Consider the following 114,113-nt stretch of genomic DNA (forward strand, 5'->3'; position numbering starts at 1 on the left):
GATGAGGCTTCGCCAGGCTCTTATGAGGTCATGTCCGCCCGGCCGGCGAGCGGGACCCCGAGGGTCGGACGGTCCAATTGATAGTCAGGCCAGCAGGCCGACAGTCGGTGCCGGAGTCACGACCCTCGGGGCCTGAACATCATCAGTGTCGGTGGTGGGTGGAAGAGTCTGGTCATGGCAGGGCTCGGGCAGCACCAGGTGGACCGCGGGATCGCGGCCCTCGACGAGGTGCTGACCGGGCTGGGCGAGGTCTCGTTGCTGGGCATGGACCAGGACGCCACGGGTGTCTCGCTGGTCGCGTTGGCGCGGCTGGAGGCGCGGGTGGCGGAGCTGAAGCACCGGGTCCTGGCCCACGGCACCGAGGTGGCGGTGGAGCAGACCTGCGGCGCGACCACCACCGCGACGTGGTTCGCCCACGCCACCCGCACCACGGTCCGCGCATCACGCCGCGCGGCGTTCTTCGCCGAGGCCCTGAGGCGGTACGAGGTATTGCGGGCGGGGATGGCCGCGGGTGGGGTGAACCTGGAGCAGGGCGAGGTCATCGCCCGCGCCCTGGACGCCCTGCCCGCCGACGTCGCGACGTGGGTGCGGGTCGAGGCCGAGCAGACCCTGGTCGACCTCGCTGCCCGTCACGACGCGCAGCACCTGCGGGTGCTGGGTGAGCGGATCCTGCACGTGGTCGCCCCCGAGGTCGGGGAGGCGCACGAGGCCAAGCAGCTCGCTGACGCCGAAGCCGCGGCAGAGAAGGCCACCACCCTCTCGCTGACCCCCGACGGCACCGGGAAGGTCCACGGCCGATTCACCATCCCCGAGCTGCATGCCGGGATGCTGCGCAAGTTCTTGATGAGCCTGGTCGTGGATGCTGGTCGAGGTGCGAGGAGCGCCAGCGACGAGCCATCAGACCCCGGCGCCACCGGCGCCCTCGACGACTCGACGGAGCCGTCCTCGCACCAGCCACAGCCCGAGCCGCAACGGCGGGCGACCAGCCACGAGCTCGGCCAGGCGTTCTGCGACCTGCTGGAGCGCCTGGACGGCAGCGGTCTGCCCGAGACCGCCGGCACCGGCGCCACCGTGGTGGTGACCATGACCCTGGAGACCCTCACCGGTGGACTGGCTGCGGCCACGTTGGACACCGGTGACCGGATCGCCGCCCACACCGCCCGCAGGCTGGCGTGCGAGGCCGGGATCATCCCCGTCGTCCTGGGCGGCAGACGGCAGGTGCTGGACCAGGGCCGCCGCCGACGCCGCTTCACCCGCGCCCAACGGATCGCACTCGTCGTGCGGGACCAGGGGTGCACCGCGGTGGGGTGCCGCACCGCTGCCTGGTTCTGCCACGCCCACCACGACGACCCCTGGGCACGGGGTGGACCCACCGACCTGACCAACGGCCGCCTCCTGTGCCCGGCCCACCACCGCCGGATCCACGACCCCGCCTACGACCACCACACCACCCCCGACAACCAAGTCGAGTTCACCCGACGGACGTGAGCGCTACCCGCCTCGAGGACATCCGCTTCTGCCGAGGAGCGGTCGGTCCTTAGCCTGAACGCGTGGACTCCGAAGACGTACGCATCACTGTCTATGCCCGCTTCAGACGCGGCGAGGTTCCGTCTGTGGCAGACCTTGCCGCGGACCTTTCGGTGAGCCGAGATGAGGTCGCCGCCGAGTTGCAGGCCCTGGCCGAACAGCGACATCTCGCGCTCGACGCGGACGGTGAGGTCGCGATGGCGCACCCCTTCACCGCCGTGCCGCTCGGGTTCTCAGTGATGGGTGACGACGCCCTGTGGTGGGGCGGATGTGCATGGGACTCCTTCGCGCTCCCTCACCTACTTCCGGAGCAGAGCCCAGCACTGGTGGCAACGACCTGTCCCGCCTGCGACAGGCCCCACGCCTGGCGCGTGGACAACCGGGAACCGCCACCCGGCGACCAGGTCGCGCACTTCTTGGTCCCGACAAGTCGCATGTGGGACGACGTGGTCCACACCTGCGGGAACCAGCGGATCTTCTGCTCCGAGCAGTGCGTGACCGGCTGGCTGGCGCGGACGGGGAACCAGCGTGGCTACGTGATGGACTTGCCAACGCTGTGGCGACTCGCCTCCGGCTGGTACGCCGGGCGACTCGACAGGGGCTACGTGCGACGCGAGCCGAGCGCCGCCGCCGAGTACCTGCTCGGAGTCGGCCTCTCCGGCTCGTTCTGGGGTCTCCCGGACTGATCATCGCGCGCTCATCTGCCGCGCAGTGCGCTCGCCTCGACGCCGTGAGCCGTGCGCGGGGGTGGCGGGCGGATGAAGGCGAGTCGTAGCCTCCGGAGATGGAGGTCGTGCCCGTCCAGGTGACGCGTCGAGTGTCCGATGCCGAGCGTGACGCCGCCGTGCGGCTGCTCGGTGACGCGCTCGCGGATGGACGGATCTCGACCGATACCTTCATCACGAGGATGGACCGGACCTTCGCCTCCCGTGACGAGTCGTCCCTCGACGGCGTCGTGGCGGACCTCGTCGACGTCCAGTCCGCGTCGCGGCCTCTCGTCGGCGCCCGGGCGATCCGGCGAAGCCCGCGGGCCCTGCGGGCCCCGCGGGCACGGCGAGCCTCCGTCCAGCCGGCGGGGCTGCTCTCGGTCCAGCTCCCCAGCGCCGCACAGCCCGTCCTGGACATCGGCCGCAGCTCCTGGTCCGACGTGTGCCTCGGTGACCCGACGGTCTCCTCGTCCCACGCCACCCTGGTCCTGCTGCGCGGCGGGTGGGTCGTCGTGGACCGCAACGCGACCAACGGGACGTTCGTCAACGGCCGTCGCGTGAGGGGGAGCGCGCGGGTCCGTCCCGGGGACGTGCTGCTGGTCGGGACGACCGCCCTCACGTTGCTCGCGTCGTCACAGGACGGCCCGAGTCTGCGCCGGCGTCCCAGCAGGTGGGTCGGACTGCGGTCCGGCTGACCGGCACCCGACAGTGGGCGACAGCCTCCGCGCAGCCCGCAAATCAGATGTGTTCGGCACCGCCGGCCCGTAGCGTCCGGCCATGGCCTACCGCGTCGAGCGCACCACCGATCCCGCCGCCTTCCTCACGCTCGCAGAGGATTACCTGGCCGGCGAGCCGGTGCTCAGCACGGTGGTGTCGACGACGCTGGCCCGAGCGGTGGCCGACCCGTCCCCGGTCGACCACCCGCGCTGGTGGGCGGCCCTGATCGACAAGGCGACCGCAGAGGTCGTGGGGGTTGCTATGCGTACGGCGCCGTTCCGGCCCTACCCGCTCTACCTGCTGCCGATGCCGACCGCGGCGGCCGAGGCGTTCGGGTCGTGGCTGCTCGAGCACGAGCCGGACGTCGCCCACGCCAACGGCGTACGCGCGTCGGTGGAGACGGTGCTCGGCGTGCTCGCGGACGACCGCGGCGGCAGCACCCGGGTCCTCGAGCACGACCGCCTCTGGGAGGCCACGTCCGTCCTGCCACCGACCGGCGTCCGGGGAGGTGCCCGCGCCGCCACGCTGGACGACCTCGACCTGGTCACCGCGTGGTGCCTGGACTTCATGCCCGCCGCCGACCGGCAGGCCGGCCGCCCACCGCGCGAGGGGGAGGGCGAGCACCTCGACCGTGAGTACGCCCGCGGCAAGATCGAGCGGGGGCTCATGTGGCTGTGGGAGGACAAGGGAGAAGTCGTGCACCTCACCGGCTGGAACCCCCCTGCCCTCGGGGTCGCCCGGGTCGGCCCGGTCTACACCCCGGTCGAGCACCGGGGCCACGGGTACGCCGCCGCGCTGGTCGCGCAGGTGACCGAGCGGATCCTGTCCGACGGCGCCCGCGCCTGCCTCTTCACCGATGTCGACAACCCCGTGAGCAACGGCGTCTACGAACGGATCGGCTACCGCCCGGTGGCGGAGATGGTGCGGATGGAGGTCGCGCCGCAGCCGACCGGCGTCACCACACCAGGACCGGCTTGACGACCGACGCTGCCAGCACGTCCGCGACCGCGGTGTTGATGTCGGCGAAGTCGTAGGTCGTCACCAGCGGGTCCAGGTCGAGCGCGCCCTCGGCGCGCATCCCGATCATCCGCGGCACCATCACCTGCGGGTCGGAGTCGCCCTCGAGACTGCTCATCAGCCGCTTGCCGCCCTGCAGCAGGTCGGTGGCGTCGATCGGGTACTCCTCCGCCCCCAGCCCCAGCGCCACGAGGGTCCCGCGGCTGCCGAGGGCCTGCATGCCCTGCTTGACCACCGCCGGCACCGCCGTCGTGTCGATCGCGTACGACGCCCCGCCGCCGGTCAGGTCCCGGACCGCCTGCACGACGGACTCCGGATCCAGGCCGGTGGCGTCCAGGGGCGTGGCCCCCAGCCGCTCCGCCTCGGCCAGGCGAGCGGCCTGGAGGTCGACCGCGACGACCGTGCCTACGCCGGTCGCAGCGGCCGCGGCCACCGCGGCCAGGCCGACCGCGCCGGCGCCGTACACCACCAGGGAGTCGGCCTCGCCGGGCTGGAGGACGTTGAGGACGGTGCCGACGCCGGTCTGGTAGCCGCAGCCGAAAGGTGCGAGCCGGGTGAGGTCGAGCGCCGGGTCGACGACCACGCAGCACTCGGCGCCGACGAGCGCGTGCCGGCCGAAGCTGGACTGGCCGAAGAACGACCCGAAGACCGGCGACCCGTCCCGGCTCATGGTCGTCGAGCCGTCGATGCGCATGCCCATGTAGTTGAGCAGCAACGTCTGCTCGCAGTAGGCCGGGTTGCCTGCGTGGCAGGCCGCGCAGGCCTGGCAGGAGCGGAAGGAGAGCACGACGTGGTCGCCGGGGGAGACGGAGGTGACGCCGGGCCCGACCTGCTCGACCACGCCGGTGCCCTCGTGGCCGAAGACGTTGGGGAACATCTCGGCCGGCAGGAACGAGCGCATCGTGATGTCGGTGTGGCACAGGCCGGTCGCGACGATCCGCACCAGCACCTCGCCCTCGCGTGGCTCGTCGAGCTCCACGTCCACGAGCTCGAAGTCCTGCCCGGGACCGTTCACCACCGCGACCGTCGTCTGCATGGACGCACCCTAGGGCCGAACTAGAACGTGTTCCAGCGAATCTGCCCATGCGCGGCCGCTCCCTAGACTCGACCGTGCCATGACCGAGACCCCCGCCGCCGCCCCCCGCCTCGCCGAGACGATCGCCGAGGTCGAGGACGCGCTGCTCTCCCGCTGGCCCGAGACCCGCCTGGAGCCGTCGCTCGACCGGATCCGCGCCTTCACCGAGCTGCTGGGGGAGCCCCAGCGTGCCTACCGCGTGGTCCACCTGACCGGCACCAACGGCAAGACCTCCACCTCGCGGATGGTCGACGCCCTGCTGCGGGCGCTGGACCTGCGCACGGGCCGCTTCACCAGCCCGCACCTGGAGACCATCAACGAGCGGATCAGCGTCGACGGCGAGCCGCTCGACGACGAGGCGTTCGTCCGCGCCTTCAACGACGTCGCGCCCTACACCCACCTCGTCGACGAGGACCAGCCGCACCCGCTGTCCTTCTTCGAGACCGTCGTCGGCATGGCGTACGCCGCGTTCGCCGACGCCCCGGTCGACGTGGCCGTCGTCGAGGTCGGCATGGGTGGCGGCTGGGACGCCACCAACGTCGTCGAGGCCGACGTCGCGGTCGTGCTGCCGGTCTCCGTCGACCACGCCAAGTACCTCGGCGCCACGCCGGAGGCCATCGCCCAGGAGAAGGCCGGGATCATCAAGGCCGGCTCGGTCGCGGTCTCCGCGGCGCAGGAGCCCGAGGTCGAGGCCGTCCTCGCAGCCCGCGTGGCCGAGGTCGGCGCGAACCTCGTGCGCGAGGGCGTCGACTTCGGCGTCGTCTCCCGCACCCCCGCGGTCGGTGGTCAGATCGTGAGCATCGAGGGACTGCGCGGGCGCTACGACGACCTGTTCCTCCCGTTGTACGGCGCCCACCAGGCCCAGAACGCCGCCGTCGCGCTGGCCAGCGTCGAGGCGCTCGTCGGCGGTGCCGAGCCGCTGGACGCCGAACTGGTCGCTGCCGCCTTCGTCGAGGTGACCTCGCCGGCCCGGCTCGAGATCGTTCGCCGCAGCCCCACGGTCGTGCTCGACGCCGCGCACAACCCGCACGGCGCCCGAGCCAGCGCCGAGGCGCTCGAGGACTCCTTCACCTTCGACCCACTCATCGGCGTGCTCGGCGTCATGGCCGACAAGGATGTCGAGGGGCTGCTCGTCGCCCTGGAGCCGGTGCTGGCCCACGTCGTGGCCACCCAGAACTCCAGCGACCGGTCGATGTCGGCCGCCGAGCTCGGGGCCGCCGCGGTCGAGGTGTTCGGGGAGGAGCGGGTCACCGTCGTGCCCCGCCTGCTCGACGCCATCGAGGCAGCCGCCACCCTCGCCGAGGCGGGGGAGTCGGTCTCGGCGAGCATCGGCGCCGGTGCGGTCCTCGTGACCGGCTCCGTGGTCACCGCGGGCGAGGCCCGCACCCTCCTCACCGCCGGCCGCAGGAAGGACCTCCCGTGAGACGTTCCCCGCGCCGCGGCATGTGTGCCGCGGTCCTCTCGCTCGAGGCGATCACGCTCGGGCTCACCACCCCGGTCATCCTCACGCTCACCGACGTCTCGACCCCGGTCGGCCTGGCGGTCGGGCTCGGCCCCGCGATCTTCGCCCTGCTGCTCGCCGGCGCGCTGCGCAGCGAGGGCGCCTACGGGCTGGGCTGGGCGCTGCAGGTCGTCGCCGTCGGGCTCGGCTTCCTCGTGCCCTCGATGTTCTTCCTCGGCGCGGTCTTCGGGCTGCTCTGGGGCACGGCGGACCTGCTGGGCCGCAAGATCGAGCGGGAGCGGGCCGAGGCGTACGCCGCACAGGAGGCTGAGCAGCCCGACCCCGAGGCCGGCTGAGCCGGGTCCGGCCGGGCCCCGCGCTCGGCGGTCGCCCCCTCGGTTAGCCCCGTCAGTCGCCCCGCAGTCCCCGCTGGAGCGCGGCGAGGGCGGTGTCCAGCTCGGCGTCGCTGCACCCGCCGAAGCCGACCACCAGCCCGGTGAGCGGCGAGGTGCGGCAGTAGTCCGACAGCAGCGGCACGTCGAACCCTGCGGCCGCGGCGGCGCGCCGCGCGGCCACCGCCCGGTCGCCGGGGAGCAGCACCGTCGCGTACATGCCGGCCACCGGCCCACCCAGGTGCGGGCCGAGCGCCTCGGTCACGCGCGCCGACCGCTCGGCGTACACCTTGCGCGCGGAGCGGACCACGCGGTCGACGTAGCCGTCGCGCAGCATGGCCAGGAACGCGCGCTGCACCGGCCAGGCGGCGGCGTCGTGGGTGATCGCGCGGTGCCGGTCGACCTCGTCGGCGAGCGCCGGTGGCGGGACCAGCCACCCCAGGCGCAGGCTCGGCGCCACGGACTTCGACGCGGTGCCGAGGTAGGCGGTGTGCTCCCGGTCCAGGCTGGCCAGGGCGGGGATCGGTGCCACGTCGTAGCGGAACTCGGAGTCGTAGTCGTCCTCGACGACGACCGCGCCCGTCTCCCGGGCGGCCGCCAGGAGGGCGATCCGCTCACCGCCGGGCATGGGCGGGCCGAGGGGGTGCTGGTGCGCCGGGGTGACGTACGCCGCCGCCACCCCGTCCAGATCGTGCCTGCCGACGGGGGCGGTCGCCGGGTGGTCGAGCACGGCGCGACCCGTCGCGCGCACGGTCTCCACCGCGGCGCGGTACCCGGGGTCCTCCACCAGCACCGGTCCGGGGCGGAGGGCGGTCAGCAGGTGGCGCAGGCCGTCGGTGGTGCCGGCCGTGACGCGCAGGTCGGCCGGCTCGACCTGGAGGCCCCGCGTGCGGTTCAGGCGCTCGGCGAGTGCCTCGCGCAGCGCGGGAAGGCCGCGGGGGTCGTCGTAGCCACGAGGGGCGGTGGCCTGGCCGACCTCGCGCCAGGCGCGTCGCCAGGCCGCGGCGTGCCGCGGGTCGATCCACGGCGTCCCGGCGTCGAGCCGCACCAGGCGGCGTCCTTCCGGTCCCGGCCGGGGCCGGGGCGGAGGGGAGGCCCGCGGTGCGCGGCCGGCGGCGACGTAGGTGCCGGAGCCGTGGCGACCCTCCAGCCACCCCTCGGCGACCAGCTGGGCGTAGGCCTGCTCGGCGACCGACCGCGCGACCCCGAGGTCGGCCGCCAGTGCCCGGCTCGAGGGGAGCCGGTCGCCCGGGGCCAGCCGGCCCTCGGTGACCATGCCCCGGACCGCGACGCTCAGCTGGACCCCCAGGGGCACCCGGGACGCCCGGTCCAGGCGGAGGGGGAGGGTGGAGGTCATCGAGTGGCCCGTCCAAGATCGTCTCGATTGGCCCTGGAGCGCAGGCCACTGGGGCTCGACGATAGTGGCATGCCGACCCAGACGACCTCGCCGGGCCCGCTCTCGCCGACGCCCCGCACCACGCTGACCCGCAGCCGCCACCGCGCCGCGACGGACCGGGCCGAGCTCGACGCGCTCCTCTCCGAGGTGCTCGTGGCCCACCTCGGCATCACGGTCGGAGAGGGCGAGGACGCGCACCCGGTCGTCCTCCCGGTGGCGATCGCTGTGGACCACGACGGTCCGGACGAGGGCGGCTCGCTCTACCTCCACGCCTCCGTCGCCGCCGGGTGGATCTCCTCGGTGCGCGACCGCACCGTCTGCCTCACCGCGACGCTCCTCGACGGGCTGGTCGCCGCTCGCTCGGGCTTCCACCACTCGATGAACTACCGCTCCGCCGTGGTCATCGGCCGCTGCCGGGTCGTCGAGGACGCCGACGAGCGGGCGCGGGCGCTGGACCTCGTGGTCGACCACATGGTCCCCGGCCGCGCCGCCACGCTGCGCCCGCCGACCCGCAAGGAGCTGGCCGCGACCGTCGTGCTGGCGCTGCCGCTCGCCGAGGCCTCGGTCAAGCGGCGCTCCGGAGGTCCCGTCGACGAGCCGGAGGACGTCGAGGCCGGTGGCTGGGCCGGGGTGGTGCCGCTGCGCACCGTCGCCGGCGCACCCGAGCCCGACGCGTGGTCCCCGGCCGAGGTGCCTCCCGACGTCGCGGCCCGCGCCGCCGCCTTGGGTCACGGCCAGGGGTGATCGGTAGGTTGGCCCCATGAGCGAGCGTTCCCTGGTCCTGGTCAAGCCCGACGGCGTACGACGGGGGCTGACCGGCGAGATCCTGCGCCGCATCGAGGCCAAGGGCTACACGCTGGTCCGGCTCGAGCTGCGTACCGCCACCCGTGAGCTGCTGGCCGCGCACTACGCCGAGCACGAGGGCAAGCCGTTCTACGAGCCGCTGGTGGAGTTCATGCTCTCCGGCCCCGTCGCCGCCATCGTGATCGAGGGCGAGCGCTGCATCGAGGGCTTCCGCTCGCTGGCCGGTGCCACCGACCCGACCGTCGCCGCTCCCGGCACCATCCGCGGCGACCTCGGTCGCGACTGGGGCCTGGCGGTCCAGCAGAACCTCGTGCACGGTTCGGACTCCCCGGAGTCGGCCGAGCGCGAGATCTCCATCTGGTTCCCGTCGGCCTAGACGCCCCCGGCGGCGCCGGGTTCGTCGGGTAGCCGACGGACCCGGAAGTGGGACGACCAGATTTCCGGCCACGACTTCCGGGTTCGTCGGCGCGCCGACAAACCCGGGACGCGGCAACCAGTCCCACCAGTCACACGAGCCCCGGCGTGGCGCCGGGTTTCGGCGTACGCCGCTGCCTACCCTCGTGACCGGGTCGGACGGGAGCGTGCGCGCGTCCTGACCCGCCTTCCCCGGCTGAGATCTGCGCACGAGGCGGCGACGAGCACCGATGGCGAACAGCTTCTTCGGCCGGGACATGGCCGTGGACCTCGGCACCGCCAACACGCTCGTCTACGCCCGCGGCAAGGGCGTGCTGCTCGACGAGCCGAGCGTCGTGGCGCTGCACTCCGGCACCGGCGAGGTGCTGGCGGTCGGGCACGAGGCGAAGCGGATGATCGGCCGCACGCCGGACTCCATCACCGCGATCCGCCCGCTCAAGGACGGCGTGATCGCCGACTTCGAGGCGACCGAGCAGATGCTGCGCTGGTTCATCCAGCAGGTGCACCGTCGCCGCGCCTTCGCCAAGCCCCGCATGGTCATCTGCGTGCCCTCCGGCATCACCGCCGTCGAGCAGCGCGCGGTCAAGGAGGCCGGCTACCAGGCCGGGGCCCGCCGGGTCTACATCGTCGAGGAGCCGATGGCCGCCGCGATCGGCGCCGGGCTCCCCGTGCACCAGGCCACCGGCAACATGGTGGTCGACGTGGGCGGCGGCACCACCGAGGTCGCGGTCATCAGCCTCGGCGGCATCGTCACCAGCCTCTCGATCCGCACCGCCGGCGACGACCTCGACAACGCGATCGTGGCGTGGATGAAGAAGGAGTACTCCCTGCTCCTGGGCGAGCGCACCGCCGAGGAGGTCAAGATGACCCTCGGCTCGGCCTTCCCCCTGCCCGACGAGCCGGAGGCCGAGATCCGGGGCCGCGACCTGGTCTCCGGGCTGCCGCGCACCGTGCTGGTCTCCAGCGCCGAGGTGCGCCAGGCGCTGGAGGAGCCGCTGCACGCCATCGTCGACGCGGTCCGCACGACCCTCGACCAGACCCCGCCCGAGCTGGCCGGCGACATCATGGACCGCGGCATCGTGCTCACCGGCGGGGGAGCGCTGCTGCGCGGCCTCGACGAGCGGCTGCGCCACGAGACCGGCATGCCCGTCCACGTCGCCGAGGACCCGCTGACCTCGGTCGCCCTGGGTGCCGGCAAGTGCGTGGAGGAGTTCGAGGCGCTCCAGCAGGTCCTGGTCAACGAGCGACGGCGGTACTGATGGCCCTGCTCGAGCGCACCTCCGGCTCCCGCGGCACCGGCACCGGCCCGGGCGCCTCCCCGACCGGCCGCAGCCGCCGCTCCCTGGCCGCCCGCCGCGAGCGGCGCGAGCGTCGGTGGAGCCCCGGCCCCGACCTGGACCGCCAGCGCCCCAGCCGCTCGCTGCTGGTCGCCCTCGGCCTGGCCAGCGCGACGCTGATGACCCTCGACCTCACCGCGGGCGGTGCGGCCCTCGACCCCGTGCGCGGCGTGGTCGCCGACGTCGTCGGCCCCGCCGAGGCGGGCGCGACGGCGCTGGTCAGCCCGGTCCTGGCCGTCCCCGACTTCTTCCGCACCCACTCCTCGCTGCGCGAGGAGGTCGCCGCGCTGGAGGAGGAGAACACCGCACTGCGCGCCGAGCTCGGCAGCGCCGCCTTCCAGCGCAACCGGCTGGCGGCGTACGACGAGCTGACCGCGACCGCCGAGGACCTCGGCTACTCGCTCGTGCCGAGCCGCGTCGTCGGCTGGGGCCCGGCCCAGTCCTTCTCCAGCACCGTCACCATCGACGCGGGCACCGACGCCGGGGTGCGCCCCGACATGACCGTGGTCAGCGGCGCCGGCCTGGTCGGCCGCGTCGTCTCCGCCGGCCGCACCACCGCCACGGTCCTGCTCATCATCGACCCGTCCTCCACCGTGGGCGCCCGGGTCGGCGACACCCTCGACATGGGCTTCCTGACCGGTCGTGGCGTGGTCGGCGACGAGGGCCGCCTCGACCTCGAGCTCGTCGACCGCACCGCCGTACCCGCCCGCGCCGACTCGGTCGTCACCTGGGGCAGCGACGGGGGAGCGCCCTACGTCTCCGGCGTGCCGATCGGACGTGTCACCCGGGTCTACTCCTCGCTGCGCGAGACCTCCCAGCGCGTCGTCGTCGACCCGTACGTCGACTTCGGCTCCCTCGACGTCGTCGGCGTCGTCGTGCCCACCGGCACCACCTCCGACCGCGCGCTCGTCGGCCCCGACGGTGAGCTGAGCGGCGAGCCGGACGGGGCGGAGCAGTGAGCGCCGCCCGGGCCGCCGCCGCGGCCGCCGCCGTCGTCCTCGCGCTGCTCCTGCAGGTCTCCCTCGCGCCGCACCTGGCCTGGCAGGGCGTCGTGCCCAACCTTGTCCTGCTCGTGGTGGTCGCCGCGGCGCTGACCCGCGGACCGCAGTTCGCGATGGTCCTCGGCTTCGCCGCCGGGGCCCTGCTCGACCTGGCTCCGCCGGCCGACCACACCGCCGGGCGGTGGGCGCTCGCCCTCGTCGTCGTGGGGTACGTCGCCGGGCGGGTGCGCAGCGAGGCGAGCCCGACCGCGACGACCGTCGTGTCGACCGTCGCCGCGAGCTCCTTCGTGGCCACCTCCCTCTTCGCGATGACCGGCCTGCTCCTGGGCGAGCTCAGCGTCGGCGTGGGCGAGCTGCTCCTGGTCGTCGGGCTGGCCGTGGTCTGGGACGTCGTCCTGACCCCGTTCGTGCTGCCCCCGCTGATGGCGATGTTCCGGCGCCTCGAGCCGGCACGGCTGGCATGAGCCGCCCGTCCGAGGAGGCCGTCGGGACCCGCCGCTCCCGGCTGCGCATCGTCGTCATCCAGGCGCTGGTCTTCAGCCTCTTCGCGACGCTGCTCGTGCGGCTCTACTACCTGCAGGTCGTCTCGGGCGAGCAGTACACCGCCCAGGCCGCCTCCCAGTCCGTGCGCGACATCGTCGAGCAGCCGCAGCGCGGGCTGATCGTCGACGACATGGGTCGTCCGTTGGTCACCAACCGCCTGGCCTGGGTGGTGTCGGTGGACCGCACGCTGCTCGGCAAGCTGCCGGGTCGCGACCGCAAGGAGCTGCTCGACCGGGTCGCGTCCGTCACCGGCGTACCCGTCAAGGCGCTGGAGCGCCGCCTGGTCACCTGCGGCGACGAGGGCAGCGTGACCGGCACCTGCTGGAACGGCTCGCCCTACCAGCCGGTGCCCGTGGCCACCGACGTCGAGCGCGAGGTCGCGCTGCGCATCCTCGAGCAGCCCGAGGACTACCCCGGCGTCCTCGCCGAGCAGCAGAGCGTGCGCGCCTACCCCCGCCCCTACGGCATCAACCTGGCCCACGTCCTGGGCTACCTCAGCCCGGTCACCGCCGAGGAGCTCGAGCAGGCCGAGGCCGATGGCGAGGACTCCGTCAACGGCGCCTCGGTGGTCGGCCGCGCCGGCGTCGAGAAGGAGTACGACGCGTGGCTGCGCGGGGTCCCGGGGACCCAGTCGGTCGCGGTCGACTCGATGGGCCGCGTGCTGGGCGAGGACTCCCAGGTGCAGGCGCGCCCGGGCGACACCCTGGTCACCTCCATCGACGCCAAGGTGCAGGCGGTGGTGGAGCAGCAGCTCGCCGAGACCATCCGGACGGCCAGGCAGACCCGCGACACCGTGACCGGGCGCAACTACGTCGCCGACTCCGGTGCGGTCGTGGTGCTCGAGGCCGACACGGGCCGGGTCGTGGCGATGGCCAGCCAACCGACGTACGACCCCGAGGTCTGGGTGGGCGGGATCTCCGACGACGAGCTGGCCCGGCTCTACTCCGAGGCCGCCGGCACGCCGCTGCTGGGCCGCGCCACGCAGGGCCAGTTCGCGCCCGGCTCGACGTGGAAGCCGTTCATGACCGCCGGCGCCCTGACCAACGGCTACTCCACCGACACCCGGCTGGACTGCTCCAGCTCGTTCACCGTCGGCAACCGGCCCTTCCGCAACTACGAGTCCGGCGCCTACGGCTTCATCGGCTTCGACAAGGCGCTCGAGGTCTCCTGCAACACCTTCTTCTACCGCGTCGGCTACGCCTACTGGCAGCGCTTCGGCTCCGACGAGGCCGACGTCGACGCCTTCGACCCGCTGGTCGAGGAGGCCAAGGACTTCGGGTTCGGCAAGCGCACCGGCATCGACCTGCCCGGCGAGGCCGCCGGGCGGATCGCGGACCGCCGGTGGAAGCGCGAGTACTACCAGTCCATGAAGGACTTCTACTGCGGCATCTCCGAGAAGCCGCAGGACTCGAAGACCTCCGACTTCGTCTACAAGTTCGCCTACGAGTTCTGCCTCGAGGGCTACGCCTACCGCGCCGGTGACGCCGCCAACTTCGCCATCGGCCAGGGCGACACGATCGTCACCCCGCTGCAGCTGGCGCGGGCCTACGGCGCCCTGGCCAACGGCGGCACGCTCTACGCCCCCCGCGTCGGCAAGGCGATCGTCGGCCCCGACGGTTCGGTCGTGCAGCGGATCCCGCCCAAGAAGGTCGGCACCGTCGACGTCCCGCAGAGCACGCTCGGCTACATCGACGACGCGCTCAAGGGCGTGACCCGCCAGGGCACGATGGCCTGGCGGATGGGCGGCTTCCCGCTGGACGAGGTCGAGATCCGCTCCAAGACCGGCTCCGCGGAGGTCTACGGCAAGCAGTCGACCTCGTGGGTCGCGTCCTACTCCGACGACTACGTCGTGGTGATGATGGTCAGCCAGGGCGGCACCGGCTCCGGCACGTCCGGCCCCGCGATCCGCGCCATCTGGGAGGCGCTGTACGGCATCGAGGGCGAGCGCGTGGTGCCGGCGCGGGCGGCGATCCCCGGCACCGTCCCGCCGACCCAGCTGCCCGAGTTCCTGGCCGACGGCTCGATCCTGCCGCCGGCGCGCACCCCCGGGAAGCGGGACGAGCGATGACCACCCTGACCCGCTCGCCCGCGAGGGCAGGCGCCGGCGTACGTCCCCGCTCCTCGCTGGGCACCCGGCCGCTCCTGCGGTGGGGTGGCATCGACTGGTGGCTGATGGTCGCCGTGGCGGGCCTGCTGGTGCTGGGCACCCTGCTGGTGTGGTCCGCCACGACCACCCGTGACGACCTCACCGGCGGCGACCCCCGCGCGTACCTCTACAAGCAGGTCACCAACATCACCATCGGCCTGGTGCTCATGGCCGTCGTGCTGGTCTCCGACCACCGGTGGGTGCGGATCGCCGCGCCGCTGGCCTACCTGGCCTCCGTGGCGGGGCTGGTGCTCGTGCTGGTCGCCGGCTCCACGATCAACGGCTCGCGGTCGTGGATCGTGGTCGGGGGCATGTCGATCCAGCCCGCCGAGCTGGCCAAGCTGGCCGTGGTGATCGGGATGGCGCTCGTGCTCGCGCACCGCGCCACCGGCCGCTGGCGCCCGCGGGTGGGCCTGGTCGAGGTCGTCCTCATGCTGGCGATCGCCGCCGTGCCCGCCGTCCTGATACTGCTGCAGCCCGACCTCGGCACGATGCTGGTGCTGACCGCCACCGTGACCGGCGTCCTGGCCGTCTCCGGGGCTCCGCGCCGGTGGCTGGCGCTGCTGGCCGGCGGGGGAGTGACCGCGGCCGTCGCGGCCGTCGCCGGCGGGGTGCTGAAGCCCTACCAGGTCGACCGGTTCCTCGCCTTCACCAACCCCGACCTCGATCCGCGCGGCGCCGGCTACAACGTCGAGCAGGCCCGGATCGCGGTCGGCAACGGCGGCCTCTTCGGCCAGGGCCTCTTCGAGGGCTCCCAGACCCGCTCGGGCTTCGTCCCCGAGCAGCACACCGACTTCGTCTTCACCGTGGCCGGCGAGGAGCTCGGCCTGCTCGGGGCGGGCCTGCTCATCGCCCTGCTCGGCGTCGTGGTGTGGCGCGCGCTGGCCATCGCGATGTCCACCGACGACGTCTTCGGCCGGGTCGCGGCCGCCGGCATCGCCTGCTGGTTCGGCTTCCAGGGCTTCCAGAACATCGGCATGTGCCTGGGCATCATGCCGGTGACCGGCGTCCCCCTGCCGTTCGTGTCGTACGGCGGTTCCTCGATGTTCGCCGGGCTGCTCGCGATCGGGCTGCTGCAGAACATCCGGCTGCGCGCCACCGACCGCACCGTCGGGTAGTCGCCCTCAGCCCAGGATCCGGTCCACCACGCCCTGGCTGACCGGGTGGTACGTCGGGCGGGCGACCGCGTAGACCTCCCGCGCGCGACTCCGGCCCTGCTCGGTCGTGGCGAGGGCGGCGTACACCTTGCGCAGGTAGAGCGCCCGGCCGTGCCGGGTCAGCAGGTCGGCCAGGGCGGCGTCGGCCGCGGGCCGCTCGAAGACCCAGCCGGAGGCGACGGCCAGCTCGAACCAGGCGGTCGCGACCTCGATGTTGCCGCTGGTGGAGAGGGAGTGGGCAGCGTCGACGTCGTCGAGCACCGCGTGGTCGGTCGGGAGCGACCGGACGAAGTGGACCCACTGGTGGCTGTTCCAGCCATCGGTGTCGAGGTCGGCTGCCGGGGTGCCGGCGGCGAGGGCCGTGACCTGGGCGTCGACGAGGTCGAAGGCACCGGAGGTGAAGACCGGGGCGTCGGAGGGGACCCCTGGGCCGTGGACCCACTCCTCGACGCCGACGTCCTCGGGCCCGAGGCCGGCGGGCGCCAACAGCTCGGCCCCGAGGTGGGCGAGGAAGGTCGGGGTGTCCATGGAGCCGAAGGCGTGGCGGTCGAAGTAGTCGCGCAGGAAGGCGTCGAAACGCTCGCGGCCGACCCGGGCCTCCAGCATCCGCAGGAAGAGCGAGCCTTTCTCGTAGGGCAGCTTGGGCAGGTAGCCGTCGGGGTCCTCGAGCTCGGCGTGCAGCACGGTCTGGTGCGGCTCGGCGCCGGCGAGGGTCTTGTCGAGCTCCTGGCGACCCAGCCGCAGCAGCATGGAGGTGTAGTCCGCGCCGAAGACGGCCTCGTCGATGCGCGTCTCGAAGTACGTCGTGAAGCCCTCGTTGAGCCACAGGTCGTTCCAGGTCGCGTTGGTGACCAGGTTGCCCGACCAGGAGTGCGCGAGCTCGTGGGCCACCAGTGAGACGAGCGAGCGGTCACCGGTGATGACGGTGGGGGTGGCGAAGGTCAGGCGGGGGTTCTCCATGCCGCCGTACGGGAAGCTCGGCGGGAGCACGAGCAGGTCGTAGCGGCCCCAGCGGTAGGGCCCGTAGAGCCCCTCGGCGGCCTCGACCATGCGCTCGGTGTCGGCGAACTCCCAGGCCGCCGCCTCGACCAGCTGCGGCTCGGCGTAGACGCCGGTGCGCGGGCCGAGCTCGCGGAACTCCAGGTCGCCGACGGCCAGCGCCACGAGGTAGCTCGGCACCGGCTCGGGCATGGTGAAGCGGTACGTCCCGTCGGCCGCCGGCGCGGTCGGGTTCTCCGCGCTCATCACGGCCATGAGCCCGAGGTCGGCGGGCACCCGGACGACGGCGTCGTACGGCGCGCGGATGCCGGGGCTGTCCTGGCAGGGGATCCAGCTGCGCGCCAGGATCGGTTGGGACTGGGTGAAGAGGAACTCCTTGCCGGAGCTGGTCTGCGCGGGGTCCAGCCACTGCAGGGCCTGGGCCTCCGCGGTGGTGGCGTAGTGGACGACCACCCGGTCAACCTCGCCCAGCGTGACTGTGAGGGGAGCGCCGAGGACCGGGTCGTGCTCGCCGAGCTCGTGCGTGAGCGGGCGACCCGCACCGTCGGTGACCGCACCGAGGTCGAGGTGCCAGGTGTCCAGCACCAGCTGCGTGGCGTCCGGGTCGACGCGCTCGACGTCCAGGGTCACGCTGCCGGAGAGCCGACGCTCCTCGAAGGAGACGTCGAGGTCGAGCGCCATCCGGCGCACGACGACCTCCTCGGGACGGGCGTGGGAGTGGGGGTCGCGGGCGAGTCCGAGGGTCACCGGCGCAACGTACCCGTCGTGCCGAGGGCCTCGACGCCTGACCGTCCGGGTGCACCCGGCCGGTCACGCCTCGTCAGGGGCTGAGCGAGAAGAAGAGGAACGTCGCCAGCAGCGTCAGGTGCACCACGCCCTGAAGCGCCTTGGCCCGGCCCTGCACGACGGTGAGGGTGGCGACGGCGACCGAGGTCACGAGCAGCACAATCTGGGTCGACTCCAGCCCCAGCACCAGCGGACCGTCCAGCCAGATCATCGCGACGGCGATGGTGGGGATGGTCAGGCCGATCGATGCCATGGCCGAGCCGTAGGCGAGGTTGAGGGAGATCTGGACCCGGTCGCGGGAGGCGTTGAGCACCGCAGCGATCGACTCCGGGGCCAGCACCAGCAGCGCGATGACCACACCGACGACGGCGTACGGCAGGCCGAGGGCGGAGACGGCGTCCTCGATCGTGGGGGAGAGCAGCTTGGCCAGGCCGACGACCGAGACCAGCGAGACCAGCAGCAGCGCCAGGGAGATCAGCGTCTCGGTGCCGTCCGGCGGATCGGCGTGACCGTCGCCGTCGGAGTCGGCGAGGTCGAAGACGCCGGTCATCCGCCCCTGGGAGTCGGAGGTGACGGGGAGGAAGAAGTCGCGGTGCTGCACGGTCTGGGTGAACACGAAGGCGCCGTAGAGGACGAGCGAGGCGACGGCGGCAAAGGCCAGCTGGCTCGCGGTGTACTCCAGCCCCTGCGCGCTCGTGGTGAAGCCCGGCAGCACCAGGCACACCGAGGCCAGGGCGACCACCGTGGACAGTGCCGAACCGGTGCCGGTGGCGTTGAAGCTGACCAGTCCGTGGCGCAGCGCGCCGACGAGCAGCGAGAGGCCGACGATCCCGTTGAGCGTGATCATGAGGGCGGCGAAGACGGTGTCGCGGGCGTACGTCGAGGAGCCCTCCCCGCCGCCGACCATGAGCATGACGATGAGCCCGACCTCGATCACCGTCACCGCGACGGCCAACACAAGCGAGCCGTAGGGCTCGCCGACGCGGTGCGCGACCACCTCCGCGTGGTGTACCGCCGCCAGGATCGAGCCCACCAGCGCCACCGCGATGGCGACCAGGACGACCGGGTTCTCGTGGCTGGACCAGGTCGCCAGCAGCAGGCCTAGGGAAAGGACCGGCACCGCGACCGTCCACTGGAAAGGGCCTCGCCGCGCGGGGTCGCTCATGCCCCAACCCTAGGGAGGTGGCCAACCGGTCGAGCGGGGTGGGCCCGGACCCACCTCTGCGTATGATGGTTGCTGATGGCAACGAATACCCCCGACGTGCCGGCGACCGACGGCGCTCCCCAGACCGACTCGGGCGAGTACACCCACGCCCAGGTCCTGACGATCCTCACCGGCCTGATGCTGGGCATGTTCCTGGCCTCGCTGGACCAGACGATCGTCAGCACCTCGATCAGGACCATCGCCGACGACCTCAGCGGCCTGTCGGTGCAGGCCTGGGTGACGACGGCCTACCTCATCACCGCCACGATCACGACCCCGATCTACGGCAAGCTCGGTGACACCTACGGCCGCAAGAAGCTGTTCATGTTCGCCATCTCGGTCTTCATCGTGGGCTCGGCGCTGTGCTCGTTCGCCGACTCGATGTACATGCTCGCGGTCTTCCGGGCGCTGCAGGGGCTCGGCGCGGGCGGTCTCATGACGCTGGTGCTCGCGATCATCGGCGACATCGTCAGCCCGCGGGAGCGCGCCCGCTACACCGGCTACTTCATGGCGACCTTCGCGACCTCCTCGGTGCTGGGCCCCGTGCTCGGCGGGCTGCTGGCCGGCCAGGACTCGATCCTGGGCGTCACGGGTTGGCGCTGGGTCTTCCTCGTCAACGTCCCCGTCGGGCTGCTGGCGCTCGTCGTCGTCGCCCGCACGCTGAACGTCCGCTCCGAGCGCCGCGACGTGCGGATCGACTGGTGGGGCGCGGCCGCCCTCGTGGTCGGCCTGGTCCCGCTGCTCACCGTGGCCGAGCAGGGTCGCGAGTGGGGCTGGGGCTCCGGCCTGGCGCTGGCCTGCTACGCCGTCGGCGTACTCGGGCTGGTGGCGTTCGTCCTGGCCGAGCACGCGATGGGCGACGCGGCGCTCATCCCGCTGCGGCTCCTCCGCATGCGCGTCACGGCCGTGACGATCGCGGCCAGCGTCATCATCGGCATGGCGATGTTCGGCGGGATCATGATCCTGCCGCTCTACATGCAGATCGTGCACGGAGCCAGCCCCACCGAGTCCGGCATCCTCATGCTGCCGATGGTCGCCGGCATGATGCTCGCCTCGATCGGCTCGGGCCGCGTCATCTCCCGCACCGGGCAGGTGCGGATGTTCCCCGTCGTCGGCTCCGCGGTGATCGTGCTGGGCCTCTTCCTGCTCTCCTTCACCTCCGCCGACACCCCGCTCCCGTGGGTCAACGCCGCCATGTTCGTGCTGGGCCTCGGCCTCGGCTCCTGCATGCAGCCGCTGCTGCTCACCGTGCAGAGCGCGGTGCCGCCGACCGAGATCGGGGTGGCCACCGCCTCCTCGACGTTCTTCCGGCAGATGGGCGGCACCCTGGGCGTCGCGGTCTTCCTCTCGGTGCTCTTCAGCACCGTCGGGCCCAACATCTCCGAGGCGCTCGACGAGGCAGCCCGTACACCGGAGTTCCAGGCGGCCGCCCAGGAGGTCGGCGGGCTCGACCCCGACCTGGTCACCACCATCCAGGACGACTCCTCGGTCCTGGAGACCCTGCCCGACGCCCTGGCCCACCCGTTCCGGGTCGGCTTCGCGGAGTCGATGGACACGGTGTTCCTCGCTGCGGCCGGCGTGGGGGTGCTGGCCTTCCTCATCCTGCTGCTGCTCCCGCCCGTGCAGCTGCGCGACACCTCGGCGTCGGCGGCGCGTGCCGCCGGCGCCACCTCGACCGGCCCGACCCCGACCGCCCCGCGCGAGTAGCCCGCCCGCGCTGGGGTTTCGGGGTGCGACCGGCGGCGCCGTACCCTGGGTGACTGCCCTGCCCGACCGAGGCCAGCACCACCAGCTCCGCCCCCAGACACCGAGGTGAGTCGATGTCCGCCCCCGCCGCCCTGCGCCGTGGCCAGTCCGTCTTCGAGCTCCTGGAGCCGCACCTGCCCGGCGTCTCCAAGCCGATCCAGTACGTCGGCGGCGAGCTGAACTCCACGGTCAAGGACTGGGACTGCGGCGCCGACTCCGAGGAGTCCGGCGGCCAGACGGTCCGATGGGCGCTGATGTACCCCGACGCCTATGAGGTCGGCCTGCCCAACCAGGGCGTCCAGATCCTCTACGAGGTGCTCAACGAGCGCGACTGGATCGTCGCCGAGCGCACCTACGCGGTGTGGCCGGACATGGAGAGGCTGCTCAAGGAGCAGGGCATCCCGCAGTTCACCGTCGACGCCCACCGCCCGGTCGGCGACTTCGACCTCTTCGGTCTGAGCTTCTCCACCGAGCTGGGCTACACCAACATGCTCAACGCCCTCGACCTCGCCGGCATCCCGCTGCACGCCGTGGAGCGCACCGAGGACCACCCGGTCGTCATCGCCGGCGGCCACGCAGCCTTCAACCCCGAGCCGATCGCGGACTTCATCGACGCCGCGGTGCTCGGTGACGGCGAGGAGGTCGTGCTCGCGATCTCCGACATCGTGCGCGAGTGGAAGTCCGAGGACCGCCCCGGCGGTCGCGAGGAGCTGCTGCGCCGGCTCGCGGTCACCGGCAACATCTACGTCCCCCGCTTCTACGACGTCACGTACGCCGCGGACGGCTCGATCGAGGCGGTCGTGCCGAACCGCCCTGGCATCCCGTTCCGCGTGCGCAAGCACACGCTCATGGACCTCGACGCCTGGCCCTACCCGCGCAAGCCGCTGGTGCCGCTGGCCGAGACCGTCCACGAGCGGTTCAGCGTCGAGATCTTCCGCGGCTGCACCCGCGGCTGCCGGTTCTGCCAGGCCGGGATGGTCACCCGCCCCGTGCGTGAGCGCTCGATCGAGACGATCGGCGCGATGGTCGAGAACGGCATCCGCAAGACCGGCTTCGAGGAGGTCGGCCTGCTCTCGCTGTCCAGCGCCGACCACACCGAGATCGGCGACGTCGCCACCGGGCTGGCCGACCGCTACGAGGGCACGAACGTCTCGCTGTCGCTGCCCTCGACCCGGGTCGACGCCTTCAACATCACGCTGGCCAACGAGTTCTCCCGCAACGGCCGCCGCTCGGGCCTCACGTTCGCCCCCGAGGGCGGCTCGGAGCGGATGCGCAAGGTCATCAACAAGATGGTGACCGAGGAGGACCTCATCCGCACCGTCGCGGCGGCGTACTCCCACGGCTGGCGCCAGGTGAAGCTCTACTTCATGGTCGGTCTGCCCACCGAGACCGACGAGGACGTCCTGCAGGTCGCCGAGCTGGCCAAGGCGGTCATCGCCAAGGGCCGCGAGGTCGCCGGCCACAACGACATCCGCTGCACCGTCTCCATCGGCGGGTTCGTGCCGAAGCCGCACACGCCCTTCCAGTGGGCCGCCCAGCTCGACGTCGAGACCACCGACGAGCGGCTGCGCAAGCTGCGCGAGACCGTGCGTGCCGACAAGAAGTTCGGCCGCGCCATCGGCTTCCGCTACCACGACGGCAAGCCCGGGATCGTCGAGGGACTGCTCTCCCGCGGCGACCGGCGCGTGGGTCGGGTCATCGAGCAGGTCTGGCGCGACGGCGGCCGCTTCGACGGCTGGTCCGAGCACTTCTCCTACGACCGCTGGATGGCCGCCGCCGAGCAGGGCCTGGCGGGCACGGGGGTCGACCTGGACTGGTTCACCCTGCGCGAGCGCGACTACGACGAGGTCCTGCCCTGGGACCACCTCGACTCCGGCCTGGACAAGGACTGGCTCTGGGGTGACTGGGAGGACGCCCTCGCGGTCGCCGACGGCTCGGCCGACGTCGAGGTCGAGGACTGCCGCTGGACGCCGTGCTACGACTGCGGCGTGTGCCCCGAGATGGGCACGGAGATCCAGGTCGGTCCGACCGGGCAGAAGCTGCTGCCGCTCGCGGTCGTCTGACCGGTCCGACTGCTGCTCGGCCCGCGCCTCGCAGGGCGCGGGCCGTCGTGCTCAGTCGACCAGCGGCTCGTCGAGCTGGCCGCCGTCGGGCGCCAGGGCGAGGCAGGCGATCTTCTCGCCCGCCTCGAGCTCGTCGTAGATCACCAGCAGCGAGACGTCGCCGCTGGTGCTGACCGCCTCCCGCTCGGGGTCGTCGGAGACGGCCTCGTCGCACAGCTGGCTGTAGTCGCCGTCGGGGCCGCCGGCGGCCGCCTCCTCGGTGAGCGTCGCCATCGCGAGCACCTCGGCGTCGTGCGGTTCGGAGCAGTCCCCCACGGTGATCGTCTCGAAGCTCTCCGCATCGCCCCGCAGGCCCTCGGCGCTGATGCAGTCACCGGGCTCGAGGTCGTTGACCGCGCGCACCGAGCTGCCGACGACGACCGCCACGACGACCAGGACCAGCGCGCCGATCATCACCAGGGTGTTGAGCACGATCGCGGCGATGGCCAGGCCCTTGCCGTGGTCGCGCCCGTCCTTGCTGCGCCGCAGCACGACGATGCCCAGCACGAGGCCGACCGGCAGGCAGCACAGCACCGAGGACACCAGCGCGCCGATGGCCATGCCCTTGCTGGGCTCGCCCTGCTCGCCGCCGCCGGGGAACGCGCCGCCCGGGAACGAGCCGGGAGCGCCGTACGGCTGCCCCGCCGGCTGCTGGGGTGCGCCGTACGGCGAGGGGGCCTGGCCGTAGGGCGTGGAGCCGTACGACGGGGGCGGGGTGCCCGGGGCGGGATAGGGGTCGTCCGAGGGCTGCTGGGGCGGCGGCGGGGGCGCGTCGTACGACGGCGGGAACGGCGGCGTGCCCTGCGGGTCCTGGCCGGGCTGCTCGGGCTGCTGGGGCTGGTCAGGACCTGTCGGCGGCTGCGTCACGGTGCTCACCCTAGGGACGGACGGGCCGTGCGGCGAGCACATCCGCTCGGCCGGGACGGCGGCGCAGCCCAGCGGGCACTTCTGCGAGTTGTTGCAGGGCGAGAAGGTGAGCCATCGCGCGGCCCCCGGACGGCCCGCGACGCCACTACGTTCCTGCGCACCGTGCCGACCGGCCGGGAGCCGCGCTCGCGGCGTCCTCACCACTTCTCGGGAGTCCACCCATGACGTCCACCCCTGTCCGCAGGCGCGCCCTGCGCCGACTCGGCGCCACCTCGGCCGCCGCCCTGGCCAGCTCCGTGGCCCTCGCCGGCCTGACCGGCCTCGCTGCCACGCCCGCCCAGGCCGTCCCCGGCGACGCCCGCTCCGACCGGGCCCCAGTCGTCGGCGAGAACCGCGCCGCCGCCGTCCCGGGCCGCTACATCGTGGTCATGGAGGAGCGGGCCGCGGCCGGTGCCGACGCCGACGCCCGCGAGACCGCCCGCGCGCACGGCGGCCGGGTCCTGGAGACCTACGGCACCGCGCTGCGCGGCTTCTCGGCGCAGCTGCCCGAGCGCGCCGTCGAGGCCCTCGCGAAGCGCCCCGGGGTCGCGTTCATCGAGGCCGACCAAGCCCTGTCCGTCGACGCCACCCAGACCGGCGCCACCTGGGGCCTGGACCGCGTCGACCAGCGCAACCTGCCGCTCGACGGCTCCTACACCTACGACCGCACCGGCCAGGGCGTCACCGCCTACATCATCGACACCGGCATCCTGGCCGGGCACACGCAGTTCGGCTCGCGCCTGCAGTCGGGCTACACCGCCATCAGCGACGGCCGCGGCACCAGCGACTGCAACGGCCACGGCACGCACGTCGCGGGCACCGTCGGCGGCTCGACGTACGGCGTCGCGAAGGCCGTGACCCTGCGCCCCGTGCGCGTGCTGGACTGCACGGGCAACGGCTCGACGTCCGGCGTCATCGCCGGCGTCGACTGGGTGACCTCCCACCACGCCGCCGGTGCCCCGGCCGTCGCCAACATGAGCCTGGGCGGCGGGGTCTCCTCCGCGCTGGACCAGGCCGTCTCGACCTCCATCGCCGACGGCGTCACCTACGCCGTGGCCGCGGGCAACGAGGACACCAACGCCTGCAACGGCTCGCCCTCGCGCGTGGCCGCGGCGCTGACCGTCGGGTCGACCACCCGCACCGACGCGCGCTCCTCGTTCTCCAACTACGGCAGCTGCCTGGACCTCTTCGCGCCCGGCTCGGACATCACCTCGGCCTGGCACACCGGCACCAGCGCCACCAACACGATCTCCGGCACCTCGATGGCGACCCCGCACGTCGCCGGTGTCGCGGCGCTCTACCTCCAGGGGGCGCCGAGCGCCTCGCCGAGCACCGTCTCCTCGGCGGTCCTCGGTGCGACGACGAGCGGCAAGGTGACCAGCGCCGGCACCGGCTCGCCCAACCGCCTGCTCACCTCGCTCGTGACCGGCGGGACGACCGAGCCGCCCGCCCCGTCGGGCAACCTGCTGGCCAACCCCGGCTTCGAGTCCGGCGCCGTGTCCTGGACCTCCACCTCGGGCGTCATCACCAACGACACGGGTGCCCCGGCGGCCAGCGGGAGCTGGAAGGCCTGGCTCAACGGCTACGGCACCACGCGCACCGACGAGGTCGCCCAGCAGGTCGCCGTCCCCACCGCCGGCCGCGCGACGCTGTCGTTCCGGCTCTACGTCAGCAGCGCCGAGACCACGACCAGCCAGGCCTACGACACCCTGCGCGTGCAGGTGGTCTCGGGCGGCAGCGCGACCACGCTGGCGACCTACTCCAACCTCGACGAGGGCACCGGCTACACCACGCGGACCCTCGACCTGTCGGCCTTCACCGGTCGCACCGTCACGGTCCGGTTCCTCGGCGCCGAGGACTCCTCGCTCGGCACCAGCTTCGTCGTCGACGACACGTCGCTGACCACGGGCTGAGCACCTCCTGGCCGGAGGCTGCTCCGCAGGGGCCGCGCCCCGTCACCCGTGCTGGGGTGACGGGGCGCGGTCGCGCAGCTGGTCCTCCACGTGGGCCGGACGCGCGAGCACGACCGAGAGCCACGCGAGCGGTGCGACGAGCACCAGCAGGAAGAGAAGCGGCAGCGTCCACGCGTCGGTGGCGGCGTACAGCAGGCCGACCACGAAGGGGCCCACCACCGCCAGGAGGTAGCCCGCGGACTGGGTGAAGGCCGAGAGGGTGGCGGTGCCCTCGGCGGTGCGGGCGCGCAGCCCGATGAGGGTCAGGATGAGCGGGAAGGTCGTGGTGCCGGCGCCGGTCAGGAGCGCCCACAGCACGGCCAGCGAGGCGGGGGCGACCAGCAGCCCGACGTACGCGACGGGGTAGCACGCCACGACCGCGAGCAGCACGACCGCGGGCCGCGGGCTGGCCACGAGCACCCGCGGCAGCACGTAGGACAGCGGGATCGTCACGCCGGTGAGCAGCCCGACGAGCAGCCCGGCGGTCCCCGCGGAGTAGCCGTTGTCGCGCCACAGCTGCGCGAACCAGCCGAAGATCGCGTAGGCCTGCAGCGACTGCAGGCCGAAGTACGCCGCCAGCGCGATGCCCAGCGGCGTGCGCGCCACCGCCCAGAACGCCACCCGCGGGCCCTCCTCCTGCACGACCCGGTCGTGCCGGCTCATCAGCAGCCAGGGCAGGAGCGCCGCGGCCGCCAGGACCGTCCAGATGCCCAGGCCCCAGCGCCAGCCCTCGTCGACCGAGCCGCCCAGCAGCCGGCTCAGCGGCACGGTCAGCACCAGGGCAGCCGTCAGGCCGACGGCCAGGACCGTGGAGTAGACCGAGGTGGCCTCGCCGATCCGGTCCGGCTGGTGCCGCTTGACCAGCGAGGGCAGCAGCACGTTGGCCACCGCCGCGCCCGAGACCGCCAGGAACGACAACGCCAGGAACGCGACCGGGTCGCCGGTCAGCGCCCGCAGCAGCAGTCCGACCGTCACAGCGACGAGCGCCAGCAGCGTCACGCGGTGCAGCCCGGCCCGGGCCGCCGCGGCCGAGGCCAGCGCGCCGACCAGGGCGAAGGCGAGCACCGGGAGCGAGGTGAGGAGCGCCGCCTGGGCGTCGGAGAGGCCCAGCCCGTCCCGCACCTCCTCGAGCACCGGCCCGACGCTGACGGCTGCGGGGCGCAGGTTGACCGAGACGAGGACCAGCCCGGTCCAGAAGAGCAGCTGCGACCGGTTCACCCCGCGATGCTCGCACCCGCTCGCCGACCGCAGGGTGGTGGGTGGTGCGCGCTCGGAGGCGACCGTGCGGGTGTCGAGCCGGCGCGTCCTTCCGGAGAGGTGTGCCCGCTCGGCCACGGACGGTCGGGACGGGACGGTTGTCGGCGGGCTGGGGCAGGATCGCGTCCGTGGCGACGGCGGGTGGGGCAGCGGGCGGGCCAGGGGCAGGGGCAGCGAGCGGGACGTCGGTACGCCGGGTGGGGGACGACGAGCGGCGGGCGCGGCTCGCGCGGCGGCACGCCGTCGCGCCCGGGCACCGGGTCGCCGACCCGGTCGAGGCGACCCGGTCCGTGGTGGTGCTGCACGCGACCGAGCCGGCGACGGTGCACCTGGCCGTGCACGCCCGCGCCGAGGTGCCCCGCTCCGCGGTGGACCACGCGCTCGAGGGGGAGCGGTCGCTGGTGCGGCAGCTGGCGATGCGGCGCACGATGTTCGTCTTCCCGCGCGACCTGCTGCCCGCGGCCTGGGGGAGCGCGGCCGCGCGGGTGGCCGCGACCGAGCGGACCAGGCTGGCCAGGGACCTCGTCGCCGCCGGCCTGGCCGACGACGGGCACGCGCTGCTCGCGCAGGTGGGCGAGGAGGTCCTCGCCGCCCTGGACGCCGCGCCCGCGGGGCTCACCACCACCGAGCTGCGTGCGGTCGTGCCCGCGATGGACGTGCGTGCCGACCTGCCCTCATCCCAGGTCGGCCCCGGTCGGTTCCTCACCGTCCTCGGCGCCGAGGGGCACCTGGTCCGGGGCACCAACACCTCGCACTGGCGGGTCTTCCGGCCGCGCTGGGCCACGATGGCGGCCTGGCTCGAGCAGGTGGAGGAGCCGCTGACCGCGGAGGCCGGCTACGCCGCGCTCGTCCGCTGCTGGCTGGAGCGCTTCGGCCCCGGGACCGAGACCGACCTGGTCTGGTGGCTGGGCGCGACCAAGGGGGCCGTGCGCCGCGCCCTGGCCGACGTCGGGGCCGTCGAGGTGGTGCTCGGGACCGGCGCGACGGCGTACGTGCTGGCCGACGACGTGGAGCCCGAGCCGGCCGTCGCGCCGTGGGCGGCGCTGCTGCCGGTGCTCGACCCCACGGTGATGGGGTGGAAGGAGCGGGGCTTCTACCTCGGCGAGCACGGGCCGGCCCTCTTCGACCGCAACGGCAACGCCGGCACGACGGCCTGGTGGGACGGGCGGGTCGTGGGGTGCTGGGTGCAGGACCCCGACGGCGTGGTCGAGGTCCGGCTGCTCGAGGACGTCCCTGCCGAGGGTCGTGCCGCGCTGCGGGCCGAGGCCGGGCGGTTGCAGACCTGGCTCACGGGGGAGCGGGTGGGCACGGTCTACCCCTCGCCGGCGATGCGGGCCGACCCCGGTGACCTCACCTACCCTGTGCTCCGTGCGTGAGCAGCCCGAGCAGCAGGCCCCCCCGGTCCAGCGCCTGAGGATCCGGTACGCCAAGCGTGGCCGGCTCCGCTTCACCAGCCACCGCGACTTCTCCCGGGCCTTCGAGCGGGCGGTCTTCCGTGCCCGGATCCCGATGGCCTACTCCAGCGGCTTCAACCCCCACCCGCGCATCTCGTACGCCGGTGCCGCGCCGACCGGGTCGGCCAGCGAGGCGGAGTACCTCGAGATCGCCCTCGCCCAGGTCGTCGACCCCGCCGGTGTGCACGCCGAGCTCGAGGAGGCGCTGCCCCCGGGGCTGGACGTGCTCCAGGTGGTGGAGTCGCCCGGCGGCTCCCTCGCCGACCGGCTCGAGGCCAGCCACTGGACCCTCGACGTGCCCACCGCGCCCGACACCACCGCCGCGGCCGTCGAGGGCTTCCTCGCCCGGGAGGCGGTCCTCGTCGAGCGGATGACCAAGAAGGGGCTGCGCGAGTTCGACTGCCGCGCCGCGGTGGTCTCCCTCGCCGTCACCCCGCACGAGCAGGGCTCGCGGCTCGACCTGGTCCTGCGTCACTCCACCACCCCCGCCGTCCGCCCCGACGACGTCCTCCGCGGCCTGCGCGAGACCGCCGGCCTGGAGACGGGCAGCGCGCCGCTGCTGACCCGCCGGGCCCAGGGCCCGCTGGACCCCGAGACCGGCGAGGTCGGCGACCCGCTCGCCTGAGCCCAGGTCCACCGATCCTCGCCTGCTACGCGACACCATGCGGGCGCCCTGGCTGCGTTGCCGACGCTCGACGGGCACCCAGCAGGCCTTCGCGCCGGCGCCTTGCCAGCGCACCCGCCTGGTGCCGCTCGCGACGGCGATGATCGGTTGATCTGGGCTGAGCCGGCCGCACCGCCGCGGGCCGCGGCGTACCAGGACGCCTCACGAGCGGAGTCGGCATGACGTGCCTGGCGCGTCGGGTGGACTCCGGTCGACGCCGCGCCGGGGTCGTCGCGGCCGGACCCGGCGACGCGCCCGGTCCCGGGCAGGGACGTCGACGAACCGGCCCCTCCGGTCCGCGTGTGCGATACTCGCCACGGTCCCAGACCTCCTGACCAGTCCGCCGCGGCACCGTGCCGCGACGAGCCCGACCGGGGGGTCCAGGACACGACGACGTTCTCGCCGGTCCCGCGCAAGGGCCGGCACACCGAGGACAGGTCGTCGCCAGACCGCGACGCGGCCCGGCTGATCGGTGACAGCGATCCTCCCGGAGCAGGCGACCGCGGCAGGCGAGGGCCGGCCGAGGTGACGCACCCGCGGAGGGGGTCGCCGCCACACGACAGACTTGCGTCCGGCCCCGCGGGGTCGCGGCGAACGACCAGCCCGGACGCTGCGCACCTCGCGACCGGGCCGAGGAGCAGCACGTGCCCGAGGACAACACGCAGGACAGCACGCACGACCAGGCAGTCGTCGAGCGGGCCGGGGACACCCCCGCCGCCGAGAGCACCCCCGCCGCCGCCGGCGGCACCGCGACCGAGGGTCGCCAGGCCGAGGAGCCCGCCGCCCCGGCGCGCAAGACCGCCGCCCGCAAGACGGCGAAGAAGGCCCCCGCCAAGAAGACTGCGGCCACGAAGACGGCCACGAAGAAGGCTGCCGCCGAGAAGGCCGCTGCCGACGAGGCACTGCCGCTCGAGGCCGGCGCCGAGGCTGCCGTGGCCGGCGCCGACGACACGGCCGCGACCGAGCCCGTGGCGAAGAAGGCGGCCAAGAAGGCGCCGGCGAAGAAGGCTGCCGCCAAGCGCACGACCAAGAAGGCCGCCCCGGCGGCCGAGGACACCCCCGCCGCGGACCAGCCGCTCGAGGGCGTCTCCGCCGTCGACGCACCGGCCGAGCCGGTCGAGCCGGTCGAGGACGGGCAGACCGCTCCCGCCAAGAAGACGGCCGCGAAGAAGGCGACCGCGAAGAAGGCAGGCGCCCGCAAGAGCGCGGCGAAGAAGACCGAGGCCCCGGCGGACGCCCCGGTCGAGGGCACCTCGACCGACGACGCCGAGCAGGACGAGGCGGGCGCCCCCACCGGCGCCCCCGTGCCGCTGTTCCAGGCCCCGGTCGCGAAGAAGACCACGAGCCGCCGCAGCACCGCCAAGAAGGCAGCGCCCGCGCCCGTCGAGGAGCCCACTGACGAGGACGAGGACGCCGAGGCCACGGCCGAGCCGGAGGACCAGTCCGACGCCCCGGCCGACGCGCCCGCGGCCGAGGCCGAGGCCGACGGCGACGACGCGGCCGACGAGTCCGACGACTCCGACGAGTCCGACGACGAGGGCGCGGACGAGGGCGGCGAGGACTCCGGCGACGGCTCGCCCGCGCGCCGCCGCCGACGCCGCGGTGGCCGTCGCCGTCGCCGCGGGGGCTCCGGCGGTTCCGGTGGCGGCTCCGCCGACTCCGATGAGGACTCCGAGGACGGTGCCGAGGGTGCCGGCTCCTCCGCTGACGCCGAGTCCGGCGCCGCCTCGTCCGAGGACGGCGACGCCGACAAGGACGCGAAGGACGACGGCGACCAGGACTCCCAGGCGGGGCAGGGCGAGGGCTCCGGCTCCTCGCGCCGCCGGCGCCGCCGTCGCCGCTCCGGCGAGGGCGGGGACGACTCCGCCGACGAGCCCGGCACCACCACGCGCGTGCGCAGCTCGCGCACCGGTGAGGACCAGATCACCGCGCTGAGCGGGTCCACGCGCCTGGAGGCCAAGAAGCAGCGTCGTCGCGAGGGTCGCGAGGCCGGACGCCGGCGCGCGCCGATCGTCTCCGAGGCCGAGTTCCTGGCCCGCCGCGAGTCGGTCGACCGGGTCATGGTCATCCGCGAGCGCGAGGACCTCACCCAGATCGCCGTCCTCGAGGACAAGGTCCTCGTGGAGCACTACGTCGCGCGCGAGTCCCAGACCTCGCTCATCGGCAACGTCTACCTCGGTCGGGTGCAAAACGTCCTGCCCTCGATGGAGGCCGCCTTCATCGACATCGGCAAGGGCCGCAACGCCGTGCTGTACGCCGGCGAGGTCAACTGGTCCGCGCTGGGCCACAAGGAGGGCCAGCCGCGCAAGATCGAGTCGGTGCTCTCCTCGGGCCAGCCGGTCCTGGTGCAGGTCACCAAGGACCCGATCGGCGCCAAGGGCGCGCGCCTGACCAGCCAGATCAGCCTGGCCGGCCGCTTCCTGGTCTACGTCCCGGACGGGACCACCTCGGGCATCTCCCGCAAGCTGCCCGACACCGAGCGCAGCCGGCTCAAGGCCCTGCTCAAGGAGATCGTCCCCGACACGGCCGGCGTCATCGTGCGCACCGCGGCCGAGGGCGCCAGCGAGGAGGAGCTGACGGCCGACGTCGAGCGGCTCAAGGCGCGCTGGGAGGACATCGAGAAGAAGTCCAAGGGCAGCGCCCCGCAGCTGCTCTACGGCGAGCCGGACCTGACCCTCAAGGTCGTCCGCGACCTGTTCACCGAGGACTTCGCCAGGCTCGTGATCCAGGGCCAGGACGCCTGGGAGACCGTCGAGTCCTACGTCAGCCACGTGGCTCCGGACCTCGCCGAGCGGCTCGAGCGCTTCGAGCCCGCCGCTGAGGGCCGCGACGCCGGCAAGGACGTCTTCGCGGCGTACCGCGTCGACGAGCAGATCGCCAAGGGCCTGGACCGCAAGGTCTGGCTGCCCTCGGGCGGCTCGCTGGTCATCGACCGCACCGAGGCGATGACCGTCGTCGACGTCAACACCGGCAAGTTCACCGGCTCCGGGGGCAACCTGGAGGAGACGGTCACCAAGAACAACCTCGAGGCGGCCGAGGAGATCGTGCGCCAGCTCCGGCTGCGCGACATCGGCGGCATCATCGTCGTCGACTTCATCGACATGGTCCTGGAGTCCAACCGCGACCTCGTGCTGCGGCGCCTGGTCGAGTGCCTGGGCCGCGACCGCACCCGCCACCAGGTCGCCGAGGTCACCTCGCTCGGCCTGGTGCAGATGACCCGCAAGCGGATCGGCACCGGGCTGCTGGAGGCGTTCAGCGAGAACTGCCAGGCCTGCCAGGGCCGCGGGATCGTAATCCACGAGCACCCGGTCGAGCCGCGGGGCGGGGGCTCCGACGACGACCGCGGCGGACGCGGCGGCGGCGGCAAGCGCTCCCGCGGTGGTCGGGGCGGCAAGGGCTCGGAGGGCTCGGCCGGCTCGAACCAGGGCGGTCAGGGCGGTTCCGGCGGCTCCAGCACCCCCGCAGCCCCCTCGCCCAAGGACGTGGCGGCCATGGCCCGCCAGGAGCGCCAGGACGCCGAGAAGGCGGCCGAGGCCGCCGACCAGCAGCCGGCCGACGAGGCGACGTCGCAGACCGGCCAGCCCCAGGCGGAGCAGCCCCAGTCCGAGCAGCACCTGTCCGAGCCCGCTGCGCCCCGCGTGAGCACCCGCTCGCGCTCCCAGCGCAGCCGCTCCGGCCAGTCAGCCCAGTCCGGTCAGTCCGACCGCACGGACGCCGCGGCAGCCGCCGTCCCGCAGGAGGCCCCGGCAGTCGAGCAGCCGGCAGTCGAGCAGCCGGTGCAGCAGGGCCCCACGGAGACCGAGCCCGCACCGGAGCCGACCCCGGCGCCAGAGCGAGCGGAGGCCCCCACCGCTGCCCCCGCGGGCAGCAGTGGCGTCGTCACCCGGACCCGTCGCAGCGCCCGTCGTACGACGCCGCTGACGACCGGCGAGGCGGCGGCCGTGGTCGTGGACCCGACAAAGGTGGAGCCCGCCGCGCCCGCGGAGAGCTCCTCGGCCCAGACGGCTCCGCCGGCCGCCCCGAAGGTCGTGACCCGCACCCGCTCCAGCCGGCCTGCCCGGCAGGGGAGCGTGCCGAGCATGGGCGAGGCGTCCGCGGTCGGCGGTGTGGGCGAGCCGGCCGGCGACGGGCGGGTCGAGCCTGGGACCGCCGGTGCTGCGCCCGACGCCGGGACCGACGCCGGGACCGAGACCGGGGGCGGCGCGAGCACCGTGGAGCACGTGCCCGTGAAGCGCAAGGGTGCGCGCAAGCGCTGACGTTTTGCGGGGGCGCCCCGCGGGCGCGTAGCATCATCGTTCGGTGCGCCCGCGAGCGTGCCGTTCTCCGTGTGGCGCCACCGTCGCCGCCGACCTCCCGGGTGGGAGGGTCAGGCGTGGGCAGGTGCCGCAGCCCCGGAGGCAGCACCACCAGCACAAGCACCAGACCCAGCAGCATCAGACGTAGGACGACGAAGGAGACCGCGGTGTACGCGATCGTGCGCGCTGGCGCCACCCAGCAGAAGGTTGCCGTGGGCGACGTCATCGAGATCGACAAGGTCGGCACGCCCGTCGGCGAGACCCTGACGCTCCCCGTGGTCATGGCCGTCGACGGCGAGAAGGTCACCTCGACCGGCCTGGACAAGGCTGCCGTGACCGTGGAGGTCCTCGGCGCCACCAAGGGCCCGAAGATCGTCATCCAGAAGTACAAGAACAAGACCGGCTACAAGAAGCGCCAGGGTCACCGCCAGAAGTACACCCAGGTCAAGGTCACCGACATCTCCCTCTGACCCGTCCGGCCGGCGAGTCAGCAGCAACGACACGAAGGAACTCCTCATGGCACACAAGAAGGGTGCGGCGTCCACCAAGAACGGCCGCGACTCCAACGCCCAGCGCCTGGGCGTCAAGCGCTTCGGCGGTCAGCTGGTCAACGCCGGCGAGATCATCGTCCGGCAGCGTGGCACCCACTTCCACCCGGGTTCCGGTGTGGGTCGTGGCGGCGACGACACCCTGTTCGCGCTGCAGGCCGGTGCCGTGGAGTTCGGCACCCGTCGCGGTCGCAAGGTCGTCAACATCGTGCCCGGCGAGTGACCAGGCGCTAGCACTTCCGACCGGCTCGTCCGGTCCCGTCGAGGGCGTCCCGATCCGGGGCGCCCTTCGTCGTTCCCCACCCGAGAACAGAACAGATCCGAGGAGCACCTGATGGCCCTGCCGACCTTCGTCGACCGCGTGACGCTGCACGTCAGCGCCGGGCGCGGCGGCAACGGCGTGGCGTCCGTGCACCGCGAGAAGTTCAAGCCGCTGGGCGGCCCCGACGGGGGCAACGGCGGTCCGGGCGGCTCGGTGATCCTGCGGGTCGACCCCGGCGTGACGACCCTGCTGGACTACCACCACAGCCCCAAGCGCCGTGCCGAGCACGGTGGCCACGGCGCCGGTGCCCACAAGAACGGCGCCCACGGCAGCGACCTGGTCCTGCCGGTCCCCGACGGCACGGTCGTCGCCGACCGCCAGGGCAACGTCCTGGCCGACCTGGTCGGCCCGGGCACCGAGCTCGTGGTCGCCGAGGGCGGCCGCGGTGGTCTCGGCAACGCCGCCCTGGCCTCGGCCAAGCGCAAGGCCCCCGGCTTCGCGCTGCTCGGCGAGCCGGGCGACGAGCTCGAGATCGTCCTCGAGCTCAAGGTCGTCGCCGACATCGGCCTGGTCGGCTTCCCGAGCGCCGGGAAGTCCAGCCTGATCGCCGCGATCTCCCGGGCCCGGCCCAAGATCGCCGACTACCCCTTCACCACCCTCGTCCCGAACCTCGGCGTGGTCACCGCGGGCGAGACCGTGTTCACGGTCGCCGACGTCCCCGGTCTGATCGAGGGCGCCAGCGAGGGCCGCGGCCTGGGCCACGACTTCCTGCGCCACGTCGAGCGCTGCGCGGCCATCGTGCACGTCATCGACACCGCGACGATCGAGCCGGGGCGCAACCCGATCGACGACCTCGACGTCATCGAGGCCGAGCTCAGCAGGTACGGCGGTCTCGAGGACCGGCCCCGCCTCGTCGCCCTCAACAAGGTCGACGTCCCCGACGGCAGCGACATCGCCGACATCACCGGCGACGACATCCGGGCCCGCGGCCTGCGCGTCATCCCGGTCTCCGCGGCGTCCGGGGTGGGGCTCAAGGAGCTCACCTTCGCGATGGCCGAGATCGTGGCCGCCTCCCGCACCGCCAAGGAGGTCGTGGTGCCCCAGCGGATCGTCCTGCGTCCGCCGGGCGTCGACGGCAGCGCCGACTTCACGGTCACCGAGGCCGACGACGTCCCGGTCGAGCCGGGTCACCGCGGTTGGCGGGTGCGCGGCACCAAGCCCGAGCGCTGGGTGCGCCAGACCGACTTCAGCAACGACGAGGCCGTGGGCTTCCTCGCCGACCGGCTCAACCGCCTCGGGGTGGAGGACCGGCTGGTCAAGCTGGGCGCGATCGAGGGCGACACCGTCCTCATCGGCCGCGACGACAACGCCGTGGTCTTCGACTTCAAGCCCGGCATCGAGGCCGGCGCGGAGATGCTCGGCCGACGTGGCGAGGACCAGCGCTTCGACGAGCGTCGCGACGCCTCGCGCCGCCGTCGCGAGATCGATGCCGCCATGCCCGAGCGCGGGGAGAACGAGACCCGGGCCGACGTCGCGCGACGCCTGGACGCCGAGCGCCGCGGTGGCGCCGCCGGTCCGATGTCCTACGAGATCGGCAGCGCCGACGACCCCGACTGGGCCGAGGACGACCCCGGCGCCGGAGCAGAGCGGGGGTGAGCGCCCCCGTGGCGGGCACCCGGCCCGAGGTCACCGGCGCACGCCGCGTCGTGGTCAAGGTCGGCTCCTCCTCCCTCACGACCCCGGCCGGCGGCATCGACCCCGACCGGGTCCGCGCGCTCGTCGACGTCCTCGCCGCCGCGCGCGAGCGTGGCACCGAGGTCGTGCTGGTCTCGTCGGGGGCGATCGCCGCAGGCCTGGCCCCGCTGGGCCTGGCCAAGCGGCCCCGCGGCCTGGCCGCCCAGCAGGCGGCGGCGTCCGTGGGCCAGGGCCTGCTGGTGCACCGCTACACCGAGGAGCTGGCCCGCCACGGCGTCATCGCCGGCCAGGTGCTGCTGACCCTGGACGACGTCACCCGTCGCGCGCACTACCGCAACGCCCACCAGACCCTCGCCACGCTCCTCGAGCTGGGCGTCCTGCCGATCGTCAACGAGAACGACACCGTCGCCACCTCCGAGATCCGCTTCGGCGACAACGACCGCCTCGCCGCCCTGGTCGCCCACCTCGTGCACGCCGACCTCCTGGTGCTGCTCTCCGACGTCGACGGGCTCTACGACGGCCCGCCGAGCCGCGCGGGCACCCGGTTGCTCCCCGACGTCCGCGGCGAGGACGACCTGGCCGCGGTCACCATCGGGTCGGTGGGCTCGGCCGTCGGCACCGGTGGCATGGTCACCAAGGTCGAGGCGGCCCGGATCGCGACCGGTGCCGGCATCCCCGTCGTGCTCACCTCCGCCGACCGCGCCGCCGGCGCGCTGGCGGGCGAGCCGGTCGGGACGCTCTTCCACGTCACCGGCCGCCGGCGGCCCACCCGGCTGCTGTGGCTCGCGCACGCCACCGAGTCCCGCGGCACGCTGCACCTCGACGCCGGCGCCGTCCGCGCGGTCGTCGAGCGCCGTGCCTCGCTGCTGGCCGCAGGCGTCACCGGCGCCACGGGCAGCTTCGTCGCCGGCGACCCCGTCGACCTCGCCGGGCCCGACGGCGCAGTGGTGGGCCGCGGCCTGGTCAACTTCGACGTCGAGGAGATCCCCGCGCTGGTCGGGCGCTCGACGGCCGAGCTCAAGGAGGAGCTGGGTGCGGCGTACGAGCGAGAGGTCGTGCACCGCGACGACCTCGTGCTGCTCTAGGAACCGGCTGGACGACGCTCGCGACGGCCCCATCGTCCAGCGGGCTCCTGGCGCGCGCCCAGCGGCTGGCTAGCCTGGCGCCGTGCGTGCTGGGGGGATGCTCGTCTGGGGCGCGTCGGCCCTCCTGGTGCTCCCCGCCGTCGCGCTGACGCTGGTCCGCCTGCTCGGCCTGGACTCCGCCACCGCGGTGCGGCTGGTCAGCTTCGCACCCCTCGCCCTGCCGTCGTACGCCGCTGCGCTGGTGCTCCTGGCCGTGGCCCTCCTGCGCCGACCCGCGCGCGGTGGGGGAGGCGGTCGGCTGCTCGTGGCGGCGACCGTCGCGGTGCTGGCCGGGCTCGGCCTGCACGCCTGGTGGCTCGCCCCGCTGGTCACCGGGGAGCGGCCGGCCACCGAGGGCCGCACCTGGTCGGTGCTGACCAGCAACCTGCTGGCCGGGCAGGGCGACGGGCTCACCGTCCTGCGCACGGCCGTGGCCGAGGACGTCGACGTCCTGGTGCTGCAGGAGGTGACCCTGGACGCGCTGGCGACCCTGGACCGCGCCGGGCTCGCGGAGGCCTACCCCCACCGGATCGGCGAGGCGGTCCCCGAGGGCCGCACCGACGGCACGATGGTGCTCTCCCGCACGCCGCTGGGGGAGCCGGTGCGCGTGGCCACCGACATGCAGACGTGGGCGGTCGAGGTCACCGACCCGGACGGCGGCGACCCCGTGCGCCTGCTTGCGGTGCACCCCGCGGCGCCGACCGACGTCGGGGCCTGGCGGCGCGACCACGCGGTGGTGCTGGCCGCGGTCCGGGAGCTCGACGTCGACCTGGTCGCCGGCGACCTCAACGCCACCCTCGACCATGCCCCCGTGCAGGCCCTGGTCGACGGCGGCTGGCGCGACGCCACGGAGGAGGCCAACGGGGGCTGGCAGCCGACCTGGCCCAGCAACGGCCTCTTCGAGAGCCTGCCGCTGCCGCCGCTGGTGCAGATCGACCACGTGCTCACCGGGCCGGCCTGGGTGGGCACGTCCTCGCAGCCGCTGCGGGTCGAGGGCACCGACCACCTCGCGCTCCTGGTCGAGGTGGCCCGGGTGGCAGGCACCCCGTGACCCGGCCAGTGAGCGGGCGGCAGGGTCCGGACCCGGGGCGGGGACCCGGCGCCGTACGCTGGGCGACGCCATGACCCCGCCCGTCTACCTCGATCACGCCGCCACCACCCCGATGGTGGCGGAGGCCGTCGAGGCGATGGTCGAGCAGCTCGGCCGGGCCGCCAACCCCTCTTCGCTGCACGCCTCGGGCCGGGCCGCCCGGCGCGCCGTGGAGGAGTCGCGCGAGCGGGTCGCGGCGGCCCTGGGCTGCCGGCCCGGGGAGGTCGTCTTCACCTCCGGCGGCACCGAGGCCGACAACCTCGCGCTCAAGGGTCTGGCGTGGGCGCGCCGCGGCCAGGACCCCCGCCGGCGCCGGCTGCTCACCACCGCCGTCGAGCACCACGCCGTGCTCGACCCGCTGGAGTGGCTGGCCACGGCGCAGGACTTCGCCGTCGAGCACCTGCCCGTCGACGCCGAGGGGGCGCTCGACCTCGACGCCGTGGCCCGGGCGCTCGCCGAGCCCGACGAGGTGGGCCTGCTCTCGGTGATGTGGGCCAACAACGAGGTCGGCACCGTGCAGCCGCTGCCCGAGGTCGTCGCCGCGGCGCGCGAGCACGGCATCCCGGTGCACACCGACGCCGTCCAGGCCGTCGGCGCCCTCCCCGTCGACTTCGCGGCCTCCGGCGTCGACGCGATGAGCGTCTCCGGGCACAAGGTCGGCGGACCCCACGGGGTCGGCGCGCTCGTGGTCCGTCGCGACCTCGAGCTCGCGCCGCTGCTGCACGGGGGTGGCCAGGAGCGGGACGTGCGCTCGGGGACCCTCGACACCCCGGCGGTGGTCGGGTTCGCGGTGGCGCTCGAGCTCGCCGTCGTACGCCGCGAGCAGCACGCCGCCCACCTCGCCGCCCTCCGGGCGCGGCTGGTCGAGGGCGTGCGGCGGGTCGTGCCCGACGTGGTGCTCAACGGTCCCGACGCCCCTGACTGGGAGACCCGTCGGCTGCCCGGCAACGTGCACGTCTCCTTCCCCGGCTGCGAGGGCGACTCGCTGCTGATGCTGCTCGACGCCCGAGGCATCGAGTGCTCCACCGGCTCGGCCTGCTCCGCCGGCGTGCCCCAGGCCTCGCACGTCCTGCTGGCGATGGGCCGCGACGACGACGCGGCCCGCAGCTCGCTCCGCTTCACCCTCGGCCGGCCCACCACCGAGGCCGACGTCGACGCGGTCCTCGACGCGATCGGCCCGGCCGTCGAGCGGGCCCGGGCGGCCCGGCTGTGAGCGAGCGGTGAAGGTGCTGGCGGCGATGTCCGGCGGGGTCGACTCCGCCGTGGCCGCCGCGCGCGCCCACGACGCCGGCCACGACGTGACCGGCGTGCACCTCGCGCTGTCGCGCAACCCCGCCTCCTACCGCTCCGGGGCCCGCGGCTGCTGCACCATCGAGGACAGCAACGACGCGCGTCGCGCCGCCGACGTCATCGGCATCCCGTTCTACGTCTGGGACCTCTCCGAGCGCTTCCACGCCGACGTGGTCGAGGACTTCATGGACGAGTACGCCGCCGGACGCACCCCCAACCCCTGCCTGCGGTGCAACGAGAAGATCAAGTTCGCCGCGGTGCTGGACCGGGCCCTGGCCCTGGGCTTCGACGCGGTGGTCACCGGGCACTACGCGGTGCTGCGCGAGGGTGCCGACGGTCTGGTGGAGCTGCACCGCTCCGTCGACGCCGGCAAGGACCAGTCCTACGTGCTGGGGGTGCTCGACCAGCACCAGCTGCGGCACTCGCTCTTCCCCCTCGGCGACACCCCCAAGACCCGCGTGCGCGAGGAGGCGGCCGCCCGCGGTCTGCTGGTCGCCGACAAGCCCGACAGCCACGACATCTGCTTCGTCGCCGACGGCGACAACGCCGGCTGGCTGCGCGAGAAGCTCGGCGAGCGTGCCCCCAACCACGGCGGCGCGATCGTCGACGACGAGACCGGCGAGGAGCTGGGCCGCCACCAGGGCACCTACGGCTACACGATCGGCCAGCGCAAGGGCCTGCGGATCGGCACGCCGGCGCCCGACGGGAGGCCGCGCTTCGTGCTCGACATCGAGCCGGTCGCCGGCACGGTGCGGGTCGGCCCGCGCGAGCGGCTGGCTGTGCACGGGCTCGAGGGGGTCCGCCCGCGCTGGTGCGGCACCGAGCCCACCCGGCTCGTCGGCACCGTGCAGCTGCGCGCCCACGGCGCCGAGCACCGCGCCGAGGTCGAGGTCAGCGGGCACGGCGCCGACCAGCGGGTCTCGGTGCGCCTGCTCGACCCCGCCGAAGGCATCGCCCCCGGCCAGGCCGTGGTCGTGTACGACGGCAGCCGGGTCGTCGGGTCGGCCACCATCTCCGCCACGCACCGCTCCCCGGCCGGAGCGTCCGCATGACCCGCTCGACCGGCGTCGGCTCCTGGCCGGGTGAGGACGCGGCCGCCTACGCCGAGGCCGTGCGCGTGGTGCTCGGCGAGCTCGACGTGCCCTACGTCCCCGAGCTGCCGGGGCGCGGAGCGACCGCGTCGATGACCGGGCGCGCGCTGGCGCTGCTCGAGGGGCTGACCGTCGACCTGCAGCCCGCGGGCTGGCGGCTCGTGGGTGACGGGGCTCCGGGGGTCGACCACCGGCGCACGCGCAGCCTGCTGGCCCAGGACCTCGACGCCGTCGAGGAGCAGGCCCAGGGCTGGGAGGGGCCGTTCAAGACCCAGGTCGCCGGGCCGTGGACGCTCGCCGCGACCGTCGAGAAGCCGCGCGGGGACCGGGTGCTGTCCGACCACGGAGCGCGCCGCGACCTGGCCGGGTCGCTGGCCGAGGGGGTGCGCGCGCACGTCCGCGACCTGCGTCGGCGGGTCCCCGGGGCCACGTCGCTGGTCGTGCAGGTCGACGAGCCGGCCCTCGGCGCGGTGCTCGCGGCCCAGGTGCCGACCGCGTCCGGGTTCGGCCGACACCGGGCGGTGCACCCGCCCGAGGCCTCCGAGCTGCTCGGGGCGGTGCTCTCGGCGATCGCCGCGGAGGGGGCCGAGCCGTGGGTGCACTCCTGCGCCCCGGGCGTCCCCTGGGACCTCGTCCGCGGCGCCGGCGCGACCGGGCTGGTCCTCGACCTCTCGATGCTCTCCGCGGGCGACCACGACACGGTCGCCGAGGCGCTCGAGGCCGGCACGACCGTCGCGCTCGGCGTCGTACCTGCTGTGGAGGGGGAGGGGCTCACCGACACCCGGGTCGTCGAGCGGGTCCAGCGCTGGCTGGACATGCTCGGCCTCGACCCCACCGTCGGCTCGCTCGCCGTCGCACCCACCTGCGGCCTGGCCGGCGCCACCGAGGCCTGGGCGCGGCGCGCCACCACGCTGTCCCGCCAGGTCGCGGCCGCCCTGACCTGAGGGCCGCAGCCTCGGCCGACCGGCCCGCGCGGCCCGCCGGGTTCGTCGTGGCGCTTCCGGGTTTGTCGGGGCGCCGACGAACCCGGACCGCGCTGGCACGAGGGTTGTGGTCGATACCCGGAAGCTCGACGACGAAGTTCTGTCGTGGAGCTCCCGGGTCTGTCGGGTAGCCGACAAACCCGGCCCGGCCGGCCCCCGCCCACGTCGAACGGGCACGTCCTCCGGGGAGGACGTGCCCGCTCGACGGTGAGGTGCGGCTCAGACGTGGACCGCGGCACCCTCGGGGCCGTCGGTGGCCAGCTCGGTGTGCTTGACCCGCAGCTGGGTCCAGATGACCAGCGATGCGGCGAGCATCATGAACGCACCGATCCGGAAGGCGTCGGTGGCGCCCTCGGAGAAGGTGGCCTGAAAGACCGCCGCCTGCAGGAAGCCCTGTCCCTGCTCAATGGCGACGTCGATGCCGGCGGCACCGGCGGCCTCGGCCAGCTGCGGGGTGACGGTCGCAGCCCGGTCGTTGACCACGCTCAGGGCGACCGTCGACAGGGTCGCCAGGCCCAGCGCGCCGCCGACCTGCTGCATGGTGTTGAGGACGCCCGAGCCGATGCCGGAGTCCTCGTTGCGCAGGTGGTGCACGGCGGTGAGGGTCAGCGGCACGAAGGTCAGGCCCATGCCGATCGACATGGTGAAGATCCACGGCAGGATGTGGGCGAAGTAGTTGTAGCCCTCGCCGGCCGTGGAGTCCTGGGCCAGCTGGGAGACGACGTTGCCCGCCGAGGTGTCGATGTCGATGAGGCTGAACATGAACAGCGAGAACGCCGCGACCAGCGTGCCGGTGCCGGCCAGGAAGCGTGGGTCCACCCGGGCGACGAGGTTCGAGGAGAGCCCGGCGCCGATGACGATGCCGACCGAGAACGGCAGGAACGCGAAGCCCGCCTGGAGCGGGGAGTAGCCGATGACCTGCTGGATGGTGAGCGACAGGAAGTAGAACATCGCGAACATCGCGGCCGGCGCGATCATCATCGCCACGAAGCTGGACGCCCGGGTGCGGTTGCGGAAGATCCGCATCGGCAGGAGCGGGTGCTCCACGCGCGACTCGATCACGAGGAAGACGACGAGGAGCGCGACGCCGGCGACCAGGCTGGCGATGGTCCAGGTGTCGCCCCAGCCGTGCGCCTCCTCACCGGCGCGCGTCAGGCCGTAGACCACGCCCAGGAGGCCGAGTGTGCCGGTGATGGCGCCGGGGACGTCCAGCCAGCCGCTGTGCGTCTCGGACTCGGGCAGGAAGAACGGGGCGGCCACGGCCGCGGCCACGCCGATCGGGACGTTGATGAGGAAGGTGTAGCGCCAGCCGTCGATGCCCAGGCCGAAGAGGTCGGCGTGGCCGGTCAGCCAGCCGCCCAGGATGAGGCCGACCGCGGCTCCGGCGCCGGACATGGCGGCGTAGACCGCGAAGGCGCGGTTGCGCTGCGGGCCGGCCGGGAAGGTCGTGGTGATGAGCGCGAGCGCCGCGGGGGAGGCGAGTGCGGCACCGAGGCCCTGGAGCCCGCGGGAGGCCAGCAGCATCGCCTCGTTCTGGGCCACGCCGCCCAGCAGCGAGGCCAGGGCGAAGACGAGCAGGCCGACCATGAAGACGCGGCGGCGTCCGTAGAGGTCGCCCAGCCGTCCGCCGAGCAGCAGCAGGCCGCCGAACGCGAGGGCGTAGCCCGTGACCAGCCACGACAGGTTGGCGGGCTCGATGGCCAGGTCGGCACCGATGTAGGGCAGCGCGATGTTGGTGATCGTGCCGTCCAGCACGACCATCAGCTGCGCCACGGAGATGACCACGAGGGCCCATCCGAGACGGCTGTGCCCGGCGCGTGCAGGCTGCGCCGGGGCGTCGGTGGTGTCAGTCATGAGGATCCTTCTGGTGCTGACGTGGACTGCCCGGGCGGGTCGCGGCGGGCAGCAGGACCGCGTCGATGACGCGCGTGACGAGCTCCGGGGTGGGGAGCTCGCCGAGGAGGTGGACGCGGTGCATGAGGATGCCCGCGAGGGCCGGCTCGAGGACCTGGAGGTCGGCGTCGGGGGAGACCTCGCCGCGCGCGACGGCGCGGTCCCAGATGCTCCGGCTCACGGCCAACCGGGGTCCGACCACGTCGCGCCGGAAGACCTCGGCGAACTCGGGGTCGGTCGTGGTCGCGGTGAGGATGCTGCCGAACAGCGCCGCCTGCCGCGGGGTGGCCATGCCGCCGAGCCCGCAGTAGGCCTCGCGCAGGTCCTCGCGCAGGCTGCCGGTGTCCGGCGCCTCGGGCGCCGGTCCCTTGTCGTGGACCAGGGCGTCGACCACCAGGGCCGCCTTGCCGTTCCAGCGGCGGTAGAGGGTTGCCTTCGAGGCCTTGGCCCGCGAGGCCACGGCGTCGAGGGTCAGTCGGTCGTAGCCGACCTCGACCAGCACGTCGAGGGTCGCCTCGAGGATCTCGGCCTCCCGGTCGCCCTCGACGCGGGGACGCGCGACGGACTCGGTCATGCGCCCTCCCTCGACTGTGCCCGATGAAACGAAACGGTTCCGTTCCATCGGAGCCCAACAGCCGGACGCCGCCCGACCATTCCCGCTCCGGGTGAAATGTCTAGCCGGGTCCGCCGACAGTCCTGAGGTCAGGCGGGGTGGTCGGGCTCAGACGTGCGTGGCCAGCTTCAGCACGCCCTCGGCGGCGACGTCGTTCCACCGGTCGATCCGACGCAGCATGTAGTGCCCGACCCGGCCCATGTCGACGTACTCCGTGCTGGCCGCGAGCGGGGTCGCCCGGGCGAGGAAGGCGCGGGTCATCCTGGCGGAGGTGATCTTGTCGGAGCGGCCGTGCGCGGCCACGACGTGGCGGTCGCGCAGCGCCCCCACCGGGTCGTCGGGCTGCCACCACGGCGCGAGGGCCATCACACCGACCACGGCCGGGTCGTCGGCGACGTACGCCGAGGTGCGCCCGCCCATGGAGTGCCCGAGCAGCACGACCGGCACGTCGCCGTACGTCGCTCTCACCTGGTCCAGCGCCCAGCGCGCGTCCTGCTGCGGGCCGGCGCCGGTGCCGTTCCAGCCGCGGGCGCGGTAGCGCAGGAGCCACGTGGCGATCCTCGCCTCGTGCAGCCGCGGGGTGATCCGGCGCTGCATGGCCGCCATCCGCTTCCACGAGGCGCTGCGCCCGCCGACCGGCTCGTGGGAGTGCTGGGTCCCGCCGTGCAGGACCAGGCACACGACCCGGGGGGTCCCGGCGAGGTCCAGGCGGGTCAGGGACGCGGTGCTCACGCTGACGTCTTCGTCGCCGGGCACCCGACGGATGGGTGGCCGGACGGGTGGGCCGGGGATGTCGGCGCGCCCTGGCAGGATGCGCGCATGGCCACAGGGACCCCCGCGACCGAGGACGCGCGCGAGGAGCACCGCCGCCTGTCGGAGGAGGTCGAGGACGCGCGCTGGCGCTACTACGTGCTGGACTCCCCGACGATCGACGACGCCGACTTCGACGCCCGGATGCGGCGGCTGGAGGAGCTCGAGGAGGCCCACCCCGAGCTGCGCACGCCCGACTCCCCGACCCAGAAGGTCGGGGGCGCGGTGTCCACGGAGTTCACCCCCGTCGACCACCTGCAGCGGATGGAGAGCCTCGACAACGCCTTCTCGCTCGAGGAGCTCGAGGCCTGGCACGCCCGCCTGGCGCGCGACGGCGTGGAGTCGCCGGCGCTGCTGTGCGAGCTCAAGGTGGACGGCCTGGCCATCAACCTGCTCTACGAGGACGGTCGCCTCGTGCGCGCGCTGACCCGCGGCGACGGCAGCACGGGGGAGGACGTCACCCCCAACGTCAAGACGATCGACGTCGTGCCGCACCGGCTCACGGCGACCGAGGAGTTCCCGGTCCCGGCGCTGGTCGAGGTCCGCGGCGAGGTGTTCCTGCCGACCGAGGCCTTCGAGCGGCTCAACGAGCAGATGACCGAGGCCGGCAAGCCGGTGTTCGCCAACCCCCGCAACGCCGCGGCCGGCTCGCTGCGGCAGAAGGATCCCCGCGTCACCGCCTCGCGCGCGCTCGGGATGGTCTGCCACGGCATCGGTGCCCGCGAGGGCTTCGAGCCGGCGTCGCAGTCGCAGGCCTACGCCGCCCTCGCCGCCTGGGGCCTGCCGACCTCGGCGCGTGCCCGCGTGGTGGCGACCCTGGCCGAGGTCGAGGAGGTCATCACCCACTTCGGCGAGCACCGCCACGACGTCGAGCACGAGATCGACGGCGTCGTGGTCAAGGTCGACGACGTCGCGTCGCAGCGACGCCTGGGCTCCACGAGCCGCGCTCCGCGTTGGGCGATCGCCTTCAAGTACCCGCCCGAGGAGGTCAACACCCGGCTCCTCGACATCCGGGTCAACGTCGGTCGCACCGGCCGCGTGACGCCGTACGGCGTCATGGAGCCGACCAGGGTGGCCGGCTCGACCGTGGAGAACGCCACCCTCCACAACGCCCACGAGGTCAAGCGCAAGGACGTGCGACCCGGCGACACTGTCATCCTGCGCAAGGCCGGCGACGTCATCCCCGAGATCCTCGGCCCGGTGCTGGCGCTGCGGCCCGAGGGGCTGCCGGAGTGGGAGATGCCGACCCACTGCCCCGAGTGCGGCACCGCGCTCGCGGAGCAGAAGGAGGGCGACAAGGACCTGCGCTGCCCCAACTCCGAGCAGTGCCCCGGCCAGGTGCGCGAGCGCCTGTTCTTCGTGGCCAGCCGCTCGGCCTTCGACATCGAGGGCCTGGGCTACGAGGCGGCCGTGGCGCTGATCGAGGCGGGCGTGGTCGCCAACGAGGGCGACGTCTTCGACCTCGACGAGGCCGCGCTCCTGCGCACCGACCTCTTCACCCGTGCCCCCAAGAAGGGGGAGGAGGGCCCGCAGCTCACGGCCAACGGCCGTCGCCTGCTCGACAACCTCGCCACCCGCAAGCAGGTCCCGCTCTGGCGGGTCCTGGTCTCGCTCTCCATCCGGCACGTCGGACCCACGGCCGCCCGGGCACTGGCCACCGAGTTCGGCTCGATGGAGGCGATCCGCGCCGCCACCGAGGAGCAGCTGGCTGCCGCCGAGGGCGTCGGCCCGACGATCGCGGACGCGGTGACCCGGTGGTTCGAGGTCGACTGGCACCGCGAGATCGTCGAGAAGTGGGCCGCGGCCGGGGTCTCGATGGCCGACGAGCGCGACGAGTCGGTGCCGCGCACGCTGGAGGGGCTCACCGTCGTGGTGACCGGCTCCCTGATCGACTTCTCCCGCGACTCCGCGAAGGAGGCGATCCTGAGCCGCGGCGGCAAGGCGGCGGGCTCGGTCTCGAAGAAGACCGACTTCGTCGTCGTCGGCGACAACGCCGGCTCCAAGGCCGAGAAGGCCGAGCAGCTCGGGGTGCCGATCCTCGACGAGGACGGGTTCAAGCAGCTGCTCGAGCAGGGCCCGCCGACCGTCGAGCCCACGGCGCCCGACGAGGAGTCGTAGTACCGACGTACGACCCCTCGCCCGGTTTCGCCGGGCCCTGACCGGGCAGGGGACCTGGCGTGCTCGAGCCCCTCACCTCCGCGCTCCTGGTCTCCGCCGCCCTGCTGGTGGTCGCCACGGTGCTGCTCTTCACCGTCCGCGACCGGGACGCGCGCACCCCGCACCTGCCGCTGACCACGGCCGTCGCCGGCGCGGTGGTCGTGGCGCTGGCCGCGCTCGGCGTCGCTCGCCTCCTCGACCTCCCGCCCGGTACGGCGACGGGCGCGGCGGTCGGCCTGGGCGCGACCGTGCTGGCGTGGTACCCCCTGGGTCGCGCCTGGGACGTCCGCGGGCTCGCCGCGTGGGCGCTGACTCTCGACACCGGTGTGCTCTACCTCGCCTTCATCGCCACCTGGACCCTCACCGCCGACGCCGGCGTCCTGACCATGGCCGTCAGCGGGGCGCTGTGGCTGCTGGAGCTCTTCGTGCTGCTCCTCGGCGCCGGCTACGTCTGGGAGCTGGTCGACGTGCTGGCGCGGCGGCACTGGACCGGTCCCGCGGCGGCGACGCCCGTTCCCGGGGCCCGCCGGCCGTTCGTGAGCCTGCACGTGCCGTGCCACAACGAGCCGCCGGACATGGTCATCGAGACTGTCGAGCGGCTCCTGCTGCTGGACTACGAGGACTACGAGGTCCTGGTGGTCGACAACAACACCACCGACCCCGCGCTGTGGCGCCCGCTCGAGGAGTTCTGCGCCCGGCACGACCGGGTCACCTTCCGGCACCTCGAGGACTGGCCGGGCTTCAAGTCCGGGGCGCTCAACCACGCCCTCACCGTCACCGACCCGCGCGCCGAGGTGATCGGCATCGTCGACGCCGACTACCACGTCGACCCCGACTTCCTCACCGACTGCGCCCCGCTCTTCGCCGACCCCGACGTCTCCTTCGTCCAGACCCCGCAGGACTACCGCGACTGGCGCGTCTCGGCCTACTTCCGCCGGCTCTACCACTCCTACGGCTACTTCTTCGACGTCAGCCAGCGTTCGCGCAACGAGCGCAACGGGGCGATCTTCGGCGGCACCATGGGCCTGATCCGCCGCTCCTCGCTGGAGCAGGTCGGCGGCTGGGACGAGTGGTGCATCACCGAGGACGCCGAGCTCTCGCTGCGGCTGCTGCGCGCCGGCACCCGCGGCGTGCACATCGACCGCGCCTACGGCCGGGGCGTGATGCCGCTGAGCTTCGAGTCGCTCAAGGGCCAGCGGTTCCGCTGGTGCTTCGGCGGCATCCAGATCCTGCGCATGCACTGGCGCTCGCTGCTGCCCGGGCGGCGCACCGAGGAGAACCGGCTGACCCTCGGCCAGCGCTGGGCCTACCTCGTGGGCGGCCTGCAGTGGTTCGGCGACCTGGCCGCGGTGGTCTTCACGTTCTTCCTGCTCGCCGGGGCCGTCGACGCGATCACGGGGGAGGGCCTGGTCATCCGACGACTCTCCGGGCTGATCCTCGTGGCCGTCGTCGCGCTCGTCGTGCTGGGCGCGGTCCGCTCGGTCGCGCTCGTGCGGCGTGCCAGCCGCGCCTCGTGGGGCGAGGCGGCGGGCGCCTTCGGGCTGTGGCTCGGCCTGGGGCTGACCGTGGCCAAGGCGTCGTGGCTGGGCCTGGTGTCGAAGCAGGGCGCGTTCCTGCGCACGCCCAAGGTCAAGGGGGAGCCGACCGCGCTCGACGCGCTGCGCGGCAACCGCACCGAGACCGTCCTGGCGCTGGTCTGCCTCGGGCTCGGCGCCGCGGCCCTGGTGGCCGGCACCCCCGGCGCGCTCGCGGTCGGGGGACTGCTGCTCGTGCAGGGGGTCGGCTTCGCGCTGGCCCCGCTCAACAGCCTGGCCGCCATCCGGTCCGACCTGCCCGAGGACCTGCGTCGCCGCCGGGCGGGCCTGGCCCTGGCCGCCGTCGCCACGCCCGTACGCCGCAGCGGCACCGTCCTGGCCGGTGCTGCCGGCGTGCTGACCGGCTTCGTGGTGCTGGCCGCGCCGGTCTCCGCCCCGCCGGGGAGCCTCGACGACCTGCCGGGGTTCCCCGGCCTGGAGTCGTGGGAGGAGGCCACCGAGCCGGACGAGCCTGCCGTCGGCCCGGCTTCGCGCGCCCCGCGCCCGGAGACGACCCGGCCGTCGGTCGTGGGGGTCGTGGCCACGACGGCGGTCGGCACGACCGCCCCGGCCGCCACCGCACCCGCGGCCACCGCGCGGCCCACGCGGACCCCGTCAGGCGCCCCCACGTCGGCCGGCCAGCCCACCGGCACACCGGGCTCGGCGGCCACCACGCCCACGACCGCGGCGACCACGCCGCCGGCCTCCACCCAGTCACCCGGGAAGCCGACGGCCAAGCCGACCCAGGCGAGCTCGCCGACTCCCGGCGGCGGCAAGCCCACGGCCAAGCCGACCCAGGCCGCCTCGCCCACCAAGGGCCCGGGCAAGCCGACCGGCTGAGGCAGGGCGGCCGCGGCCCGGCGTACGACGCAGGGGCCGGCCCCGGGCGGGACCGGCCCCTGCGGGGGTCGTGCGCGGCTCGCTCGTGGCTCGTGCGGCTCAGGCCGCGGCGGAGCCGTTCAGCCGCTCGGCGATGCGGATCGCGCGGGTGACCAGGTGGTCGAGCACCGCGTGGTCGTCGTCGTCCAGGTCGCCGCCGGCGCCGGTGACCTTGCCGACGCCGTACGGGTTGCCGTCGGTGAACTTCACCGGGTCGGTGTAGCCGGGCGGGACGATGATGCCGCCGAGGTGGGCGAAGGTGGTGTGGAAGGCCTGCAGCGTCGTCTCCTGCCCGCCGTGCTTGGTCTGGGAGGAGGTGAAGGCGGTGTAGACCTTGTCGGCCAGCTTGCCCTCGGACCACAGCGGGCCGAGGGTGTCGATGAAGCCCTGCATCTGGCTGGTCACGTGGCCGTAGCGGGTGGGGGAGCCCATCACCACGACGTCGGCCCACTCCAGGTCCTCGGGCGCCGCGACGGGCTCGCCGGCCATCGCGTCGACGTGGGCCTTCCAGGCCTCCTGCGAGCCGTAGGCCTCGGCCGGGGCGGTCTCCTTCACGTGCCGCAGGCGCACCTCGGCGCCCTGCTTCTCCGCGGTCTCCGCGAGGCGCTGGGCCATGGCGTGGGTGCTGCCGTAGCTGGAGTAGTAGACGATCGCGACCTTGGTCATGCGGGTGTCCTCCCGAGTTCGTTGCACGAATGTTGATGGTTCAACTTCGAGCGTACGGAGCGGTGGAGGCCCGGCAGTCACCCCCGCGGGTGGCCGCTCCTAGGATGGCCCGCATGCCCGAGATCTCCCGAGACGAGGTCGCCCACCTGGCGACCCTGGCCCGGATCGACCTGTCCGACGCCGAGCTGGACCACCTGGCTCCCCAGCTGTCGGTGATCCTCGAGTCGGTCGCCTCCATCAGCGAGGTGGCCGGTCCCGACGTGCCTCCGACCTCCCACCCGATGCCGCTGACCAACGTGTTCCGGGAGGACGTCGTGCAGCCCAGCCTGACCGCCGAGCAGGCGCTCGCCATGGCCCCGCAGGCCGAGGAGCAGCGCTTCGCCGTGCCGCGCATCCTGGGGGACGAGCAGTGAGCGACGTGACGCGGCGCACCGCTGCCGACCTCGCCGAGGCGCTCGCCGCGGGCGAGACCACCTCGGTCGCCCTGACCCAGGCTCACCTCGACCGGATCGCCGCGGTCGACGGCTCGGCCGAGTCCGGGGTCCACGCCTTCCTCCACGTCGACCTCGAGGGGGCGCTGGCCGCGGCCGCCGCCTCCGACGAGCGCCGCGCGGCCGGGGCGCCGCTGCACGCGCTCGACGGCGTCCCGATCGCGGTGAAGGACGTCCTGACCACCACCGGGCTGCCCACCACGTGCGGGTCGAGGATCCTCGAGGGCTGGGTCCCGCCGTACGACGCCACCGTCGTCGCGCGGCTCAAGGCCGCCGGCCTGCCGATCCTGGGCAAGACCAACATGGACGAGTTCGCGATGGGCTCCTCCACCGAGCACTCCGCCTACGGCCCCACCCGCAACCCGTGGGATCTCGAGCGGATCCCCGGCGGCTCCGGGGGCGGCTCGGCCGCCGCGGTCGCCGCCTTCGAGGCACCGCTGGCCCTCGGCACCGACACCGGCGGCTCGATCCGCCAGCCCGGTGCGGTCACCGGCACGGTCGGGGTCAAGCCGACGTACGGCGGGGTGTCCCGCTACGGGCTGGTCGCCATGGCCAACAGCCTCGACCAGGTCGGCCCGGTCACCCGGACCGTCCTGGACGCCGCGCTGCTGCACGAGCTGATCGGCGGGCACGACCCGCGCGACTCCACCTCCATCGACCAGCCGCTGCCCGGCCTGGTCGCCGCCGCCCGGCAGGGCGCTGCCGGTGACCTGACGGGCCTGCGGGTCGGCGTCATCCGCGAGCTGCAGGGCGAGGGCTACCAGGCCGGCGTCCTGGCCCGGTTCCAGGAGTCGCTGGAGCTGCTGACGAAGGCCGGCGCCGAGGTCGTCGAGGTGTCGTGCCCGAGCTTCGTGCACGCGCTGGCGACCTACTACCTCGTGATGCCGTGCGAGGCGTCCTCGAACCTCGCGAAGTTCGACGCCATGCGCTACGGCCTGCGGGTGCTGCCGGAGGGTGTCGACTCGCCCTCGGCCGAGGAGGTCATGCGCGCCACCCGCGACGCCGGCTTCGGCGACGAGGTCAAGCGCCGCATCATCCTGGGCACCTACGCGCTGTCCAGCGGCTACTACGACGCCTACTACGGCACCGCCCAGCGGGTGCGCACCCTCATCTCGCGCGACTTCGAGGCCGCCTTCGGCCAGGTCGACGTGCTGGTCAGCCCGACCGCGCCGACCACGGCGTTCAAGCTGGGCGAGAAGCTCGACGACCCGCTGGCGATGTACCTCAACGACCTGGCGACCATCCCGGCCAACCTCGCCGGCGTCCCGGGCATCTCGCTGCCCAGCGGCCTGGCCGACGAGGACGGCCTGCCCGCCGGCTTCCAGGTGCTCGCGCCCGCGATGGCCGACGACCGGCTCTACCGTGTCGGTGCCGCCCTCGAGGCGGCGCTGGAGGAGCGGTGGGGCGGCCCGCTGCTCGACAAGGCTCCTGCGCTGGAAGGTGTGGCCCGATGACCGCCGCGAACGAGACCCTGATGCCCTTCGACGACGTGCTGGCGGCGTACGACCCGGCGCTCGGCCTGGAGGTCCACGTCGAGCTCAACACCGCGACTAAGATGTTCTGCGGGTGCCCGGCGGTCTTCGGCGGAGAGCCGAACACCCAGGTCTGCCCCACCTGCCTGGGGCTGCCCGGCGCGATGCCGGTGGTCAACGGCAAGGCCGTGGAGTCGGCGATCCGCATCGGCCTGGCGCTGAACTGCGACATCGCCGAATGGTGCCGCTTCGCCCGGAAGAACTACTTCTACCCGGACATGCCGAAGAACTTCCAGACCAGCCAGTACGACGAGCCGATCGCCTTCGACGGCTGGATGGACGTGGAGGTCGACGGCGAGACCTTCCGTGTCGAGATCGAGCGCGCGCACATGGAGGAGGACACCGGGAAGTCGACCCACGTGGGCGGCAGCACCGGTCGCATCCACGGCGCCGACTACTCCCTGGTCGACTACAACCGCGCCGGCATCCCCCTCATCGAGATCGTCACGCGCCCGATCCTGGGTGCGGGGGAGAAGGCCCCGGCCGTCGCCCGTGCCTACGTCAGCCAGCTGCGCGACCTGATCGTCGCGCTCGGCGTCTCCGAGGCCCGGATGGACCAGGGCAACCTGCGTGCCGACGTGAACCTCTCGCTGTCGCCGAAGGGGTCGGGCACGCTCGGCACCCGCACCGAGACCAAGAACGTCAACTCCTTCCGCTCCGTCGAGCGGGCGGTGCGCTTCGAGATGCAGCGGCACGCCGCGATCCTCGACTCCGGTCAGGCGATCTTCCAGGAGACCCGGCACTGGCACGAGGACACCGGCATCACCACCGCCGGGCGGCCCAAGTCCGACGCCGACGACTACCGCTACTTCCCCGAGCCCGACCTGGTGCCCGTCGCCCCGTCGCGGGAGTGGGTCGAGGAGCTGCGCGGCACCCTGCCGGAGAACCCCGTCCTGCGGCGCGCGCGGCTGCAGGAGTCCTGGGGCTACACCGACCTGGAGATGCGCGACGTCGTCGCCGCCGGGGTCATGGGCGAGATCGAGCGGACCGTCGCCGCCGGCGCCTCGCCGCAGGCGGCCCGGAAGTGGTGGCTCTCCGAGCTCTCGCGCCGCGCCAACGACGCCGGCGTGGAGATCACCGACCTGGGCGTGACGCCCGAGCAGGTGGCCGCCGTCCAGGCGCTGGTCGACGCCGGCACCGTCAACGACAAGCTCGCCCGGCAGGTCTTCGACGGCCTGCTGGCCGGTGAGGGCACCCCGGCGGAGATCGTGGAGAAGCGCGGTCTGGCCGTCGTCTCCGACGAGGGCGCGCTCTCGGCCGCAGTCGACAAGGCGATCGCCGAGAACCCCGACGTCGCCGACAAGATCCGCGACGGCAAGGTCGCGGCCGCCGGTGCGCTCATCGGTGCGGTGATGAAGGAGATGCGCGGCCAGGCCGACGCCGGCCGCGTCCGTGAGCTGGTGCTGGAGAAGCTGACCTGATCCCGCTGACCCGGGTGCGCTGACATGGGTGCGCTGACCTGGGTGCGCCGCACCCGGGGCCTGCCCTACCACAGGTCCCGGGTGGCGCAGGTCTCCTGGTCCCGGGCTGGTGCCGGCCTCGGATCGCGGTACGCTCCAGCGGCACCGCCTGGTGCACCCAACTCCACACACGCTCGCAGCGGGGAAAGCCGGTCGAAGTCCGGCGCTGACCCGCAACCGTAGGCCGCTCCTCCCGCGTGGAGGGGCGGCGAGCCGGAGCACCTGCTGCGACGCGTCCCGATCACACGCTGTCGTGGAAAGCAGCGGGTGGCCACCTCGGTCTGCCGAGTCGTGCCCTCCCGCTGGTGCAGCGGAGAGGAACCCATGACCCGCACCACCCTGCGCGCGACCTTCGTCGCGCTGACCGCCTCGGCCCTGGCCGTCGGCACGGTCTCGTCGATCCCGGCCTCGGCCGCCCCCGCCGGTGCCGCCGAGGAGAAGCGCGCCGTCCAGTGGCTGACCGGTGAGCTCGGCCCCGACGGCCTCATGGTCAACGAGGAGTTCGCCTTCACCGACGTCGGCCTGAGCATCGACGCCGGCCTCGCGCTCCTCGGAGCCGGCCGCAAGGGCGCCGTGGCCCGCGACATCGCGACCGCCGCGGCGGGGGAGGTCGAGTCCTACACGCAGGGCGGCGAGTTCGACCCCGGTGCGGTGTACGCCGGTGCGACGGCCAAGCTGGCGGCGTACACCGTCCTGACCGGCGGTGACCCGACCGACGTCGGCGGCACCGACCTGGTCGCCCAGCTCGAGGGCGTGACCGCCGACGCGGGTCCCTCGGCCGGCCGGATCGCGGACCAGAGCGACTTCGGCGACTTCGCCAACACCATCGGCCAGGCGTTCGCGGCCACTGCGCTGTCGCGCGCCGGGTCCTCGGAGGCCGGTGCCGCCGTGGAGTTCCTGCTGGCCCAGCAGTGCGCCGACGGCTACTTCCGCCTGCCCTTCACCGCGGACGCCGCCGCCGAGGACCAGTCCTGCGACGCCGACGGCGGCCGGCCGAGCGTCGACACCACGGGTCTCGTGGTCACCCAGCTGCTGCAGGTCGAGGGGTTCGAGGACGAGGTCGTCCCAGCCGTCACCCGGGCGGCACGCTGGCTGGCCAGCAACCAGCAGGACAACGGCTCCTTCTCGACCGGGGTCGAGGGTGAGTCGAGCAACAGCAACTCCACGGGTCTGGCCGGCTGGGCGCTGGCCGAGGTCGGCTCCTGCGGCAAGGCTCGCCAGGCCGCGCGCTGGGTGAAGAAGCTGCAGGTCGCCCCGAAGCACTCCGAGACCCAGCTGGACGGGGAGATCGGCGCGATCGCCTTCGACCGAGCAGCCTTCCGGGCCGGCAAGGACGACGGCATCACCACGGGGTCCCGCGACCAGTGGCGCCGGGCGACGGCCCAGGCCACGGCCGTGCTGCAGAACCTCTCCAAGGCGACGTGCCGGCGGTGACCCGGCTCGCACGCGTGGCGGCGCTCGCGCTCGGGGCGGCCGTCCTCACGGTGCCGGTGGGTGCCCAGCCCGCCTCCGCGGCCACCTGCCCCGCGGGGAGCGGGGTGAGCGTGGTCGTCGACCCCAACAGCCTCGGCGGTCCCGTGTCCACCTCGTGCGTCGCCGACGGCGGGGGTGACGTGGCCTCCGCGCTCTTCGCGGCGGCCGGGCACTCGCTGACCTACGCCCAGCGCCAGCCGGGCTTCGTGTGCCGCGTCGACGACGCGCCGGCCGACGACCCCTGCGTCAACGCTTCGCCCGCCGACCGGTTCTGGAGCCTGTGGTGGTCCGACGGCACCTCCGGGACGTGGACCTACTCCTCGCAGGGGGTCACCTCGCTGAAGGTCCCCGAGGGTGGCTCGGTCGCCTTCTCCTTCGACGACGTCGAGGGGGAGGCGCGCCCGAGCGCGACCCCGCCGCAGGGCAGCGCGCCCAGCGCGACGCCCACGACCGGCAGCGGGGGGTCCGGTGCGGGCTCGGGCGGGTCCTCGGGCTCCTCGGGTGCCGGGACCGGCTCGTCCCCCGCGACCGGGAGCACCACGGGCGCGGACCCGTCGGCCACGGCGGGCGCACCCTCGGACGAGGGTCGCGCGCGTGCCGGGGACCGGGACCGGGGCGCGGGCGAGCGCGATGGGCGGAAGGGTCGCGACCGTCGTACCGACGAGTCCGGGACGGCCTCCGAGCCCTCGGACCAGCCGTCGGAGGACGCTGCGGACGAGGCGGTCGCCGACGACGTCGTCTCCGACCCCGACGCCGCGCCGGCCTCCGCGGAGACCGACGGCCTGCCCGTGTGGGTGGCCCCGGTCGCCCTGCTCGTCCTGGCGCTCGGCGCCGGCGGCGCCGTGCTCGCCCGGCGGCGGTCGCTGCGATGACCACCCGGGCCCCACGCCTGCCACGCGACCTGCACCCGGTCGCGTGGTGGGTGTGGGCGCTCGGCCTCGCCGCGGCGGCGTCCGCGACGACCAACCCCTTCTCCCTGCTGCTGCTCGTCGGCGCCGCCTGCGTCGTCGTGCTGGCCCGCCGCTCCGACCAGCCGTGGGCGCGCGCCTTCCGGCTCTACCTCTGGCTCGGCCTGGCCGTCGTCGTCTTCCGGGTGGCCTTCCGCCTCGTCCTCGGTGGCGGCTACGGCACGACCGTCCTGCTCGACCTGCCGGCGGTGCCGCTGCCGGACATCGCCGCGGGGATCACCCTGCTCGGCCCGGTGACGCTGGAGTCCCTGCTGGCCGGGTTGTACGACGGCATGCGGCTCGCCGCCATCGTCATCTGCATCGGCGCGGCCAACGCGCTGGCCAACCCCAAGCGCCTGTTGCGCTCCGTGCCCCCGGCGCTCTACGAGATCGGAGCGGCCCTGGTGGTCGCCGTCACCGTCCTGCCCCAGCTCGCCGACTCCGCCCGGCGCGTGCGCGCCGCCCAGGGCCTGCGTGCCGGGGCGAGCGGCCGGGTCGGGCGGCTGCGCCGGTTCCTCGTGCCGGTCCTGGAGGACGCCATCGACCGCTCGATGGCGATGGCCGCCGGCATGGACGCCCGCGGCTACGGCCGCGCCCCCGGCCTGGACCGCCGCGCCCGCATCCGCACCGGCGCCCTGATGATCACCGGCCTGTGCGGCGTGTGCCTGGGCACGTACGCCGTCCTCGACCGCACCGCGCCGCGCTGGCTCGCGCTGCCGGTGCTGCTGCTCGGCGTCGGCATCGCCGTCCTCGGCCTGGTCAGCGCCGGGCGTCGCGTGCAGCGCACCCGCTACCGGCCCGACCCGTGGCGGCTCGAGGAGTGGCTGGTCGCCGGCTCCGGTGTCGCCACCGCCGCCCTGGGCGTGTGGACCGGCCGCTCCCAGCTGCTCGTCGCCTACCCGTCCCTCGACGCGGTGCCCGTCGTGAGCGCGGTCGTGCTCCTCGGCGTGGCCGTCGCGCTGGCCGGCGGGATGGCCGCCCCACGACCCGTCCTGGTGCTCGCGGGCGCCCCCGCCCCCGTCGTACCCCAGCCCGTCGGAGCCGCCGCATGACCGCCCCCGTCCTCGAGCTGCGCGGGATCCGCCTGGGCTACCAGGCCGGCCAGCCGCCGGTGTTGGCCGACGTCGACCTGGTCGTGGAGGAGGGCGAGCTCGTGCTGCTCTCCGGGCCCACCGGCGTCGGCAAGTCGACGCTGCTCGGCGTCGTCAGCGGACTGGTGCCGCGCTTCTCCGGCGGCGTGCTGACCGGGGACGTGCTGCTCGACGGTGAGAGCGTGCTGCACCGCCCGCCGCGCGAGCGCGCCCACGTGGTGGGCTACGTCGGGCAGGACCCGGCCCTCGGCTTCGTCACCGACACCGTCGAGGAGGAGCTCGCCTACGGCATGGAGCAGCTCGGCCTGCCCGCGCCGACGATGCGCCGCCGGGTCGAGGAGACCCTCGACCTGCTGGGCATCGCCGACCTGCGTGCCCGCGACCTGCGGACGCTCTCCGGGGGGCAGCAGCAGCGGGTCGCCATCGGCTCGGTGCTCACGATGCACCCGCGGCTGCTCGTGCTCGACGAGCCCACCTCCGCCCTCGACCCGACGGCGGCCGAGGAGGTGCTGGCCACCCTGACCCGGCTGGTCCACGACCTCGGCGTCTCGGTGCTGCTGGCCGAGCACCGGCTGGAGCGGGTCGTCCCGTTCGCCGACACGATGTGCCTGATGACCGGCGACGGCCGGGTGCGGGTGGGGGAGCCGGTCGACCTGCTGGCCGAGTCCCCGGTCGTCCCGCCCATCGTCGAGCTCGGCCGCGCCGCCGGCTGGAGCCCGCTGCCGCTGAGCGTCCGCGACGCGCGCCGCCGCGCGCGGGGGCTGCAGGAGCGGCTGGCGGGGGTCTCCTGGCTCGTCGCCGACGCTCCTCGCACCTCGACCAGCGAGCAGTCGGGGGTCGCCTCGGGACCCGGCGCCGACGGGGACGGCCTGGTCGCCACCGGCGTCACCGTCGTCCACGGCCGCGAGGTGGCCGTGCGCTCGGTGGACCTGACCCTGCCGGCCGGCCGCGTCACGGCGCTCATGGGCCGCAACGGCGCCGGGAAGTCCTCGCTGCTGTGGGCGCTGCAGGGCACCGGCGCCCGGTTCGCCGGCACCGTCGACGTCCGGCGCGGCGGAGCCGTCGCCGACCCGGCGACCAGGCCCGTTACCGAGCGCCGCGGCCTGGTCGGGCTGCTCCCGCAGAACGCGGCCGACCTGCTCTACCTCGAGACCGTCGGCGAGGAACTGGCCGCCGGCGACGGCGAGCGCCCCGCGGACCGCGGCGGGTGCCGGCGGATCCTGGACCAGCTGGTCCCCGGCGTACCCGACGACGCGCACCCGCGCGACCTCTCCGAGGGCCAGCGCCTGGCGCTGGCGCTCTCCCTGGTGCTCGCCGCCCGGCCGGGCGTGCTGCTGCTGGACGAGCCGACGCGCGGGCTGGATTACGCCGCCAAGCGGGCGCTCGCCGCGTCGGTGCGGGCGCTGGCCGCCGAGGGGCACGCGGTGCTGGTGGCCAGCCACGACGTCGAGTTCATCGCGCAGGCCGCCGACGACGCGGTCGTGCTGGCCGACGGCGAGGTCGTCTCGCGCGGCCCGGCCCGCCGCGTGGTCGCGGAGTCACCGGCGTTCGCCCCGCAGGTCACCAAGGTCCTCGGCCCGCCGTGGTTGCGGGTCGACGAGGTGGTCGCCGCGCTGGAGACGGCGTGAGCGCGCCCGCCCCGGCCAGGCCGACGGCGCCGCACGAGCGGCTGGTCGACGCCGTGCCCCTCTCGCGGCGCTCGGTCGCCGTGCTCTCCCTCGCCAGCCTCGCGGGGCTGATGATGCTCGTCTGGCCGCTGCTGCTGCGGGTGCCCGACGGCGCGCGCGTGGACCCGCCGTTCCTCTTCCTGGCGCTGCTGCCGGTGGTCGTGGCCGTCGTGCTCGCGGAGGTCACCGAGGGCGGGCTCGATGCGCGGGTGCTGGCCCTGCTGGGGGTGCTGAGCGCGGTCAACGCGGTGACCCGGGCGATCTCCCCGGGGATCTCCGGCGTCGAGCTGGTCTTCTTCCTGCTGATCATCGGCGGGCGGGTGATGGGGCCGGGGTTCGGGTTCGCGCTCGGGTGCACGTCGCTGTTCGCCTCCGCGCTGGTCACCGCCGGTGTCGGGCCCTGGCTGCCGTACCAGATGTTGGTCGCGGCCTGGGTCGGCATGGGTGCCGGCCTGTTGCCGCGCCGGGCCCGGGGTCGGGCGGAGATCGCGCTGCTGGTGGCGTACGCCGTCGTGGCGGCGTACCTCTTCGGCGCGCTGATGAACCTCTCCGGCTGGCCGTTCCTCCTCGGCGTCGCGGTCCCGGGCTACGAGAGCGACCTGTCCTACGTGCCGGGCGCGCCGATCCTGGAGAACCTCCAGCGGTTCGGGATCTACACGCTGCTCACCTCCACCGGTGGCTGGGACACCATGCGCGCGATCACCAATGCCGTCGCCATCGTCGTCCTGGGCCCCGCCGTCCTCGCCGTGCTGCGGCGTGCCAACCGCCGCGCCACCGTCACCGGCACGGTCGCCACCGACTGATCGACTGATCGTTCCCGCGCCCGCATGTGGGTGGCCGACCCGGCGCATCTTTCCGGAAGAACGCGCCGGTTCGGCGAGGCACGGTCGGCTCGAACCGGCGCATCTTTCCGGAAGAACGCGCCGGCTCGGCGGGAGACAGTCGGCCCGAGGTTCATCCGGAGGACGGGGCGTGAGCCAGGTTCACGCACGGTCCTCCAGCGGATCGGTCCGACCGGGGAGGCCGCGTGAGTCCTACGGCTGGACCTGGAGGATCTTGTCGTCCCCGGGGGCGGGCGTGCCGCGGCCGTCGCGGTTGCTGGTGGTGACCCACAGCGTGCCGTTGGGGGCGAGCGCGACACCGCGCAGGCGGCCGTGGTCGCCGAGGAAGAACGCCCGGGGCTTCCTGGCCGTCTTGGAGCCCTTCACCTCGACCCGCCACAGCCGCTGGCCCTTGAGTGCACCGAGCCAGAGGTGGCCCTTCGCGTAGGCCAGGCCCGAGGGGGAGGCGTCGTCGGTGTCCCAGGTGATCGCGGGGTCGACGTACCCCTGCTCCCGGGCCACCTTGCCACCCTCGCCCTCGAAGGCCGGCCAGCCGTAGTCCTTGCCCGGCCGCACGAGGTTAAGCTCGTCGAAGGTGTCCTGCCCGAACTCCGAGGCCCACAGCTGGTTGCGCACGAACGCCAGGCCCTGCACGTTGCGGTGGCCGAGGGAGAAGACCGGCGATTCCGGGTCCGGGTTGCCGGGTGCTGGGTCGCCGTCGGGGGTGATCCGCAGGATCTTGCCGCCGAGGTCGTCGGGGTCGGCGGCGCGGTCGGGCTCGCCGATCTCGCCGGTGGAGACGTAGAGCAGCCCGTCATCCCCGAAGAGCAGCTGCCCGCCGTCGTGGATGAAGCCGTTGGGGATGCCGGTGAGGATCGGCTCCGGCTCGCCGAGGGCGTCGCCGTCGAGCACGGCCCGCACGACCCGGTTGTCGGTGGCGGTGGTGACGTAGAGGTAGACCAGCCCGTCCTCGTCGTACGTCGGGGAGACGGCCACCCCGAGCAGCCCGCCCTCGCCCTCGGGGGCCGCGGTCTCGATCGTGGCGACCTCGACGACCTCATGGTCGGGGCCGGTCAGCCGCAGCAGCCGGGCGGTGTCGCGCTCGGTGACCAGCGCGTCGCCGTCGGGCAGGAAGGCCAGGCCCCACGGGGCCTCGAGGTCGGTGGCGATGGTGCCCACCAGCTCGGGCGGACCGCCCTTGCCCTTCCCGCTGCCCCTCCCGTCCGCGTCGTCCTCCCCGTCAGAGGAGGCGTCGGTCGGTGCCTCGGTCGGCACCGGGAGTGGTGTGCCGGTGGCGGTGGTCTCGATGAGCGTGACGGTGGAGGTGCTGCCCTCCTCCAGGCACGCGGTCGTTCCCGTGACCAGCACCAGGACCGCGGCCAGAGCCAGCCCGCGGACCGGTCGCGGCGAGCGGCGCCGTGGCCGGGGTCGGTTCACGGCACCCGCCGCAGGAACTCCAGCAGCAGCTCGTGCACCTGCTCGGGACGCTCGAGGTTGAGGAAGTGGGTGCCGGGCAGCTCGACGTACGTCGCTCCCTCGATCCGCTCCGCGGCGGTGCGCATGTCCCGGGAGCCGGCGAGCAGGTCCCAGCGGCCGGCGACGAAGGCGGCGGGCACGCGGATGTTGCGCAGCGAGACGCGGCCGTGCTCGGAGGTGCGCAGCGCGAGGTGGAAGTACCACCGCAGGTCGGTCGAGAGCAGCTCGGCCACCGCCTTGGCGGTGATGTCGGGGTCGCGCACCGGCAGCATGAAGCCGGTGTGGCTGAGCAGGTCGATCGCGCGACGGCCGATCGGCAGCCGGTGGACCAGCGGGTTCAGTGCCCAGCCGGCGTGCTTGCCGACGCGGGTGATGTTGACCGTGAGCGTGCGGGCCACCAGGTGCGGCAGCCGCAGCGGGCCGAGCATCGTGGCGAAGGTGTCGCCCGGGACGCCGGCCACGGCGAAGAGCCCACTGACCCGCTCGGGGTGGCGGAAGGCCAGCTCGAACATCGTGTTGACGCCCATCGACCAGCCCATGAGCACCGCGCGCGCGACGCCGAAGTGGTCCATGACCGAGAGGCCGTCCTCGACGAACTCCTCGATGCCGCAGCGGTCGGGGTCGTCCGGGCGGGCCGAGCCGCCGGTGCCGCGGTGGTTCCACGACACGACCCGCACCTCGCACGCGGGGTCGAGCAGCGCCGGCCAGGCCCAGGGGTTGGTCCCGAGGCCGTTGCACAGCACGACGGTGGGCCCGGTGCGGGTGCCGTCGGGGTCGTTGGTCCAGGCGCGGAGCCGGGTGCCGTCGTCGGAGAGCACCTCGTGGAAGGCGATGACGGGGGCGGTGGTCGGGCGGGCCGCGGACTTCGGCATGGGGCCGATTGTGCCCGAGGAGCGGGCCAGGGGCCCGCAGGAGTCCAGCGCGGTCAGCCGCGGGCGGTGCGCTCGGCGGCCGGGCCGTCCTCGGACCCGGGTACGCCGGAGCGACCCTCGCGCGCGGCGAGGAACTCCTCGACGTCCTCGCGCTCGGCGCGTCGGGCGGCCAGCGCGGTGCCGGCGACCATCGCGTTGCGGCAGGCCGCGCGCTGGGAGTCCACCGCCCACTGCTGGACCGAGGTGCGCAGTGCCTGCCACGCGGCCACCGGGACGCTGCGCGGGGTGCCGATCGGGGGCAGGACGCGCAGCCGGCGGGACCGGGGGTCGGGGTGCTGCGGGAGGGACATGCGGGTGGACTCCTCGGGGAGGGGCGGGAGCCAGAGGGTCGGGGCCAACGGCGACGGCACCGCCCAATCTAGGCCCCGGACGCGCCGGCGCAAGACCTCGTGCGTGACGCTCATGTGAATCTCAGGTCACGCCTCAGTCGCGTACGACGACGGCCGACTCGGCCGCACCGGCCCGCCCTGCCCCGCCCGCAGCCCGGGTCGCGCCGACGCTCGCGGCGACGACGCAGGCGACCGCGGCCCACTGCGCCGCTCCGAGCAGCTCGCCGAGCACCAGGATCCCCGCGAGGGCCGCGGCGGCCGGCTCCAGGCTCATCAGGATGCCGAAGACGCCGGGGGAGAGGCTGCGCAGCGCGACCAGCTCGCAGCTGTAGGGGATGACCGAGGACAGCAGCCCGACCGCGGCGCCGATCAGCAGGATGCGCGGGTCGAGCAGGTCCTCGCCGCCGGTGCCGACCGCGAAGGGGGTCAGCAGCAGCGCGGCCACGACGCTCGCCACCGCGAGACCGTCCAGGCCCTCCCAGTGCCGCCCGGTGCGCGCGCTCAGCAGGATGTACGCCGCCCACGCCGCCCCGGCGACCAGCGCGAACACCACGCCCGCGGCGTCCAGGTCGTCGCCGTCGAAGCCCAGCAGCAGCACCCCGACCGCCGCGAGCACGACCCACGCCAGGTCGCGCGGACGTCGCGACCCCAGCACCGCCAGGGTCAGCGGCCCGATGAACTCGATCGTCACCGCGACCCCGAGCGGGATCCGGGCGAACGACTGGTAGATCGCCCAGTTCATCAGCGCCAGGCTCGCCCCGAAGGCGAGCACCACGAGCCAGTCCTCCCGGCTGCGCCCGCGCAGCCGCGGCCGCAGCACGGCGACGAGCACGAGCATGCTCGTGGCCAGCCGCAGCCAGACGATCGTGGTGGGGTCGACCTCGTCGAAGAGCGACTTCGCGAAGCCCGCACCGAGCTGCACCGAGGCGATCCCGACGAGCACCAGCCACACCGGTGACAGGACCGGTCGGCGGGTGGACGATGAGTTCCGGCCGGTCACCGGGTCACCGTAGGTGACACCTCGCCCACGCCCCCTCTCGGGGAGATCTGGAGAAGCAGATGAGCAGCACGGTCCTCATGGTCGGCACCCGCAAGGGACTGTGGGTCGGGCGCTCGGACGCCGCGCGCCGCGACTGGGAGTGGAGCGGCCCGCACAGCGACATGGAGGAGGTCTACTCCTGCCTCGTCGACGTGCGTGGCGAGCGGCCGCGCCTCCTGGTCGGCGCGTCCTCGCCCTGGCTGGGCCCGCAGGTGCGGATCAGCGAGGACCTCGGCGCGACCTGGAAGGACGCCGAGGAGCCGCCGCGGTTCCCGGCCGACGTCGACGCCTCGGTCGAGCGGGTCTGGCAGCTCGTCGCCGGCGCCGGGCCCGGGGTGGTGTACGCCGGCACGGAGCCGGGCGCGGTCTTCCGATCCTCCGACGGCGGGCACACCTTCACCCTCGAACGCGGCCTGTGGGACCACCCGCACCGCTCCGAGTGGGGTGCGGGCTACGGCGGCCAGGCCTTCCACACGATCCTGCCGCACCCCAGCGACCCGTCCTCGGTCCTGGCGGCGCTGTCCACCGGCGGGGTCTACGCCACGACCGACGGCGGGGAGACGTGGGAGCCCCGCAACCAGGGGGTCTCGGCGGTCTTCCTGCCCGAGGGGCAGCAGTACCCGGCGTACGGCCAGTGCGTGCACAAGGTCGCGCGGCACCCCTCGCGTCCCGAGCGGCTCTACCTCCAGAACCACGGCGGGGTCTTCCGCTCCGACGACGAGGGCGCCAGCTGGACCTCGATCGCCGACGGCCTGCCCTCGGACTTCGGCTTCCCGGTGGTCGCGCACCCGCACGAGCCGGACACGATCTACACCTTCCCGCTCGGCGGTGGCGAGGGCCGCTACCCGGTCGACGCCCAGGCCCGGGTCTGGCGCTCGCGCGACGCCGGCGACACCTGGGAGCGGCTCGGCGACGGCCAGCTGCCCGACAGCTTCTTCGTCGGGGTCATGCGCGACGCGATGTGCGTCGACGACCACCCCGAGGCGGGGGTGTACGTCGGTGCGCGCAACGGCTCGGTGTGGGTCTCGCCGGACTCCGGCGAGACCTGGCACTGCGCGGTCCGCGACCTGCCCGACGTGATGTGCGTGCGCGCGGCGGCGATCGGCTGAGCTCCCGAGGCCCCCGACCGCCCGCCCGCGAGACGCCTCCACCGGCTCCTGGCCGCTCGCTACCGTGACGGCGTGAGCGCGACCACACCCGACCTGGAGGGCACCCGCACCGGCTCCGACGTCGAGCACCACGAGGTGCTCGTCGTCGGCGCCGGCTTCTCCGGCATCGGGGCGGCCATCAAGCTCGACGAGGCCGGCATCCGCGACTGGCTGGTCCTCGAGGCCGCCGACGGCGTCGGAGGCACCTGGCACTGGAACACCTACCCCGGCGTCGCGGTCGACATCCCGTCGTTCAGCTACCAGTTCTCCTTCGCCCAGCGCACGGACTGGTCACGCACCTACGCCCCCGGCTCGGAGCTGAAGAGGTACGCCGAGGACCTGGTCGACGCCGCCGGCATCCGCGACCGGATGCGGTTCGGCTGCCTCGTCGAGGGGGCGGCCTGGGACGAGGCGACGACGCGCTGGCGGGTCCGGCTGGCCGACGGGACCGAGCTGACGGCGACGTACCTCCTCAACGCCTCGGGCGTGCTCACCACCCCGAAGGCCCCTGACATCCCCGGCATCGACGACTTCGCCGGCACCACCGTGCACACCGCCCGCTGGGACCACGACCTGGACCTCACCGGCAAGCGGGTCGGCGTGATCGGCACCGGTGCCTCCGCGGTGCAGCTGATCCCCGAGATCGCCCCGGTCGTGGACGCGCTCACCGTCTTCCAGCGCACCCCGATCTGGTGCTTCCCCAAGCCCGACGCCGCGCTGCCCGGTCCGTTGCGCCTGGCGATGCGGCTCCCGGGCGTCAAGCAGGGGCTGCGGCTGGCCAGCCAGGCCTTCGTCGAGGTCACCTTCCCGGTCGCGGCGCACTTCCACTCCTACGTCCGGATCGCCTCCACGATGGAGCACGCCGGGCGGCTGTGGCTGCGCTCGCAGGTGCGTGACCCGGAGGTGCGCGAGAAGCTCACCCCGGCGTACGGCGTCGGGTGCAAGCGCCCGAGCTTCCACAACGACTACCTCGCGACCTACAACCTGCCCCAGGTCCACCTCGAGACCGACGCCATCACCGATATCGTCCCCGAGGGCATCCGCACCCGGGGCGGCGCCGGCGAGACCCTCCACGAGCTCGACGTGCTCGTGCTCGCCACGGGCTTCCGGGTCATGGAGCCCGACAGCCTCCCGACCTTCCCGCTGGTCGGCGCCGACGGCGGCACGGTCCAGCAGTTCTGGGCCGAGAACCGGGTGCAGGCCTACCAGGGCGTCTCCGTGCCGGGCTTCCCCAACTTCTTCACCGTCTTCGGCCCCTACGGCTACATCGGCGGCTCCTACTTCCACCTCATCGAGACCCAGGTGCACCACATCGTGCGCTGCCTCGAGCACGCGCGCAGCACCGGCGCCTCACGGGTGGAGGTGACGCAGGCGGCCAACGACGCCTACCTCGCCTCGATGCTCGAGCGGCGCCCGACCCAGGTCTTCTGGCAGGAGTCGTGCACCGGCGCCAACAGCTACTACTTCGACCAGCACGGCGACGTCGGGCTGCGCCCGGGCACCACGCTCGGCACGATGTGGGCCAGCCGGACCTTCCCGCTCGACGCCTACCGGTTCGAGCCGGCTCGCGACCGGGAGCCGGCCGCGGTGGGCTGACCCGCCGCGGCCGCACCGGTCACGACTGCGGCACGTGCGGCCCGATGGGGGGCGGCTCGGGCATCGCGTCGTGGTAGGCCTCCTCCTCGGGCGCGGGGATCGGGTCCGGCACGCCGGCGGTGATCTTGGACCCGTCGGCGCGCGTGCCGCCCAGCTGCGGCTCCTCGGCGAGCTCGACCGAGAGCCGGCGGCCGTGACCGCCCCCTCGCCCGTCGTTCTCCCCGAGCCGTACGACGAGGGGCTCGTCGGCGTGCACGACGTGCTCGGTCCCGCGGACGGTCACCGGGACGCCCCCGACGCCGTCGACCACCGTGAAGGTGAGCGACCCGGCGTCCAGCCGCACCCGCACCCGGGAGCCGCGCCACACCAGCGCGAAGGTGATCGAGCCGAACGCGTCGGGCAGGCGCGGGTCGAAGGAGAGCCGGCCGCCGTGGTCGCGCATGCCGCCGAAGCCGCAGACCAGCGCCGACCAGACACCGCCGGTGGAGGCGATGTGCATGCCGTCGTCGGTGTTGCCGTGGAGGTTCGCCAGGTCGACGTACAACGCGGAGCGGAAGTAGTCCCAGGCCGCCTCGTGGTAGCCGACCTCGGCGGCCATCACCGACTGCACCACCGCCGAGAGCGTGGAGTCGCCGGTGGTGATCGGGTCGTAGTACTCGAAGTCGGCCCGCTTCTCCTCGGCCGTGAACCGGTCGCCCTGCAGGAAGAGCGCCAGGACCACGTCGGCCTGCTTGAGCACCTGGAACCGGTAGATCACCAGCGGGTGGTAGTGCAGCAGCAGCGGCCGCAGCTCGTCGGGGGTCTGGGAGAGGTCCCACACCTCGCGGTCGAGGAAGAAGTCGTCCTGGGGGTGGATGCCGAGGCCCTCGTCGAAGGGCACGTGCATCCCCTCGGCGCAGCGGGCCCACTCCTCGACCTCCTCGTCGGTGAGGTCGAGGCGCTTGCGGACCTGCTCGAAGTCCTGCGGGTGCTCGCGACGGATCAGCTCGACCGCGGCCACGGCTTGCTCGAGGTTGTGCCGCGCCATGACGTTGGTGAACAGGTTGTTGTTGACGACCGTCGTGTACTCGTCCGGCCCGGTGACGCCGTGGATGTGGAACGAGGGACGGCCGTTCTCGCGCCAGAACCCGAGGTCGGCGTACATGCGGGAGGTCTCGACCAGGATGTCGATGCCGTGGCGCAGCAGGAAGCCCACGTCATCGGTGGCGGCGAGGTACTGCGAGAGCGCGTAGACCACGTCGGCGTCGATGTGCACCTGCGCGGTGCCGGCGGCGTAGTAGGCCGAGGCCTCCTCGCCGTTGATGGTGCGCCAGGGGAAGAGCGCACCGTGCTGGGCCATCTCGCGGGCACGGTGCCGCGCGGCGTCGAGCATCCGGGAGCGGAAGTGCAGGAGGTTCTTGGCCAGCGCCGGCTGCGTGTAGGTGAGGAACGGCGCGACGTAGATCTCGGAGTCCCAGAAGTAGTGGCCCTCGTAACCCGAACCGGTGACGCCCTTGGCGGGCACGCCCCACTGGTCGGCGCGGGCGCTGGCCTGGGCGAGGGAGAAGAGGTTGAAGCGGATCGCCTGCTGCAGGGCCCGGGTCTCCTGCTCGCCGCCCGGCCCGTCGCCACGCCGGGAGGGGGTGACCTCGACGTCGGCGGCGTCCCAGAAGGTGTCGAACCAGGCACGCTGCTCGGCGACCGCCTCCCCGGTGCCGGTGCGGGCGGCGCGGTCCAGGGTCCGCTCGCAGCGGTCGGCCAGCTCGCGCACCGGCACGCCGCGGGAGGTGTGGTAGGCCACGACCTTCTCCAGCCGCACGGTGCGGCCCTGCTCGGCCTGGACCCGGAACACCATCTTGGCCAGGTCGTCGTCGTGGCGCACGACGGTGTCGACGTCGGCGCCACTGCCGGCTACCCGCAGTCGGTGGTCGGCGGCCACGGCGATCGTCATCCGGGAGGAGGCGCACTGGTATCCCAGCATCATCCGGCCGTCCTGGACGGTCGAGAGGCGGGGGAGCAGCACCCGGCCCTCGAAGGCGGCGGCCTTGCGCGGGTCGATGCCCTCGCCCATGGACGCTGCTGCGTCGTGGTACTCGTCGCTGCCGTCCTGGCGGTTCATCAGCTGGCTGGAGATGACGATGGGGGCGCTGCCCTCGAGCATCGTGACCTCGAGGGCCAGCAGGGCCAGGTGCCGCTGGGTCATCGAGACCATGCGGGTGGAGTCGACCTTGACCCGCTTGCCCGAGGGGGTGCGCCAGACCAGCGAGCGGCGCAGCACGCCGTCGCGGAAGTCGAGGATCCGCTCGTAGTGCTCCAGGTCGGCGGTGCCGAGGATGAGCGGCTCGTCGTCGACGTAGAGCTTCATCAGCTTCGCGTCGGGGACGTTGACGATCGTCTGGCCGGTGCGCGCGAAGCCGAAGGCGGCCTCCGCGTGCCGGATCTCCCAGGTCTCGTGGAAGCCGTTGACGAAGGTGCCGTGCGCGTGGGCGTCGCGGCCCTCCTCGGGGTTGCCGCGCATGCCGAGGTAGCCGTTGGCGACGGTGAACAGCGTCTCGCTGACCCCGAGGTCGGCGTGGCTGTGCGACCGCTCCACCAGCCGCCAGGGGTCGACGGGGAACCGGCTGCGGTCCAGCGGGTCGCCTGCCGGGGCGCGGCTGCTCACGGGACGAGCTCGGCGAGGTCGGCCACGACGACGTGGGCGCCGGCGGCGGTCAGCTCGTCGTGCCCGGCGCCCCGGTCGACGCCGACCACGAGGCCGAAGCCGCCGGCGGCACCGGCGCGCACGCCGGACACGGCGTCCTCGACCACGACCGACGTCGCGGCGGTCGCGCCGCACACCTCGGCGGCGTGCAGGAAGGTGTCGGGCGCGGGCTTGCCCGGCAGCGAGCGGGCAGCGGCGACCCGGCCGTCGACGACGGTCACGAACCGGCCGGCCAGCCCCGCGGCCTCGAGCACGGCGGGGGCGTTGGCGGAGGAGGAGACCACCGCCATCGGGACGTCGAGGTCGCGCAGGTGGTCGAGCAGGGCCACGGAACCGGCGTACGGCGCCACCCCGTCGCGCTGGAGCACCTCGTTGAAGGCGTCGTTCTTGCGGTCGCCGAGACCCATGACGGTGCGGTCGAACGGTCGGCCCGGCTCGCCCTCGGGGAGCTCGATGCCGCGGGAGGCGAGGAAGTCGCGCACGCCGTCGTACCGCGGCTTGCCGTCGACGTGGGCGAAGTAGTCGACGTCGGTGTAGGGGGAGGTGTCGCCGGGGCCGTCGTGCTCGGCGAGGAACTCGTTGAACATCGCCGACCAGGCCCGCATGTGCACCTCGGCGGTGGGGGTCAGCACCCCGTCGAGGTCGAGCAGGACGGCCGCGTAGCCGTCCCAGGTCACCGGAGTCGAAGCAGTCACCCGACGAGGCTAGGGCGTGGGGGGTCACCGGCCCAGCCGGTGGGGCTGAGATGCGCCGTCGGAGTGACGACGCTCGCACGTAGGCTGGCCGCCATGACCGGCCAGCAGCAGCCCGACGAGAAGATCGACCTGAAGCCCAGGTCCCGCGACGTCACCGACGGCCTCGAGCGCGCCGCCTCGCGCGGCATGCTGCGTGCGGTCGGCATGGGTGACGACGACTGGGAGAAGCCGCAGATCGGCGTGGCCTCCAGCTGGAACGAGATCACCCCCTGCAACCTCTCGCTCGACCGGCTCGCCAAGGCCGTCAAGAACGGCGTGCACGCCGGCGGCGGCTACCCCCTCGAGTTCGGCACCATCTCGGTCTCCGACGGCATCTCCATGGGCCACGAGGGCATGCACTTCTCGCTGGTCTCCCGCGAGGTCATCGCCGACTCCGTCGAGGTCGTGATGAACGCCGAGCGGCTCGACGGCTCGGTCCTGCTCGCCGGCTGCGACAAGTCCCTGCCCGGCATGCTCATGGCCGCCGCGCGTCTCGACCTGGCCTCGGTCTTCCTCTACGCCGGCTCGATCATGCCCGGACAGGTCGACGGCAAGGACGTCACGATCATCGACGCCTTCGAGGCCGTCGGTGCGTGCCTCGCGGGCAAGATCACCCGTGAGCAGGTCGACAAGATCGAGCGCGCGATCTGCCCCGGCGAGGGCGCCTGCGGCGGCATGTACACCGCCAACACGATGGCTGCCGTCGGCGAGGCCCTCGGCATGTCGCTGCCGGGCTCGGCCGCGCCGCCGGCCGTCGACCGCCGCCGCGACGGCTTCGCCCACCGCTCCGGCGAGGCCGTGGTCAACCTGCTGCGCCAGGGCATCACCGCCCGCCAGATCATGACGATGGAGGCCTTCGAGAACGCCATCACCGTGGTGATGGCGCTCGGCGGCTCCACCAACGCCGTCCTGCACCTGCTGGCCATCGCCCGCGAGGCCGAGGTGCCGCTGACCATCGACGACTTCAACCGGATCGGCGACAAGGTCCCGCACCTCGGCGACCTCAAGCCCTTCGGCAGGTACGTCATGAACGACGTCGACAAGATCGGCGGCATCCCCGTCGTGATGAAGGCGCTGCTCGACGCCGGCCTCATGCACGGCGACGCGCTGACCGTGACCGGCAAGACGCTGGCCGAGAACCTGGCGGAGCTGGACCCGCCGGCCCTCGACGACGACGTCATCCGCTCCCTCGAGCGCCCGATCCACAAGACCGGCGGCCTGACGATCCTCAAGGGCTCGCTGGCCCCCGACGGTGCCGTGGTGAAGTCGGCCGGCTTCGACGAGACCGTCTTCCGCGGCACCGCCCGGGTCTTCGACGGCGAGCGCGACGCCATGGACGCCCTCGCCGAGGGCCGGATCGTCGCCGGCGACGTCGTCGTCATCCGCTACGAGGGCCCCAAGGGTGGGCCCGGCATGCGCGAGATGCTCGCCATCACCGGTGCGATCAAGGGCGCCGGCCTCGGCAAGGACGTCCTGCTCCTCACCGACGGTCGGTTCTCCGGCGGCACGACCGGGCTGTGCGTGGGCCACGTGGCCCCCGAGGCCGTCGACGGCGGCCCGATCGCCTTCGTCCGCGACGGCGACCCGATCACGCTCGACGTCCTCAACCGCACCCTCGAGGTCGAGATCGACGACCTCGAGGCGCGCAAGGAGGGCTGGGCGCCCAAGCCGCCGAAGTACACCCGCGGCGTGCTCGGCAAGTACGCCAAGATCGTGTCCTCCGCCGCGCACGGGGCGGTCACGGGCTGACCCTCGGCCACCGCCGAGCAGTCACTTCCGAGCCCTCGGGGTCGTCAGTTCTGACCCGCCCGGGTGTTGAGCCTGCCGGTAGACCTGGGACGTGCAGCTCCCGACCCCGCCGCCGCCCCACGAGGCCGCAGGTGACGCGACCCTCGCCTGGGTCGCCGAGCACCTCGGCGACCTGACCCTCGAGGGCCCCGACGCGGTACGCCGCGGGGGACACGTCCGGGGACAGACCGCGGCCGATGCGGCACTGGCGTCGCTCGACATCAGCGGGTACGCGCGGCGCCGCAGCGTGGTGCTGCCGGTGTCGGGGCGCGGGGCGACCCGGATGTCGCCGTACCTGCGGCACGGCTTGGTGCCGCTGCCCGAGATGTGGAAGGCGGTCGCCGGCGCGCCCGCCCACGACCGCGACAAGTACCGCGACGAGCTGCTCTGGCAGGAGTACTCCCGGCACCTGTACGCCCGCACCGGCGCCGCCCTGGGCCGGTCGATCAAGCACGAGCAGCCCCGCGTCGGTCCGGCCTGGCCCGAGCCGTGGCCCGCGGAGATGGCCTGCATGGAGGCCGTCGTCGGTGAGCTCGAGGGCGAGGGTTGGCTGGTGAACCAGACCCGCATGTGGCTGGCCTCGCAGTGGGCGGTGCGGGCGGGTGCGGACTGGCGCGACGGCGAGGACCTGTTCTTCCAGCACCTGCTCGACGGCTCGCGCGCGGCCAACCGGCTGGGCTGGCAGTGGACGGTCGGCACCGGCAGCGGCCGGCCCTACGGGTTCAGCCGGTGGCAGGTCGAGAAGCGCGCCAAGGCGCTGTGCCGCTCCTGCCCGCTGAGCAGCGCCTGCCCCATCGAGGACTGGCCCGAGACCGGTGACCTGCCCCGCGTCGACGGACCGGACCTGGGCAAGGACGGCTTCGACGGCGGGCCGGCCGAGGTGCAGGGCGGGGGAGCCGAGCAGGTGTGGCTGACCGCCGAGTCCCTCGGCGACGCCGACCCCGCACTGGCGGCCGACGACGACCGCCCCGCGGTCTTCGTCTTCGACGAGCCGCTGCTGCGCACCCTGCGGCTCTCCGGCAAGCGGCTGGTCTTCCTGGCCGACACGCTCGGTGACCTCGCCACCCGGCGCGAGGTCGAGGTGCGCCGCGGCGTGGTGGCCCAGGAGCTGGCGGGTCGCAGCCTGGCCGTCACGCACGCGCCGGTCCCGGGCTTCCGCGCCCGGGCCGCGCAGGTGCAGCCGCAGGAGGTCCACCCGTGGCTGTGGCTGGTGCGACCGCGACCGTCCGCGGTCGGCAGCTTCACCGCCTGGCGCCGCTCCTCCGGGGCCCCCGCCCAGGCCAGCCCGCCCCGGGGCGGCGGAGAGATCAGCGGACGACGTCGAGGACCTGCAGGGTGACGCCGTTGCCGTAGGTCGCGGACTCGACGAGCCGGAGGTTCACCTTCGAGCCGGTGTCGGAGAAGAGCCGCTTGCCCGAGCCCAGCAGCAGCGGGAAGACCAGCAGGTGCAGCCGGTCCACGAGCCCGGCGGCGAGCAGTCCATGGGCCAGCGTCGCGCTCGCGTGCACGTAGATCGGGCCCTCGCCCTCGTCGGTGCGCTCCTTGAGCGCGGCCACGTCGTCGAGCGAGCGCAGGACGTGGGTGTTGGTCCAGTCCGAGCCCTCGAGGGTGGAGGAGACGACGTACTTCGGCATGGCGTTGTAGGTCTCGAACTCCTCCATCGACGGCCACACGGGGGCGAACTCGTCGTGGGAGACCCGGCCGAGCAGCAGCGCGCTGGCCTCCTCCTGCTCGCGGCCCTTGATGTCGTAGACGGCGTCGTCGTGCTCGACCTCCGAGAAGGTCCAGCTCGGGTCCTCGATGACGCCGTCCAGGGTGATGAACTCGGTGACGATCAGCTTCCTCACGACCCCATCCGACCAGCCCCGACCGACGGACTCATCGGTCGGGCCACCGCCGGGAGGATCACCAGGTGTCGACGGGGCGCCCGCTCCCGACCAGCCGGCCGTCGCGGTCGGCGGCGTCGAGCAGGCGGGCCAGGATGCCGCGGGTCTCGGCCGGGTCGACGACGTCGTCGATCTCGAAGTGCCGGGCGACCTCCAGGGCCGTCGAGTGCGCCTGGGCGTACGCCGTCAGGTCCCTGACCCGCGCCTCCCGCTCGTCCGGGTCGGCGATCTCCTCCAGCTCGCGCCGCATGGACAGCCGCACGGCGCCCTCGAGCCCCATCGCCCCGAGGTGCGCGCCGGGCCAGGCGATCGTCATGAGCGGCTCGTGGGTGCTGCCGCCGAGCATCGCCTGCGCGCCCAGCCCGTAGCCGCGGCGCAGCACCACCCCCAGCAGCGGCACCTCCATCCGGGCCGCGGCGACGAGCAGCCGCGACGTGTGCCGCACCAGCCCGGTGCGCTCGGCGTCGGGGCCGACCATCATCCCGGGGGTGTCGACCAGGGACACGACCGGGAAGCCGTGGGCGTCGCACAGCTGCAGGAAGCGCGCTGCCTTGTCGCCGGCGTCCGCGGTGACCGCGCCTGCCCAGTGCCGGGTGTCGTTGCCCACGACCCCGACGGTGCGGCCCTCGATCCGACCCAGGGCCGTGAGCAGCTCGGGCGCGAACCCGGGCCGCAGCACGGTCACCGAGTCCTCGTCGCACAGCGTCTCCACGATGGGCAGCAGGTCGTAGGCCGTGCGCTCGCCCTCGGGGACCGCCTCCCGCAGCGACGCCTGGTCGGGGGCGGTCCACGCCGTCGTACGACCCAAGAAGTAGGAGAGCAGCTCGCGAGCCGTGCCCACCGCGTCGTCATCCCGAGCGACCACGTCGACGACGCCGTTGGCCTCCATCACCTCGATCGGACCCACGTCGGCCGCGGCCACGTCACCCAGCCCGCCGCCGGCGATCATCGCCGGCCCGCCCATGCCCAGGGAGGCGCGCTCGGTCGCGACGATCAGGTCCGAGCACCCCGCGATGACCGCGTTGCCGGCGAAGCAGTTGTCCTCCACGACCGCGATCCGCGGCACCCGGCCCGACAGCCGGGCCCAGGCGGCGAAGGTCGTGACGTCGAGGGCGGAGACCAGCGGGATGTCGGTGTCGCCGGGCCGGCCGCCGCCCCCGGCGGCGAAGAAGACCGTCGGCACCCGCAGCCGGTCGATCACGTCGAGCAGCCGGTCGGTCTTGCGGTGCCCGCGCATCCCCTGGGTGCCGGCCATCACGAGGTAGTCGTAGGACAGCGCCGCCACGGGGTGCCCGTCGACCGTCGCCAGCCCGCCGACGATCCCGTCCGCGGCGGTGCGGTCGAGCAGCTCGTCCAGGGGGCGTCGCTGGGACTGCGCCGCGGTCACGAACCGCCCGTACTCCACGAAGCTGCCCTCGTCGACCAGCTCGGCGAGGTTCTCCCGGGCGGTCCGCCCGCCCCGCTCGTGCAGCCGCGCGACGGCCTCGGGCCGGGCGGAGTCCTCGGTGAGTGCCCGCCGCGCGAGCACCTCCAGCAGCTCGGGGCGGATGGCCATGCCGGGGAGCATGCCACCGGGTCTCCCCGGGCTGGGGTAGACATGCGCCGTGAGGGATGCCGAGCAGCTGGACCGCGACGACCCGCTGGCGCACCTACGCGCGAGGTACGTCGGCAGCGAGACCCCGCTGGTCTACCTCGACGGCAACTCCCTGGGCCGTCCGCTGCGCTCGACCGCCGAGCGGATGGCGGCCTTCGTGGCCGACGAGTGGGGCGGTCGGCTGATCCGCGGCTGGGACGAGTCCTGGATGGAGCTGCCGCTGGTCGTCGGCGACGAGATCGCCGCCGCCTGCCTCGGCGCCGCACCGGGCCAGACGACCGTCGGCGACTCCACGACCGTGCTGCTCTACAAGGCGCTGCGCGCGGCCTGTGCGCTCCGGCCCGACCGCACCGAGGTCGTGCTGTGCCGCGACGACTTCCCGACCGACCGGTACGTCGCAGCCTCGGTCGCCCGCGAGCTCGGCCTGTCGCTGCGCTGGGTCGAGGTCGACCCCGCCGCCGGCGTCACCCCGAAGTCGGTCGCCGCCCAGCTGTCCGGGCGGACCGCCTGCGTACTGCTCTCCCACGTCGCCTACCGCTCCGCGTGGCTGGCCGACGCCGCCGCCATCACCGCCGCCGCGCACGACGCCGGCGCCGTGGTGCTGTGGGACCTCTCGCACTCGGTCGGCTCGGTGCCGCTGGCCCTCGACGACTGGGGCGTCGACCTGGCCGTCGGCTGCACCTACAAGTACCTCGGTGGCGGGCCCGGCTCGCCCGCCTTCGTCTACGTCGCCGCCCGCCACCTCGACCGGGTCGACCAGCCGGTGACGGGCTGGATGGGGCACGCCGACCCGTTCGCCATGGGACCGGAGTGGACGCCTGCGCCCGGGATCCGACGGATGATCTCGGGCACCCCGCCCGTCGTGGGCATGCTCGCGCTGCGCGACACGGTCGCCACGATCGCCGAGGTCGGCATGGAGGCGGTCCGCGCCAAGTCCGTCGCCCTGACGTCGTACGCCGTGGAGCTGGCCGACCAGCTGCTGGCACCGCTCGGCGCCGAGCTGGCCTCCCCGCGCGACCCGGACCGCCGGGGCGGGCACGTGACGGTGGACCACCCGCGGATGCGCGAGGTCGTCGCCCGGCTCTGGGAGCGCGACGTCATCCCCGACTACCGCGACCCGGGTGGCCTGCGGGTCGGGCTCGCCCCCCTGTCCACCTCCTTCGCGGAGGTCGGGGCGGGAATGCGCGCGGCCGCCGAGGTGCTGGCACACGCGTGAGCACCAGCGAGGACACCGCCGCACCCGGCCGGCGGTCGAGGAGGCGCGCCGGCGCCGCCTCGGGACCCCGACGCGCGGACCAGCAGCCCATCCCCGGTGAGATCAAGGTCCTGATCGCCTCGGCCTTCGTCATCGCGGTCGGCTTCGGCATCATCAGCCCGGTCCTGCCGGCCTACGCCCGCAGCTTCGACGTGGGCGTGGCCGCTGCCTCGTTCGTGGTCTCGATCTTCGCCTTCTTCCGCCTCCTCGGCGCCCCGGGCAGCGGCGTGCTCGTGGCCCGGCTCGGGGAGCGGTGGGTCTACCTCACCGGCCTCGGGATCGTCGCGGCGTCCTCGCTGCTGACCGCCGTCGCGCAGACCTACTGGCAGCTGCTGGTCTTCCGCGGGCTCGGCGGCCTCGGCTCGACGATGTTCACCGTCTCGGCGATGGCGCTGCTGGTGCGCCTGGCGCCGCCGACGATGCGCGGGCGGGTCTCCTCGGCCTACGCGAGCTCCTTCCTCATCGGCGGCATGCTCGGCCCGGTGCTGGGCGGCCTGATGGCCGGGCTCGGCCTCCGCGTGCCGTTCGTGGTGTACGCCGCCGCCCTGGTCGTCGCCGCCCTCGTCGTGGGAGTCCGGCTCTCCCACGCCAGCCTCCGGCCGGACCCGACCGCCACCCCGCAGGAGCCGATGCGGCTGGGGGAGGGCCTGCGCGACTCCGCCTACCGCGCCGCGCTCGCCTCGGCCTTTGCCAACGGCTGGGCCAACTTCGGCGTCCGGGTCGCGATCGTCCCGCAGTTCGCCGTCGCGATGCACGACGAGACCTGGGTCGCCGGCGTCGCGCTCGCCGTCGCCGCGGCCGGCACCGCGGCCAGCCTGCAGTTCTCCGGCAAGGTCACCGACACCGTGGGCCGCAAGCCGATGGTCGTGCTCGGCCTCGGCATCACGGCGGTCTCGCTCGGCTCGCTCGGCCTCAGCGAGAGCCTCGTCGTGCTGCTGGTGCTCTCCCTGGTCTCCGGCTTCGGTGCCGGCATGGTCAACCCCGGCCAGCAGGCCACGGTCGCCGACGTCATCGGCAACCAGCGCTCCGGCGGCACCGTGCTCTCCACCTTCCAGATGGCCCAGGACGGCGGCGCGATCATCGGCCCGGTCCTCATCGGTGTCGTGGCCGACCAGGCGGGCTGGGGCTGGGCCTTCGCGGTGACCGGCCTGGTCAGCCTGCTGGCGCTGCCGCTGTGGCTGGCCGCCCGCGAGACGCTGCAGAAGGAGCCGGTCGCCGTCACGGCCGACCAGGGCTGATCGGCCTCGGCCGCCCGGCTGGTCAGCGGACCGCCGGAGCGGCAGGCTGTCCTCCCGTGAGCCCCTCGATCCCCGACGCCGACAAGCACGTCCTCTCCGACCACGACATCAGCACCGAGGTCGACGGCGGGCTCGAGGACTGGCGCCCCCTCTTCGGGCTGCTGGCCGCCCGCTTCGAGACCGGCGACTTCACCACAGGTGCGCGCCTGGTGGCGAAGGTGGCCGAGGTCGCCGACGAGCAGGACCACCACCCCGACGTCGACCTGCGCTACGGCTTCGTCGAGGTGCGCACCTGGTCGCACGACGTCGGTGGGGTCACCCGCCGCGACCTGCGCCTGGCGCGCGCTGTCTCCGAGGCAGCCCACGCCCTGGGCGTCAGCGCCGTCCCCGCGCAGCTGCAGGCGGTCGAGTGGGCGCTCGACACCTGGGACGCAGGCGAGGTGAAGCCGTTCTGGGCCGCGGTGCTCGGCCTGGACGAGGCCGAGGACGACGCGGTCGACCCGGCCGGGCGGTGGCCCTCGGTGTGGTTCCAGCCGACCGAGCAGCGACCCGGCCACGTGGGGGAGCACCGCCAGCGCTGGCATGCCGACGTGCGGGTGCCGCCCGAGGTGGTCCAGGAGCGGATCACCGCCGTGCTCCAGGCCGGCGGCCGGCTGGTCAGCGACGACCAGGCGCCGGCGTTCTGGGTGCTCGAGGACCCCCAGGGCAACCGGGCCTGCCTGACCACCTGGCTCGGCCGCGGCCCTGGCTCCGCCGCGTGACGGAGCCCCTGCTCGCCCGCCTGACGCCCACGATGCGGGACGCTCGTCTCAGATGGTGGGACCGAGACACCCCTCGGATGACGTGCGGGGACAGGGGGGCTACGGTGGCCGCATGCGCCAGGACCTCCTCGTACGCACGCGACGCGTGAGCTGATCGACCCCGATCCGGCCAGCGCGTCATCCCCTCGTAGCCATCGTGGCCGGGGGGCTTTTTTGTGGGGCCATCCTGGTGGGGCAGCAGCCCCGACGAGCAGTAGGACAGAGGAGACGAGCAGGGCATGAGCGAGATCACCGGCGCACAGAGCCTGGTCCGGTCGCTGGAGGCGGCCGGCGCGGACAACATCTTCGGCATCCCGGGCGGCGCCATCCTCCCGGCGTACGACCCCCTCATGGACTCCTCCATCCGCCACATCCTGGTGCGCCACGAGCAGGGTGCCGGCCACGCCGCCCAGGGGTACGCCGCGGCGACCGGCCGGGTCGGCGTCTGCATGGCGACCTCGGGCCCGGGCGCGACCAACCTGGTCACCCCGATCGCCGACGCCTACATGGACTCGGTCCCGATGGTGGCCGTCACCGGGCAGGTGGGGGCCTCGATGATCGGCACCGACGCCTTCCAGGAGGCCGACATCCGCGGCATCACGATGCCGATCACCAAGCACAACTTCCTCGTCACCGACCCCGCCGACATCCCGCGCACCGTCGCCGAGGCGTTCTACATCGCCTCGACCGGGCGCCCCGGCCCGGTGCTGGTCGACGTCGCGAAGTCGGCGCTGCAGTCGATGACCACCTTCGCCTGGCCCACCGAGATCTCCCTGCCGGGCTACCGCCCCGTCACCAAGCCGCACTCCAAGCAGATCCGCGAGGCCGCCCGGCTCATCCTGGAGTCCCGCAAGCCCGTGCTGTACGTCGGCGGCGGCACGATCCGCGCCAACGCCCACCAGGAGCTGCGGGTCCTGGCCGAGCTCACCGGCATGCCGGTCGTGACGACGCTGATGGCCCTGGGCGCCTTCCCCGACAGCCACCCGCAGCACCTCGGCATGCCGGGCATGCACGGCACGGTCGCCGCTGTCGCCGCGCTGCAGAAGAGCGACCTCATCATCAGCCTGGGTGCGCGCTTCGACGACCGGGTCACCGGCAACCTGGACTCCTTCGCCCCGCACGCCAAGGTGATCCACGCCGACATCGACCCTGCCGAGATCGGCAAGAACCGGCACGCCGACGTCCCGATCGTGGGCGACTGCCGCGAGGTCATCTCCGACCTCGTGGTCGCGCTCCAGGCCGAGCAGGACGCCGGGCACACCGGTGACTACGAGGGATGGGTCGGCTACCTGGCCGGGCTCAAGCAGCGCTACCCGCTGGGCTACGAGACGCCCGCGGAGGGCCTGGCCCCGCAGTACGTCATCCAGCGCCTCTCCGACATCGCCGGCCCCGACGCGATCTACACCTCCGGCGTCGGCCAGCACCAGATGTGGGCCGCGCACTTCGTGAAGTACGAGAAGCCGCGCACCTGGTTGAACTCCGGTGGCCTCGGCACCATGGGCTACTCCGTCCCGGCCGCGATGGGCGCCAAGGTCGGCTGCCCCGACACCACCGTGTGGTCCATCGACGGCGACGGCTGCTTCCAGATGACCAACCAGGAGCTGGCCACCTGCGCGATCGAGGGCATCCCGATCAAGGTCGCGGTCATCAACAACGAGTCGCTCGGCATGGTGCGCCAGTGGCAGACGCTCTTCTACAACGAGCGCTACTCCAACACCAACCTGCAGCGCCACGACGGCCCCGTGCGGATCCCCGACTTCGTGAAGCTGGCCGACGCCTACGGCTGCGTGGGCCTGGCCTGCGACAGCGCCGACGAGGTCGACGCCACGATCGAGAAGGCCATGGAGATCAACGACGTCCCGGTCGTGGTCGACTTCCGCGTGCACCGCGACGCCATGGTCTGGCCGATGGTCGCCGCCGGCACGAGCAACGACGAGATCAAGTACGCCCGGGACCTCGCGCCCGAGTGGGAACACGACGAGCTGTGAGGGCCTGAGACGACATGAGCAAGCACACCCTGTCCGTCCTCGTGGAGGACCGCCCCGGCGTCCTGACCCGGATCGCCGGCCTGTTCTCCCGCCGCGGCTTCAACATCGAGAGCCTCGCCGTCGGCCCGACCGAGCACGACGGGATCTCCCGGATGACCATCGTGGTCAACGTCGAGCAGTCCCCGCTCGAGCAGGTCACCAAGCAGCTGAACAAGCTGGTCGAGGTGATCAAGATCGTCGAGCTCGACCCGACCGCCTCGGTCCACCGCGAGCTGGTCCTGGTCAAGGTCGCGGCCACCGCCGAGACCCGCGGCCAGGTGCTCGACACCGTCCAGCTCTTCCGCGCCAAGGTCGTCGACGTCGCCCCCGACGCGGTGACGATCCAGGTCACCGGCAACGCCGGCAAGATCGCCGACTTCCTGCGGGTCGTGGAGCCCTTCGGCATCCGCGAGCTCGTGCAGTCGGGCATGGTCGCGATCGGTCGCGGCTCCCGCTCGATCTCCGAGCGCAACCTGCGCCCGGTCTCGGTCCCCGCCCCGACGGCAGCCACCGCCGGCTGAGGAGGCGCGCCAGCGCCGATGCGCCGGTTGAGGAGGCGCGCCAGCGCCGTCTCGAAACCCAGACTTCGCCCCACCACCCAGCAGTACCCACACCAAAGGAGAAGCCCCCGTGGCTGAGATGTTCTACGACGACGACGCCGACCTGTCCCTGATCCAGGGCAAGAAGGTCGCCGTGATCGGCTACGGCAGCCAGGGCCACGCCCACTCGCTGTCGCTGCGCGACTCCGGCGTCGACGTCCGCATCGGCCTGCAGCCGGGCTCCAAGAGCCGGGCGAAGGCCGAGGCCGAGGGCCTGAAGGTCATGACGCCGGCCGAGGCCGCTGCCGAGGCCGACGTGGTCGTCATCCTCGCCCCCGACCAGCACCAGCGGAAGCTCTACGCCGACGAGATCGCCCCGAACCTGAAGGCGGGCGACACCCTGGTCTTCGGCCACGGCTTCAACATCCGCTTCGGCTACATCACCCCGCCCGAGGACGTCGACGTCTTCATGGTCGCCCCGAAGGGCCCCGGCCACCTCGTGCGTCGCGAGTACGTCGACGGCCGCGGCGTCCCCGTGCTCGTCGCCGTCGAGAAGGACGCCTCCGGCCAGGCCTGGCCGCTCGCGCTGTCCTACGCCAAGGGCATCGGCGGCCTCCGCGCCGGCGGCATCAAGACCACCTTCACCGAGGAGACCGAGACCGACCTGTTCGGCGAGCAGGCCGTCCTGTGCGGTGGCGCCTCGCAGCTGGTGATGTACGGCTTCGAGACCCTCATCGAGGCCGGCTACCAGCCCGAGGTCGCCTACTTCGAGTGCCTGCACGAGCTCAAGCTCATCGTCGACCTGATGTACGAGGGCGGGATCGCCAAGCAGCGCTGGTCGGTCTCCGACACCGCCGAGTTCGGCGACTACGTCTCCGGTCCCCGCGTCATCGACGAGCGGGTCAAGGAGAACATGAAGGCCGTCCTCGAGGACATCAAGAACGGCGCCTTCGCCGAGCGGTTCATCACCGACATGGACAACGGCTCCCCGGAGTTCACGAAGTTCCGCGAGCAGGGCGAGCAGCACCCGATCGAGAAGACCGGGCGCGAGCTGCGCAAGCTCATGGCGTGGGTCAAGAGCCACGACTCCGACTACGTCGAGGGCACCGCCGCGCGCTGACCGGCGGCCCCGCACCACCACGCACCGACAGCCGAGCCGGGTCCCGACAGGGGCCCGGCTCGGCTGCGTCGTACGTCGTGGTCGGCGGCCGCTACTTCACCTCGGCCCGCACCAGGCGCCACAGTCCCCAGGCCAGCGGCAGGAGCAGCCACACCGTGGTGGTGACGCCCAGCTGTGCCCAGTACTCCCCGTCGGTGGGCAGGCCCTCGAAGAGCTGGCTCTGCGTGAAGTTCCAGTCCACCCAGGGCTGGATGTCGGCGAACCACTGCTGGGCCGCCGCCAGCGTCATCGTGAGCGGCACCAGCACGAAGCTGATGACCAGGTAGCCCACCAGCGCCGCCGGCGAGCTGCGCAGCACCGCGCCGAGCATGAATCCCAGGAAGACACCGAGCACGTTGGCCAGGACGATGGCGGTGAAGTCGGAGACGCTGACGTCCCAGATCGCGTCGGTGCCGTTGAGGGCGGAGCCGACGAGGTTGCCCACGACGCCCACGGCCGCGGCGACCAGCATCCCGGCGACGGCCACGACGAGGGCACCGGCCGCCTTGGCGGTGATGACCCGGCCGCGGTGGGGCACCAGGGTGAAGGTGGTCAGGCCGTTGCGCTGGCTCCACTCGCTCGTCACGGACAGGACCGCGATCACCGGCAGCAGCACCGCCATCGGGAAGCCGACCGCAGCGGCGAAGGTCTCGTAGGTGACCTGGTCGTCGGGGGCCCACAGCACGACGGCGGCCGAGGCCAGCGCGGCGAGGATCCCGATCGAGGCCATCAGCCACAGCCCCGAGCGGGTGTCGAACATCTTGCGCAGCTCGACCTTGAGCAGCCGCGCGAAGGGGATGGGTGCGGGAGCGGCCCGGTCGGCGTACGCCGACGGGGTGCCGCCCGGGGCCGCGGCGGCGGCGCTCGGGCTGGTCGTCAGGGTGGTCATGCTGCGGCCTCTCTCTGCGTGTCGGCGGTGAGCTGGAGGAACATCTCCTCGAGCCCCGCGCCGTCGGCGGCGCGCAGCTCGAGCAGGGGGAGGCCGGCCGCGAGCGCGACCTGGCCCGTGGTGGCCAGGGAGGCGTCGGTGCGCAGGCCCGCGGTGGGGTCGGCGGGGTCGACCCGCTCGACGGTCCAGCCGGCGCCGGTGAGCGCGGCGGCGAGGGCACCCACCTCGGGTGCCCGCACCAGGGTGCGGTCGTCGTGGAGGAGCTCCTCCTTGGTGCCCTGGGCCACGACGCGGCCGTGCCCGATCACGACGATGTCGTCGGCGATGACCTCGATCTCGTGCAGCAGGTGCGAGGAGAGGAGCACGGTGCCGCCGCGCCGGGCGTGGTCGCGCAGCAGGTCGCGCATCCAGCGGATGCCCGCGGGGTCCAGGCCGTTGGCCGGCTCGTCGAGCACGAGCACGGCGGGGTCGCCGAGCAGGGCGGTGGCCAGGCCGAGACGCTGGCGCATGCCCAGGGAGTAGTCGCGGACGCGGCGGCCGGCCTCCTCCTCGGTCAGGGAGACCAGGTCGAGCATCTCGGCGACCCTGGTCCGGGGCAGCCCCATCGTCTCGGCGGCCACCCGCAGCACCTCGCGGCCGGTGCGGCCGGCGTGCTGGGCGGAGGCGTCGAGGAGGACGCCGATCTCCAGACCCGGGTTGGGCAGGTCGGCGTACCGCCGGCCCAGGACGCTGGCCGTCCCGCTGGTGGCGGGGGTGAGCCCGGCGAGGATCCGCAGGGAGGTGGACTTGCCGGCGCCGTTGGGGCCGAGGAAGCCGGTCACGCGCCCGGGGCGGGCGGTGAAGGTCACATGGTCGACGGCGAGGTGGTCGCCGTAGCGCTTGGTCAGCTCGTGGATCTCGATCATGGGTCGAGCCTCGCGGCGCCGAGGGGTCCGGCACATCGGGGAGCACCACCCAGCCGACCCCTGGCGTGACCCCGAGCCCACCCTGAGGTGGACCCCGGGTCGTGGCCTCGGGCGGCGTACCGGGTTGTGGGGATCCTGTGGCCAAGACGGGCACCTGGAGCGGAATGCCGGCCGGTCGGTGAGGGTTCAACCACACATGCGGATCGAGATCTGGAGCGACGTCGTCTGCCCGTGGTGCTTCGTCGGGAAGCGGCGCCTCGAGCGCGCGCTGGAGTCCTTCGAGCACGCCGACCAGGTGGAGGTCGTGTGGCGCTCCTTCCAGCTCGACCCCTCGGCCCCGCCGCACGGCCACGGTGCCGAGCGCCAGCTGACCACGCCCGTGCTGGCCCGGAAGTACGGCCGCTCCGAGGACGAGATGCGCGACATGCAGCAGCAGCTCGTCGACCTCGCGGCCGAGGAGGGGCTGGCCTTCCGGCTCTTCGAGACCGTGCACACCAGCACCCTCGACGCCCACCGGCTTCTGCACCTCGCCCTGGACCAGGGGGGCCTCGACCTGCAGGGCCGCCTCAAGGAGGCGCTGCTCTCGGCGTACTTCGAGGACGCCGCCGACATCGGTGACCACCAGGTGCTGCGCCGCGAGGCGCTCGCGCTGGACCTGGACCCCGAGCGGGTCGAGGAGGTGCTGACGGGCGAGGAGTACGCCGACGCGGTCGCCGCGGACATCGACGCAGCCCAGGACCTCGGGGTCAGCGGCGTGCCGTTCTTCGTCGTCGACCGGCGCTACGCCGTCTCCGGCGCGCAGCCCACCGAGGTCTTCAGCCGGCTGCTCGACCGGGCCTGGTCCGAGGCGCACCCGCCGGTGCAGCTCGTGGGCGGGGCCGTCGGTGGTGCGGCCGGTGACGCCTGCGGCATCGACGGCTCGGCCTGCTGACGAAGCCCCCGCCCCGGGCTCAGCAGGCCGCGGGTCCGTCCAGGTCCAGCACCCGGTCGACCCCGACCTCCTCGAGGAACCCCGGGTCGTGGCTGACCACCACGAGCGCGCCGCGGTAGGACGCCAGCGCCGTCACCAGGGCGTCGTACGACGCCAGGTCGAGGTTGTTGGTGGGCTCGTCGAGCAGCAGCAGCTGCGGCGCGGGGTCGGCCAGCAGCAGCGTCGCGAGGCTGGCACGGAACCGCTCGCCGCCGGAGAGCGCCGACACCTGCTTGTCGCCGGCGCCGCCGCGAAAGAGGAAGCGCGCGAGCAGCGCGCGGACCTCGGTGGCCGTCGCTCCCGGGTGGGCGGCGTGGACGTTCCCGGCGACGGTCAGCGACTCCTCGAGCACGTCGAGGCGCTGGGGGAGCAGCGCGGTCGGCACGTGCACCGCGACGCGGCCGGCCAGCGGAGCCAGCCGCCCCGCGAGGGTGTGCAGCAGCGTGGACTTGCCGGCGCCGTTGCGGCCCACGACGGCGACCCGCTCCGGCCCGGCCAGCTCGAGGTCCACCGCTCGACCGGTGCGCAGCACCAGCCCGTCGGTGGTGAGCACCCGGCGCCCGCGCGGCACCGCCGTGCCGGGCAGGTCCACCCGGATCGCGGAGTCGTCGCGCACGGCGAGCTCGGCGGTGCCCAGTCGCTCGCGGGCCTGCTCGAGCCGCTGGTCCTGGGTGGTGCGCAGGCTGCCGGCGCCCTTCTCGGCGCGGTTGCGCAGGAAGTCCCGGGCCGCCTTCGTCGTGTCGGGCGCGTCGCGGCGGGCCATCCGCGAGCGGGCCGCCAGCAGCTGCTCGGTGATGCGCCGGTCACGCTGCTGACGTCGTACGTCGGCGCGCGCGACGGCCACGGCGTGCTCGGCCGCCTCGCGCTCGGCGCCCACCTGCGCGGCGTACGACGACCAGCCGCCGCCGTACCAGCCGACCGTCGTGGGCCCCTGCCGCGGCGTGCGGAGCTCGCCGACCCGGTCGACCCGCTCGAGCAGCTCCCGGTCGTGACTGACGACCAGCAGCGTGCCCGACCAGGAGCCGACGACCTCGTGCAGCACCGCGCGGGCGGCTCGGTCCAGGTTGTTGGTCGGCTCGTCCAGCAGCAGCACGTCGGGCCGGGCCAGGAGCAGGCCGGCGAGCGCCAGCCGCACCGCCTCCCCGCCGGAGACCTCGCCGACGCGGCGGTCGAGCAGCCCTCCGGGCAGGCCGAGCCGCTCGAGCTGGGCACGGGCGCGCTCGTCCACGTCCCAGTCCGCGCCGACGGCGTCGAAGTCGGCCGGGTCCACCGAGCCGGCCTCGATCCGGCGCAGCGCGCGCCGGGTCGCACCGAGGCCGAGGAAGTCCTCGACCGGCTGCTCGACCCGCAGCGCGAGGTCCTGCGGCAGGAGGCCGATGCTGCTCGGGTCCGGGCCGGTCACGTGGCCCGCGCTCGGTGCGAGCCGGCCGGCGAGCACGTGCAGCAGGGTCGACTTCCCCGATCCGTTGGCGCCGACCAGGCCGGAGCGGCCCGCGGGGACGAGCAGGTCGAGGCCGCGCAGGGTCGTGGTGCCGTCGGGTCGCACGAGGTCGAGGCCGTGGGCGGCCAGGGGAGTGCCGTGCGAGCGGGGCGAGGCAGGGGTGGTGGCGGGCATGTCGCTCCTGGGCTGCGAGACGTCGGGTCGGCCCCGGAGCGCGTGGCGTCCGGGGTCGGGGGCGGCGTGCTCACACGAGCAACGGCGGCTCCTGCCAGGAGGGGGTGGGGCGGAACGAGGCTAGGTGGCGGGCGGGTGCGTCGGCGAGGGATTTTCGGCGAGGATGGCCGGGTGGGGCTGCCTGCCGAGCCGCGTCGCGCGGTGACCTACGACGACCACTGCCACGTGCGGGGGCCGTTCCTGCACGGCACCCGGGCGGTGCTCGCGCCGGGCGAGGAGCTGCGGACCGGCCACCCCTCGGCGTACCAGGAGGGGCGGGTGCTGCGCCACGTCTACTTCACGACCCTGGTGACGACCGCCGCCTGGGGAGCCCAGCTCTCCTGCGCCCTGAGCGGTGAGGACGGCCCCGGCCACGTCTACGAGGTGGAACCGCTCGCCCCCTTCGAGGACGACCCGAACGTCACCGACAAGAGGTTCCCCGGCAACCCGACGCAGTCCTTCCGGACAGAGGGCGCGCTCCGGGTCGTGCACGAGGTCGAGGACTGGCCGCCGCACCCACCGGAGGCCCTCGCCCAGATGCTCGAGAGCCTCCAGCGGCTGCGCGAGCAGGGCGCCGACGTGATCCTGGACTGAGTCTGCTCAGAGCTCCAGCCAGGTCCCCTCGGAGACCCACTCGACCTCGCCGTCGACGACCCGGACCGCCGTCTCGTCGTCCATCGCGTACGCCGGGCCGCTGAGGCCGGCGGCCCACGACCGGGCCTCGTCGAGGCTGTTGCCGGGCCCGCCGTCGGCGGCCAGGTGCGGGCAGATCGAGAAGTCCACCCAACCGAGCGTGCTCGTGTCGCCGGACGGCGGTCGCCACTGGATGAAGTCCTGCCCGACCTCGGGGGTCATCACCATGCTGCCGGCGCTGAGGCCGAGCCACGTGGTCTCCTCGAGCCCCGGCAGCACCTCCAGCAGCCCGGACTCCCGCAGCCAGTGCGCCAGGTAGAGCACGTCACCGCCGGCGACGACCAGCGCGTCGACCTCGCGCACCCGGGGCTCCCACAGGTCGCGCTCGATGCTCGGGAGCGCGGTGAGCTCGAGCAGGCCCATCGAGTCCCAGCCGAGGTCGACCATGGGGTTCTCGGCACGCCCCGCCACGAACTGCCAGGGCTTCTCTCCCATGCCGACCCAGGGGTGGGCGTACATCGCGGTCGGGATGCACAGCGCGCTCGCCTCCTCGACCGGCTTGCCGAGCAGGTCGACCAGGCCGGTGCGGATGCTGTCGTTGGTCACGCCGCCGGAGGTCAGCAGCAGCTTCATGGGGTCTCCTCGGGCTCGCGGTGCGGGAACGGACCCGTGGGTCCTGGGAGGTGGACCGACCCCACGAGCAGGACTCATCGTGCCCGGCGCCCTCGCGGGAACGGATGCGGCCACCCGAAGGGAGACCTGTCGAATCCTTGTGCATAGTTTCGCGACGACGGGGGAAGGACGCCCTCAACGCGGGAGCTGCAGCAGCGTCGGCTCCCCGGTCTGTGTCCAGCCCGGAGGACCCTCCCACCATGAGCATCGCCCCGCTCCCGCCCCGTCCCGCCTCACCCGGTCCCGCCGCGCCCGGCCCGTCACTGCGGCGCCGGTCCGGCTTCACCGTCGCCCCGCCCCGGGGGACCCCGGCACCCCCGACCCCGGGCGAGGTCACCACGACCCGGCTGCACGCGGTCGACGGCACCGCCGAGCGCACGACCGCGCCGGTCGAGCACGATCCTCGCAGGCGCGCCACCAGCGCGCTGCTCGTCTTCGCCCACGGACTCCCCGAGGAGGAGGTGCGGCGGCCGGTGCTCGCCCGCGTGGTCGACGCCAACATGCCGGTCGCCGAGGCCGTCGCTGCGCGCTACCGCCGGCGCGGGCTGTCCTCCGAGGACCTCCAGCAGGCGGCGTACGAGGGGCTGTGCAAGGCCGTCCACCGCTTCGACCCGGCCCAGGCCGAGGACCTGCTGAGCTTCGCGGTGCCGACCATCCGCGGCGAGGTGCAGCGCTACTTCCGTGACCACTCCTGGGTGGTGCGGCCCCCGCGGCGGCTGCAGGAGCTGAGCGCCCAGGTGCGAGCCCTGCGCGAGGAGGTCGAGCAGGAGCTCGGCCGGCCCGCGACCACCGCGGAGCTCGCCGAGCGGCTCGGCATCGACGAGCACACCTGCGAGGAGGCGCTGCAGGCCTCGGCGGCCATGCACGCGACCTCGCTCGACGCCCCCGTCGGTCCGACGGGCACCGCCAGGATCAGCGACCTGCTGGGCGAGGGCGACCGGCTCGAGCGGGTCGACGACCACCTGGTGCTCCGCCCCCTCATCGCCGCCCTCGGCCCCCGCGAGCAGCAGCTGCTGCACCTGCGCTTCGTCGAGGAGCTCAGCCAGTCCGAGATCGGCGAGGTCCTGGGCGTGACCCAGACCCAGGTCTCGCGGCTGCTGCGCAAGCTGCTGGACGACCTGCGCCGAGCGCTGGACGCCCGCGACGTGCTCGACCCCCGGGGGGCGGTCGAGGGGTAGTCCCCAGCGAAGGGCACTCGGCTAGGGCCCGGGCTGGCCGTCGAGCCGCACGAGCACCACGGTGTCGGCGTAGGACAGGCCCTTCCGGCCCTGGGGCCCCACCCTGGCCAGCAACCGGGTGACGGTGGTCATGACGCCGTACTTCTCCCGGACCTTGGCGTGCACCTCGTCGAAGAACCCGCCCGAGCGCACCATCTCGGCCGTCCCGTCCAGCGGGTGCGAGCCGGCCTCGACCCGGCCCCGCCCATCCGAGGGCTGCACGCGCACCCGCTCGGTGTGGTCGAGCCGCTTGGTCTTGCCACTGCGCGCCGAGGTCCAGAAGCCGACCCTGCCGTCGCTGACGGGCACCACCCACACCGGGCTGGTGACCGCCTCGCCGGTGCGTCGGTACGTCGTGAAGGCCATGTACCTCCCGGCCACCAGGTCCTCGCGCGTCGTCACCGGGCCACTGTCCCACCGCTGCGTCGCGGGCGGGAGCCCGACGGACTCCTCCTCAGGCGACGAGCACCCGACCCGGCCGCGGCCGGACCGGGGTGTCGGGCAGCGCCTGCCAGACCTCGGCCAGTCGGGCCACGGCGGTGCGCAGCTCCTCGGCGGGGCGGGTCCAGGGGATGCGCACGAACCGGTCCAGCCCGCCCTCGGCCGCGAAGAGCGGTCCGGGCGTGAGCCCGACACCGACCCGCTCGGCGGCGTCGGCGATCGCCAGGGCGCTGCCGCGCGGCAGCGTGCACCACACCGCGAGACCGCCCCCGGGCCGCACCCAGCGCCACTCGGGCAGCTGCTCGGTGAGCGCCTCGAGCAGGGCCGCGCGCTGCTCGCGCAGCCGCACCAGCTGGTCGGGCAGCACCGGCCCGCCCGCGAGCAGCCGTGCCAGCACCAGCTGCTCCAGCACGGGCGAGCCCAGGTCGAGGCTGAGCCGGGCACGGGTCAGCTCCTCGGCCAGTCCGCGGGGCGCGCGCACCCATCCCAGCCGCAGCCCTCCCCACAGCGCCTTGCTCGCGCTGCCGATGGTGATCGCGTCGGGCGAGTGCGCCGCGAAGGGCCGCGGCATCTCCTGGCCGTCCAGCGCCAGGGCCTGAAGCGACTCGTCGACGACCGCGACCGTGCCCGCGGCGCGCAGGTGCCCGGCGTACTCCTCACGCTCGGCGTCGGTCATGAGGTGCCCGGTGGGGTTCTGGAAGTCCGGCACGAGGTAGGCCAGCGCCGGGCGGACCTGGCGCAGCTGTGCGCCGATGGCGGCGAGGTCCCAGCCCTCGGGGTCGACGGGGGCACCGACCAGTCGGCCGCCCGCGTTGCGCAGGGCGAGGGTCGCGTTGGGGTAGACCGGTGACTCCACCAGCACCCGGTCCCCGCGCCGGGCGAGTGCCTGCGCGACGATCGCCGCGCCCGACAGCGCTCCGGGCGTGATGATCACCTGGTCGGGGTCGGTCGGCAGCCCGCGCGCCTCGAAGCCACGGGCCACCTCGGCCTGCAGGTGCGGGAGCCCGGTCGGGAAGTAGCCGTGGCCGCCGAGGTACGCCGGCAGCTCGGCGACCGCCTCGGCGTACGCCGCCGCCAACCCCGCCGGGGCCGCGGGCGCCGCGCAGCCGAGGTCGATCCCGTCGGGGTGGTCGCCCACCAGCTGGTCGGGGGTGAGGGCGCGGTCGCGGGTGCGCGCCCGCCCGCCCGGGACCCGGGTGAAGGTGCCGGCGCCCTGCCGCGCCACGGCGTACCCGGAGTCGCGGAGCTGTTGGTAGGCCCGCGTCACGGTCGTGCGCGAGACGCCCAACGCCTCCGTCAGCTCCCGCTCGCTCGGCAGCCGCACGTCGCTGGCGATCCGCCCGTCGCCGATGAGCAGCACGAGGGAGTCGGCCAGCCCGGCGTAGGCGGGGGAGCGGTCGAAGCCCTCGACGAGCGCGGCGACACGGGCGGCCGAGAGCGACTGGGTGGCCTGGGTCATGCAGACCACTGAACCACGATTGGCTATGTCACAACAGTCCAATCTCACGCACCATGGAGCCCATGCAGCTCCTGTCCGACCTCGGCCCGATCGCGCAGCTGCGCGCGGGTCGGCTCCCGCGCCGCCTGGTCCAGCTCTACCTCGGCCTGGTCCTGTACGGCGCCTCGCTGGCGCTCCTGGTGCGCGCGGGCCTCGGCGCGGCGCCGTGGGACGTCCTCCACCAGGGGCTCGCCCGGCACCTGCCGATGAGCCTGGGCCAGGCGATCATCCTGGTCAGCCTGCTCGTGCTGCTGCTGTGGATCCCGCTGCGCGAGGTCCCGGGCCTCGGCACGGTCTCGAACGCCCTGGTCATCGGCCTGGCCGCCGACGCCACGCTCTCCCTGGTCGGTCCGCTGGACGACCTCGCGGTGCGCGGGGTGGCCATGGTCGCCGCGGTGCTGCTCAACGGGGTGGCGACCGCTGCCTACATCGGTGCCCAGCTCGGCCGGGGACCGCGCGACGGGCTGATGACCGGCCTGCACCGGCGTACCGGCCTCTCGATCCGGCTCGTCCGCACCGCTCTCGAGGTCACCGTCGTGGTGATCGGGCTGCTGCTGGGCGGCACCGCGGGCCTGGGCACCGTGCTCTACGCCCTCGCGATCGGCCCGGTCACCCAGGCTCTGCTGCCCACCTTCGTGGTCGCCCTCACCGCCGAACCGTCAGCTTCGAACCCTCGAGCCGTCAGCTGCGAACCCTGACGCGAGCAGAAGTGAGGGGTGGAGGGTTCAGAACTGCCGGTTCGGCGGTGCCGGACGGTCAGCGCTTCGTCGCGATGATCGTGGAGGCGTCGGAGGCGACCATGACCTCGACCGCGGTGAAGCGGGGGTCGGTCAGCCACTCCTCGCGCAGCGTGTCGACGCGGCCGTAGGTGATCGGCGGCCAGACCTCGCAGGGGGTGAAGTCGTCGAGCACGACGATGCCGCCGTCCTCGACCAGGTCGGCGACGGCGTCCACGGAGACCTGGCCGGGCTGGCCGGAGTCGAGGAAGAGCAGCGAGTAGGGGCCGCGGTCCAGCAGGGTCGACCAGTCGGCGGCCAGCACCTCGACCTGGTCGTCCTCGGCGAAGATCTCTCCTGCGGCCTTCGCGAGCTTGGGGTCCAGCTCGGCGGTGACGATCCGCGCCTTCTCGCCGCGCACGCCCGAGCGCAGCCAGGCGGTGCCGACGCCGCAGCCGGTGCCGAACTCCGCCATCGTCCCGTCCCGGGTCGCGGCGAGCATCGCCAGCAGCCGGCCGGTCTCGTTGCGGCAGAAGGACACGTAGCCGGCCCGGCGCGAGACCTGGAAGGCGCGCTCGACGACGTCGGGAAGGTCCGGGGAGGCGCTCACCTGTCCAGTCCACCCCGGTGTCTCCCTCCGCGGGACGGGCGTCCCACATGGCGGACGATGTGGGGAAAGGGGTGGCCGAGGTGCAGGTGCGTGCCTATCCTCGAGGCACCATGCGGAGCATCCTCGTAATTCTCGAGCGCCGCGGCGGGGCCCAGCAGATCTGACTGCAGTGAGGCCACCTCGCCGCGGTGGTCGGCGTTGGTGCGCACCCGGTCTCACACCCCTCTCCCTCTCGGTACGCCGATCTCGGCACGGCCGGGGAGAGACGCTCGATCCGCAGCTGTGAGATGACTTCGCGGCGGGTACGCCGGCGCCAGCACGCGCGACCCGCTCCTGACACCGGTCAGACCCGTCCGTGCGACCCACGCGACGAGCAGTCCCCACCGTGCAGTCATCCCCGGCACCGGCCCGGGCATCCCCACCGCTTTCGCGGCGGGGAGACGACGCACGCGAGAGGACACGACCGATGTACGACATGTACCCCGAGTGGGGCCCCGCCGCCCACAACCCGGAGAACCCCCGCAGCCGCGAGGCCCTGCAGCACGCGCTCGACCTGCGGGACAACGGCGGCCAGCGCCCCGACGACAACTAGCGTCCACCCCATGACTTCTCCCGACACCGCCGGTTCGATCCAGCTCGCCGTCATCCCCGGCGACGGCATCGGTCAGGAGGTGACCCCCGAGGCCCTCAAGGTCCTCGAGGCCGCCGCGCCGTCGGGGCTGAAGTTCGAGCAGACCCGCTACGACCTGGGGGCCGAGCGCTACCTCGCCACCGGCGAGGTCCTGCCCGACACCGTGCTCCGCGAGATCCGCGGGCACGACGCGATCCTCCTCGGCGCGGTCGGCGGCAAGCCCAACGACCCCAACCTGCCCCCGGGCATCCTCGAGCGCGGCCTGCTGCTGCGCCTGCGCTTCGAGCTCGACCACTACGTCAACCTCCGCCCCTCGCGCATCTTCCCCGGCGTCACCTCGCCGCTCTCGGAGGCCGTGCTCAAGGGCGAGGAGGTCGACTTCGTGGTCGTCCGCGAGGGCACCGAGGGCCCCTACACCGGCAACGGCGGCGCGCTGCGCGTCGGCACCCCGGCCGAGGTGGCCACCGAGGTCAGCGTCAACACGGCGTACGGCGTCGAGCGGGTCGTCCGCGACGCCTTCGCCCGCGCGAGCAAGCGCCCCCGCAAGCACCTCACGCTGGTCCACAAGACCAACGTGCTCGTCCACGCCGGCTCGGTGTGGTGGCGGCTGACCCAGGAGGTCGCCGCCGAGTTCCCGGACGTCACCGTCGACTACATGCACATCGACGCCGCGATGATCCACATGACCACGAACCCCCAGCGGTTCGACGTGATCGTCACCGACAACCTCTTCGGCGACATCATCACCGACCTCGCCGCCGCCATCACCGGTGGCATCGGGCTGGCTGCCTCGGGCAACGTGAACCCCGACCGCACCGCCCCCTCGATGTTCGAGCCCGTCCACGGCTCGGCCCCGGACATCGCCGGCCAGCAGAAGGCCGACCCGACCGCCGCGATCCTCTCGACCGCGCTGCTGCTGGACCACCTCGGCCACCCCGAGGCCGCGGCCACCGTCGAGCGGGCCGTCCTCGACGACCTCGCTGACAGATCTGGGCGCGCGGCCGCGGGCGACGTCGCCCCGCGGCGTACCTCCGAGGTCGGCGACGCGATCGCCGCGCGCGTAGCGGGCTGACCGCCCACGCTGCGGCTCGCCAACGAGCGAGCACCGCGACCGCCGGGCACCCCCACCGAGGGTCCCGGCGGTCGCGCATTTCCCCCTGCACCGCACCAGAGACAGGTCGACTACCGTGACGCCCATGCAGATCCGCACCACGCGCTCGAGCAGCCCCACCAGCGAGGAGAGGCTCGCCGAGATCCTGGCCAACCCCGGGTTCGGCAACCACTTCACCGACCACATGCTCACCGTGGAGTGGACCCCCGACGCCGGCTGGCACGACGCGCGGATCGAGCCCTACGCCCCGCTCTCGATCGACCCCGCCGCCGCGGTGCTGCACTACGCCCAGGAGACCTTCGAGGGGATGAAGGCCTACCGCCACCCCGACGGCTCGGTGTGGTCGTTCCGCCCCGAGGAGAACGCCGCGCGGATGGTGCGCTCCTCCCAGCGGCTTGCCCTGCCCGAGCTCCCGGTCGAGGACTTCGTGGCCTGCGTCGACGCGCTCGTCCAGGCCGACGAGCGCTGGGTGCCGGTGCCCGACGGCGGCGAGAAGAGCCTCTACATCCGCCCCTTCATGTTCGCCTCCGAGGTCTTCCTCGGCGTGCGCCCGGCCCAGCACGTCACCTTCATGGTCATCGCCAGCCCCGCCGGCGCCTACTTCAAGGGCGGGGTCAAGCCGGTGACGCTGTGGCTCACCGAGGAGTACACCCGGGCCGGCCGCGGCGGCATGGGCGCGGCCAAGACCGGCGGCAACTACGCCTCCTCGCTCGTCGCGCAGCAGGAGGCCATCGCCCAGGGCTGCGACCAGGTCGTCTTCCTCGACGCCCAGGAGCTGACCTACGTCGAGGAGCTCGGCGGGATGAACCTCTACTTCGTCCACGCCGACGGCCACGTGGTCACCCCGGCGACCGGCACGATCCTCGAGGGCATCACCCGCGCCTCGATCATCGAGCTGCTCGGCAAGCTCGGCCACCGGGTCGAGGAGCGCCGCTTCTCGATCCAGGAGTGGAAGGACGGCGTCGCCTCCGGCGCGATCACCGAGGTCTTCGCCTGTGGCACCGCCGCGGTCGTCACGCCCGTCGGGGAGCTCAAGTGGGCCGGCGGGTCCACCCCGGCCGCGGCCGGCGTCGAGGCCGCGGACGCGCTGTGGACCCGGGTCCGCCGCGAGCTCGTGGACGTCCAGTTCGGTCGCGCCGAGGACTCCTTCGGCTGGATGCACCGGATCTGCTGACCGACCCCACATGGCGGCTCGGCGAGAACCTACGTTGCCGCCGACGTGGCGATGACCGATCGGCCCCCGGCTCGTTGTTGAATACGCAGGCGCGCCGGGCCGACGGCGTACCCCTTCGAGACCCCCCGGGAGACCCACGTGTGGACACGGCGCGGCCTGCTGGCTTCGGGTGGCGTCGCCGCGGTGGTCGGTACGACGGGGACGGCCCTGTCGCTCGCCGGCGCGGTGGGCCTGTCCGGCCCGCCGGACTTCACGTTCGTCTCCATGCCGGACTTCTTCAACGCCGACGTGGCCGACCTGCGCGGCCTCCCCACGTGGGACGGCGGGATGAACTCCTGGAACCAGTGGTGGCAGCTCGCCACCGACACCTGCCTGACCGCGGTCGCCTCCCACCGCCCCGACGCCGTCCTCGTCGCCGGTGACCAGGTGGAGGGCCGCTGGAACATCGACTCCGACGGCCGGCAGATCTTCGGCCAGGTCTCGCAGGGCACCGACGAGGCCAGCCTCGCGATGTGCCGGAGCGCGATCACCCGCGCCGGCCAGGTCTACTACTCGCACTACAAGAAGGTCTTCGCCGACCGCGACCTCGCGCTCTACCCCGCGATCGGCGACCACGAGATCCTCGACGACCGCAGCGGCCCGCTGGGGCGGCGCTGGTCCTCCTCCGGCAGCCACAAGGGCAGGCCGGACAACCGCTACTTCCTCGTCGACCACGCCAAGTCGGTGTGGGCCGACCACTTCACCCGCACCTCGAGCGGCGCCCCGGTGCACCGCCGTCGCCCCGTGGGCAGCCAGCAGGAGATGACCGCCTACTCCGTCGACCTCGCCGGCGTGATGACCCTCATCACCGTCGACGTCTTCCACCGCACCGGCAGCGGGGTGCGGCTCGGGATCTTCGGGCCCCAGCTGGAGTGGCTGGAGAAGGAGGTCAAGCGCGCCAAGCGCAAGGGCCACGTCGCGGTCGTCCAGGGCCACATCCCGGCGCTGGGTCCGTACCGGGTCTTCGCCTCCGGCAACCTGCACATGCCCGAGGGGGAGCGCTCGGCGTTCTGGCAGGTGCTGGAGCGCGCCGGGGCGGACTTCTACCTCTGCGGCGAGGTGCACGACGCCACCGCCATCCAGCCCGGCGCCCGCAAGCCGGTGCAGATCTCGCACGGCTGCACCTACCGCCACGGCTTCAGCTACCTCGTGGGCCGGGTCTGGAAGGGCGGACGGGTGGAGCTGGAGTACCACGAGATGCCGCAGGTCTCGCAGAGCGAGGAGCTCGGGATCTGGGCCACCGACGCCGCCAAGCTCGCGCCGAACCGGATCTCCTACAGCCTGCCCGTCGTGCGCGGACGGATGGAGTGGGAGGAAGGCACCATCCTCAACCGCACCGAGAAGCTCGGCGTCTTCGATCCCGCCAACGACCCCTACGCCTACCAGAAGCCCCCGACCGGGCTGCTCGGCAAGGCCCGCGAGGCGCCGCGCCCGGAGTCCTCGGGCTCCTGAGCCGGGTTCCGGGCCGAGGTCCCGGCACCGGACCCGCCGCCCTCGTATCCTCGACGGGTGACGACCCGCCGCGAGGAGCCCGCTGCCGCCCGCGGCACCGCAGCCCGGTCCGCCGGCCCGCTCGTCGGCGGCTACCAGCTGCTCACCAAGATCGGCGAGGGCGGCATGGGCGTGGTCCACCTCGCCCGACGCGAGGACGGCGAGCGGGTCGCGCTCAAGGTCCTGCGGCCCCAGGTCGTCGGCGACGACGACGGCCGCGCCCGGCTGGACCGCGAGGTCGACTCGCTCTCGCGCGTGCACAGCCGCTGGGTCGCCGAGATCGTCGACGCCGACCCGTGGGCCGAGGTCCCGTGGATCGCCACCCGCTACGTCCCGGGCCTCTCGCTGCACGACCACGTGCTGGAGGAGGGTCCGCTGCAGGGAGCCGACCTGCTGTGGTTCGCCGGCTGCCTGGCCGAGGGCCTCGACGCCGTCCACGCCGCGGGGGTGCTGCACCGCGACGTGAAGCCGTCCAACGTGCTGATGGAGGGCCGCACACCCATCCTCATCGACTTCGGTCTGGCCAAGCTCGCCGACGACCCGCGGATGACCCAGGCCGGTTGGCTGATCGGCACGCCGGGCTACCTCGCGCCCGAGATCCTCCACGGCGACGACGCCACCGAGGCCTCCGACGTGCACGCCTGGGCCGCCACGGTCGCGTACGCCGGCACCGGGCGTGCCCCCTTCGGCCGCGGCCCCTCGGCCGCCGTCATGGACCGGGTCCGCCGCGGCGAGCACGACCTCGCCGGGCTGACCGGTGACCTCGCCCGGGTCGTCGCCGCCGCCCTCGACCCCGACCCGGCCCGACGCCCCGAGCTGTGGGAGGTGCTGGACTGGCTGCGCCCCCAGACCACCCGGGTCCGCCGCCTGGGGCGTGGCGCGGTCGTCCCGCCGCCGCCCCTCCCGGACGACCTGCTCGACGACCACGAGCCGGCGGAGCCGGACGAGACGTTCCCGTGGCAGCCGGCCGCCACGCCGTACGACCCGACGCGGGTGGGGGAGGAGCCCCTCGACGCGCCCCCGGGCACCCGGGTGCTCTCCTTCGACGAGGACACGCGGCACCAACACGTCCCGGTCTGGGACGACGACCCGCACGCCCAGCCCCACGACCAGCCCTACCCCTACCCGCGGCCGGACCACCCCGCCTGGGACGAGGACCCGGCCGCGCCGCGCGTGCCGGTGCTCGAGCGGGCCCGGCGCGCCACGCTGGTCGCGCTCCTCGGTGCTGCGGCCACCGTGCTGGTCGTCGCGGCCCCGCTGCTGACCGTCTCGGGCCTGCTGCTGGTCACCTGGCTGCTGCGCAGCGGCTCCCTGGCCGCGAGCACCGTCGGTGCGCGGCGAGAGGTGCGCGGCCGGCGCTGGTACGACGGCCCCCGACTGCTCCTCGGCGCGCCCTGGGACCTGCTCCGCTCGATCCCCTCGACCCTCGTGCTGCAGCTGTGGTCGCTCGGCCTCGCGCTCGCGGCCGGGTTGCTCTGCTACGCCCTGGCCCTCGACGTGCGACCCACCCTCGCCGTCACCGGCGCGGTCCTCGTCGGCTCGCTGTGGTGGGGTCCCGGGGGCAGCCGCGTCCGCTCGCCCCTGTGGCGCTGCGTCCGCCCGGTCTCCGCGACCCCCGGCGCGTGGGCGTTCGGGGTCGGCGTGCTCGCCCTGCTGATCGGCGCGGCGGCGTACGTCGCGCTCTCGGGGACCGACTGGACCCCGCTCGACTCGAGGCCCTTCGCCGGTACGGAGGTCTCCTCGCCGCTGGGCTGAGAGCGGGGTCTCGTGGCTCGTCGCTGACGCTCCTGGCACCTCGACCAGCGGGGGCTCCGCTCGTCGCTGTGCGAGCGCAGCGAGCCTCGAGACCCACCCGTGAGACGCCCGTCCCACCAGCCGGACATCCGTGGCACACTCGAGGCGTGCAGCACACCCGCACCATTCGCTAGCGCGACCGGCACCCGCCGGCCGCGCCACCTCTCGTCCGCGAGAGGTTTTTTTGTGCCCGCACCCCGCAGCCCCGACCCGGAGACCGACCCATGGACCTGCACGGCGCGTTCCACGTCTACGACACGACCCTGCGCGACGGCGCGCAGCAGGAGGGGCTGAACCTCTCCGTCGCCGACAAGCTCACCATCGCCCGGCAGCTCGACGGCCTGGGCGTGGGGTTCATCGAGGGCGGCTGGCCCGGGGCCAACCCCAAGGACACCGAGTTCTTCCGGCGTGCGGCGAGCGAGCTGGACCTGCAGCACGCGCGGCTCGCGGCCTTCGGCGCCACCCGCAGGGCGGGCGTCGCCGCGGCCGACGACCCGTTGGTCGCCGCGCTGCGCGACAGCGGCGCCTCGGTCGTGACGCTGGTGGCGAAGTCGCACGACCGGCACGTGGAGCTCGCGCTGCGCACGACGCTCGAGGAGAACCTCGCGATGGTGCGCGACACGATCGAGCACCTGCGCGAGCACGGCCAGACGGTCTTCCTCGACGCCGAGCACTTCTTCGACGGCTACCGCGCGAACCGGGACTACGCGATCGAGGTGCTGCGCACGGCGTACGAAGCGGGCGCCGAGGTCGCCGCTCTCTGCGACACCAACGGCGGGATGCTCCCGAGCTGGGTCGGCGACGTGGTCCACGACGTCATCTCCACCACGGGCGGCCGCGTCGGCATCCACTGCCACAACGACACCGGCTGCGCGGTCGCCAACTCCCTGGCCGCCGTCGACGCCGGCGCGACCCACGTCCAGGGCACGATCAACGGCTACGGCGAGCGCACCGGCAACGCCGACCTCATCTCCGTCGTCGCCAACCTGGAGGTCAAGCTGGACCGCGCCGTGCTGCCCCCGGGCCTGCTCTCCGAGGCCACCCGGATCGCGCACGCGGTCGCCGAGGTCACCAACGTCCCGCCCGCCTCGCGCCAGCCGTACGTCGGCACCTCGGCCTTCGCGCACAAGGCCGGCCTGCACGCGAGCGCGATCAAGGTCGACCCGGACCTCTACCAGCACATGGACCCCGCCGGTGTCGGCAACGACATGAGGCTCCTCGTCTCCGACATGGCCGGCCGCGCCTCGATCGAGCTCAAGGGCCGCGAGCTCGGCTTCGACCTCTCCGGCAACAGGGACCTCGTCACCCGGATCACCGAGCGGGTCAAGGTGCTGGAGAGCCGCGGCTACACCTTCGAGGCCGCCGACGCCTCTTTCGAGCTGCTGCTGGTCGAGGAGGTCGAGGGGCACCGCCCGTCGTACGTCGACGTGGAGTCGTGGCGGGTCATCACCGAGACCCAGCCGGGGCCCGGCAAGGAGGCCCTGTCGGAGGCGACGGTGAAGCTCACTGCGGCGGGCGTGCGCTACGTCGTGACCGGCGAGGGCAACGGCCCGGTCAACGCCCTCGACCAGGCGCTGCGCCAGGCCATCGGCCAGGCCTACCCGGAGGTCGCCAAGCTCGAGCTGATCGACTACAAGGTGCGCATCCTCGACCAGGGCCACGGCACCGACGCGATCACCCGCGTGCTCATCGAGACCTCCGACGGGGTCTCGTCGTGGTGGACCGTGGGCGTGGGCCACAACGTCGTCGAGGCCTCGTGGGAGGCGCTGCTCGACGCGGTCACCTTCGGGCTGCGCCGACACCACCGCTGACCCGCGCGAGCAGCCGCACCGCGTCGTGCGGTGCGTGGCCCTGGGCGTCGTTGTCGAGGAAGACGTAGACGTCGCGCCCCTCGGCCGCCCACCCGGTGCACCGCGCGGCCCAGCGGTCGAGCGCATCGTCGCCGTAGCGCGAGGTGTAGAGCTCGGGGTGCCCGTGCAGCCGCACGTAGACCACGTCGCTGGTCGTGTCGGTGAACATCGGCCACCGGCCCGCGCCGTCGCTGACCACCAGCCCGACGTCCTGCTCGCGCAGCAGCTCGAGAGCGCGGGACTGGCCGAAGGAGGGGTGCCGAGGCTCGAGCACGTGCTGGAGGGGCCGGTCCTGCTCGACCTCGGTCAGCGCCCGGTCAGCGGGGAGCTTCTCGTCGTGCAGCTGCGCGAGTCGCGCGGCAGCGCGGGTGGTGCGGGGGAGCAGGGCGAGGAAGGCGCCGACCAGCTCGCCGTCGTACGCCATGTCGGCGGGCAGCTGCCACAGCAGCGGACCGGTGCGGTCGCCCAGCGCGAGCACGCCCGAGGCGAGGAAGTTGGCCAGTGCCTGCTGCGGGTCGCGCAGCCGCTTGAGGTGGGTGAGGTAGCGGCCGCCCTTCACGCAGATCCGGTGGCCCTCGGGCGTCGCGTCGCGCCAGGCGGCGTACGACGTCGGCCGCTGCAGCGAGTAGAACGACCCGTTCACCTCGACCGCGGTGGTGCGCTGGGCGAGGTAGGCCAGCTCGTCGCGCTGGCGCAGGCCCTGCGGGTAGAAGCCGCCGCGCCACCCGCGGTAGCTCCACCCCGAGCAGCCGACCCGGATCGTCCCTGCCACGGCGCCACGTTAGGCAGCGCGGCTCCCGCGGCGATCCACCCGCGCGGGCGGGCTGTGGCGCACCTCATGGGGAGGTCCGCGGCCGCCCGGGTACCGGCGGGGCTCCCCGACCACTCCCCGGAGGCCGACATGACCGACGTCTTCACCATCCTGCGCCGCACCGCCCGCAAGCTCGCCGAGCCGCCCACCGGAGGCAGCGGCCGCGGCGGCACGCTCGGCACCCCCAGCCAGCTGCTCGACGAGTCCCCTCCCGGCGCCGACCAGGAGGCCAACTGGGTCGTCAGCGGCGGCGGGCTCGTGGGGCCCGACGACGACCGGTCGCCCGACGACGCGGCGCAGCGCTCGCCGTCCGCCTCGGCGCCGCACCGGTCCTGAGTCGCGCCCCCGCGTCGGCTCAGGGCACCTCGGGGCAGTCGGGCCAGACCGCGGTCGGCAGCCCCGTCTCCTGCTCCAGCCGTGCGGCCAGCTCTCGGCCCGGCGGCCAGAAGCGGTCCCAGACGCCTGCAGCCGCAGGGTCCTCGACCTCGTCGGCCCCGGCCCCCCACGCGGCGACGTCGGCACGGAGGGTGTGGCTGGCGGGGAGCCGCTCGAGCGGCACGGGACGGTTGGTGTCGCGGTCGGAGACCGGGTGCTGCGGCGAGGGCGTGAGGCAGAGGCGGGCCGGGAGCGGTGCGCGGGTCACGGCCTCCTCACCGAGCCAGTCGGCGAACTCCTCCACCGGGGACCGTCGCCCGGTGGCCTCCACCTCGACCTCGGCGTTCCAGCCGCTCCCCAGGACGGAGGGCACGGCCCGTCCGACCCGGTCGGCCAGGTGCTCGCTCCACCAGGTCCGCGAGACCACGACGAGCAGCCGTGCACGGTGCCGCGCGATCCCTGCGGGCCGTGACTCCCCGAGGGCCCAGCCGAGGTGGACCCAGGGCACCGTGAGGTCCACCGTCGGCAGCCGCAACCCCACGGCGTCGGCGCTCGCCAGCACCTGACCGCCCACGCCGAGCTCGACCGGCCCGCCGGCCGCCAGGCGGTCGCTCCATTCCTCCTCGCGCCGTCCCATGCCGCGAGGCTAGCGGCCGGCTCGGACCTGCCCGGTGATGCGCCGGGCCAGGTCCTCCCAGCCGGCCAGCAGCCGCTCGACGTCGAAGCCGTCGCTGTGCAGCTGCTGATCGAGGATGGGGATCTCCAGGGGTGCCAGCAGCGCGGTGGCGAGGATCGGCAGGTCGCCGTCCACACCCAGGGCGGCGAGCAGGTGGCGGACGTGCATCGCGGCGAAGGAGTACGCCCCGGCCGCCCGGCTGCCGCTGGCGCCGGCCGCCCGGATCAGGTCGGCGTGCACGAGCGTGGACTCCAGCCGCGAGCGCCCGAAGGCGAGCAGCCGGTCCCAGGGGTCGGCGCCCGGGCCCAGCGGGGGAGGGCCGGAGATGACCGAGGCCTGCCACGCGGTCTCGGAGAAGTCCAGGACCGCGGCCATCAGCCCCTCGCGGGAGTCGAAGCGCCGGAACACCGTGCCCTTGCCGACGCCGGCCGCCGCCGCCACGGCCTCCATCGTCACCGCGGCCACGCCCTGCTCCTCGACCAGCCGCCGCGCCGCGCACAGCAGCGCCTCGCGGTTGCGGGCGGCGTCCGCGCGCTCGGCCGTCGGCTGGTCGGCCATCGGCAGCAGGAGCGGATCGGGCATGTCCTCCACCCTAGTGAGGGGTGGAACGACGTACGCCGGGAATGAAAACGGACCGCGGTCCGTTTGGCTCCTCGACCGCACGACATCCACTCGAGGAGCCCCCATGAGCACCACCGCCCACCCCGCCGCCGCACCCGTCCGCGTCGCCGTGCTGCTCGGCAGCCTGCGCCAGGCCTCCGTCAACCGTCGCCTCGCGGAGCTGCTCCGCGAGCAGGCGCCGGCCGGCGTCGAGGTCGAGATCGTCGAGGGCCTCGGCGACCTGCCGTTCTACAACGAGGACGTCGACACCGCCGACGCGCCCGCCGCTGTGCGCCGCGTCCGCGAGGCCGTCGCCGCCGCCGACCGCGTCCTCGCCGTCACGCCGGAGTACAACGGGACGATGCCCGCCGCCCTCAACAACGCCCTCGACTGGCTCTCGCGGCCCTACGGCCAGGGCGCCATCGTCGGCAAGCCCTTCGGTGTCGTGGGCACCACCCCGACGCCGTACGGCGGCAAGTGGGCGCACGCCGACGCCGCGCGCTCCGCGGGCATCGCCGGCGCGAAGGTCGTCGAGGCCGTCGTGGTCTCCCAGCCCGGGGTGGACGTCGACGTCCTCGCCGACGACGAGGTGCGCACCCGTCTGCTGGACGCCCTGCGGCTGCTCGTGGACGCCGAGCCGGCCACCGCGGCCGCCTGACGGCTGGTCGCGGCGGGGCGGGCCTGCCCCCCCGTGGACCCGTCCACGGGGCGCCGCCCTCCGCCGTTGTCCACAGGACGACCGTCGGGACGGCCGAGAGGCGGGGGGCTCGCCCTAGCCTGAGGGCGTGACCAGCCCTCTCGGACCCCCGCCCCTGAACCGGCAGCCGTACCAGCAGCCCCCGGCGTACGCCGGTGCCCCGCACCAGCCGCACGCTCGGGGGCCGGTGCGGACCGGCGACCTGGTGGCCACCGTCCTGGTCCTGCTGCTCCTGGCGCTGGTCGGCCTGTTCGCGTCCCTCGTGGGCGTGGCCGGCGTCGTCGACGTCGACCAGAACTGCAGGCCCGAGGACTGCACGCGCTCGGTCGCGTTCCTCGGCACCGCGGTCGTCGTCGCCTCGCCCTGGTTGGCGCTGCTCCCGCTCGGTGCGTGGGCGGTGGTCCGGCTGGTGCGGAGGCGCAGCGCCTGGTGGGTCGCCCTCCTGGCGCTGCCCCTTGGGGTGCTGCTCTTCGTGGTGGGTGTCCTGGTGGTGGTCGTCGCCGGTGGCTGAGGTCCCGCGACCTCCTCCCGCGGGACGACCAGCGGCCGGGATCGCCCGCAGCGCGGCCCCTGCGCCGCTAGCGTCGTGCCATGAGCACGAGCAGCCTCGAGGGCGGCGGTCCCGGCGCGCAGGCTCCGACCAAGGACCGCACGGCCGACGTCGTCGTCACGATCATCGAGCTGCTCCTGCTCTTCGCCGGCGGTCTGCTGCTCTCCTTCGCCGGGTTGTTCCTGGTCTTCGCCTCCGACTCGTGCGGGTCCGGCACCACCGACTGCTCGACCGGGCTCATCGCGCTCGGGGTGGCCGTGGCGGCGGGTGGACCCTGGGTCCCGATCCTCGGCATGGGGGGCTGGGCGGTGGTGCGGATGGTGCGCGGTCGCAGCGCCTGGTGGGTCCCCCTGGTGACCGTTCCGGCCGCCTGCCTCGTCTTCGCGCTGGGGGCGGCGCTGGCCTTCAACGGGGCCTCCTGACCCCGCGCGGGGGACGGGTCGGGCTAGGTTCGGTCCATGGCCGAGCTGCACGACCTGACCGCTCTCGAGCAGGGCGCGGCGATCGCCGCGGGCGAGGTGAGCAGCGCCGAGCTGGTCGAGCACTACCTGGAGCGGATCGCCACGCGCGACGACGTCGGCGCCTTCGTCACCGTCACCGCCGACCAGGCCCGTGAGCGCGCCAGGTCGACGAGGCCCGGGGCCGGGCCGCTCAGCGGGGTGCCCACCGCGGTCAAGGACCTCAACGCCACGGCCGGGGTGCGCACGACCTTCGGCTCCGCGGCGTACGACGACTTCGTGCCGGAGGTCTCCGACGGCGTCGTGCTCGCGATGGAGGACGCCGGGCTGGTGAGCCTGGGAAAGACGGCCACGCCGGAGTTCGGCTCGCCCTGCTACACCGAGCCCGACGGCCGCCCGCCGACGGTGACGCCGTGGGACCGCACCCGCACCGCGGGCGGGTCCTCGGGCGGCGCGGCTGCCGCGGTGGCCGCGGGACTCGTGCCGCTCGCGCAGGGCTCCGACGGCGGCGGCTCGATCCGGATCCCCGCCTCCTGCTGCGGGCTGGTCGGCCTCAAGCCGTCCCGCGGGCGGATCAGCGGCTCGCCGATGTACGGCGACCCGGTGGGCCTCGCCACCGCCGGTCCGATCGCGCGGACCGTGCGCGACGCGGCGGCGCTGCTCGACGTGCTGGCTGTCCGGCGACCCGGCGACCCGTTCTTCGCCCCGACGGCCGACACGACCTTCCTCGCGGCCGCCGACCGCGAGCCGGGCCGGTTGCGGATCGCGCGGTTCGTCGAGCCGGTCATCGCCGACGTCGCCGTCGACCCCGAGGTGGTCCGCGCCTGGGAGGACGCGTCCCGGCTGCTCGAGCAGCTCGGCCACGAGGTCGTCGACGTCCCGGTCCCGATGAGCCGCGACGCGGTACCGGTCTTCGAGGTCTGCTGGGCCGTCCTCACCTCGCTCTCGCCCGCACCGCCCGGGCGCGAGGGCCTGCTGCGTCCGCTGACCCGGTGGCTCGGAGACCGGGGACGGGCGCTGTCCGCGCCGGAGTTCGGCCTCGCCATCGGCGCCATGCGCCGGCACGCGGCCGCTGCCCTGGAGGCGCTCGCGCCGTTCGACGCCGTGCTCACCCCGACCCTCGCGGTCCCGCCGGTCGCGGTGGGTGCGCTGCGCGACGACGCGCACCCCGAGCGCGACTTCGAGGCGCAGAAGGCCTTCACGCCCTGGACCTCGGCCTGGAACGTCACCGGCATGCCCGCGGTCTCGCTGCCGCTGCACTGGACGCCCGAGGGGCTGCCGGTCGGCGTGATGCTGGCCGCGCGCCCGGCCAAGGACGCGCTGCTGCTCTCGCTCGCGGCCCAGGTCGAGGCGGCCGCCCCCTGGCACGACCGGAAGGCACCGGGATGGTGATCACCGCCCACACCGCACGCGTCCCCGCGGACGTCCTCGCCGGGTCACGGGAGCTGATGGACCTGGCCTTCGACGACTTCGAGGACGAGGACTGGAACCACGCCCTCGGCGGTGAGCACGCGTGGGCCCTCGAGGACGGTCGCGTCGTCGCGCACGGGTCGCTGGTGCTGCGCCGCTGCTACCTGGGCGACGACGAGGGCGGCCGGGTGCTGCGCGTCGGCTACGTGGAGGCGGTCGCGGTCCACCCCGCGCACCAGCGCCGGGGTCTCGGCGGGGCGGTCATGGCGGCGCTGGAGCAGCTGGCTCCGGCGTACGACCTGCTCGCCCTGGGTGCCTCCGACGCGGGCAGGCCGATGTACGACGCGCGCGGCTGGGTCCCGTGGCGGGGGACGCTGCACGTGCTCGGCCCGGCGGGGCGGGTGCGCTGCGACGAGGAGGAGGGCTACGTACTGGTCCACTCCGCCGACGGCCTCGACCTGGACGCCCCGCTGACCTGCGACTGGCGCGACGGCGACGTGTGGTGAGTGGGACGCTCCCCGCGAGCCGGTGGACGCTGGCTAGGGTCGGGGCGTGAGCCGGACCCGCCAGGACCTCGTGACCGTGGCGCTGCGGATCCTCGACGCCCACGGCCTCGCGGACGTGTCGATGCGCCGGGTGGCGGCCGAGCTCGCGCTGCAGCCCAGCGCGCTCTACCACCACGTCGCCTCCAAGCAGGTGCTGCTCGCTGCCGTCGCCGACGAGGTGCTCGCGCGCGGCACCCGGCCCCGGGTGGCCACCGCCTGGGACGAGCAGGTGGTCGAGGTCGCGCACGAGCTGCGCGACGCCATGCTGGCCTACCGCGACGGGGCCGAGCTGGTCTCGACCGTCATCGCGTTCGGCCTGGGCGCCGGACGTCCGCTGGCCGACCTGACCGCGGCCCTGTCCGCGTCCGGGTTGACGGCAGACCTCGTGCCCACTGCCGCGCGGACGGTCCTGCACTTCGTGCTGGGCCACACGCTCGAGGAGCAGACGCACCTGCAGGCCGGCTCCGACGGGGCCATCGACGACGAGCCGCGTCCCTCGGACTTCGCCGCCGGCCTCGGGATCGTGGTCGACGGGCTGCGCGTGCGCGCCGCGGCACCGGCCGCCCGCTGAGTCACCAGCCCGGCAGCCACTCCGCGGCCGAGGCCGTGAACTCCTCGCGCGACAGCGCGCCCGCGCCCTCCGGGACGACTCCCAGCAGGGGGACGCCGGTCACGCGCGGCAGGTCGTCGCGGTTGCAGGACTCGGCCAGGTCCGGGGAGGCCGGCCACGAGCCGATGACGAGGCCGCGCGGCTCGAGTCCCCGCGCCCGCAGCGCGCCCACGGTCAGCTCGGCGTGGTTGAGCGTGCCCAGCCCGGCAGCGCAGACGAGGACGACCTCGACGGTCACTCCCCGCTCGTGCAGCCAGCTCGCCAGGTCCAGCAGGGTCCCGCCGTCGGTGTCGAGCCGCACCAGCAGGCCGCCGGCGCCCTCGACCACGACGGTGTCGTGGAACTCGGTGTGCACCTTGATCCGGTCGGCGTGCTCCTCGACCGACGGGATGGCGACCCCCGCCCGCAGGGCTGCGGTCTCCGGGGCCAGCGGCTCGTCCAGCGCCGTGTGCTCCTGCACCGCGCAGCCGGTCAGCCGGTGCACGGTCTCGGCGTCGCAGTCGCCGTCGGCGACGCCGGTCTGCACCGGCTTCACGACCACGAGCTGCTCGCCCCGTGCGGCCGCGACCGCCGCCAGCGCCGAGGTCACGATCGTCTTGCCGACCCCGGTCGACGTCCCGGTCACCACGACCACGCGACTCATCGGTGCTCCTCCACGACGTCCACGAGCACCTTCACCGCGCGCTCCCACTCCTCGGGGGGTACGCCGGCCGAGACCGTGACCCGCAACCGGCTGATCCCGTCCGGCACCGACGGCGGCCGGAAGCACCCGACCCGCACCCCGGCCGCCAGTGCTAGGTCGCGCGCCGCGACCGCGACCTGGGGCGAGGGCATCGGCACCGACAGCACCGCACCGTCCGGCGGCTCGACACCGAGCGCGGCGGCCAGGTCGAGCACACGGGTCCGGACGAGCCGACCCAGCGAGGGGTCGGAGCGCATGATTCCCAGTGCGCACAGGGCTGCGCCCGCCGCGGCCGGAGCCAGCGCGGTGTCGAAGATGAAGGCCCGGGCGCGGTTGACCAGGTGCTCGACCACGGTCGCCGGGCCGAGGACGGCACCGCCCTGCGAGCCGCAGGCCTTGGACAGGGTCGCGGTCACCAGCACGTGGGGGAGCCCCGCGAGCCCGAGCCGCGACACGACCCCCGCGTCGTGGACGCCGAGCCCGTGCGCCTCGTCCACCACGAGCAGCGCCCCGGCCTCCCCGCACGCCTCGGCCAGTTCGACGAGCGGGCCCTCGTCACCGAGCACCGAGTAGATCGACTCGGCCAGCACCAGCGTCCGCTCGCCGGGGGCCGAGGTCGCCAGGGCCGCCCGCACGGCCGCCACGTCGTTGTGCGGCACGATCGTGAGGCGCGCGCGAGAGAGCCGGGCCGCGTCCACCAGGGAGGCGTGCACGTGCGCGTCGGAGACGACGTGGCAGTCGCGGCCGACCAGGCCCGTGACCACGGCCAGGTTGGCGGCGTACCCGGTCGAGAGGACCAGGCACGCCTCGTGGCCCGTCCAGGACGCCAGGGCGTGCTCCAGCTCGACGTGCAGGTCGAGGGTGCCGGTCACCAGCCGGGAGGCACCCGCCCCGCCGCCCCAGGTCAGCGCGGCGGCCGCCGCGGCCTCGCGCACCCGCGGGTCCCGGGCCAGGCCGAGGTAGTCGTTGCCCGCGAGGTCCACCACGTCGTCCGCCGCCGGTCGGGAGACCAGCCAGCGGGTCAGCCCCGCGGCCTCGCGGGACGCCGCCTCGGCGGAGAGCCAGTCCGACCAGCTCATGCGACGGCCACGGCTTCGGCGACGGCGGAGCAGATCAGCGACACGTCGTCGGGGGTCGTCACGTAGGGCGGCATCACGTAGACCAGGTCGCGGAACGGCCGGATCCACACACCGACCTCGAGAGCCGCCGACGTCGCACGCACCACGTCGACCGGGTGGTCGAGCTGCACCGCACCCACCGCGCCGAGCGTGCGCACGTCGACGACTCCGGGGGCCGAGCGCAGCGGCTCGAGACCGGCACGCAGGCCGTCGCCCACCCTCGCGACGTCCTCGGCCCACCCCCGCGACTCCAGCAGCTCCAGCGACGCCAGCGCCACCGCGCAGGCCAGCGGGTTCCCCATGAAGGTCGGTCCGTGCATGAGCACCCCGGACTCCGACGCGGACAGGTCGGCGGCGACCCGCGAGGAGCAGAGGACCGCGGCCAGGGTGAGGTACCCCCCGGTCAACGCCTTGCCCAGGCACAGCACGTCCGGCACCACGCCGGCCGCGTCGCAGGCGAACATCGTGCCGGTGCGACCGAGGCCGGTCGCGACCTCGTCGAGCACCAGCACCAGGTCGTGCTCGTCGGCCACCTCGCGCAGCACCCGCAGGCACGCGGCGGGGTAGGTCCACATCCCCCCAGCGCCCTGCAGCAGCGGCTCCACCACGATGCCGGCGAGCTCGTGCGCGTGCTCCCCAGCCAGCCGGCGCACGACGGAGGCCCACGCGTCGACCTCCGACGGCGACGCGGCGACACCGGGCGGGCGCGGGGCGAAGACCTGCTGCGGCAGCACACCCGCGAACATCGAGTGCATCCCGCCCTCGGGGTCGCACACGGCCATGCAGCCGGCCGTGTCCCCGTGGTACCCACCGCGCACCGTCAGCATCCGCGAGCGCTCGGGCCGCCCGCGACCCCGCTGGGCCTGGAGCGCCATCTTGAGCGCGACCTCGACCGAGACCGAGCCCGAGTCGGCGAGGAAGACGTGCTCCAACCCGGCGGGGGCCAGGGACACGAGCTTCTCGGCCAGCTGCACCGCCGGCGCGTGGGTCAGCCCGCCGAACATGACGTGCGACATCCGGCCCGACTGCGCGAGGAGCGCGGCGTCGAGCTCCGGCACGGCGTACCCGTGCACCGCCGACCACCACGAGGCCATCGCGTCGACCACCGAGCGCCCGTCCGCGAGGTGCAGCCGCACGCCGGACGCCGACTCGACCAGCCGCACCGGGGTGGGGTCGGTCATCGAGGTGTAGGGGTGCCAGACGTGCGCGCGGTCGAAGGCGAGCAGCGCGTCGGCGTCGGTGGGGTCGAGGCGGGGGGTCATCGCGAGCGGAGCCTACGACGCGCCGGGGCCACGGACTGAACACCGTTCAGGATCCGGAGCGGCCCGTACTACCCTCAGCGCCGTGACTGAGCCCGACATCCTCACCCGCGCCCGCACCCAGGTCCTGGAGGGCGGCGTGGGCCTGTCCTACGAGGACCTCGTCGAGGTGCTGCGGCTCGACGACGAGCACGTTCCGGCGCTGCTCGAGCTGGCGCACGACGTGCGGATGAAGCACTGCGGCCCCGAGGTCGAGGTCGAGGGCATCATCAGCCTCAAGACCGGCGGCTGCCCCGAGGACTGCCACTTCTGCAGCCAGTCCGGCCAGTTCACCTCGCCGGTCCGCTCGGTCTGGCTCGACATCCCGCAGCTGGTGCAGGCCGCCAAGGAGACCGCCGCCACCGGCGCGACCGAGTTCTGCATCGTCGCCGCCGTCCGCGGCCCCGACGAGCGCCTCATGACCCAGGTCCGCGACGGCGTGAAGGCCATCCACGAGGCGGTCGACATCAACGTCGCCTGCTCGCTGGGCATGCTCACCCAGGAGCAGGTCGACGAGCTCGCCGCGATCGGCGTGCACCGCTACAACCACAACCTCGAGGCCGCGAAGTCCTACTTCCCGAGCGTCGTGACCACGCACTCCTACGAGGAGCGGTGGGAGACCTGCCAGATGGTCCGCGACGCCGGCATGGAGCTGTGCTGCGGCGGCCTGGTCGGCATGGGCGAGAGCCTTGAGCAGCGCGCCGAGCTCGCCTCGCAGCTCGCCGAGCTCGATCCGCACGAGGTCCCGCTCAACTTCCTCAACCCGCGCCCGGGCACGCCGTTCGGCGACCTGCCGCTCATGGACTCGCAGGACGCCCTGCGCACCATCGCCGCGTTCCGGCTCGCGATGCCGCGCACGATCCTGCGGTACGCCGGCGGGCGCGAGCTGACCCTGGGCGACCTCGGCACCCGCGAGGGCCTGCTCGGCGGCATCAACGCGGTCATCGTCGGCAACTACCTCACGACCCTGGGTCGCGAGCCCGACGCGGACCTCGAGCTCCTCAGCGAGCTGAAGATGCCGATCCGCGAGCTGGCCAAGACCCTCTAGTGGACACCTGCGGCCACTGCGGCCAGCCCGTCGCCACGGAGCAGCCGCACCCCCGCTGCGAGCAGATGCTCGCCATGGAGCCGCCGCGCTTCTGCGTGGAGTGCGCGCGGCGGATGAAGGTGCAGGTGCACCCCCGCGGCTGGTCGGCCACCTGCGTGGAGCACGGCACCCTCATCGGCTGAGGGCCCGGTGGGTCAGGCGGCGACGAGCGCGGTGCCCTGGCGCACCAGGTACCGGGCGGTGGCGTAGTCGAGGCCGACGCCCACCAGCAGGCGGTAGATCGCCATCTCGCGCGAGGACTCGTGCTGCCACGGGACGCCCCCGCCGTCGCGCCACCAGGTCCAGACCTCGGTGACGGCCTCGGGGTCGCGCACGACGTGCCCGAGCAGCTGTCCGTCGAGGCGCACCGCCCACTCGTCGCGGTGGCCCACGGCATCGAATCGCAGCGTGTGGTCCATGTCATGCCATTCGGCGCGACGGTCCGGCACCTGAGCCGATCAGCCGAGCACTTCTCGCAGGCGGTCGACCAGCGCAGCCCGGACCGGGGCGGCCCGCTCCGCGAAGCCGCGCTGCAGGTCGGCGTACTCCCGCTTGCCCTCGGCCGTCTCGATGGGGATCGGCGTCCAGGGGGTGCCGTGCGGGTCGAGCGTGCAGCCGCTCATGTCGTACGGCGCGGCGCGCATGTCCACGATCCGCACCTCCCACGCCAGCTCGAACGCGTCCGCCACCAGGTCCGAGCCGATCACCGCCACCAGCCGGTAGGCGTGCTTGTAGAGGTCCATGTTCCCGTGCAGGCACGCCGGGTTCTCGAAGTCCGCCCGGTCCCGCGGGCCGGGTTGCAGGGTGTTCAGCGGCACCGCGGTCGGCGTGAAGAACCGGAACGCGTCCCAGTGGCTGCACCCGATCCGGTGGCCCTCGACGACCGCGTCGGTCCCGGAGGCGCCCAGCCGCAGCGGCTGCGGGTGCCGGGTCTCCGGCGTGCGGTGCACCATCGCCCACTCGTGCAGCCCGAAGCAGCCGAAGTTCGCCTCGCGGCCGGCCGTCGCGGAGAGCAGCCGCAATGTCGCCTCGGCCAGCGGCCGCTGCGCGTCCTCCAGCGGCCCGGGCGGGCGCCACGTCATGAGCTGCGCCGGCCGGAAGGAGTAGTACTGGAACAGGAAGTCGTGGACCGGGTGCTTCACCCCGACCCGGCGCCGGGCGAGGTGCGGTTCGACGTACGGCGCCAACCGCGCGCGGTGCCGCACCTCCTCGTCCATGGCCGGAAATGCTAGGTCGATAGGGTCGTGGGGTGCGCATCGCGAGATTCACCACGGGGGAGGACCCCCAGTACGGCGTCGTGACCGGCGACCTCGACGAGCACGGCCAGCTCGGCGAGGACGCCGTGGTCGTCGCGCTGGCCGGGGACCCGATGTACGTCGGGCTCAAGCTCCTCGAGCAGCAGCACCGGTTGGAGGACGTCCGGCTGCTGGCGCCGGTGCTGCCGCGCAGCAAGGTGGTCGGGATCGGTCGCAACTACGCCGACCACGCCAAGGAGCTCGGCAACGACGTGCCCGCCGAGCCGCTGTTCTTCCTCAAGCCCAACACCTCCGTCGTCGGCCCGGGCGACCCGGTCTTCTACCCGCCGCAGACCAGCGACCTGCACTACGAGGGCGAGCTGGCCGTGGTCATCGGGCGGATCTGCCGCGACGTCCCGGCCGAGAAGGCCACCGACGTCATCCACGGCTACACCATCGGCAACGACGTCACCGCCCGCGACCTCCAGCGCAGCGACGACCAGTGGACCCGGGCGAAGGGCTTCGACTCCTTCTGCCCGCTCGGCCCCTGGATCGAGACCGACCTGGACCCGCAGGCCTTCGCCGACGGCGTCCGCCTGCGCACCTTCCTCAACGGCGACGTCGTCCAGGACGGCTCGACCGCCGACATGGTCTTCGACATCCCCAGCCTCATCGCCCACGTCAGCAGCGTCATGACCCTGCTGCCCGGCGACGTGATCCTCACCGGCACCCCCGCGGGCGTGGGCCCCATGCAGGTCGGCGACGAGGTCGAGGTCGCCATCGACGGCCTCGGCGCGCTGACCAACACCATCAAGGAGCGATGAAGTGAGCACCCCCAGCACGCCCGTCCGCGTGCGGATGGCCCCGAGCCCGACCGGCTCGCCGCACGTCGGCCTGGTCCGCACGGCGCTGTTCAACTACGCCTTCGCCAAGCACGCCCAGCTCAGCGGCCAGGGCGGCACCTTCGTCCTGCGGGTGGAGGACACCGACAAGGAGCGCTCCACCGAGGAGTCCTACACCTCGATCCTCGAGCTCTTCCGCTGGCTGGGCCTGGACTGGGACGAGGGGGTCGAGGTCGGCGGGCCGTACGGTCCCTACCGCCAGTCCGAGCGCAGCGACCTCTACCGCGACGTGCTCGAGCGGCTGCGCGCCTCGTCGTACACCTACGACTGCTACTGCCGCAACGACGAGGTCGAGGCGCGCCGCAAGGCCTCCGGCTCCAAGGTCATGGGGTACGACGGCTTCTGCCGCGACCTGACCTCCGAGCAGGTCGAGGCGTTCCGGGCCGAGGGGCGCGAGCCGCTGGTCCGGTTCCGGATGCCGGAGGGCTCGATCTCCTGGAATGACCTGGTCCGCGGCGAGGTCACCTTCGAGACCGAGTTCGTCCCGGACTTCGCACTGTGCCGCGCCAACGGCGACCCGCTCTACACCCTCACCGCGCCGGTCGACGACGCCACCATGAGGATCACCCACGTGCTGCGCGGGGAGGACCTGCTCTCCTCCACGCCACGCCAGATCGCGCTGTTCGACGCGATGAAGGAGATCGGCGTCGCCGAGGTCACCCCGCTCTACGGCCACCTGCCCTACGTCATGGGCGAGGGCAACAAGAAGCTGTCCAAGCGCGACCCGCAGGCGCACGCGCTGGCCTACCGCGACCAGGGCTTCCTCCCCGAGGGCCTGCTCAACTACGTCGCGCTGCTGGGCTGGTCGATCGCCGCCGACCGTGACGTCTTCGACCTCGAGGAGATGGTCGAGGCCTTCGACATCAAGGACGTCAACGCCAACCCGGCGCGCTTCGACCTGAAGAAGGCCGAGGCGATCAACACCGCCCACATGCGCCGGCTCCCGGTCGAGGAGATCCAGCACCGGGCGCTGCCGTTCCTCAAGGCCGCCGGCGTGGTCGGCGACCCGGTGCGCGACGCCGACGCCCAGCTGCTCGAGCTCGCGATGCCGCTGGTGGCCGAGCGGGTCAACAAGCTCGCCGAGGTCCCGCAGATGCTGGGCTTCCTCTTCGTGCCCGAGGAGGAGTTCACCCGCGACGAGGCCGACGTCGAGAAGCTGCTCGACGAGGAGGGTCGTCGTGTGGTGCAGGCGGCGCACGATGCCGTCGCCGCGCTCGGCACCTGGTCGACCGCCGCCATCCAGGAGGCCCTGCAGACCACGCTGGTCGAGGAGCTGGGCCTCAAGCCCCGCGTCGCGTTCGGTCCGGTACGGGTCGCGATCACCGGGCGCCGGGTGAGCCCGCCGCTG

General features: G+C 73.9%; 101 protein-coding genes (1 of these 101 running past the window's edge). 68 read left to right on the plus strand and 33 right to left on the minus strand.

What is annotated here, in order from left to right:
• Window positions 1–174 precede the first annotated feature (174 nt).
• The 4 genes from ACYVID_RS02310 to ACYVID_RS02325 all read left to right on the plus strand — a co-directional run bounded on the left by ACYVID_RS02310 (window position 175) and on the right by ACYVID_RS02325 (window position 3,929).
• On the plus strand, window positions 175–1,488 hold the full coding sequence (locus ACYVID_RS02310) for an HNH endonuclease signature motif containing protein (RefSeq protein WP_460734034.1): 1,314 nt from the start codon (window positions 175–177) through the stop codon (window positions 1,486–1,488).
• Window positions 1,489–1,550: 62 nt separating this feature from the next.
• Window positions 1,551–2,213, plus strand: coding sequence for an organomercurial lyase (gene merB, locus ACYVID_RS02315; protein WP_460734036.1), 663 nt, complete (start codon window positions 1,551–1,553; stop codon window positions 2,211–2,213).
• 98 nt (window positions 2,214–2,311) lie between these two features.
• On the plus strand, window positions 2,312–2,929 hold the full coding sequence (locus tag ACYVID_RS02320; protein ID WP_460734038.1) for an FHA domain-containing protein: 618 nt from the start codon (window positions 2,312–2,314) through the stop codon (window positions 2,927–2,929).
• 82 nt (window positions 2,930–3,011) lie between these two features.
• The gene (locus ACYVID_RS02325; protein ID WP_460734040.1) at window positions 3,012–3,929 is read left to right on the plus strand and encodes a GNAT family N-acetyltransferase; all 918 of its coding nucleotides are present in this window, start codon (window positions 3,012–3,014) and stop codon (window positions 3,927–3,929) included.
• Here ACYVID_RS02325 and ACYVID_RS02330 read toward each other — a convergent pair.
• Complete coding sequence (locus tag ACYVID_RS02330; protein ID WP_460734042.1) at window positions 3,907–5,004, minus strand: NAD(P)-dependent alcohol dehydrogenase; 1,098 nt, start codon at window positions 5,002–5,004, stop codon at window positions 3,907–3,909. The genes ACYVID_RS02325 and ACYVID_RS02330 overlap by 23 nt on opposite strands.
• A gap of 79 nt (window positions 5,005–5,083) precedes the next feature.
• On the opposite strand from ACYVID_RS02330, the gene ACYVID_RS02335 reads away from it, so the two are divergent.
• Both ACYVID_RS02335 and ACYVID_RS02340 read left to right on the plus strand, forming a co-directional pair.
• A complete protein-coding gene (locus ACYVID_RS02335) occupies window positions 5,084–6,466 on the plus strand; it encodes a bifunctional folylpolyglutamate synthase/dihydrofolate synthase (RefSeq protein ID WP_460734044.1) in 1,383 nt (460 codons plus the stop codon).
• The gene (locus ACYVID_RS02340) at window positions 6,463–6,840 is read left to right on the plus strand and encodes a DUF4233 domain-containing protein (protein ID WP_460734046.1); all 378 of its coding nucleotides are present in this window, start codon (window positions 6,463–6,465) and stop codon (window positions 6,838–6,840) included. The genes ACYVID_RS02335 and ACYVID_RS02340 overlap by 4 nt, the downstream gene beginning before the upstream one ends.
• A gap of 52 nt (window positions 6,841–6,892) precedes the next feature.
• Here the strand turns inward: ACYVID_RS02340 and ACYVID_RS02345 are convergent, their stop codons facing one another.
• Entirely contained in the window at window positions 6,893–8,233 is a 1,341-nt protein-coding gene (locus ACYVID_RS02345; protein ID WP_460734048.1) for an aminotransferase-like domain-containing protein, read from the minus strand.
• 69 nt (window positions 8,234–8,302) lie between these two features.
• Here ACYVID_RS02345 and ACYVID_RS02350 point away from each other — a divergent pair, with 69 nt between their 5' ends.
• From ACYVID_RS02350 to rodA, 7 genes are all read left to right on the plus strand, one after another.
• Window positions 8,303–9,016 (plus strand): pyridoxamine 5'-phosphate oxidase family protein, encoded by a 714-nt coding sequence (locus ACYVID_RS02350; RefSeq protein WP_460734050.1) that lies wholly within the window; start codon window positions 8,303–8,305, stop codon window positions 9,014–9,016.
• A 16-nt stretch (window positions 9,017–9,032) separates the two neighbouring features.
• Window positions 9,033–9,452, plus strand: a complete 420-nt coding sequence (ndk, locus tag ACYVID_RS02355; RefSeq protein WP_460734052.1) for a nucleoside-diphosphate kinase — start codon at window positions 9,033–9,035, stop codon at window positions 9,450–9,452.
• Between the two features lie 268 nt (window positions 9,453–9,720).
• Window positions 9,721–10,749, plus strand: a complete 1,029-nt coding sequence (locus tag ACYVID_RS02360; RefSeq protein ID WP_300644837.1) for a rod shape-determining protein — start codon at window positions 9,721–9,723, stop codon at window positions 10,747–10,749.
• Window positions 10,749–11,786, plus strand: coding sequence for a rod shape-determining protein MreC (mreC, locus tag ACYVID_RS02365; protein WP_460734055.1), 1,038 nt, complete (start codon window positions 10,749–10,751; stop codon window positions 11,784–11,786). Before ACYVID_RS02360 ends, mreC begins: the two co-directional genes overlap by 1 nt.
• Window positions 11,783–12,292 carry a rod shape-determining protein MreD gene (mreD, locus tag ACYVID_RS02370; RefSeq protein WP_460734057.1) on the plus strand — a complete coding sequence of 170 codons (510 nt, stop codon included), beginning with the start codon at window positions 11,783–11,785 and terminating at the stop codon, window positions 12,290–12,292. Before mreC ends, mreD begins: the two co-directional genes overlap by 4 nt.
• On the plus strand, window positions 12,289–14,439 hold the full coding sequence (mrdA, locus tag ACYVID_RS02375; RefSeq protein ID WP_460734059.1) for a penicillin-binding protein 2: 2,151 nt from the start codon (window positions 12,289–12,291) through the stop codon (window positions 14,437–14,439). The genes mreD and mrdA overlap by 4 nt, the downstream gene beginning before the upstream one ends.
• Window positions 14,436–15,635, plus strand: a complete 1,200-nt coding sequence (gene rodA / locus ACYVID_RS02380; RefSeq protein ID WP_460734061.1) for a rod shape-determining protein RodA — start codon at window positions 14,436–14,438, stop codon at window positions 15,633–15,635. The genes mrdA and rodA overlap by 4 nt, the downstream gene beginning before the upstream one ends.
• Window positions 15,636–15,641: 6 nt before the next feature.
• Here rodA and ACYVID_RS02385 read toward each other — a convergent pair whose 3' ends face one another.
• Together ACYVID_RS02385 and ACYVID_RS02390 are read right to left on the minus strand one after the other, a co-directional pair.
• Window positions 15,642–17,420, minus strand: a complete 1,779-nt coding sequence (locus ACYVID_RS02385; RefSeq protein WP_460734063.1) for a M1 family metallopeptidase — start codon at window positions 17,418–17,420, stop codon at window positions 15,642–15,644.
• Window positions 17,421–17,493: 73 nt separating this feature from the next.
• Window positions 17,494–18,624, minus strand: a complete 1,131-nt coding sequence (locus ACYVID_RS02390) for a calcium:cation antiporter (RefSeq protein ID WP_460734065.1) — start codon at window positions 18,622–18,624, stop codon at window positions 17,494–17,496.
• Between the two features lie 75 nt (window positions 18,625–18,699).
• Here ACYVID_RS02390 and ACYVID_RS02395 point away from each other — a divergent pair, with 75 nt between their 5' ends.
• The gene (locus ACYVID_RS02395) at window positions 18,700–20,370 is read left to right on the plus strand and encodes an MDR family MFS transporter (protein WP_460734067.1); all 1,671 of its coding nucleotides are present in this window, start codon (window positions 18,700–18,702) and stop codon (window positions 20,368–20,370) included.
• Between the two features lie 113 nt (window positions 20,371–20,483).
• Window positions 20,484–22,472: a TIGR03960 family B12-binding radical SAM protein gene (locus ACYVID_RS02400; RefSeq protein WP_460734069.1), complete on the plus strand. Its 1,989-nt coding sequence runs from the start codon at window positions 20,484–20,486 to the stop codon at window positions 22,470–22,472.
• 51 nt (window positions 22,473–22,523) lie between these two features.
• Here the strand turns inward: ACYVID_RS02400 and ACYVID_RS02405 are convergent, their stop codons facing one another.
• Window positions 22,524–23,378 (minus strand): DUF4190 domain-containing protein, encoded by an 855-nt coding sequence (locus ACYVID_RS02405; RefSeq protein ID WP_460734071.1) that lies wholly within the window; start codon window positions 23,376–23,378, stop codon window positions 22,524–22,526.
• A gap of 221 nt (window positions 23,379–23,599) precedes the next feature.
• On the opposite strand from ACYVID_RS02405, the gene ACYVID_RS02410 reads away from it, so the two are divergent.
• On the plus strand, window positions 23,600–25,330 hold the full coding sequence (locus ACYVID_RS02410) for a S8 family peptidase (RefSeq protein ID WP_460734073.1): 1,731 nt from the start codon (window positions 23,600–23,602) through the stop codon (window positions 25,328–25,330).
• A gap of 42 nt (window positions 25,331–25,372) precedes the next feature.
• Here ACYVID_RS02410 and ACYVID_RS02415 read toward each other — a convergent pair whose 3' ends face one another.
• Complete coding sequence (locus tag ACYVID_RS02415) at window positions 25,373–26,587, minus strand: MFS transporter (protein WP_460734075.1); 1,215 nt, start codon at window positions 26,585–26,587, stop codon at window positions 25,373–25,375.
• 236 nt (window positions 26,588–26,823) lie between these two features.
• Here ACYVID_RS02415 and ACYVID_RS02420 point away from each other — a divergent pair, with 236 nt between their 5' ends.
• From ACYVID_RS02420 to ACYVID_RS02470, 11 genes are all read left to right on the plus strand, one after another.
• Window positions 26,824–28,002 (plus strand): winged helix DNA-binding domain-containing protein, encoded by a 1,179-nt coding sequence (locus ACYVID_RS02420; protein ID WP_460734077.1) that lies wholly within the window; start codon window positions 26,824–26,826, stop codon window positions 28,000–28,002.
• Window positions 27,995–28,705 carry a TIGR03936 family radical SAM-associated protein gene (locus ACYVID_RS02425; RefSeq protein ID WP_460734079.1) on the plus strand — a complete coding sequence of 237 codons (711 nt, stop codon included), beginning with the start codon at window positions 27,995–27,997 and terminating at the stop codon, window positions 28,703–28,705. The genes ACYVID_RS02420 and ACYVID_RS02425 overlap by 8 nt, the downstream gene beginning before the upstream one ends.
• A 683-nt stretch (window positions 28,706–29,388) precedes the next feature.
• Entirely contained in the window at window positions 29,389–33,000 is a 3,612-nt protein-coding gene (locus ACYVID_RS02430; protein WP_460734081.1) for an Rne/Rng family ribonuclease, read from the plus strand.
• A 206-nt stretch (window positions 33,001–33,206) separates the two neighbouring features.
• On the plus strand, window positions 33,207–33,509 hold the full coding sequence (gene rplU / locus ACYVID_RS02435; protein ID WP_300644808.1) for a 50S ribosomal protein L21: 303 nt from the start codon (window positions 33,207–33,209) through the stop codon (window positions 33,507–33,509).
• Window positions 33,510–33,555: 46 nt separating this feature from the next.
• Window positions 33,556–33,810 (plus strand): 50S ribosomal protein L27, encoded by a 255-nt coding sequence (gene rpmA / locus ACYVID_RS02440; protein ID WP_179531651.1) that lies wholly within the window; start codon window positions 33,556–33,558, stop codon window positions 33,808–33,810.
• Between the two features lie 111 nt (window positions 33,811–33,921).
• Window positions 33,922–35,505, plus strand: a complete 1,584-nt coding sequence (obgE, locus tag ACYVID_RS02445; protein WP_460734083.1) for a GTPase ObgE — start codon at window positions 33,922–33,924, stop codon at window positions 35,503–35,505.
• Entirely contained in the window at window positions 35,502–36,629 is a 1,128-nt protein-coding gene (gene proB, locus ACYVID_RS02450; protein ID WP_460734085.1) for a glutamate 5-kinase, read from the plus strand. The genes obgE and proB overlap by 4 nt, the downstream gene beginning before the upstream one ends.
• A gap of 82 nt (window positions 36,630–36,711) precedes the next feature.
• On the plus strand, window positions 36,712–37,719 hold the full coding sequence (locus tag ACYVID_RS02455; protein WP_460734087.1) for an endonuclease/exonuclease/phosphatase family protein: 1,008 nt from the start codon (window positions 36,712–36,714) through the stop codon (window positions 37,717–37,719).
• A 70-nt stretch (window positions 37,720–37,789) separates the two neighbouring features.
• Window positions 37,790–38,971 (plus strand): cysteine desulfurase family protein, encoded by a 1,182-nt coding sequence (locus ACYVID_RS02460; protein ID WP_460734089.1) that lies wholly within the window; start codon window positions 37,790–37,792, stop codon window positions 38,969–38,971.
• A gap of 7 nt (window positions 38,972–38,978) precedes the next feature.
• A complete protein-coding gene (gene mnmA / locus ACYVID_RS02465) occupies window positions 38,979–40,100 on the plus strand; it encodes a tRNA 2-thiouridine(34) synthase MnmA (RefSeq protein ID WP_460734091.1) in 1,122 nt (373 codons plus the stop codon).
• On the plus strand, window positions 40,097–41,083 hold the full coding sequence (locus ACYVID_RS02470) for a uroporphyrinogen decarboxylase/cobalamine-independent methonine synthase family protein (protein ID WP_460734093.1): 987 nt from the start codon (window positions 40,097–40,099) through the stop codon (window positions 41,081–41,083). Before mnmA ends, ACYVID_RS02470 begins: the two co-directional genes overlap by 4 nt.
• A 258-nt stretch (window positions 41,084–41,341) precedes the next feature.
• On the opposite strand, the gene ACYVID_RS02475 is transcribed toward ACYVID_RS02470, so the two are convergent.
• From ACYVID_RS02475 to ACYVID_RS02485, 3 genes are all read right to left on the minus strand, one after another.
• Window positions 41,342–42,976, minus strand: a complete 1,635-nt coding sequence (locus tag ACYVID_RS02475) for a DHA2 family efflux MFS transporter permease subunit (protein WP_460734095.1) — start codon at window positions 42,974–42,976, stop codon at window positions 41,342–41,344.
• The gene (locus ACYVID_RS02480; protein ID WP_460734097.1) at window positions 42,969–43,589 is read right to left on the minus strand and encodes a TetR/AcrR family transcriptional regulator; all 621 of its coding nucleotides are present in this window, start codon (window positions 43,587–43,589) and stop codon (window positions 42,969–42,971) included. Before ACYVID_RS02480 ends, ACYVID_RS02475 begins: the two co-directional genes overlap by 8 nt.
• 147 nt (window positions 43,590–43,736) lie before the next feature.
• The gene (locus ACYVID_RS02485; protein ID WP_460734099.1) at window positions 43,737–44,360 is read right to left on the minus strand and encodes an alpha/beta hydrolase; all 624 of its coding nucleotides are present in this window, start codon (window positions 44,358–44,360) and stop codon (window positions 43,737–43,739) included.
• Between the two features lie 87 nt (window positions 44,361–44,447).
• Here ACYVID_RS02485 and ligA point away from each other — a divergent pair, with 87 nt between their 5' ends.
• Together ligA and ACYVID_RS02495 are read left to right on the plus strand one after the other, a co-directional pair.
• Window positions 44,448–46,556: an NAD-dependent DNA ligase LigA gene (gene ligA / locus ACYVID_RS02490; RefSeq protein WP_460734101.1), complete on the plus strand. Its 2,109-nt coding sequence runs from the start codon at window positions 44,448–44,450 to the stop codon at window positions 46,554–46,556.
• 59 nt (window positions 46,557–46,615) lie between these two features.
• Window positions 46,616–49,009 (plus strand): glycosyltransferase family 2 protein, encoded by a 2,394-nt coding sequence (locus ACYVID_RS02495; protein ID WP_460734103.1) that lies wholly within the window; start codon window positions 46,616–46,618, stop codon window positions 49,007–49,009.
• Between the two features lie 99 nt (window positions 49,010–49,108).
• On the opposite strand, the gene wrbA is transcribed toward ACYVID_RS02495, so the two are convergent.
• Entirely contained in the window at window positions 49,109–49,714 is a 606-nt protein-coding gene (wrbA, locus tag ACYVID_RS02500) for an NAD(P)H:quinone oxidoreductase (protein WP_460734105.1), read from the minus strand.
• A gap of 113 nt (window positions 49,715–49,827) precedes the next feature.
• Between wrbA and gatC the strand changes: the two genes are divergently transcribed.
• From gatC to ACYVID_RS02540, 8 genes are all read left to right on the plus strand, one after another.
• Window positions 49,828–50,127 (plus strand): Asp-tRNA(Asn)/Glu-tRNA(Gln) amidotransferase subunit GatC, encoded by a 300-nt coding sequence (gene gatC, locus ACYVID_RS02505; protein ID WP_300644792.1) that lies wholly within the window; start codon window positions 49,828–49,830, stop codon window positions 50,125–50,127.
• Window positions 50,124–51,659 carry an Asp-tRNA(Asn)/Glu-tRNA(Gln) amidotransferase subunit GatA gene (gene gatA, locus ACYVID_RS02510; protein ID WP_460734107.1) on the plus strand — a complete coding sequence of 512 codons (1,536 nt, stop codon included), beginning with the start codon at window positions 50,124–50,126 and terminating at the stop codon, window positions 51,657–51,659. Before gatC ends, gatA begins: the two co-directional genes overlap by 4 nt.
• The gene (gene gatB / locus ACYVID_RS02515; RefSeq protein ID WP_460734109.1) at window positions 51,656–53,158 is read left to right on the plus strand and encodes an Asp-tRNA(Asn)/Glu-tRNA(Gln) amidotransferase subunit GatB; all 1,503 of its coding nucleotides are present in this window, start codon (window positions 51,656–51,658) and stop codon (window positions 53,156–53,158) included. The genes gatA and gatB overlap by 4 nt, the downstream gene beginning before the upstream one ends.
• 363 nt (window positions 53,159–53,521) lie before the next feature.
• Window positions 53,522–54,631 carry a prenyltransferase/squalene oxidase repeat-containing protein gene (locus tag ACYVID_RS02520; protein ID WP_460734111.1) on the plus strand — a complete coding sequence of 370 codons (1,110 nt, stop codon included), beginning with the start codon at window positions 53,522–53,524 and terminating at the stop codon, window positions 54,629–54,631.
• A complete protein-coding gene (locus ACYVID_RS02525) occupies window positions 54,628–55,542 on the plus strand; it encodes a hypothetical protein (RefSeq protein ID WP_460734113.1) in 915 nt (304 codons plus the stop codon). Before ACYVID_RS02520 ends, ACYVID_RS02525 begins: the two co-directional genes overlap by 4 nt.
• Window positions 55,539–56,669: an energy-coupling factor transporter transmembrane component T gene (locus ACYVID_RS02530; RefSeq protein ID WP_460734115.1), complete on the plus strand. Its 1,131-nt coding sequence runs from the start codon at window positions 55,539–55,541 to the stop codon at window positions 56,667–56,669. The genes ACYVID_RS02525 and ACYVID_RS02530 overlap by 4 nt, the downstream gene beginning before the upstream one ends.
• Window positions 56,666–58,336: an ABC transporter ATP-binding protein gene (locus tag ACYVID_RS02535; protein WP_460734117.1), complete on the plus strand. Its 1,671-nt coding sequence runs from the start codon at window positions 56,666–56,668 to the stop codon at window positions 58,334–58,336. The genes ACYVID_RS02530 and ACYVID_RS02535 overlap by 4 nt, the downstream gene beginning before the upstream one ends.
• 110 nt (window positions 58,337–58,446) lie before the next feature.
• Window positions 58,447–59,178: an ECF transporter S component gene (locus ACYVID_RS02540; protein WP_460734629.1), complete on the plus strand. Its 732-nt coding sequence runs from the start codon at window positions 58,447–58,449 to the stop codon at window positions 59,176–59,178.
• 231 nt (window positions 59,179–59,409) lie between these two features.
• Here the strand turns inward: ACYVID_RS02540 and ACYVID_RS02545 are convergent, their stop codons facing one another.
• The 4 genes from ACYVID_RS02545 to ACYVID_RS02560 all read right to left on the minus strand — a co-directional run bounded on the left by ACYVID_RS02545 (window position 59,410) and on the right by ACYVID_RS02560 (window position 62,933).
• Window positions 59,410–60,633, minus strand: coding sequence for a PQQ-dependent sugar dehydrogenase (locus ACYVID_RS02545; protein ID WP_460734119.1), 1,224 nt, complete (start codon window positions 60,631–60,633; stop codon window positions 59,410–59,412).
• A complete protein-coding gene (locus tag ACYVID_RS02550; RefSeq protein ID WP_460734121.1) occupies window positions 60,630–61,544 on the minus strand; it encodes an alpha/beta fold hydrolase in 915 nt (304 codons plus the stop codon). Before ACYVID_RS02550 ends, ACYVID_RS02545 begins: the two co-directional genes overlap by 4 nt.
• Window positions 61,545–61,597: 53 nt before the next feature.
• Window positions 61,598–61,894, minus strand: coding sequence for a hypothetical protein (locus tag ACYVID_RS02555; RefSeq protein WP_460734123.1), 297 nt, complete (start codon window positions 61,892–61,894; stop codon window positions 61,598–61,600).
• Window positions 61,895–62,027: 133 nt separating this feature from the next.
• Complete coding sequence (locus tag ACYVID_RS02560) at window positions 62,028–62,933, minus strand: EamA family transporter (protein WP_460734125.1); 906 nt, start codon at window positions 62,931–62,933, stop codon at window positions 62,028–62,030.
• 59 nt (window positions 62,934–62,992) lie between these two features.
• On the opposite strand from ACYVID_RS02560, the gene ACYVID_RS02565 reads away from it, so the two are divergent.
• Window positions 62,993–64,081 (plus strand): WD40/YVTN/BNR-like repeat-containing protein, encoded by a 1,089-nt coding sequence (locus ACYVID_RS02565; protein ID WP_460734127.1) that lies wholly within the window; start codon window positions 62,993–62,995, stop codon window positions 64,079–64,081.
• Between the two features lie 72 nt (window positions 64,082–64,153).
• Complete coding sequence (locus ACYVID_RS02570; protein WP_460734129.1) at window positions 64,154–65,716, plus strand: flavin-containing monooxygenase; 1,563 nt, start codon at window positions 64,154–64,156, stop codon at window positions 65,714–65,716.
• A 19-nt stretch (window positions 65,717–65,735) separates the two neighbouring features.
• On the opposite strand, the gene ACYVID_RS02575 is transcribed toward ACYVID_RS02570, so the two are convergent.
• Together ACYVID_RS02575 and ACYVID_RS02580 are read right to left on the minus strand one after the other, a co-directional pair.
• Window positions 65,736–68,357, minus strand: coding sequence for a glycoside hydrolase family 65 protein (locus ACYVID_RS02575; protein WP_460734131.1), 2,622 nt, complete (start codon window positions 68,355–68,357; stop codon window positions 65,736–65,738).
• Window positions 68,354–69,091, minus strand: coding sequence for an HAD family hydrolase (locus ACYVID_RS02580; RefSeq protein ID WP_460734133.1), 738 nt, complete (start codon window positions 69,089–69,091; stop codon window positions 68,354–68,356). The genes ACYVID_RS02575 and ACYVID_RS02580 overlap by 4 nt, the downstream gene beginning before the upstream one ends.
• A 93-nt stretch (window positions 69,092–69,184) precedes the next feature.
• Here ACYVID_RS02580 and ilvD point away from each other — a divergent pair, with 93 nt between their 5' ends.
• The gene (gene ilvD / locus ACYVID_RS02585) at window positions 69,185–70,879 is read left to right on the plus strand and encodes a dihydroxy-acid dehydratase (protein WP_460734135.1); all 1,695 of its coding nucleotides are present in this window, start codon (window positions 69,185–69,187) and stop codon (window positions 70,877–70,879) included.
• Between the two features lie 91 nt (window positions 70,880–70,970).
• Window positions 70,971–72,257: an FAD-binding domain-containing protein gene (locus tag ACYVID_RS02590; RefSeq protein WP_460734137.1), complete on the plus strand. Its 1,287-nt coding sequence runs from the start codon at window positions 70,971–70,973 to the stop codon at window positions 72,255–72,257.
• Here the strand turns inward: ACYVID_RS02590 and ACYVID_RS02595 are convergent.
• Together ACYVID_RS02595 and ACYVID_RS02600 are read right to left on the minus strand one after the other, a co-directional pair.
• Complete coding sequence (locus ACYVID_RS02595; protein WP_460734139.1) at window positions 72,226–72,765, minus strand: dihydrofolate reductase family protein; 540 nt, start codon at window positions 72,763–72,765, stop codon at window positions 72,226–72,228. The genes ACYVID_RS02590 and ACYVID_RS02595 overlap by 32 nt on opposite strands.
• Window positions 72,766–72,823: 58 nt before the next feature.
• The gene (locus ACYVID_RS02600; protein WP_460734141.1) at window positions 72,824–74,359 is read right to left on the minus strand and encodes an acyl-CoA carboxylase subunit beta; all 1,536 of its coding nucleotides are present in this window, start codon (window positions 74,357–74,359) and stop codon (window positions 72,824–72,826) included.
• A gap of 49 nt (window positions 74,360–74,408) precedes the next feature.
• Here ACYVID_RS02600 and ACYVID_RS02605 point away from each other — a divergent pair, with 49 nt between their 5' ends.
• The 6 genes from ACYVID_RS02605 (at window position 74,409) to ilvC (ending at window position 81,377) form a co-directional block, all read left to right on the plus strand.
• Window positions 74,409–75,614, plus strand: coding sequence for a kynureninase (locus tag ACYVID_RS02605; protein WP_460734143.1), 1,206 nt, complete (start codon window positions 74,409–74,411; stop codon window positions 75,612–75,614).
• Window positions 75,611–76,891 (plus strand): MFS transporter, encoded by a 1,281-nt coding sequence (locus tag ACYVID_RS02610; protein ID WP_460734145.1) that lies wholly within the window; start codon window positions 75,611–75,613, stop codon window positions 76,889–76,891. The genes ACYVID_RS02605 and ACYVID_RS02610 overlap by 4 nt, the downstream gene beginning before the upstream one ends.
• Before the next feature lie 56 nt (window positions 76,892–76,947).
• Window positions 76,948–77,652, plus strand: coding sequence for a 4a-hydroxytetrahydrobiopterin dehydratase (locus ACYVID_RS02615; protein ID WP_460734147.1), 705 nt, complete (start codon window positions 76,948–76,950; stop codon window positions 77,650–77,652).
• A 278-nt stretch (window positions 77,653–77,930) separates the two neighbouring features.
• On the plus strand, window positions 77,931–79,679 hold the full coding sequence (locus ACYVID_RS02620; protein ID WP_460734149.1) for an acetolactate synthase large subunit: 1,749 nt from the start codon (window positions 77,931–77,933) through the stop codon (window positions 79,677–79,679).
• 14 nt (window positions 79,680–79,693) lie between these two features.
• Window positions 79,694–80,239, plus strand: a complete 546-nt coding sequence (gene ilvN, locus ACYVID_RS02625) for an acetolactate synthase small subunit (protein ID WP_460734151.1) — start codon at window positions 79,694–79,696, stop codon at window positions 80,237–80,239.
• Between the two features lie 109 nt (window positions 80,240–80,348).
• Window positions 80,349–81,377: a ketol-acid reductoisomerase gene (gene ilvC / locus ACYVID_RS02630; protein ID WP_300639739.1), complete on the plus strand. Its 1,029-nt coding sequence runs from the start codon at window positions 80,349–80,351 to the stop codon at window positions 81,375–81,377.
• Window positions 81,378–81,468: 91 nt separating this feature from the next.
• Here the strand turns inward: ilvC and ACYVID_RS02635 are convergent, their stop codons facing one another.
• Window positions 81,469–82,305, minus strand: a complete 837-nt coding sequence (locus ACYVID_RS02635; protein ID WP_460734154.1) for an ABC transporter permease — start codon at window positions 82,303–82,305, stop codon at window positions 81,469–81,471.
• A complete protein-coding gene (locus tag ACYVID_RS02640) occupies window positions 82,302–83,210 on the minus strand; it encodes an ABC transporter ATP-binding protein (RefSeq protein WP_460734156.1) in 909 nt (302 codons plus the stop codon). Before ACYVID_RS02640 ends, ACYVID_RS02635 begins: the two co-directional genes overlap by 4 nt.
• Before the next feature lie 196 nt (window positions 83,211–83,406).
• Here ACYVID_RS02640 and ACYVID_RS02645 point away from each other — a divergent pair, with 196 nt between their 5' ends.
• Window positions 83,407–84,141: a DsbA family oxidoreductase gene (locus ACYVID_RS02645; protein ID WP_460734158.1), complete on the plus strand. Its 735-nt coding sequence runs from the start codon at window positions 83,407–83,409 to the stop codon at window positions 84,139–84,141.
• A 19-nt stretch (window positions 84,142–84,160) separates the two neighbouring features.
• Here ACYVID_RS02645 and ACYVID_RS02650 read toward each other — a convergent pair whose 3' ends face one another.
• The gene (locus tag ACYVID_RS02650; RefSeq protein WP_460734160.1) at window positions 84,161–85,795 is read right to left on the minus strand and encodes an ABC-F family ATP-binding cassette domain-containing protein; all 1,635 of its coding nucleotides are present in this window, start codon (window positions 85,793–85,795) and stop codon (window positions 84,161–84,163) included.
• A gap of 201 nt (window positions 85,796–85,996) precedes the next feature.
• On the opposite strand from ACYVID_RS02650, the gene arr reads away from it, so the two are divergent.
• On the plus strand, window positions 85,997–86,428 hold the full coding sequence (gene arr, locus ACYVID_RS02655; RefSeq protein WP_460734631.1) for an NAD(+)--rifampin ADP-ribosyltransferase: 432 nt from the start codon (window positions 85,997–85,999) through the stop codon (window positions 86,426–86,428).
• A 6-nt stretch (window positions 86,429–86,434) separates the two neighbouring features.
• On the opposite strand, the gene ACYVID_RS02660 is transcribed toward arr, so the two are convergent.
• Window positions 86,435–87,100, minus strand: a complete 666-nt coding sequence (locus ACYVID_RS02660) for a Type 1 glutamine amidotransferase-like domain-containing protein (RefSeq protein WP_460734162.1) — start codon at window positions 87,098–87,100, stop codon at window positions 86,435–86,437.
• 239 nt (window positions 87,101–87,339) lie between these two features.
• On the opposite strand from ACYVID_RS02660, the gene ACYVID_RS02665 reads away from it, so the two are divergent.
• Complete coding sequence (locus tag ACYVID_RS02665; protein WP_460734164.1) at window positions 87,340–88,317, plus strand: sigma-70 family RNA polymerase sigma factor; 978 nt, start codon at window positions 87,340–87,342, stop codon at window positions 88,315–88,317.
• Window positions 88,318–88,338: 21 nt separating this feature from the next.
• On the opposite strand, the gene ACYVID_RS02670 is transcribed toward ACYVID_RS02665, so the two are convergent.
• Together ACYVID_RS02670 and yczR are read right to left on the minus strand one after the other, a co-directional pair.
• Entirely contained in the window at window positions 88,339–88,758 is a 420-nt protein-coding gene (locus tag ACYVID_RS02670; protein WP_460734166.1) for a PNPOx family protein, read from the minus strand.
• Between the two features lie 52 nt (window positions 88,759–88,810).
• Window positions 88,811–90,256, minus strand: a complete 1,446-nt coding sequence (gene yczR, locus ACYVID_RS02675) for a MocR-like transcription factor YczR (protein WP_460734168.1) — start codon at window positions 90,254–90,256, stop codon at window positions 88,811–88,813.
• Window positions 90,257–90,318: 62 nt separating this feature from the next.
• Here yczR and yczE point away from each other — a divergent pair, with 62 nt between their 5' ends.
• Entirely contained in the window at window positions 90,319–90,993 is a 675-nt protein-coding gene (gene yczE, locus ACYVID_RS02680; RefSeq protein WP_460734170.1) for a membrane protein YczE, read from the plus strand.
• Window positions 90,994–91,051: 58 nt separating this feature from the next.
• Here the strand turns inward: yczE and ACYVID_RS02685 are convergent, their stop codons facing one another.
• Entirely contained in the window at window positions 91,052–91,621 is a 570-nt protein-coding gene (locus ACYVID_RS02685; RefSeq protein WP_300639710.1) for an O-methyltransferase, read from the minus strand.
• Window positions 91,622–92,087: 466 nt separating this feature from the next.
• On the opposite strand from ACYVID_RS02685, the gene ACYVID_RS02690 reads away from it, so the two are divergent.
• The 6 genes from ACYVID_RS02690 (at window position 92,088) to cimA (ending at window position 99,672) form a co-directional block, all read left to right on the plus strand.
• The gene (locus ACYVID_RS02690; protein ID WP_300639708.1) at window positions 92,088–92,213 is read left to right on the plus strand and encodes a hypothetical protein; all 126 of its coding nucleotides are present in this window, start codon (window positions 92,088–92,090) and stop codon (window positions 92,211–92,213) included.
• Between the two features lie 10 nt (window positions 92,214–92,223).
• The gene (locus tag ACYVID_RS02695; protein ID WP_460734172.1) at window positions 92,224–93,324 is read left to right on the plus strand and encodes a 3-isopropylmalate dehydrogenase; all 1,101 of its coding nucleotides are present in this window, start codon (window positions 92,224–92,226) and stop codon (window positions 93,322–93,324) included.
• A gap of 124 nt (window positions 93,325–93,448) precedes the next feature.
• Entirely contained in the window at window positions 93,449–94,537 is a 1,089-nt protein-coding gene (locus ACYVID_RS02700) for a branched-chain amino acid aminotransferase (protein ID WP_460734174.1), read from the plus strand.
• 138 nt (window positions 94,538–94,675) lie between these two features.
• The gene (locus tag ACYVID_RS02705) at window positions 94,676–96,028 is read left to right on the plus strand and encodes a metallophosphoesterase family protein (protein ID WP_460734176.1); all 1,353 of its coding nucleotides are present in this window, start codon (window positions 94,676–94,678) and stop codon (window positions 96,026–96,028) included.
• Window positions 96,029–96,085: 57 nt separating this feature from the next.
• On the plus strand, window positions 96,086–97,822 hold the full coding sequence (locus tag ACYVID_RS02710) for a serine/threonine-protein kinase (RefSeq protein ID WP_460734178.1): 1,737 nt from the start codon (window positions 96,086–96,088) through the stop codon (window positions 97,820–97,822).
• A 263-nt stretch (window positions 97,823–98,085) separates the two neighbouring features.
• On the plus strand, window positions 98,086–99,672 hold the full coding sequence (cimA, locus tag ACYVID_RS02715; RefSeq protein ID WP_460734180.1) for a citramalate synthase: 1,587 nt from the start codon (window positions 98,086–98,088) through the stop codon (window positions 99,670–99,672).
• Here cimA and ACYVID_RS02720 read toward each other — a convergent pair.
• Window positions 99,641–100,483 (minus strand): DUF72 domain-containing protein, encoded by an 843-nt coding sequence (locus ACYVID_RS02720; RefSeq protein ID WP_460734182.1) that lies wholly within the window; start codon window positions 100,481–100,483, stop codon window positions 99,641–99,643. The genes cimA and ACYVID_RS02720 overlap by 32 nt on opposite strands.
• 129 nt (window positions 100,484–100,612) lie before the next feature.
• On the opposite strand from ACYVID_RS02720, the gene ACYVID_RS02725 reads away from it, so the two are divergent.
• Complete coding sequence (locus tag ACYVID_RS02725) at window positions 100,613–100,858, plus strand: hypothetical protein (RefSeq protein ID WP_300640551.1); 246 nt, start codon at window positions 100,613–100,615, stop codon at window positions 100,856–100,858.
• A 19-nt stretch (window positions 100,859–100,877) separates the two neighbouring features.
• Here the strand turns inward: ACYVID_RS02725 and ACYVID_RS02730 are convergent, their stop codons facing one another.
• Window positions 100,878–101,534 (minus strand): hypothetical protein, encoded by a 657-nt coding sequence (locus tag ACYVID_RS02730; RefSeq protein ID WP_300640548.1) that lies wholly within the window; start codon window positions 101,532–101,534, stop codon window positions 100,878–100,880.
• A 9-nt stretch (window positions 101,535–101,543) separates the two neighbouring features.
• On the minus strand, window positions 101,544–102,155 hold the full coding sequence (locus ACYVID_RS02735) for a TetR/AcrR family transcriptional regulator (protein WP_460734184.1): 612 nt from the start codon (window positions 102,153–102,155) through the stop codon (window positions 101,544–101,546).
• A 103-nt stretch (window positions 102,156–102,258) separates the two neighbouring features.
• On the opposite strand from ACYVID_RS02735, the gene ACYVID_RS02740 reads away from it, so the two are divergent.
• The 6 genes from ACYVID_RS02740 (at window position 102,259) to ACYVID_RS02765 (ending at window position 106,404) form a co-directional block, all read left to right on the plus strand.
• Window positions 102,259–102,831 (plus strand): NADPH-dependent FMN reductase, encoded by a 573-nt coding sequence (locus ACYVID_RS02740; protein WP_460734186.1) that lies wholly within the window; start codon window positions 102,259–102,261, stop codon window positions 102,829–102,831.
• A gap of 127 nt (window positions 102,832–102,958) precedes the next feature.
• Window positions 102,959–103,381, plus strand: a complete 423-nt coding sequence (locus tag ACYVID_RS02745; RefSeq protein ID WP_300640539.1) for a hypothetical protein — start codon at window positions 102,959–102,961, stop codon at window positions 103,379–103,381.
• A gap of 80 nt (window positions 103,382–103,461) precedes the next feature.
• Window positions 103,462–103,842, plus strand: a complete 381-nt coding sequence (locus ACYVID_RS02750) for a hypothetical protein (protein WP_460734188.1) — start codon at window positions 103,462–103,464, stop codon at window positions 103,840–103,842.
• 36 nt (window positions 103,843–103,878) lie between these two features.
• Window positions 103,879–105,270 carry an amidase gene (locus ACYVID_RS02755; protein WP_460734190.1) on the plus strand — a complete coding sequence of 464 codons (1,392 nt, stop codon included), beginning with the start codon at window positions 103,879–103,881 and terminating at the stop codon, window positions 105,268–105,270.
• Window positions 105,264–105,794, plus strand: coding sequence for a GNAT family N-acetyltransferase (locus tag ACYVID_RS02760; RefSeq protein ID WP_460734192.1), 531 nt, complete (start codon window positions 105,264–105,266; stop codon window positions 105,792–105,794). The genes ACYVID_RS02755 and ACYVID_RS02760 overlap by 7 nt, the downstream gene beginning before the upstream one ends.
• Before the next feature lie 46 nt (window positions 105,795–105,840).
• On the plus strand, window positions 105,841–106,404 hold the full coding sequence (locus ACYVID_RS02765) for a TetR/AcrR family transcriptional regulator C-terminal domain-containing protein (protein ID WP_460734194.1): 564 nt from the start codon (window positions 105,841–105,843) through the stop codon (window positions 106,402–106,404).
• A 1-nt stretch (window position 106,405) separates the two neighbouring features.
• Here the strand turns inward: ACYVID_RS02765 and bioD are convergent, their stop codons facing one another.
• The 3 genes from bioD to ACYVID_RS02780 are packed head-to-tail and all read right to left on the minus strand — an operon-like array spanning window position 106,406 to window position 109,505.
• On the minus strand, window positions 106,406–107,086 hold the full coding sequence (bioD, locus tag ACYVID_RS02770; protein ID WP_460734196.1) for a dethiobiotin synthase: 681 nt from the start codon (window positions 107,084–107,086) through the stop codon (window positions 106,406–106,408).
• The gene (locus tag ACYVID_RS02775; protein ID WP_460734198.1) at window positions 107,083–108,204 is read right to left on the minus strand and encodes an 8-amino-7-oxononanoate synthase; all 1,122 of its coding nucleotides are present in this window, start codon (window positions 108,202–108,204) and stop codon (window positions 107,083–107,085) included. The genes bioD and ACYVID_RS02775 overlap by 4 nt, the downstream gene beginning before the upstream one ends.
• On the minus strand, window positions 108,201–109,505 hold the full coding sequence (locus tag ACYVID_RS02780) for an adenosylmethionine--8-amino-7-oxononanoate transaminase (protein WP_460734199.1): 1,305 nt from the start codon (window positions 109,503–109,505) through the stop codon (window positions 108,201–108,203). Before ACYVID_RS02780 ends, ACYVID_RS02775 begins: the two co-directional genes overlap by 4 nt.
• An 82-nt stretch (window positions 109,506–109,587) precedes the next feature.
• On the opposite strand from ACYVID_RS02780, the gene bioB reads away from it, so the two are divergent.
• Window positions 109,588–110,589, plus strand: coding sequence for a biotin synthase BioB (gene bioB, locus ACYVID_RS02785; protein ID WP_460734201.1), 1,002 nt, complete (start codon window positions 109,588–109,590; stop codon window positions 110,587–110,589).
• On the plus strand, window positions 110,589–110,771 hold the full coding sequence (gene bsaP, locus ACYVID_RS02790) for a biotin synthase auxiliary protein BsaP (RefSeq protein ID WP_460734203.1): 183 nt from the start codon (window positions 110,589–110,591) through the stop codon (window positions 110,769–110,771). The genes bioB and bsaP overlap by 1 nt, the downstream gene beginning before the upstream one ends.
• A gap of 12 nt (window positions 110,772–110,783) precedes the next feature.
• On the opposite strand, the gene ACYVID_RS02795 is transcribed toward bsaP, so the two are convergent.
• Both ACYVID_RS02795 and ACYVID_RS02800 read right to left on the minus strand, forming a co-directional pair.
• A complete protein-coding gene (locus ACYVID_RS02795) occupies window positions 110,784–111,047 on the minus strand; it encodes a hypothetical protein (protein ID WP_460734205.1) in 264 nt (87 codons plus the stop codon).
• Between the two features lie 39 nt (window positions 111,048–111,086).
• Window positions 111,087–111,845: a 3-methyladenine DNA glycosylase gene (locus tag ACYVID_RS02800; protein WP_460734207.1), complete on the minus strand. Its 759-nt coding sequence runs from the start codon at window positions 111,843–111,845 to the stop codon at window positions 111,087–111,089.
• A 32-nt stretch (window positions 111,846–111,877) separates the two neighbouring features.
• Between ACYVID_RS02800 and ACYVID_RS02805 the strand changes: the two genes are divergently transcribed.
• Window positions 111,878–112,687, plus strand: coding sequence for a fumarylacetoacetate hydrolase family protein (locus ACYVID_RS02805; protein ID WP_300640498.1), 810 nt, complete (start codon window positions 111,878–111,880; stop codon window positions 112,685–112,687).
• Between the two features lies 1 nt (window position 112,688).
• On the plus strand, window positions 112,689–114,113 hold the 5' portion of the coding sequence (gene gltX / locus ACYVID_RS02810; protein WP_460734209.1) for a glutamate--tRNA ligase. Its footprint extends 63 nt past the window's final position; 1,425 of the gene's 1,488 nt are visible here — the first part of the coding sequence; its start codon is at window positions 112,689–112,691; its stop codon lies off the right edge, out of view.

Source organism: Nocardioides ginkgobilobae, from assembly GCF_054781275.1.

Excerpts from the sequence above, each read along its gene's own strand:
- ACYVID_RS02310 (WP_460734034.1), top strand. The coding sequence starts at position 175 with ATGGCAGGGCTCGGGCAGCACCAGGTGGACCGCGGGATCGCGGCCCTC.
- ACYVID_RS02755 (WP_460734190.1), top strand. The coding sequence starts at position 103,879 with ATGGCCGAGCTGCACGACCTGACCGCTCTCGAGCAGGGCGCGGCGATC.
- ACYVID_RS02390 (WP_460734065.1), bottom strand. The coding sequence starts at position 18,624 with ATGAGCGACCCCGCGCGGCGAGGCCCTTTCCAGTGGACGGTCGCGGTG.
- yczR (WP_460734168.1), bottom strand. The coding sequence starts at position 90,256 with ATGACCCAGGCCACCCAGTCGCTCTCGGCCGCCCGTGTCGCCGCGCTC.
- rpmA (WP_179531651.1), top strand. The coding sequence starts at position 33,556 with ATGGCACACAAGAAGGGTGCGGCGTCCACCAAGAACGGCCGCGACTCC.
- ACYVID_RS02470 (WP_460734093.1), top strand. The coding sequence starts at position 40,097 with ATGACCCGCTCGACCGGCGTCGGCTCCTGGCCGGGTGAGGACGCGGCC.
- ligA (WP_460734101.1), top strand. The coding sequence starts at position 44,448 with ATGGCCACAGGGACCCCCGCGACCGAGGACGCGCGCGAGGAGCACCGC.
- ACYVID_RS02740 (WP_460734186.1), top strand. The coding sequence starts at position 102,259 with ATGAGCACCACCGCCCACCCCGCCGCCGCACCCGTCCGCGTCGCCGTG.
- rodA (WP_460734061.1), top strand. The coding sequence starts at position 14,436 with ATGACCACCCTGACCCGCTCGCCCGCGAGGGCAGGCGCCGGCGTACGT.
- mrdA (WP_460734059.1), top strand. The coding sequence starts at position 12,289 with ATGAGCCGCCCGTCCGAGGAGGCCGTCGGGACCCGCCGCTCCCGGCTG.
- wrbA (WP_460734105.1), bottom strand. The coding sequence starts at position 49,714 with ATGACCAAGGTCGCGATCGTCTACTACTCCAGCTACGGCAGCACCCAC.
- ACYVID_RS02760 (WP_460734192.1), top strand. The coding sequence starts at position 105,264 with ATGGTGATCACCGCCCACACCGCACGCGTCCCCGCGGACGTCCTCGCC.
- ACYVID_RS02460 (WP_460734089.1), top strand. The coding sequence starts at position 37,790 with ATGACCCCGCCCGTCTACCTCGATCACGCCGCCACCACCCCGATGGTG.
- ACYVID_RS02620 (WP_460734149.1), top strand. The coding sequence starts at position 77,931 with ATGAGCGAGATCACCGGCGCACAGAGCCTGGTCCGGTCGCTGGAGGCG.
- ilvN (WP_460734151.1), top strand. The coding sequence starts at position 79,694 with ATGAGCAAGCACACCCTGTCCGTCCTCGTGGAGGACCGCCCCGGCGTC.
- ACYVID_RS02535 (WP_460734117.1), top strand. The coding sequence starts at position 56,666 with ATGACCGCCCCCGTCCTCGAGCTGCGCGGGATCCGCCTGGGCTACCAG.
- ACYVID_RS02775 (WP_460734198.1), bottom strand. The coding sequence starts at position 108,204 with ATGAGCTGGTCGGACTGGCTCTCCGCCGAGGCGGCGTCCCGCGAGGCC.
- ACYVID_RS02410 (WP_460734073.1), top strand. The coding sequence starts at position 23,600 with ATGACGTCCACCCCTGTCCGCAGGCGCGCCCTGCGCCGACTCGGCGCC.
- ACYVID_RS02540 (WP_460734629.1), top strand. The coding sequence starts at position 58,447 with ATGATGCTCGTCTGGCCGCTGCTGCTGCGGGTGCCCGACGGCGCGCGC.
- ACYVID_RS02480 (WP_460734097.1), bottom strand. The coding sequence starts at position 43,589 with ATGACCGAGTCCGTCGCGCGTCCCCGCGTCGAGGGCGACCGGGAGGCC.
- yczE (WP_460734170.1), top strand. The coding sequence starts at position 90,319 with ATGCAGCTCCTGTCCGACCTCGGCCCGATCGCGCAGCTGCGCGCGGGT.
- ACYVID_RS02530 (WP_460734115.1), top strand. The coding sequence starts at position 55,539 with ATGACCACCCGGGCCCCACGCCTGCCACGCGACCTGCACCCGGTCGCG.
- ACYVID_RS02335 (WP_460734044.1), top strand. The coding sequence starts at position 5,084 with ATGACCGAGACCCCCGCCGCCGCCCCCCGCCTCGCCGAGACGATCGCC.
- ACYVID_RS02695 (WP_460734172.1), top strand. The coding sequence starts at position 92,224 with ATGACTTCTCCCGACACCGCCGGTTCGATCCAGCTCGCCGTCATCCCC.
- ACYVID_RS02600 (WP_460734141.1), bottom strand. The coding sequence starts at position 74,359 with ATGGCCATCCGCCCCGAGCTGCTGGAGGTGCTCGCGCGGCGGGCACTC.
- ndk (WP_460734052.1), top strand. The coding sequence starts at position 9,033 with ATGAGCGAGCGTTCCCTGGTCCTGGTCAAGCCCGACGGCGTACGACGG.
- ACYVID_RS02660 (WP_460734162.1), bottom strand. The coding sequence starts at position 87,100 with ATGAAGCTGCTGCTGACCTCCGGCGGCGTGACCAACGACAGCATCCGC.
- ACYVID_RS02635 (WP_460734154.1), bottom strand. The coding sequence starts at position 82,305 with ATGACCACCCTGACGACCAGCCCGAGCGCCGCCGCCGCGGCCCCGGGC.
- ACYVID_RS02550 (WP_460734121.1), bottom strand. The coding sequence starts at position 61,544 with ATGCCGAAGTCCGCGGCCCGCCCGACCACCGCCCCCGTCATCGCCTTC.
- ACYVID_RS02690 (WP_300639708.1), top strand. The coding sequence starts at position 92,088 with ATGTACGACATGTACCCCGAGTGGGGCCCCGCCGCCCACAACCCGGAG.
- ACYVID_RS02520 (WP_460734111.1), top strand. The coding sequence starts at position 53,522 with ATGACCCGCACCACCCTGCGCGCGACCTTCGTCGCGCTGACCGCCTCG.
- ACYVID_RS02360 (WP_300644837.1), top strand. The coding sequence starts at position 9,721 with ATGGCGAACAGCTTCTTCGGCCGGGACATGGCCGTGGACCTCGGCACC.
- ACYVID_RS02555 (WP_460734123.1), bottom strand. The coding sequence starts at position 61,894 with ATGTCCCTCCCGCAGCACCCCGACCCCCGGTCCCGCCGGCTGCGCGTC.
- ACYVID_RS02750 (WP_460734188.1), top strand. The coding sequence starts at position 103,462 with ATGAGCACGAGCAGCCTCGAGGGCGGCGGTCCCGGCGCGCAGGCTCCG.
- cimA (WP_460734180.1), top strand. The coding sequence starts at position 98,086 with ATGGACCTGCACGGCGCGTTCCACGTCTACGACACGACCCTGCGCGAC.
- bioD (WP_460734196.1), bottom strand. The coding sequence starts at position 107,086 with ATGAGTCGCGTGGTCGTGGTGACCGGGACGTCGACCGGGGTCGGCAAG.
- ACYVID_RS02780 (WP_460734199.1), bottom strand. The coding sequence starts at position 109,505 with ATGACCCCCCGCCTCGACCCCACCGACGCCGACGCGCTGCTCGCCTTC.
- ACYVID_RS02320 (WP_460734038.1), top strand. The coding sequence starts at position 2,312 with ATGGAGGTCGTGCCCGTCCAGGTGACGCGTCGAGTGTCCGATGCCGAG.
- ACYVID_RS02325 (WP_460734040.1), top strand. The coding sequence starts at position 3,012 with ATGGCCTACCGCGTCGAGCGCACCACCGATCCCGCCGCCTTCCTCACG.
- ACYVID_RS02345 (WP_460734048.1), bottom strand. The coding sequence starts at position 8,233 with ATGACCTCCACCCTCCCCCTCCGCCTGGACCGGGCGTCCCGGGTGCCC.
- ACYVID_RS02645 (WP_460734158.1), top strand. The coding sequence starts at position 83,407 with ATGCGGATCGAGATCTGGAGCGACGTCGTCTGCCCGTGGTGCTTCGTC.
- ACYVID_RS02700 (WP_460734174.1), top strand. The coding sequence starts at position 93,449 with ATGCAGATCCGCACCACGCGCTCGAGCAGCCCCACCAGCGAGGAGAGG.
- ACYVID_RS02330 (WP_460734042.1), bottom strand. The coding sequence starts at position 5,004 with ATGCAGACGACGGTCGCGGTGGTGAACGGTCCCGGGCAGGACTTCGAG.
- gatB (WP_460734109.1), top strand. The coding sequence starts at position 51,656 with ATGACCGCCGCGAACGAGACCCTGATGCCCTTCGACGACGTGCTGGCG.
- mreC (WP_460734055.1), top strand. The coding sequence starts at position 10,749 with ATGGCCCTGCTCGAGCGCACCTCCGGCTCCCGCGGCACCGGCACCGGC.
- ilvD (WP_460734135.1), top strand. The coding sequence starts at position 69,185 with ATGACCGGCCAGCAGCAGCCCGACGAGAAGATCGACCTGAAGCCCAGG.
- ACYVID_RS02725 (WP_300640551.1), top strand. The coding sequence starts at position 100,613 with ATGACCGACGTCTTCACCATCCTGCGCCGCACCGCCCGCAAGCTCGCC.
- ACYVID_RS02350 (WP_460734050.1), top strand. The coding sequence starts at position 8,303 with ATGCCGACCCAGACGACCTCGCCGGGCCCGCTCTCGCCGACGCCCCGC.
- ACYVID_RS02475 (WP_460734095.1), bottom strand. The coding sequence starts at position 42,976 with ATGACTGACACCACCGACGCCCCGGCGCAGCCTGCACGCGCCGGGCAC.
- gatC (WP_300644792.1), top strand. The coding sequence starts at position 49,828 with ATGCCCGAGATCTCCCGAGACGAGGTCGCCCACCTGGCGACCCTGGCC.
- ACYVID_RS02730 (WP_300640548.1), bottom strand. The coding sequence starts at position 101,534 with ATGGGACGGCGCGAGGAGGAATGGAGCGACCGCCTGGCGGCCGGCGGG.
- ACYVID_RS02735 (WP_460734184.1), bottom strand. The coding sequence starts at position 102,155 with ATGCCCGATCCGCTCCTGCTGCCGATGGCCGACCAGCCGACGGCCGAG.
- ACYVID_RS02400 (WP_460734069.1), top strand. The coding sequence starts at position 20,484 with ATGTCCGCCCCCGCCGCCCTGCGCCGTGGCCAGTCCGTCTTCGAGCTC.
- ACYVID_RS02665 (WP_460734164.1), top strand. The coding sequence starts at position 87,340 with ATGAGCATCGCCCCGCTCCCGCCCCGTCCCGCCTCACCCGGTCCCGCC.
- ACYVID_RS02640 (WP_460734156.1), bottom strand. The coding sequence starts at position 83,210 with ATGATCGAGATCCACGAGCTGACCAAGCGCTACGGCGACCACCTCGCC.
- ACYVID_RS02395 (WP_460734067.1), top strand. The coding sequence starts at position 18,700 with ATGGCAACGAATACCCCCGACGTGCCGGCGACCGACGGCGCTCCCCAG.
- ACYVID_RS02650 (WP_460734160.1), bottom strand. The coding sequence starts at position 85,795 with ATGCCCGCCACCACCCCTGCCTCGCCCCGCTCGCACGGCACTCCCCTG.
- obgE (WP_460734083.1), top strand. The coding sequence starts at position 33,922 with ATGGCCCTGCCGACCTTCGTCGACCGCGTGACGCTGCACGTCAGCGCC.
- ACYVID_RS02795 (WP_460734205.1), bottom strand. The coding sequence starts at position 111,047 with ATGGACCACACGCTGCGATTCGATGCCGTGGGCCACCGCGACGAGTGG.
- ACYVID_RS02800 (WP_460734207.1), bottom strand. The coding sequence starts at position 111,845 with ATGGACGAGGAGGTGCGGCACCGCGCGCGGTTGGCGCCGTACGTCGAA.
- ACYVID_RS02565 (WP_460734127.1), top strand. The coding sequence starts at position 62,993 with ATGAGCAGCACGGTCCTCATGGTCGGCACCCGCAAGGGACTGTGGGTC.